Raw genomic sequence first — 94,943 nt, 5'->3', positions numbered from 1 at the left:
GTGCCTCAACGAGCACTGGTTCGAGACGCTGGCGCAGGCCCGGGTCGTGATCCAGGCCTGGGTACAGGACTACAACGAGGTGCGGCCGCATTCGAGCATCGGCCGCATGCCACCCAGGTGCTTCGCACGCCTTCAACGGCAGCAGGCTGTCGAGGAAGGTTCAGCTTCAACCGCCGCACTGGCGATACCCTTGACCCCCAGGGCTCCCTCGCAATGACTGGTACGGCGATTGGGGGCAGGTCAGGCTTGGCGCACCTCAACGTTGCGTTTCAGTGCAAGCGCTGGACGAAGACAACGATTCAGCGGCCTGAGATTGACCGGTTTAGAGGTGCTGCGCAGGGAGAGTACGAGCAGGGCATCTTCTTCACTACGAGTCAGTTCTCGGAAGGGGCCATCGGCGCGTCAATCAGAGCTGGTGCAATACCGATCGTGCTGATTGATGGCCCTGCCATCGTCGACATGATGATCGACAAGAAGGTTCGGGTGGAAACCTCGCATGTGGAGATTCCCACCTTCGCGCTCTAGCAATAGTCGCCCTAGAAGGAGAACACCTTCAGTGCCATCTTGGTGAGCTCGCCGGCTCGGTGTTCAATAGCAGCCTTGTCCCAAACCTGGTGCTGAGCAAGCTCAGCTGTCAGCTTGTAGTCCGAGCTCTTGTAGAGAGTCTTCTTTTCTGCGAATTGCTTGTTGCCGGCATCATCGTTCTCAGTGGGACCCAGCATCGCTAGATTGCCAATGTTGTTGGCTACTAAGTCCATCGCTTGAACTGGTTTTAAGCCCTTAAGCGGATAGATGTGCTCTAAGGTCGAGTTGATGAAGTCGTAAACAAGGTTCTTTGATGGCGTCGGTGTTCCGTGCGCGCCGTTGTCGTACCAAGCCCGGTAGTGTTCGAGCGTGAGTAGGGCGTACTTGATCTTGCGGTTGTTTGCGCTGCTTGCGTACTCAGTACTCTCGAACTGGCTGATGAACTTTCCGTCCCCTGCATGCTTGTTCACGAGGTCTTTCAGGGCCGCCGCCAGCGACGACACCTTGTAGCCCTTTGAATCGGCCCGAATAGCCAGCGCCTGCTTGTGATAGAGGTTGGTGGCAGGGCTGATGTGCGCCTGAACGATAAGCTTGTAGCGGAATACAAACCTTTCAAGCAGCTGCACCACTTGGGAAAACTGCTTCTGATCTAGCTTAGTTGCCGCAATCAGTAGGGGGATGCAGTTCGTGTGCTCCAGCGCTCCCGTGAGCAGCCGGAGCCGGTCCTTCTCCCAGGCGTTGACCGAAGGGTCCAGCGCGTCGTACGGCCAGTCACCGGCTAGCAGTCGATTGGATAGAGCGATCTCCTTTTCCAATGTTTTGACGCTGAGCACGACTTCCTTTGCATGCGCCGGTGCCTGGACTGCCTTTTCCGCGCTCGGGAAGAACTCCCTCATTAGGTCATCGAAGAGCTGAGCTTTGCCGGGGCGCTTCCCGGAATGCGATGCATAAATCCACCGCAAGTTGTCTTCGATACGGTCCGCTTTGTCGGAAAGCATTTCATCCCAAGCACCCTCGACTTGGCTCTTCTGAGCAGTAGAGCCATGGGCGTCGAGCAGTTCGAGAGTTTTTGCGCGCATGAGTTCGCCCTCGGTCAGGCTCCTGCCGCGGTCGTTGAGCACCTGGAAGAGGGTATATGCCTCACTCTGAGTGCTGGTCTCCATGTGCAACACCGTCCAGTCATCCTCAAGCACACTTGCTACCGCGGTGAGACGAGTGGCGGCATCAATCGGCACTTGATCCTTGACCAAGTCGTTCAAGAACTTGCCGAGATCATCGTATGCCTGCTTCAGGAATTTGTGCGACTCGCGTGGTGACTCGGGATTCGAGCCGGCAAGCAACTGGATAAAAAATTCATTGTCTGGACCGGACAAGGTGAGACGCGGTACATCGACGACGTCCAAGCCAACAGAATCCTCTAGGTTCTGGAACCTTGCCTCCAGCATCTTCACCCGTGTATGCAGGAAGCTCTCCTTCGACGATGGGTCATCTTTTTCAAATGTCGCAGCAACAGTGAGCATCGCGCGTCGCAGCTGTGAGACCAGAAGGGCAAAGGTAGCGAGGCGCTGTTGGCCGTCTACGACCTCGAACTCCTGTCTGCTGGAGCCAGGCACCTCCCTGCGGATCGAGACCAAGCCGCCGAAGAAGTGGGTGCGGGGCTTACCGGGGTCGGCCTCGCGGACGTCCAAGCATCGCTTCAGGTCGTTCTTGAAATCCGAGATTTCGTCAGTCTGCCAGGCGTAGTGGCGTTGGTACTTGGGGACTCGGAAAACTCGGTCGTTGCCGAAGAGTTTTCCGACCTTTGTGTGGTTTGCGTTGATTTGCATAGCAGTGTTTTGGTCAGATGACCGCCACTTCCATCATCTTCTTGTAGAGGGTCACTTTTTCCGAGATGTCTTCGAGGATCGGGAGCAGATGGTCCCGCTGGGCCAGGAAGGTCTCGACCTTCAAATCGAGCAGCGCCTTGCGCAGCGACTCAAGCGTGTCGATTGGCGAGCGGCGGGCCTTGTGGGCAAGGTACTGAGCCTCAACTGCGCGAATGGGCGTCGCCTTGCCGGGATCGCCAGAGTCGAGCTGGCCTGCGAAGGAAGTCCCGTGCTTCGCGTCGTACGAGTGCATCTTGCTCCAGAGGCCTACGCTTTCAGCCTTGTAAAGCACATTCGGGTTGTCCGTCTCGTCTTCGTCGTCTTCGGACTTGCCTCGTGGCTTTGAGAACGCCCATTCAAACAGCGCTTCCGCACCTTCTTCACTCAGCTCGAGCGAGTCTTTATTGAACTCGAACTGGTCCTGCGTGAAGCGCGACTGGATGATCTGTTCGAAGAAATAGTGGTCGCGATCCCGGAAGCTCTCATTGTCGGGAAGCCTATGAGCGAAGCGGCGCTTGAAGTCGCTGAAAGCTGCAGCCGACTGAATGTTTCTTCGGGTGACGGTGTCCTTCCGCGACACCATGTTGGCGACTTCCTTGACCAAGGGAGTCTCTAGGACAAGTTCCTTGTCTTTGCCGTACCTCTCGCGGAAAAGCTTCTCGTACAGGCTCAGGATGTAGAGGTTCGTCGCATACGGTTGCCACTGCTGTACGTGGGCGATGTGCCGGACACCCAACAGACGGGGAAGCCTGCGTTCCAACTCTTCGGCCGTGTCTGCCGCAAACGGAAAAACCTGAAGCTCGTTGGTGTTGGCAACGATGATTTCCAGCGAGGCAACCAGCTTTTCCTGAGCCTCCTTGACGTGCTTCGCAGCGTTCCCTGATGCCTGCAGCTTCGCAAGAGTCTTGCGCTCTTGTTCGAGTCTTTCACCGCGCAGCCGCCTCAGGGTGACGGTGCGAGTGTTGCCCTCGACGACGATGTAGTAACCCTTCTTCTTCGGGTGCTCCCACACGATGATGGGGTCGATGGGAATCCAGCCCTGCTTGACGATGGAGTCTTCAAGCGCTTCCACGCTCGTGTAGACCTTGCGCACCCGCGCCTCGAGTGCGGCCTGCTGCCCGGGATCGAATAGCTTGCTTGCATCCTCATAACCGGGAGGGTCTTCTTCCGCGATGCGCGGGTTGTTCGGGTCCAGGAAGATCCGGTCGAACGGTACGCTTTTTGGATCGCGGATGTCCGTGAAGGGTGAGACGATGCTGGCCATGGTGTTACGTGGGTTGATTGAGAAGCAAGACGTGATGCGCGTACGCGGCATCGGCCACGAGGAACTCGATTCGGTGAAGTAGACGTGCTCCAACCCTGCACCGCGTTGATGCTAGGAACATAGCTAGTTGACCGACCTGGTCGGCGGGTGCCGACTTGAAGAGCTGTGCCCGCAGCTCTACAACAGCCTCTTGCAGCGCTGTCCAAGCGGCACCCTCGAGAAGGTGTCCTTCGAACTTCCCCAGAGGCAGTGGCAACTTCACAGCGACTGCGCAGGCGGCTGGGGCTTCCAAGAACAACGACTCAAGGTCTGCCGCGTTATGGCAATCAGCGAAAAACGCCGAAAGTTCTGCAGGAATCGCTGGGCGATAGGTGAACGTGACATACCGAAGCCATGTGGATGATCCGGAGCGCACATACGGCCGATGCTCTTGGGTCGGGTCCAGCGTTGGCTCAGACATCTCCTTCTTGGCCAGGTACGACGACAGCAGCAGTCCGGTCATCTCGCGCCAGAGCCCATCTCTAGCAGTGGACGGCGTCAGGTCGAACTTCCGACCTTCTTTTGTGAGGAAGTCGGTAGGGTCCGGAATGTCCGCGCCCAACAGGCAAAACTCGTTGAAGATGCTTCGCACGCCGAGCGAGTTCTCAGGCGTTTCCAACAAGGCACCCCACTTGGCTTTAGCGTCGAAATCCGCTCGGCTGGCGTAGTACGGAAGGCCGTACAAGAAGAGCCTGCACCGGTCCCCGGGGGCGATGGTCTTCAGTTGCTCGAGAGCGCGCTCAGTCGCCTCTGCATCGACGTTATGAGATCGGAGCTCCTGTTCCACCAGTGACCGCAAGTTGGCAAGATTGGAGTATTCATGGTCGATCAGCCGCGGCCGCAAGTAGTCGTCGATGTCTTGGTACAGCCAGCGCTCATCGAAGTGATAGGCGATGTCGCTGTTCTTTGCCTGGACGACGTACGCCTTGAGCTTGCCAGGTGAATAGCGAACAGCACGGCCGGCTGCCTGCATCAGGCGGATGACGCTGCTCGAGGCATAGGTGATGACGACCGTGTCGATGCTTGGGTCGTCAAAACCCTCCAGAAGAAGCTGAGCGGAGATGATGACGCCGCGCCCTTTTGCACCGAATCGCGAGAGGAAGTCTTCGTTGTCGATGCCGAGGGAGTTCCCTGCACCAACGATGTACCCCAGGTCGGTTGCGAGGAGGGGATGGTCGGCTTCCTCAGCCAGTCGACGCACTAAGGCCTCATAGAACTCTTTCACCTTGTCGACGCGAGGCGCTAGCACCAAGACCTTGCCAAACTGGTGCCGCGTGTGGCCCACGATGTAGTCGGCCAGTTCTTCCACTGCTTCCGCGGACCAGTCAAAGTCGCTTACCGGAAACTCGAGGAACTCGGGGCGCAAGACCGCCCCGCGGTCAGCCAGCTCCTTATGCGTGATCGTGTATGCGATCTCGTCCATCCCGATAGGGAGGCTGTCAGGGCGGTTGGGGGTGGCGGTCAGAAAAAGCGTTGGCGCGTTGAACGCGTCTTCTAGCGCTTCTTGATAGGTTGGCGCGGCGGCGTGGTGCGCTTCGTCGACGACCACGAGAGCCACCGGCGGTGCGTCTGGTGCGGGCTCTGCCTGGCGGAAGTCTCCGATCATCTGGAACTTGACCCGCTCGGCAAGCGCGCCTGCGTCAAATGTCAGGGTCTCGGGTTGCCGAGCGGCAATCATTTTGCGAAGTTCGCGGAATGCCTGTTCTCGGAGGTTGAGCCGGTGCGTGACCCAGATCGCGACCGCCGTGGGATCTGGGTGCTTTGACAGAATGGTCAACACGGTCCGCAGGGCGGTGCGAGTCTTGCCGGCGCCTGTTGGCAAGACCAAACCCACCCGCGCATCCTTCTTGCGCCCCAGCGCGATCACACAGCGGGCAACCGCGACATCTTGGTACGACCAGTCGGGCTCGCTCTGCACGCGTGACACCGCTGCTGGGGCAGAAGACAAAGGCGGGGGGGCGATGTCGCCGTCGGACGCCACAAGCCGTGCGACGCCTGGGGGTAGCCCGAGAGCCTGGCCAATTGCGGCTGTCCCGCGCAGGCCCCGTGTTGCGACGTCTGCCCGGATGCCCTCCAACCGCTCATGTGCCGTGAGCAGCAGGGACCTGTCGGCCGTCAGCGCAAGGTGGCATGCGCGACTGATCATCTCTAGCGTGGATTTGTTTAGGCCTCGAGAGATGTCGTCGGAGAGCAGGGTGTGCAGCCTGTTGGCATGCAATGCGGGCTCGTCACCAGCGGCCGCAAGTGCATCGTTCAGCGACTTCGTAACGGCAGCTACGTTCCCGAGCGCTAAGAAGAGCGGCCCGATGCCCTCGCGCACCAGGGTCGTGACGGGTTCGCTTCGAACGTTCAGTCTCACGGCCTGTTCCTTTGCATGAACGGATGCTATTCTAAAAAAACGGAATTTCAAAATGGATTCCACAAAAACGGAATCGACCAGCGTTGCCCTTGGTGGGACCAGAGGTGAGGTGCCTATGACAGATGCGGTTGTTCTGCTGGCAAACAGCAGGGTCGGAACTCGGTGTGCGAGCTGTGAGGGGCTGAGGCCACTGCGGCTGCATTTGCACGAGCTGTCGCTCTACTGCGACCTACTGGCAAACGCCAGAGGATCCGGTGGCAAAGGCTCGTCCGCTCCTGCGACCACTGGCGGGATCGGCAAATGGTTGCGCTTTGCCAGCCAGGTGGAGGAGGTCACCATCAACACTTGGCAGTTCGAGGAGGCCAGCCTGTACTGTGAGCCGGTGGCCGAGGAGCAAGACTCGGACGCTGAACATCTGGGCTCGCTGGCCACGCGGCTGACGCGCTTCGTCTTCTTTTGCAATGCGTTGGAAGAGGCCTACCGATTCAGCGAATCGACCTACGACAAGATCTACGCGGACAAGCAATCGCTGGCCAGCGGAGATAAACGTCTCAACTCAGCGTCCATGAAGGCGGGCGCTGTTCTGCGCGAGTACGCCGACCGAATCAGGCTGCCTGCAGACTTCACCCATCTCGTAGGGAACCTCGACAAGGTAGCGCAGGCCTACGAGACCAAGCTGTCGGTGCGGCTAGAGCGGTTTGGATACGACCCGACGGATGTGCGTTATGGACTCGACCTCGTCCGCTGCCTGCGAAACCATGTGGCCCACGGTACGTTCCCGATCTTGGATAACCCTGAATACGCATGGGGTGTAGCACCGGACCTCCGCAACACGGCGTTCAACCTCCTCGGCCAAGCTATCCGCGTTGGGGCCGTGAGCCTCCAGGCACTGCTGGCGGTCGACAACGATGGGATGCGCTCGGCATATCACTTGAGCGAGTGTGAGGGTGACTACGGCGATGCGTACACCGCGGCATGTACAACGAACTATCTGTTGAGCCTGCACCGAGAGCAGCTCTTTGGACTCAATGAGCTGGACCAGCGCAGATGGTGGGACTCCCTGGAGGCGTCCGAAGCCTAGCGCATCTGGCTAAACGGTTTCGCACCAGACGATCAGCGTGGCACTAACCGCACCCAGGGCGCACAGGATTGCATTGGCCAACACCGCCCATCGGCCGCCTGCTGATGAAGGCTTCGTTGATTGCCTGCTTGGCACCGTCGCAGTTTTCGAGGGGCAATGCTGGACGGTGCTTCGATGGCTGCCAGGCGGTTTGCTGTTGCAACCCGTGCGACGAACCGGCAGCCGGCACTTGGTGCACGCTCAGTTGGCTGCAGAGAGACGCCGAAAGCCTACGCCACCGGCGCGCCCAGCTCCGCGACGGCGGGAACGCCTGCCGCGCGGGAAACGGCCTTGTTGATGCCTGAAGCGAGGCCTGCCGAGTCCGGACCGGCCGCGTTGATCGCGGCAGTGGTCAGGGGAGAGGATTGCAGTCGGCCTGGTCTACAAGCCGTTGTGCCATCGTGTTGGGTGCCATGTGGCGCCGCGGCTGGGCAAGAAAAATGGCGCGCTGGGCGGCGCGCCATTAGAAGAGAAGAATCAATCGGATGACGGGGACTCTTTGCGTGCAGCGATGTCCTGGAAAGCTGCCTTGACCAGGTCGGCCTTGACCAGGTCGGCCTTGAGCAGGAGCTCAAGCAGTGCGGCTTGCCACTTCTTTGGCCCGGTGGTCGGCAAGTCGTCGTTGAAGTCTCGCAGCTCGTTTCTTGCCTGCGATACGGTCATCTTCGGCCTGACCGCCTTCAGCTGGCGTACGACCCGACGCTGATGCCAATAAAAAGCTTCAACCTGCCCCTTGTAGTGGCCGCTCAGGTCGAGTGCTTCAAGAAGGTCTTGAAAATACCCTCTGCTAGGGCGGAAGGGGTCGGCGCCTGCCTGTTGTGCGCCGGAAGGCTTCTTTACGATGACCTTAGATGGTGACCTGTCCATGATGGGAACCGGTAGTTGGTGCATCACGGTGTAGTCATCAAGGTCAAAAATTGAGGGTCGCTGCTCAAAGCAATTGCTAGGGCGGCTCTCCATGAGCCGAATCCTTCTTCGTCGAACGTCTCGTCTGCCCATGCGAGAAGAGCGTCGGTGATGGCCGGCTTCGACTTCTTCGGCCTGGCGATCTTCGCTACCTTGCGGATGTCAGTGTAGGCGCGCGGGGTGTTCCGCCGGTAGTGAAGGAGCAACTCCATGTTCGTGAAGTGGCGCTCGATCAGGGCGAACGCTTGTGCGTCAAACCTATGGGGGCAGACAAGTGAATATGTTGCCGTCGGCAAGAGGCCCGCAGTCGTGTTTTTCCACGCAACTGATGCGAAAACAAACTGCTCGCCAGGCAGTCCGTCCAGATAGTAGTGGACTATCTGCCGCTTATTACCTTTAAGCCATAGCTTGGACTTCTTCCGGTTGCAGCGCCCGCAGCACGGGACCAGGTTCAACGCATGTATCGCGACATGAGGAAATTCTTCCTTTGGCGCGTAGTGATCAAACTCTTCCGTAGTTCCAACGCCGCAATATGGGCAGAGTCCTTGAACATCCGAATGCTGTGCCTCAAGGATTTTTTCCTTTAGTTCACTTAGCGCCCCAGTGCTGCTGTTGTAGCAGTGGAGCAACGCCTTCTTCTCATCGGTTTGCCAGTTCGGCTGGGGAAGCGCACCGAGGTTCGCCACATTGAAATGCGCTTCGTATTCATCAAAATGAGTAACCCACGCCTGCTGAATCGAGTCAAGCTGCAACCTGACGGGGTCCCGCTTGGCGTCGTGAATGAGAAGGAGAAAAGGAACATGTTCATCAACGAGTGGGGTGCGGCCCTTCATCGTTGCACCTTAGCCGGTTCGTCGTAAAGAGACGCGAGGTACGCTAACGCGTTTTCGCTTAACTTGTTGCCAAAAAGCTTTGAAACTTGCTCAAAGGTTTTGGTTTCCGACCAGCGCTCGAATTCTTCCTTATAGAAGTTTTCAACATTGACCGTCTCGAAGACCATTTCTGTTAAAGGCGCGATGTCATCGCCAAACGTTTCCCTGCCTAGCGGGTAGCTAGATGTCAGGTTGCCGTCACGTTTTAAGAGTGTCACGCGCTTACGAGGAATCTCCTGAAGAACCAATGCCGAATGCGTCGCCAAAATGGCGTAGCAATCATACTTCGCCATAATTTTATGAAGTATTCGAATCAGCTGCGACAGGGCATTGGGATGCAAGTGCAATTCTGGCTCGTCGAAAAGGACGAGTGTCCCTGGCTTTGCGTAGGCGACGATGGCTGAAACGCAATACACCAACGTGCTCTGTCCAGAGCTCATGCCGATGGAATCTAGGAACGCGTCATCCGTACTGGTAGTCCTCAGGCCATTGAGGGACGCGCTTGAGTCGTTACCCAGTATTTGGCGGAGATAGTCCATCCAGTCGTCCACGCGGTTGCTTTTTCGGATGCGCTCGATGTAGGCCGCTAATCTCGTCTTCAACCGACTCTTGGTCACTCGATTTTCTTCGTCTTTGACGCCGCAATACACGTAACTCATGTATTCGCTTGCTTGAGGACGCCGAAATTCGTCGAAGGCGCTCAAGGATACGGCAATGACTCGGCTAAACAAAGGTCTGTCGCCAGGAAACGCCTCATCTCTCTCATGTCGTTGCTCCAGTGACTCTTTCTTCGGAGTCGCTAGATCTTCAGCGAGTTTGGCTAGAAGCGCTGTTTTGCCGACGCCGTTCCGTCCAATAATGGCGTGTATGCGATACGGAAGCGTCTCTTTTTCGAAATCGAAGGCTAGCGCTAGAGGGCCGTCGGCGCCTGGGATGCTGCAAGCGTAATTAAAAGATGAATTCTCGGGTGTCGGTTTACCTTCGAATGCTTTGCGCCCGTAGGTTAGCGCGCGCTGAGCATCGTTTGACCGCAGCAGCGAATTCGAATACCAGGTCAAATGCTCGAAGTCGTCGACCTTTGCATTTTGGAGCGCAACGTCGTTTAGCTTTGCTAGAATCGCTTCGGCATCCTGGCCGATTAAGGTCTTGGCATTCTTGTAGAAATCAAGATCTTGTCCGAGTGAGATGAATTCATCGCTCAGGAAGTCAAACGAGGGCTCGAGTTTGGCGGTTTCCTTATGCTTGGAGATGATTTTGATATCGCCAATCTTGTAAACTGACCCCGCGTTTCTATACTCCAATGCGTACAGCGATTTTGACCCGAAGTCATCCCAAGTATTTGGGCGCAATACGAACGCTCGCTGGCTTCCAAGGCTCGCGGCACTACCTTTAAGAACGTGGAAAAGCTTTTGCACTCGATCCTCCCTGTTGGTTGTTGCTCTTGATGTATCCCCGTCAACAGGGGCGGCTTAGACCCTAAGCCCCAGGCTGGGTCCAGATGACTCCGCAGAAGGGACCAATGGAAGAGGGCGCAAAAGACCAGCGCGTCCTCGTCTCAACGGTTCTCCCCCTGCATCATCACCGCAGCGCTGGCAGCGCCGAGTGCACACAGGGCTGCGCTGACCAACATGACCCATCGGTAGCCGCTAAGGAATGCCTCGTGAATAGCGCTCCTGGCTGCCGCTAGGGTGCTCAAGTCCACGCTGGTGGGCAGTTCGATGGCGGCAAGACGGTTTTGCTGTTCCAGCACCTGGGTCGCCACGACGGAGGGCACGTGGTGAAGGTCTAGCTGGTTTGGCAGTGCAGCGCTAAACGCCCAGGCCATCACTGCTCCCATCGCCGCAACGGCCAAAACACCTGCCGCACGGGACACCGCGTTGTTTATGCCCGAGGCAACACCAGCTGAGTCTGCGCCGACGGAGTTCATCACGGCGGTAGTTAGTGGCGCGACTGTCACGTTCATGCCGACGCCAAGCACCACGATGCCTGGTAGGAAGCCGGTCCAGTAACTGGCGGCGGCTGAAGGGAGTGCCAGCAATGCAAAGCCGGCCGCCGCGAAGATGGGGCCAATGGTCAGCGGCTTACGTGGACCCATGCGGTCGGCCAAGCCACCAGCCCAGCGTGACAACACGAACATGACCATCACAAATGGCAACAGAGCAGCACCTGCCGCGGCGGCTGGCAGTCCATGCACCTGAATTAGCGCCAGGGGCACGAAGAACAGGCCACCACCTAGAGCCGCATACACCAGGAGCGTCAAAGCATTGGCGCCGGCGAACACGCGATTGCGGAAGAATCGCAGCGGCAGCATGGGCCGCGCAGCACGCAACTCCACCCAGATGAAGCCCGCCATCGCGAGGATGCCGACGGCAAGCGCACTCGCGACCACCGGTGAGTCCCAGCGCCTGTTTGGCCCTTCGATGAAGGCGAACACTATCCCGCCCAGGCCCAGGGTGACTAGCGCCGCTCCTGGCCAGTCAAGGCTGCCCGCAGCACGGGGATCGCGAGACTCGGGCACTTTCAGCGTTGCCATGACCGCCGTCAGAAGTGCCAACGGCGCGTTGACGAGGAAAGCCCATGACCATGAGTAGTTGTCGATCAACCAGCCACCAATGACTGGGCCGACAGCTGCGGTGATGCCGCTAAATCCGGCCCAGGTCCCGATGGCCTTGCCACGCTCGTTCTCGGGGAATGCGGCGCTGATGAGCGCCAAGCTGCCAGGCACCAGCAACGCCGCGCCAACACCCTGGAGCACCCGAGCAGCGATGAGGGCGTTTGCCTCGTGCGCGAACCCGCAGAGGACAGAAGAGATCCCGAATATGACGACGCCGATAGCGAAGACCTTGCGGCGACCGTAGTGGTCTCCTAGCGCCCCACCGAGAAGCAGCAATGCTGCCAGCATCAGCGCATACGACTCGACGACCCACTGAACCTGGTGCAGGTTGGTGTTCAGGTCTCTCTGGATTGCCGGCAACGCCACGTTGACGATCGTGCCGTCAATGAAAGCCATGCCGGAGCCGACGATTGCGGTCGCAAGAACCCAACGACGTTGGTCGGGCGGGCAGGGGGATGCTGCCGGTCCGTGGCGGATGGCAACCTTGTCGCAAGGCGGCAGCAGTGGAGCAGTCACGCACTTTTTTCAGCATTCAGGCCGCAGGGGCCTGGTGCACTAAACCTTGCCAACGGAGCAGCGAGAGTTCCGTTGTGCCGTCAACCCCGACCATCTGTCAACTGGATGGTTCTATGGCGTCCCACAAGGATCGAAGCATCCCATCTTCGAACCTGTGAAGTGTTTCTTCCATCGACTTTCGCAAATTGTTTCTCGCATCATCGCGAATAACTCCACGCTCAACTGAGCCTTTGGTATCGACGGCCTCCATATAGTCTACGAGGCTGTATATTAAACGAGGAAACCGCGGTAAGTTATCTTGGCTGAAGCGAGGAAGTTTGCGAATCTTGGCTAATACTTCATAGAGCTTATCCGCCGGAACGGCGGGAGCTATTTTCAGTATTAGCCGCTGAATGCAGGTTGCTTCGCCGATATTGGTGAACAGCTGCTGTGCCAATGGCAGGCGTATGCTGTCGGTTTGTTCATCCCACACGGCAGGCCACAGTCCCCACATGCGCCCAATTATCCCTTCTAGCTCGCCAATCTCTTTAGGAACGAAGGAGGTGCCGCCAGCCAGAATATTTTCGTTGCGAAATTCCCACCGCACGAACTTTTGAACACTCCGCTCGACCAAGAAGCGTGGGTCACGATCGGCTTCTCCTTCGTGTGCTGAGGCCCAACTTTTCTCCGCATCATCAAGCTCTGCTTCTGCCTCAATCATGTCATCCGGAGATTTTGCAATGTGCCGCAGACAAACCGCTCTGAAATACGCGGCATCGAATGTATGCATTTGCGCAATCGAATCGTTGGCAATTTTCTTCGCTCTGAGGCAATGATTTTGAGCGGCTTCCCAATGGCCGCCTAGGGATAGAACGTAGGCATAAACGAGTCGAAATTCGTACTGCTTTTGTGAGTCTGAACCTGGCCAGTCAAATACCGTCGCAACGTCTTTAATGTTTGTGGATTTTGGCGAATTTAATGCGTCATAAAGCCGTCGAGTCCAATCGGTGATGTGCTCGAACCTAAACCATGCCGGCGCCCTGGCAACGTTGCCGTGGCGTATGTCTACTAGTTCTTTCAGTTTTGCGGTAAATTGTGTATCGCCATCGGCGATTAGATAGAATCCCGCCATCACGGCGAGCCGATCTATCTCTTTTGCTGTTTCATCTATGCGGCGCTTGAGAATATCCTCGAGCTCACTCTGATTGGACTTCAAATAGTTAAGAAAGTCTTGTTCGGTCTTAGAAGGCGTTACCCATTCAGGTGCGCTGCTTGTCCTAAGTCCGTAGCTTAGGCTGATCTGTTCTACAAAAGATTTGAGCCGTTCACGAAGATTCTTTAAAGACGTTAATGTGGCTGATTCGTCGAGCTGAGGCAACATTGCAGGATTGTTTGCAACGTCAAGAAGCCAGGTTCCATAATCTGTATTTTTGGGGCACATGGCGAGCAGGACTTCATCAATCCATCCAACAATATCCCCAGAGGCGGCGGTTTGCCCCTTGCCAGCGACGATAAGAAAATATCGCAGATCTCTTACAAAATGTCCACGTGCAGTCTTTTGCTCTCGTTCCACTACCGACATCAACGCCTCGTCGGACGCGATGAGATGAACGACGTTATCTGGGCCGATTCTTGAATTAAGCCATTCGAGATACGCAAGCACTCGCGCATCATGCATTATTTGTATTCGTCCTGCGGACTCCTTTACCTTCTTGAGTTCGATAAAAAGGTCGTCCGCACGATTTGCAATATTTGCCAGATCTCCCCTTTCCGGCACGGGAAATTCAGGTAGGCGAATAACATTCCGTATGCGTTTTTGCTTCAATAGCGACCGGTAGCGCTCAACTTCATGAATCGGTCCAGTTTCTCCGATGCCGAACAAGAGCCCTAGAATCGTCGGTGCTTTTGTGAGCAAAAGCTTAATCGCGGCTTCGGGGGAATGATGTTCCCTCGACATAAGCTCTAACACTGAAGTCAGTTCGACTTCCGTTCGATGTTCTGCAAATTTAATCTTTGCATTCACGACGTCAAGAATTTCCACGTCATGGGGCGGGATGACAAACAGCGGTTCATCCTGCATCCCAAAGAACACAAAATGAGTCAGTGCGCCGACCAAGGCCGAAAAGTCAGAATCAGACTTCATGAAAAACAGGCCGGGCTTTTTGTTCTCACGGGCCATGAACATATGTAATATGCTCGTGTCTACTGCGTAGATTATTTTGCCTCTGGCCTTGAATTCTTCATCGGCTTTTTGATGGCGAACGATCGTTGCCAAGCGGGCGGCGCCCGCAACCATCTTGTTTGCATCAGAAATGCGAGGCGTATTGGTGGTCATGCCGGCAGCAACTCCATCAATTCTGGGGTGGCGTTCTCCAACAATTGCTTGTCCATAATTGTCGATATCGCTTGAACCAGTCGTGCTTCAGTTTTGGGATCCTCTAAATCGAGAGGAAGGTTGATGGCTCTGCCATCCCCTTTTTCAAGTCTAAAGCCATCGGCATTTTCAGAGATTGTCATGCTCATCAATACTAAGCCTTCGAAGAGCCATTTTTCTGAATGAAGCAGCAGGTCACGCCACTGTCGATCAAATTCAGCAAATGGCAAAATCGCCGTCAGCTCATGGAGCATTTCCTGAATTCGCGTTGATTCAATATCAACCGTGCCAAATTTTCCCTTTAGTATGTCGAGGTGTTTGGGTATATGACGGTTGTGTCGAGCAAGTGCAACCAGTACAGTGGGTGCATATTGAGGCAAGAACCAATCAGAGCTCGCTAGGTTTTCCAGTGCGACTTGGGAGTGAATTGTAGGGACCAAGCCGGCGATTGTGGCAAGTGCCAATGCATAGGCATCGCTTGCTCTTTGAAATGTTGGTGCTCCGAAGGCCTGATTGCCTACCTTGCGGACAATAGCGTCGCATGCTTGCACGCAATTTGTACCGCCTACAATCTGAAGAAGGACTTCGAACGTGTCATAACCTTCCGAAGTAGGCACAAGAAGATCGATCGCTCTAGATATGCCCTCGAAAAACTCAGCCCTGCAACGTGAATCCATCGCAACGCTGATGTGCCACATTACTTCCCAGGTTGGCAGCGATGGGACAAAAAGGTAATGCAATGGCCTGAAAGGGTAGCGCGCGTTGGCGCCTGGAAGTGACTGAGGTATCTCAGTCGTCAGCCACTGTGCAAACTGATCGGCGGTCCAAGTTGAGACTTTTTGGACATCGCTATTATTTAGATTCTGCTGGCTCACTCTTTGACGCTCCCTGGCTGACTGTGCAAAGGTTGTGCAGATCCTGCTCGACATTGTGAAGAGTCTTGTCGCCAAGCAGGCGTTGGACAAAGATTTCGTCGTAGTTTGGTTTTGCGCGCGGCGACATTCCGATCAATTTCTCGACTCGTTGATCTTCGCCATGCGCCTTCGTGCACCCTAAGCAAATCCACGCTATTTCTAGCGAGTGGAGCCCTTGAGGCTCAGTGACCACTTCCATGGCCCCGTCGACAGTCTCACCAACTGGTAGCGTGCGATGCCTTTGCAAATCCACTGCGCGTCCAAACCCTGTTGGGGTATAGCTGTCAGGGCGCTGTCTAAACCGCCGATGCGTGCCGGCTGCAGCAAATGTGGGGCGGCGGGCTCGAAGGCCTCGAATAATTGTTGAAGCAACAGAGACCCTCATCAGGGCGATGCCCGCACCATGGTGTATCAGCCCTAGTAAGTCTCTAGCACGATCAGCAGTCAACGGTCGAAGATCGTCTGGTGTCAACCAAAGCGTTGTGTGGCCTAATTTCTTGCCGGAGGAGAACATGCCTGCCGGCTGACCGCTGAGGCGATTGAGTGTCACCGCCTGCTGCTTAGCGCCCACCTCAGTAAATGGGTTCCGGGCGACGATCCCGGTGGCGCTCCGCACTTTTGGGTCCAGCGCGTCGAAAAAATGCTCGTAGCGCAGAATGTGGTGAAAGCCGGTTCGACAAAGCTCGTCTGACACCTCTGCCTCAGGCCCATGGAACCGATGGGCGTGCCACTCAATCTCTAGTAGGCCGAGTAGCTCGGTGCACGAAGCTGGAGGGTCAGCGTCAAATTGATGCAGCGAGGTCTTGACGATTGACTCCACCTCCGATGGCTCAACCACCTTGGCATCGTGACAGTAGAGAAGGTTGCAGGCGACGATCTGACCTTTCGGCTCAGACAGCAACAACGACGCAAACCGCTCGATGAGCTCGCTCATGCATCCTCCCGCCTTGTTGGTTTTGATCCGGCGTCTAAGCACTGGTGCGACGCTGGCTCAGCTGAGCTCAGAGTGTCTATCCACGCCTCGCCCTCCGCTCGTGGTCAAACCCTAGGATGGAGCGGCATTGACTCGATGAGAAGGAAGGCATTCATCAATGTTGATGAGTTCGGACGGCAGGCCCCGAGTCCTCCGTCCTTTCAAAAGGAACACCATCCGAGTCTCACTGGACGCAGGCCCACGGCCCAGGAGAAAAGGTCCCCGTCTCAGGCATCTACGTCTGCACTGGTTGCAAGAAGGAGATAGCCGCCAAAATAGGCGACCCCTTGCCACCCCAGAACAAGCATCAGCATGGGGGACGAGGATGGCGACATCGTCACCGTGAAACTGCCGGTGGCGCCAGGTGCCAGGCAGCACGGTTGGTGTAGCCAACGCCGTCGATGTCGGCAATCCGGTTGCCCTTGGTGTCGCCCGCGACTTCGCCCATGCCCCACAGCCCACCGACGATGAAGCCGCCGTAGTTGTTCGACTCCAGCTTCACTGAGTTTTTGACGTGAGCGGGGCCACCGTTTCCGGTGCCCGAGGCCATGCTTCCGCGCACAGGTTCATAGCCGCCGAAGCCGCCGATGACCGCAGTGCTCGCGCCAGTGCCGACACGCGAAAACTGGCTGAAGTCCAAGCTGAGCTCGTAAATGCTGCTCTGCTGACGACCCAGCGAAATCATGCCGTATGGGGTGCTCAAGCCGACGAAGGCTTGGCGCCCCCAGAAGATGTTTTCACCGTAGGTCCCGTTGTCCAGGTTGATATCTGATTACAGTGTGAAGAACGCCTTCAGTCCACCGCCGAGGTCTTCGCCACCGCGTAGGCCAGCCGAGATTCCGACAGGCCGCCCGACTGCACGCGCGTCAGCTTGGACGCACCGTCCAGCACCTGCACGTTGGCGTCAACGATGCCGTAGAGCGTCAGATTCGGTCCCGACGTTTGAGCGACGGCGACGGTGCTGGCGGCAAGGGCCAGGGCGGTGACAGCAAAGGTGGTGTACTTCATGACTAGTCTTTCTTTGGCTACCGGGCTACCGGGCTACCGGGCTACCGGGCTACCGGGCTACCGGGCTACCGGGCTACCGGGCTACCGACGGGCTGCCCACGGCGGCAAGGCGTCGTTGACGTCCTTACACAGGGATGAAATTTGATGTATTGCCGCCTGCCAAAAAAGCCGAGCTTCTGCAACCGACTATTGCGTGTTCGCTTCCAATCCCTGCGCAGCCGCATCGCGTGCGTCAAGTGACAAGCGATGCCTTTGAATGGGGGAGCAGAGGAGGGCGGCGTCGCTCCTATCCACGGCTGAATTCCCTTGGCGCTGAGCAACGACAATCAAATCCCGACACTCGTGGTAGTGAATGCCATGCTCTGGAGAAGCTTCTCATCGGCACAGTGCTGCCTGTGTGGCCAATCAACAGAGAAGCTGACCGGTGAACACAAGGTCAAAGCGTCTGCGCTCAGAGCACTGTTTGGATCCGATCAGCTCATGGTCGGCACCACCGGGACGCCGGGAAGGATGAGGGCAGCGCAGAGCGCCAACTCCAAGCACCTCAAGTTTGATGCGAGCCTGTGCGATGGCTGCAACTCTTCAAGAACGCAAGAGCCGGACAGGGAGTTCGGTCGGCTCAGTGACCTAGCGTCTGCTGCGATTGGCCGCGGCGAAGATCCTGGCGCAGTCTTTGGGTTGCCACAGTACACAGAGGGAACCGTGGCGTTCCTCAATGTGTTTCGCTACTTCGCGAAGCTGCTGTGCTGCCAGGTCGCGGCTGTCAAGGGCCCTGCGCCCGTGGAGCTAGCAAGGTTCGCCATCGGAGAGAGCCCAAGAAACAGGATTTGGCTTGAGCTTAAGCGCGACCCTGTCTACAGTGAATTCGCACCGCAGCTTGGGGAGCATGGGTACGCAGCGCACGGCGGCCTTGTGATCTATGCCGACAAAAGCTCTCATACGCCCAACGCCTTCCATTCAACGCTGACCATCGGAGCGCTGCAGTACGTATTCCACATGCGGCTCACCGGCGCGGAGCGGACGGAATTGCTGGCAACTCAGGCCAGCTTCTGTGACTGGTGTCGCGGGAAGGTTGGAGAAGGCTTGGCCAACCCTGTGCCGGAGCAGACGTGGGAGAGGCTCGGTCTTGCGGTCAGCGGCGCCGTGGACGAAGGTGAATCGAAGGACTGACTTCTCATCATCGTTGAGGTGCCCAGCCTCCGTCGGCAGGTAGCCTGCCTCACTGATGAGGCGGCCGATAGGCATCGTCTCGAGTCACAAGAATTTCACGTCGACGCGGCCTCACGAAAGATTTGTATGGGCTTCTCCCCCCATACGCCCCGCACCGCAGTGGCTAGGTTAGTCATCGCCACGACCAACGCAGCTTCAGTTGGCACGTCCGTCCTTCGCGGAGCCTTGGTGCTCTCCGGCGTGACCGTGAAGGGGCGGCTGCGCCGCCGGTTGGTCCTTCCCATCGTCAATGGGCGTTCGTGACGGAGAGGTCCAAAGACCCGCTCAAGCGTCTTTCGATTCCTACCTGCGCAAGTTGGACGAGGTTTGGTCTCCACACGGAATGCCAGGCCGCTGAGGTGGGTGCCCCGCGGCGGTGCTTCCATGTGATTTTTGACGTCTGTGTCGTGTTCCTACGGCATCTCCCGTTCTTAGAAAGGCATGGAGGGGATGGCTGTGCACGCAGCGATGCGCGCGCGTCCTCAAAACAGGCTTTGAGCCCAATACAAGACTCCATCGTTAGCAGTGGGCCGTCATCGCGACCAACGCATGGGTCGCATACGACGACGTCGTCGCGGTGGGCCGCTTATACGACGTTCGCGCGCGGCTCGGCGAGCAAGCGTTCGCCGAGTTCTGGCTAAAGCTCAAGGGTCAAGCCAACATGCTCTGGTCCGAGCTCGGTCATATCAGCTTCAGCATTGGCGCCAAGACGTAGGGCGACGCCCGCCGCCGATGTACGAGGCGCTATCTTCAAACAAGCCCGCGCGCTTTCTTGAAATCTGCTGTAAAAGTCGTTTTCCGACAACAGGTTACGTGATTCTGCCGTTCCGAACAAGTTGAATGGGCGGCCGGCGTGATGTGAGAAGCAGCTCAGGCTATTGTTCCCACGGCTGCAGCCCAAGGCCGCAGTCCTCGCTCGCATGTCCGATGCCAACGGCCTTGGTCCAGCGAGCCTCGACGTGATATTGCCAGCTCAGCTAGCGGGGTGTCCGAGAGCTGATTGGCTGCGGACATTCATCGAATGGCGCGCTGCCTAGTTTGGACCGTCAGAAAAAACGGCCCTCGATAGGCTACAAGCCTCGAGGGCCGAATCCACCCTTGGGGCGGTGGAGGAGACAAGCGATCGATGCTGCGGTGCACCAATTTTCCTAGAGTGCTGGCGTCTGCTTATTCGGATATGACAGTTCCACCAGGACCGCTGCTCTGATCGCCTGCGGGCTATTCCTTTCGCGTATCTGCGAACGGATTGACGGTTCGCCGCTACAGCGTTTAGTCTGAACTCAGAGCAGGGAGGGCTCGCTGAAGACTCAGCGACTGCTGCGCTTCTGTTGCTCTTTCGGGAGGGAAGATGAACAACAGAAACGCACGCTGGCAGATGGTCAGCGCTCTTGTGGCCCTTGTGGCTTCGATGTGGTGTCCTGCCGCATCCGCGCAGCCCGCTGACTGCATTGGCGTCAGCGCTTCAGATCGCTCAGGGCTACAAAGCCGGCTATCGGAACTCGATGCGGCCGTCACAGCAGGCTTGGAAGCAGGGCGGTCCGAAAAACAGCTTCGTGACCAGATCAACGAGCAACTGGCCATCGCCTTCAAGCTTGACTGCCTGCGCGACGACGTGCAGCAAGACCCATTCAGCCTCCGTGCTCCCAGCGACCCGACGGTTCGGCACCTGACAGTGCCTGTGGTCTACGCAACCAATCGGAAGAGTACTGCGAGCGACGGTTCAGGCCTGGTCTACAGCGACTCCGATGCGGGACGGTTAATCTTGGGTCAGGTGCAGGTTTCCATACCCACCCTACGAGAGCCTGGCGATCTCAGCCTCCCGTCAAATTCAGTCTTCGCAAGCTCGCCGGATCCCGACAAGCATTTTGTCTTCGGGCGTCCGGTGCCCTACGCCGACCGCGCGGCATTCCAGGCCGATCAGGGCGGAAAGGGTGCTGCCCAACAAAGCGTTTTGCTTTTCGTGCATGGCTTCCGAGTGACCTTTGAGGAAGGCGCTCTTCGGGCGGCGCAGCTCGCTCACGACCTGCGGTTCAAAGGGACGGTTCTGCTGTACAGCTGGCCCTCGACCGGGACGGCCGATGCATATCCGCGGGACGAGGAGGCGGTCGAACTCGCGGAAACACATTTCGGTGAACTGCTTGGAACCGTCCAGGCGATGGGCTTCAAGTCGGTCTATGTGGTCGCACACAGCATGGGAAACCGCTTGGTGACTCGGGTGCTGCGACAGCGCATCGCGGAGAACAAGGCGCTGCCGAACATCAAGGAGCTGATGATGGCAGCCGCTGACGTCAACGCTGATGTCTTCCGAACCAACCTGGCGCCTGTGCTGGCCAGCCAAAATCCGCCCCGAGTCACTATCTACGCGTCGTCTACAGACGTCGCTTTGATTGCTTCAAGGATCGTTCATCGGTTCGGGCGGGTGGGCGACGCGAAGCCGCCTGTGTTTACGTTCCCGCCGTTTGAGACCATTGACGCGAGTGCGTGCGCCCCGATCTCGAGAGCCTACGGACACTCGTATGTCTTCGACAGCAATCCTGTTCTTGCCGATATGGCGCTGCTAATCCACCAGGGGCTTAGCGCCTCCAAACGCCCCCGCCTCCAGCCCCAAGGAACTGCTGGCACTGGCTACTGGAAGCTCCAGTGAGAAGGCTTGCAGCGCGGGTCGTCCGGCGCTGCAGTAAGCAGTTCGGTCCGGCGGCGCGTTGGACCGCACTGACCGTCCTGTTTGCGGCTGCGCTCGTCAGGCCGGCTTTTGGGCAGGTCACGCTGGCCTGGAAAGTGCCAGGGGCGACGCCTGGCGCTACTGCGTTCGAGCAGGGAAGATATGAGGTCGCAACGCGGGAACTGCAGTCGGCATTAGCGGGAACAGGGGTGTCCGCCACAGAGCGGCTTTCCTGGAGGCTTGAGCTGTCGCGAGCAATCTTCGGCTCTGGCGACCAGAAGTCCGCAACGCAGTTGGCAATGGAGGTGGTCGATGAAGCTGCCGACGCAAAGCTCCCCGCGGTCGCCTTAAAGGCGCTCTTGGTCGCAGCCGATGCTGGCTACGGATATTCTTTCGACCAGCGACTGAGATTGGTCGATGCTGCGGCTTCAATCGTGAAGCAGCCCTTGCCGTCGAACGCTGACCTCCGCTTGCAGGTCGAGCTGGTTCGTGCGCTGATACAGACAAGAGTCGCTCCCCCTCAAGCCATTGAAACCATGGCGCGAGCTCGGGACATCGCAACCTCTGGTGCCCCTGTATCTGCGGGGCAAACGGCGTGGATTGAGTTGGTCGAGTCCCGTGCGCTCAGCCTTAACGGGAGCTCGCGCGAAGCGCTTCCTTTGGCAATCGCGGCGAACCAGCACATGGACGGCGCGTTTGGTCACGATCATCCAGCCAGGATCTACTCAACCTTGCAGCTGGCGCTTGTGCACCGCCGAGTTGGGAACTACTCGAACACGCGCGGTCTCGCTGCGGCCGGTCTTGAGGCAGCGGCAATGCAGTTACCTGAGGCTCACCCTTGGACCCTTGAGCTGCTAAGCGTGCAGTACCAAGAAGAGCTCCGAGCCGATGATCTCCGTGCAGCGCGGGCCACCTTCTCGGATTTGCTGTCGGGGACAGAACGCCGCCATGGCAAAGGCACTCTGTTCTACCTGGATGCCGAGGCGCAGTACGCGGAACTGCTCATGCAGGAGGGCGCATATCCCGACGCGCTACGGCACATCCAAAGAGTCGCGAACGACATAGGAAAACTTGCCGCCGGCGGTCCCGCGCATCTCAATGCGCTCCATCAGCTTGCAATCGCTCTCGTCCGCAACGACCGCGCGGGTGACGCGCAAGTCATATGGCAGGAGCTGCTAGCCCTTGAGATCAAGACCAAGGGGCCGGGAAGCGAGGACGTGTGGGCTTCCATCAACAACCTTGCAAGCGTCTACCGCACTCAAGGCGACCTGGACAGAGCTCTCGCGCAGTACGTTTTCCTGGAGTCGCTGATACGCCCTCGTGTTCAACGGACGCAGTCGGCGTTGGTGAGTGTTGTGAACAACGCTTCGGAAGTGCTGATTGCGACGAACCGACCGACAGATGCACATAAACGTCTCAAGCCTTTGATTGCGGACCTCACGGCCGATCGCAAGCCAAGTGACGCTCAGCTGCTCAGGGCGCGTTCCAACAATGCGTCGGCTCTTGCAGCTATGGGCAACAAAGATGCCGCTTTGGCCGAGCACTTGGAGGTGTTGAAGATTCGACGGGATGCGCTGGGAGCAGACCATCCTGACACCCTCAGAAGTTTTGCCCAAACGGCATATGCGCTGGAGAGTGTGGGCCGCTATGAAGAAGCAGCCAAAGCCTACATTGACGTTTACCGCCTTCGGCAGGCGCGGCTCGGGCCTCTTAGCAGCGAGACCATCTTCAGTGCGAGAGCCGCGGCGGGGTTTCTTGCGAACTTAATGAATCGCCCGGGTGAAGCGTCAGACTTGTATGGCCAAGCCATCAATGGAGTGGAAAACCTGCGCCGAGGGATCGGCCAACCGCTCACCGTGCGTCAGCGGTACTTCAGCGACTTCGCGCAGATGTACAAAGACCAGGCCCGAACGCTTGCAAAGCTTGGGCGTTGGCATGACGTCTTCAACGTCGTTGAGCTTTCCAAGGCTCGCACCCTGATTGAGCAGACACGCGCAACGTCGTTGACCGCAGCCACGCAATTGACGACCGACGAGCGCGTGCAGTTGGCAGAAGCAGAACGGCTCGTCTCGGCGCATACGTCGAAGCTTGTTCTTTCGACGGAGAGCACGTCCCCGGGCCAGATCAAACTTGTCGAGCAGGAACGGGACCGAGCGTTGGTTCGCTTAGCCACGCTTCGCGGCGGGCTGGCAAAGAAGTACGGATGGGCAGGGCGGCAGGAAGATGCAAGCCCTGCACCGATCACTCGGGCGGTCACCGACCTTGAAGCGGACGACACGTTCGTTTCCTTCAGCCTGCTCGGTGACGCACTGTTGGTCGTGCGGCTCAAGCCCGATGGGACAGTACGCGGTAACGCCCTGAGTCCCGTTCAAGGCCTCGCTTCCTCGATTGCAGCAGTCGGTCAGATCGCATCCGTACGCGGCGGACTGGACCAAGTTCAGTTGGGAAATGCACGGCAGCCGCCGCGCTACCTGTGGCGCTTGAGCGCGGGCGGCTTCAGCTTGCTGCCAGTGGACCAACCCGCGCCGGAAGGAGCAGAGCTGGCTTCATCGCTCGACGAGCTCGTGGATTTCGTCTCCGGAGCACTGCTGCGCGCGATTCCTGAGGACGTCTGGAAGAGCCGTCGGCTTCTTCTCAGCCTCGATGAGCAGCTATCAACTCTGCCTCTCGACCTCTTGGTGCGACAGGGCAAGAGATGGGGGCAGACCCATGAGCTGACGATCGCGCAGTCCTGGACGATGCACGTGCTGCTCAAGGAGCGCGAGCGCAACTATGCTGGCCTGCGTCGCGAGCCGATTCTTGTGTTCGGCAATCCAGCGTATGCGGGTGGCCGAGCTTCCGACTCCTCCTCGCGCGCCTTTGAGCGTAGAGAGAATGAAGGGCCAGTCTTACCTTTCGGGAAGCTCACGTGGTTTGAGTTGGCGGGCGCAGGTCGTGAAGTGGCGTCGCTGTCGGCCATCTATCCGTTGTCCGCACGAGCTACGTTGTTCGAGCGCGAGTCCGCTTCGGAGGCCAATCTGGCCGCCTTGTCAGCCAAGGGCACGCTCGCAGAATTCAAGGTCATCCACTTTGCGACGCATGGGTACCTTCACCCACGCAACCCATTGCTCAGCAGCGTGGTCCTGGCTGAAGCTGGGGTTGGCGAGGGAAAGTCTGCCGGTGTTGATGGCTACGTGACTGCGGCGGATTGGCTCGGCCTTCACATGAAAAGTGACCTGACTGTTGTGGCCGCTTGCGATACCGGAGCCGGGCAACCGGTATCAGGCGAGGGGATGGTAGGGCTTCCTTTCGGCCTGTTCGCGGCTGGCAATAGAAGCACGCTGCTCACGCTATGGTCGGTGTACGACGAAGCGACGGCTGAGTTCACCCGCCGCTTTCATGCGCACGTGCGAAATGGCAAGCGATACAGCACGGCGTTGGCGCTGACCAAGCGGGAATTTATGGACGGTGAAGCAGGCGACAACTGGCGCGCACCGGCTTTCTGGGCACCGTTCGTCTTGTACGGCACCTAAGGCCGCCATCGTCTGCCCTACGAATTTTCCTGCGCCGACTTGCCGCGCTTAGCCAAGTTCTTGCTCGACGAAGCGATTCAGTCATCCCACAAACTGCGGATGCCGGAACACGACAGCTGCGGTCTAGTGGATCCTTCGCCGCCTCGCGGGGAGGTGGTGCTAGCAAGCCCTATCAGGCCGAGGATATCTATGAGCCAGCTTCGCGGAAAAATCACCTGCGTCACTTTCCATGTGGTGTACCCGGACGGATCCACCAAGGATTCGACGTTTGAGCCCAAGGAAGAGTTGAAGGCCATCATGTTCTCCGAGGACTACATGAACGACGAGATGAAGGCACTCTTCACGCGCTCTCGAACCGATTGGAAGCAGAACCCGGCAATGGTCATCGTTGACGGGCACATCATGAAGCCGAACTGCGATTGGCCGGATTGCCAAATCGCGTGAGCGGGTACGTCTTCATCGGCAACACGCAGGCGCTGTTGAGTCTGCTTGGGAACACCCGGCGAACGCGGTGAGACCAAGAGTCTTCCAAGGGATCGAGGTCCGGCGTGTCGGGGCACCGTGATCGCGCCACTGCAAAAATGGGCCGACTTCAAAGCGAGCCTGCGATGAGTTGCCTGGCCCTCTCCACCCAGGCATCAGGGACCGCGGCGGCCAGACTCAGCAGCGCCACGACCAACGCTAGTACGGTAAGCACCTCCATCCTGCGCTGAACCCGGATGCTCTCTCTTGTGGCAAGAATGGTGGACAGTTGGCCAAAGTGCTCTCTGGCCGCAGCCTCGTCCTCGAGAAGCGTCGAAGCCCGTTGCTGTACGCCTCGGCGGATCTCCGACATGAAATCCCGGACGGGGTCCTTCTCGGTCCAGCCTGGTGCCGTGAACGTCGAACTGTGATGCTCCAGCATTCCAGGCTTGGAGAGTTCCTCTCGAAGTTCACGGACTACGGCGGGCATGCCAGCGCTTCGATCGAAGAATCTCCTGATCAGCTCGACGGTGCGCAGAGCCCCTTGCTTCCCCTTGGAAAGGTCAAGCTCTTCACGAGTGCTCTTCAGGTCGCGCGAAACCTCAGACAGGAATGACAACAGTCCAAAGTAGACGACCGCACCGTCAAGCGCGTTATGGCAGATGAACGCCGTGGATCTGGGGTTGTGGTTGTACAAACGGACCTGACCCTCGGGGAGCAATCGTGGCACGACAGAAGCTATGAGAACGTTGTCTGACGCCTTAGGCCACTCTTGCGATCTCAAGGAGAAGCGAATACCGCTTGGCTTCGTGTTCGACCAGACTTCGAAGGAGCGTGCACGGGCAACGCGACGTCGCCAATCGAGCTGCCGTCCTGACACTCGCTCGCCAGGGAACAAGCTGTCGATCTCTGTGCTTAGCAGTTCTGCGACTGGGAATCTGGAAAGGTCCCGCATGCCCGAGAAGTACCCGGGGAGGTGTTCTCGAAACCAGGTGGTGACCATGCCGCGAAGCCGCGCTCGCGCTGCCTTCAGTTCGCGCTCTTTCACGGCCGCCGGGTCCCAGCGCGAGACCATCCGGCCTCTTCGCTCGAACCATGCGGAGCGGTCCTTTCCCAGTTCTCTGGCGTAGACGGTGGCCGCATCGTCATCAAAGACAAAGCACACGAGGGCGCAGGTCACCGCCGGCGTGATCTGGTGAAGGCGGACTAGCAGGCAGTCCACGCCCTCGGGGAGAGGGGAGTGATTGCCCAAGTGGCTAAGAGCACTTGCCTTGGCTCTCCCTACGACACCGACGTTGTACACACCACCCCAGCCGTACGTGCGTTGCTGCTCGGCCCACGTCAACGCCCCCTCTCTCTCTGACGATAGGCCGGCGCTCCAGCCAAGCGTTCTTAGCGCGCTGTAGAGGCTCTCGGCTTCGCTCGGCCCGAAAACCTCGATACCCCACAACGCAGCGACCTTCAGCGTCTCCCCCTCAGGTACACGGCTGGAGACGTTGGATTCCAGGTCGTAAGCCGAGTCGAATTCCAGATCCGTATAAGGGGATGGAAAAAAGTTCGGGCCAAGGAGATGAGCCCGCCAGCGGAGGGCATGCACCATCTCTCGATAGCGGCTTCGCGCTAGTGAGGGTTTGCTGTTTTCTGGAGGCTCCAGAGCTGGTGCAGGGGAGGGGTGCTGATTGGATGCTCCGCTACTGGTGGCAGCCTTTCTGCGCCGGCGGCTCGTCTTCCGATTTGGCATGATCGACATTCTGGCGCCGATGAGTTTGAGGCTGGCCGCAAGCGCGTTCTAGGCCCTAACAAGCCGCATCACGTTCGAGTACGACGGGCCGAGGAGGGCGTTTTGCCAGCCTTGGGGGTGTGCTTGCGAACTACCTTCTTCGCGGTTGGCCACTCACCTGCAGCGCGAAGGAGGCGTGCGGTGTCGTAGCCGTCCAGAATCAAGTAGCGGCATGGTGCCGTAAGTGAACGCTGAAGTGCGAAAGCCTCAATCGTTTTGCGGACCGCCGGGCCAATGGTGTGACAGTGCTGGATGACGTACACGTCCGCGGAGGTGTTGAAAAGGCGGTAGATCTGGTCGCCGTTCTTCCCGAGGTCCTTCGGCGTCATCGGATGGAACTTTGCAGGACCTTTAAGCAGAAAGGCACCGGTATGACGCTGACCGGCGATAAGAAGCTCTCCGGAGTAGAGGTCGCTTTCCTCACCGCCCCAATCTGATGGCACGTGACGTTCGCCAAGCAGCCCGGCGATGACCTCCTTCACCTTTCGTTCTGGAACTTCAGCAAGCTGAGCGAACTCCGCCGCCGAAGGGCCCCACCTTTGGTCGACGCCAGAAAACTGTTCAACCGCGCCGGGCCAAAGCCTCAGCGACTGATCAAACGGCAGGGACATCGCGGAATGGTTCTCAACGAGGTCGCCAATCACGTAAGGAACGGCGCGCACCGTGTCTTTGGTGATCTCTGTGACGTAGGCGTACGCAAAAAGGCGGGTGGAGCCGGACATTCGTGAGTACGCCGTATCGTTGAGCAAACCACTCTTGGAGAACTCCAAGACCAGCCGTTTACCGTCTAGCGGTGCATCCAGCTTTTCGGTCAGTGTCAGAGCAGGGCTCTTGTTGCGAAAAGCGAACCCCTTGCCGAAGAAATGCCCGTTGTAGATGAAAGGCATTCCCTCGGCCAGCGACCCATCGACTGCCATCTGCTGCAGTGTTCGGATGCCACCGTTCGCAATGGACTGGAGAACATGTGTGCCGACGTCACTGCTCAACAGGGCCGAAGCCATCGGGACGTTTAGACCCAGGAGAGCCTGTCGATAGAGTGATGGCAGCGTGGAGCGGTCAAGCAGCGACAGCACGCGGTCGCGGCTCATGTAGAACGCCACCAGACTTGCGATCATCGGTCGTGCCTGCCATTCGCGTGCGCCGCTTGGATCACGCCGCACCTACCTCAGCAACGGCTATTCGATTGCGACCAGCCTTCTTGGCTGAGGTCATCGCGCCGTAGCTCGCTCGAAGCAACTCGTCGAATGGCATGCCAGGTTTGGCGTGAGCAACGCCAACCGTCAGTGTGAGTAGCGGGCCGTAACAACCATGTTCGGAAGCGGCTGCGGAAAGGCGTCGAGGAACCCTGGCTCGCATTTCCTCAAACCGCGGGTCTTGCTCGACGCGCATGCGAATACGCTGTGCCAACTCTTCAACTTCCGGTCCTTGCTCCAGGTAGATGACGAACTCTTCACCGCTGAACCGGGCAATATGTCCATTTCGCTGGGCGTCGACCAAGAGGCCAGCAAGGTGCTGAAGGCACTCGTCGCCTTTGGCGTGCCCCCACGTGTAGTTGATCCAAGATAGCTGGTCGACGTCTACTACGAGCAGGGCACCAGCATTGCCGCCCGCTAAGGAAACGTTGACACGATCGGAGAACTTGACACGGTTAAGCAGTCCAGTGAGAGAGTCGCGCGGAAATAGGCGCATTCGGGCCTCATACAGCCAACGCCCAAGCGACGGCCATCGTGAGTAAGGAGGCCGGCGCTCGATGCTTCGCTGGAGGTTCTGCAGGAGCAAATGCAGCGGCGGAATGCGGCGAGCCATGGTGAAGTCTATGTCGACCTCAATGGGAAGCGTGGGACTAAAAAGAAACCCCGGCACATGGCCGGGGTGACAAAGCCTCTTTGCTGTCATGCGCTGAAGCTCCTGCTCAGGGAGGAAAAGCAGGGAGGCTGGCCGAAGCCAAGCCTCTCCTTCAATGTAGCGGTGCATGCTCGACTCGAATTTGAGGGACTTCCCTCGCGACGAGGGCTGAAGAGGTACCAGCTGATCCATATGGCGTCGTCACGTGCTACGGCTACTGGCGTCCTTTGAACAAAGCTCTCATGGGGCTTTTTTTCCACTAGGCAACGAGCGCGCGGCTTACGGGCATGATGTCGCCTCAACTTCTAGGGGCGCGCCTCATGAGCGACACGATCAGCAGCCGGCGGCACGCCGAGTGGTTCGACTTCAGCTTGCCGCTAGGAGAAGCGACGGTTCCTGTGCGCATCAGCCGAGAAGCGCTGGAGGACCACTTCGGCGCTGAAGCGTTCGAGACGCTTGGTCACGCGTACCGTCACCATGCCGAGCAGATCCATCTTCGGGTCGCACCGCTCGCAGGTCAGACGCTGACCTATACCGCAGAGAACCCCTTGCTGGTCCACAGTAAGGATCTTTAGGCCTCGGTTCCGACGTGCTGGCAGAAGGCGCCTGGTGGTTTTTGCCTGCGGCTCAGCGCCCTTTTGGGCGGGTAGTGGTCGCTGTCAGCGAGGAGCTGGAAAGTTTTTTTCGAGGTGTACGTTCAATGCACGTTGTGCATCGCTCGCGGTCATGCAAGGATCGTTGACGAAGAGGTTCGCGTGCGAAAAGCACTCGTATTTGGTGCCATCAATCTGTGAGGAGAAGGTGCCAGGATGGCTGGCTTGCAGACCTCGATTACGGTAATTACGGTAGTCACGAAGGGTCTGTGAATGGCGAAGCAAGTAGCTACCAAAGAGGTCGTTTTTGCGGCAGCCGATGCGCTTGCTGGTGAGGGCGCGCAGCCGAGCACCGTGCTCGTTCAAGCGAGAACCGGTGGGTCGTACACGACAGTGAAGCGGCTGCTGGAGGAGTGGCGGGACGTTCGCTCCGCCTCCATTGAAGCAGTCGAACTTCCGCCAGACATCGAGGCCCGTGGCAGGTTGATCGTCCGTGAGCTCTACTCACACGCCTTTCGGGCCGCCCAGGCGGCTGTGGCCGAGCCTGTTGAACGCGCCCTGCAAGCCCGCGCGATGGCTGAACAACAATTGGTTGGCGCCGAAACGGAAGTTGCGCGCCTTGAAGCTGTTGAACAAGGCCTGACGCAGCGTGTCGACGTGCTCAACGCCCAAATTCGTGAACTTGAGTTGAACGCAGCAACTCTGCAAGCAACGATGGCTGAGAAGTCTGCCTCTGCCGCCAAGCTCGAGTCGTTGCTCGCTCAGTCCAGTAGAACCCTTGCAGAGCGCGACAGTGAGGTTGCGGAGCTTCGGGCCTCAGCGAAGGCCGTGGAACATCTACAGGCGCTGCTTGAGGACGTGAAGCGCGGCGGCCGGCGCCCGTCCGTACGCAAAAGCGCCTGATCAGCTGCTGCTGCTTGCTGCTCTGCGTGCCCGGTTTCAGCGGCCACCCACCTTGCATTTTGTACGTTCGTTCTGGCTTTGGCTGCTGATAGGTCTGACCTCGCCTGGACCGTGCCGACGTGCGTCCTGGTCACATTCTTGACTTTCAATGACTTGGGCTCTGCTGAGGCTCCGCTCGTGGACAACGACGGTCGGCAGAAAGAGCATCACCACTAGCGCGTTGCCGAGGAGGTGGCTCGCTGGAGGTGGGCGAACTGCTTGTATGTCAGTGGGATGGTTCCAAGCGGCTGCCGCGAGAAGCTACGGCGCGTCCTTGTAGGGAAGACAAATCCGCCAATACATAGCTTCGGGCGAGGACTTGCGCTGCCGACGGTGACCGTCGGAAGGGGCGCGACCCGGTGGTCCAGCAAATCCAGTGTGCTGAAAATACTTCCGACGCATGTCGAGGCTGAGGGCTGGGCGAACAAAAAAGCTCGCATTTGGGCTGCTAGCGATGAACCTTGAGCATCGACAGGAGGTTCGTACGAGGCAGGCCTCCGCGCTCCGAACGGCCCCCTCCATGCTGCACGAGGTACGACGCGGCGTGCCCTTCGCTGTGCCCAGGCCCCTGAACCTCTACCTCACCCCGCCGGCAGTCGTTTATTCACTCTTGATAACGTTATTCGCCCTTTGACCCCCGGCCGCTCGGCCATTTTCATAGGAGGGGCCGGCGCGCCAGCTCAATGCAGGGTGGGTGTTATTCGAGAAAGACCCTGCACGCCCAGGAAGATGTCGGCGCTGCGCTGGTAGAGCTGGCAGCTCAGTTTCCCGTCCGCCACGTAGAACTGGAAGAAGGCGTGGCAGGGCATCAGTGCCATCTGGGGCAGGTCGGCCACATTCCAGGCGCTGACGATGATGCGGCGCGAGTCGGGGTTGGACTTCAGCGTCTTGACGACGTCGGCAATCTGGTCGATGTGACCACCGTCTGGCGTCGGCCACGAGCGCCACTGCACGCCGTAGACGGGCCCCAGGTCGCCGTCTTCACGCGCCCACTCGTTCCAGATCGTCACGCCGCGTTCCTGCAGCCAGCGGGCGTTGCTGTCGCCACGCAGGAACCACAGCAGCTCCAGCACGATGGACTTCAGGTGCACTTTTTTCGTCGTGACCAGCGGGAAGCCCTGGGCGAGGTCGAAGCGCATCTGGTGGCCGAACACGCTGCGCGTGCCGGTGCCGGTGCGATCGCTTTTCTGCACGCCATGCTCGAACACATGGCGCATGAAATCTTCGTATTGCTGCGGAGGACGGGGCGGGGTGCTCATGCCCCTATTGTCTCCGCAGGCGCCTGGTCTAGCAGGGCCCCAGGTTGTCAGCCAGCACCTGCTCCAGCGGCGTGGCTGACACGCCCAGCAGGCGTTGCGTCTCGCTGGCATCCAGCAGGAACGGGCGCTCGAACAGGTAGACCATCTCGGCCACCTCCGCCATCATGGTGTCAGCCTCGGCCGCCTGCCGCAGCTCCTCGGCCGTCATGCGCCGCAGCCTGGGTGCGCCCAGCTTCGCCAGGCGGGCGGTGGCGTTGGCCAACTCGCGCACCGAGGCCGTGCAGGACGGTACATGCCAGGCCCGGCCCCAGGACTGCTGCGATGTCGCCGCCGCGGCCAGCGTGGCCGCGACGTCCAGCGTGAAGCTCCAGCTGTGCGCGGCGTCGAGGTCGCCGGGAAAGACACTCTCCTCACCCTTCAGCAGCGCCGGCAGCACGAAGAGATTGAAGTAGCCCACCGACGCGTGGCCCAGGAAGTCGCTCGCGCGGACCTCGGCCACCGGGACGCCGCTGCGCCGGGCCAGGTCCCACATGCCGGCGCGCACCCGCCCCTTGACGGTATGGGGCGCCAGCGCATGGTTCTCGCGCAGCGGTCCTTCGACAGGGCCGTAGCCGTAGACGTTGCTCAGGGTCACGAGCCGGGCGCCCACGGCCGCGGCCACCGACAGCGCGGCGCTCCCGATCGGCGGGAATTCCTCGGGCCAGCGGTCGTAGGCCGGCATCGCGCAGTTGATGAGGGTGTCGACGCCCGTGGCGAGTTCGCGCATGGTTTGCGGGTCGTTGACGTCCGCCGCCACGTGCCTCACACCCGGGTGGGATGCAGGCGTTCCGCGCCGGCTGACCAGCGTGACGTGATGGCCCTTCGACGCAAGGAGGGCCGCAGTGTTCGAGCCCGTGGGGCCCGCGCCGATGACAAGGATGTTGTTCATGCCGAGTTTGTAGGGGCTGTGGGCATGCCCTGTCGCGCACGAAAAGAGCAGCGAACGGCACATTCGGGCACGGCCCCTCGGCGGCTGGGGATTTGGCCGGCCCGCTAGATTGCCGCCATGCATTCAGAGTTGATCAGCCGGAGCGGGATGGCGTTGCGGTCGCGGCACGAACGTGCGGGTCGGGCGCTCGCCACGCCGCTGGACCACCACCGCGTCGTCCTCCATCTCAGTGCCAGCACCAAGACGGCCTGTCTGCGCACGGGGCTGCCCTTCCTGCGCACGCGCGGCGACGTGGACATCGTGCCGGCTGGGGCCGCCGACGGGTTTGAGGCCCAGTCCGACTTCAACAGCCTGGAGGTGTTGATCGCCCCGTCCCGGCTGGAGCGGATGGCGGACGAGCTGGGCCTGGGCAGCCGGCATGTCCAAGTCGGCATGGTCCACATGGCGCGCGAGCCGCGCCTGCAGGGGCTGCTCTATGCGCTGGCCCAGGACCTGCAATCCGACGCTCCCTTCGGTGAGCACTTCCGCAACGGCCTTGTGCAGTCGGTTGCCACGGCGGTGCTGCTGCGCGCGCCGTCATCGCCGGAGGCGCCCGCAGCCCCGGCCCTACAGCGCGTGCAGGACTACATCGAGGCGAATCTCGAACGACCGCTGTCGCTGCCCAGCCTGGCGCGGGTGGCGGGCGTCAGTCCGTGGAGCCTGCAGCGGCTGTTTCGCAGCGGCGTCGGCATGCCGGTGCATCGCTACGTGGTGTCGCGGCGTGTCGAGCGTGCCCGGCAACTGGTGCAGCAGCGGGCGGGGGCGCTCAGCGAGATCGCGTTGATGGCCGGCTTCGCCCACCAGAGCCACATGTCGCGCTGGATGCGGCGGCTGCCGGAGTAGCTCAGGCCGCTCCTGCGTTCGTGACCAACCCAAACTGCATCGCCGCCAACTTCGCATACAGCCCGCCGCGAGCCACCAGCTCTTCGTGGCGCCCAGTGCGGCGGGTTCTTCAGCATGGCACGAGCGATGCTGATGCGCCGGCGTTGGCCGCCAGACAGGCGCACGCTGCGCTCGCCAAGGAGGTTGGCATAGCCCTGGCGGGCCTTGGCCGCCGCGACGACTATCGTCTAGCGCCGCAAGAAGCGAACGTACGCAGGCTGGTCAACCGTTACCTCGCCGCCAACGCGTGACAGCGTGCCGCGCTCGGGATTCATGCGAAAAACGGTGACGTTGCCGCTGTCATGATTGGCCGCCACCAGAAAGCGCCCGCCCGGGACGATGCCAAAACTGCGCGGCGTGTGCCCGCCGGTGCTCGTCGCCTCGATGAAGCGCAGCGACCCGTCCTGCGCGTCGATGGCGAACACCGCGATGCTGTCGTGCCCGCGGTTGGAGACGTAGAGGAACCGGCCGCCTGGGTGGACCATGATCTCGGCGGTGCTGTTGCCTTCGGCCTTGGTGCCGGGCGGCAGGCTGGACAGCACTTGAAAGCCCTCCATCGCGCCGGTCACCGCATCCACGCGGTAGGCAGCCACGCGGGAGGTCAGCTCCAGGTTCACGTAGGCGTAGCGGCCATTCGGATGGAAGGCGAGGTGGCGCGGGCCGCCGCCGGCCTCGGTGGCGGCATGGGCAGGGGCGTTGGGCGAGATCCGGCCGCTGGCCGTGTCCAGCCGGTAGATCATGACCTTGTCCAGCCCCAGGTCGGGCACGTAGGCGCGGGTCTGGGTCGGGCCGGGGTAGATACCGTGCGGGTGGGGTTGCTGCTGGCGCTGTGGGTTGACGCTGGCGCCCTCATGCTGGACCGTGGAGGCCGCCGGCCCCAGGCTGCCGTCGCCCTGGATGGGGTAGGACACGACGTTGCCCCCGTTGTAGTTGGCCAGCAGCAGCACGCGCCCACCGGCATCGACGGAGATGTGGCAAGGGCCGTTGCCGCCCGAGGGCCGGGTGTTGAGCAGCACCAGGCGGCCGTCGTCCTGCACGGTGAACGCGGCAACTTCCTCTTTCCAGGACCCATCAGCGGCGCGGCCGGCGGCGACCGAGTAGACAAAGGGCTTGCTCGGGTGCGTGGCGAGGAAGCCCGGGTTGCCGATGGCGGCGGCCAGCAGCGGCGGGGACAGCGCGCCGGTGATCTCGTCAAGGGTGGAGACGTAGATGCCTTTGCTCTCGCCGCCGGTGTCGGTGCCGACATAGACCAGCGTCTGGGCCGCGATGGCCATGGGCAGCAGTGAGGGGATCAATGCAAGGGCGAGTTTTTTCATGCGGGAAGGTTCGTTCTAAGGCCCGGCCATGCGCATGGCGCAGGACGGGGGGGCGTCCCGCTCCCAGGACCTGCCGCTCAAGCAGCGGCTTGCGCGTCGGCCTTCAGCCCAAACTGCATCGACGCCAACTTCGCATACAGCCCGCCGCGAGCCACCAGCTCATCATGCCGGCCGATGTCGACGATGCGCCCGGCGTCCAGCACGACGATGCGATCAGCCTTCTGGATGGTGGCCAGGCGGTGAGCGATGACCAGCGTCGTGCGGTGCTGCATGGCCGCTTCCAGTGCGGCCTGCACGACGCGTTCGCTTTCGGCGTCGAGCGCGCTGGTGGCTTCGTCGAGCAGCAGCAGCGGCGGGTTCTTCAGCATGGCGCGGGCGATGCTGATGCGCTGGCGCTGGCCGCCGGACAGGCGCACGCCGCGCTCGCCCAGGAAGCTTTGATAGCCCTCGGGCAGGGCGCGGATGAAGTCGTCGGCAAAGGCGGCCTTGGCGGCGGCAATGACCTCCTCGTCCGTTGCCGCGGGGCGGCCGTAGCGGATGTTCTCCATTGCCGAGGTCGAGAAGATGACGCTGTCCTGCGGCACCAGGCCGATGTTGGCGCGCAGGTCCTTGAGGCTCAGTTCGCGGGTCTCGACGCCGTTGAGCCGGATCGAGCCGGACTGCGGGTCGTAAAAGCGCAGCAGCAGTTGCAGCACCGTGCTCTTGCCGGCGCCGCTGGGGCCGACCAGGGCGACGGTCTCGCCGGGCGCGATGTTCAGGCTGAGCCGGTCCAGCGCCGCCGTGGCGGGCCGTGAGGGGTAGTTGAAGGTGATGGCGTCGAACTCGACACGGCTGCCGCCCTGCGCGGCCGTCAAGGCCTTCGGCGCTGCGGGTTCGGCCACTGGTGACCGCGCTTCCATCAGCTCGATGAGGCGCTCGGTCGCACCCGCCGCGCGCAGCACGTCGCCCCAGACTTCGGCCAGCACGGCCACGCTGCTGACCAGCAGGGTCACGTAGACGACGGTCTGGCCCAGGTGGCCGGCCGAGATCTTGCCGGCGATGACGGCCTGCGTGCCCTGGTAGAGGCCCCACAGCATGGCGCCGAAGACGGCCGTGATGATGAAGGCGACCATGAAGCTGCGGATGCGCGTGCGCTTGCGTGCGGTATCGAAGGCGGCCTCGCTGGCGGCGGAGAAGCGTTTGGCCTCGGCGGCCTCCTGGGTGTAGCTCTGCACGACGGTGACGGCGTTCAGCACCTCGGCGGCGATGGCCGAGGTGTCAGCCACACGGTCCTGGCTGGCGCGCGAGAGCTTGCGCACGCGGCGGCCGAAGTAAAGCGCCGGCGCCACGACCAGCACCAGGATGCCCAGCACCTGGCCCATCACATAGGGATTGGTGACGATGAGCATGACCAGCGCGCCGATGCCCATGACCATGTTGCGCAGGCCCATGGACAGGCTGGAGCCGACGACGGTCTGCACGACGGTGGTGTCCGTCGTGATGCGGGAGAGCACCTCGCCGGTCTGCGTCGTCTCGAAGAACTCAGGGCTCTGGCGCAGCACATGGGTGTAGACGGCGTTGCGCATGTCGGCCGTCACGCGCTCGCCCAGCCAGGTGACCATGTAGAAGCGCGACGCCGAGAACAGCCCCAGTGCGGCGCCGACGGCGAACATCGCGAGGAAATGCTCGCGCAACGCCATCAGCTTCTCGCCGGGGTTGGCGGCCTCGAATCCGGCGTCGATGAGGCCGCGCAACGCCAGCGGGAAGGCCAGCGTGGCCATGGCAGACAGCAACAGGGCTGCAAAGGCCAGCGCGATGCGGCCGCGGTAGGGGCGCAGGAAGGGCAGCAGGCCGCTCAAGGAGCGGGCCTGCTTGGACGCGGGGCGTTCGGTCGTGGAACTCATGGGGTTACAGCTTTTCAGTCAACACGGCGCAGGTGCGGGCCAGCATCGCGTCGTCAAGGTCCTGGTGGCAGAGCAGTTGCAGCGCATGGCTGCGCCGGGTTGTCCCAGCCAAAGGTCGGGCGGGTGGGTTGCCGTGGCTGCATTCGGCGCGCATTGTGGGTCACGGTAGTGGCAGGCGCCCTGCGTAGCCGGTCAACTCCAGGTAGCCGGCGCCGAGTGGCCGTTTTTCGCGGTCGAACAACTGGGCGGCGCCCTCCCAATAGACGAGGCCACTGCTGTTTCGCGCGTCGATCTCCTGGGCGTCGAAATACGTGCTCAGCAGCATGTCGCCAGCGGGGCTCTTCAGCCGCCATTCGACCGGGTAGCGCGCGCCCGTGGCGGGGCTGGTCCAGTGCCGCAGCGGCGTCATCTCGACCTCCTGGGGCGTGAAGCTGCGGTCGGGCTGCCCGGGGCTGCGCAGGCTGCCGCCGGCCCAGTCCCGGCTGCCGTCCTTGCGGCGCAGCTGGAAGAGCGTCAGCGCGCGTCCATCATCGAGGTTGATGCCCAGCCAGTCCCAACCCTGCGCCTGGCCCAGCAGGCTGTCGCTCCATTCATGGTCCAGCCAGGCGCGGCCGGTGAGGCGCTGGCGTTGGCCGTCCAGGGTCAGCATGGCCTCGGTGGCGAGTTGGGGGCGCGAGTAGTAGCGGCTGAACTGCGCGGGATCAGGCCCCTTGCGGGACAGGCCGGCCTCGCCCTGCAGCAGTGGCGCGTCGGGCGTGGACAGGTTCAGCGCCAGCGCGAAGCCCGGGCCGTTGAAGGCGGCGCGATAGCCGTCGCCGCTGCGCTTGAGCGTCCAGTCGCGCAGCTTGACGTCGCTGTCACCCTCCATGGCCTGCACCGCGCCGGGCAGGCCGCGCAGCAACCGTTGGCTGTGGCGTTGCTTCTTCGCACCCAGGTCGGACAAGGCGACATGGCCGAGCAGCAACTGCCTGGCCGCGAGTCCGCTGGGATGGTCGGCCGCTGCCGGGCCGGGCAGGCGGAAGAAGGTCAGCTGGTAGCCGAAGCGCGGCGGTGCGCTCTTGCTGTCGCCGAGCAGGCCCGTCAAATACCACCACTCGATGCCCTGGGCCGGGTGGGCGCCGAAGTCGTGCGGGAAGTTGAGGGCGGCGCGCGCGGGCAGTGGCAGGGCGGCGAGCAACAGGGCGCGGCGCTTCATGCGTCCTCCCTCACGGCGCGCACGGCGTCAGCGCCGAGGGCGCGCCGGCCGGCCAGCAGCGAAGCGCCGACCGCCGCCGCGAAGGCCAGGCCGACCAGGGCTGCTAGGCGCGCAACCGGCAAATGCATCTCCATGCTCCAGTGAAAGCTTTGCGGGTTGACGACGTAGACGAGCACCACGCTCAGGCCCAGGCCCAGCGCCAGCCCGGCCAGCGCGCCCGCGCCGCCCGACAGGCTTGCCTCGATGAGCAGCAGCCGCTGCAACTGGCGCCTGGACAGGCCGAGATGGCGCAGCAGGCCGAACTCGCGTTTGCGCGCCAGGGCCTGAGCCGATTGGCTGGCGATGACGCCGAACAGACCCACGGCCAGGGCCACGGCCTGCAGCCACACGGTGATGGCAAAGCTGCGGTCGAAGATCTTCAGCGACAGCGCGCGCAGCTCGCCCGCCGCGGCCATTTCGACGTTGTCGCCGCCGAGCTGGCGAACCGCGGTGCGCGCCGATTCCAGCGACCGGCCCGGTGCCAGCCAGAGTGCCAGCTCGGCCGTGCTGGTGTCGCCACTGGCGCGGCGGTAGTCGTCCAGCGCCATCCACAGCGCGGTGTTCTGGCGTGAATAGTCACGCCAGACGCCGCGCACCTGCAGCTTCAGCGCGCGGCCGCCGTCGACCAGCTCGCCCTGGAAGACATGGCCCGGCTTCAGCCCGTCGCGGTCCCGCGCGGCCTCGTTGACCCAGACCGCCAGGGTGCCCGCCGCGGCAGGGCCCGCCCAGTGTTCGACGAGGGGCAGGCCGCCGGCCTGGACGTCGCGCGCAGTCAGGGCCACGGTTTCGCCGCTGGACGCCAGCCGCAGCCGGGCCGTGAGCTGCGGTGAGGTGCGGGCGACTTCGGGCAGGCGCGACAACGCCGTCAACAGGGGTGGCGGCAGCGGTGCGGGAATGCCGTTGGCGCCCCGCAGCGCACTGCGCACATAGAGGTCGGCCGGCAGGGCCTGGTCCAGCCAGCGCATCAGGGATTCACGGAAGCTGCCGATCATGACAGTCATGGCCACGGCCAGGGCCAGGGCAACCAGGACGCCGGCCAGCGACCGGCGCGCTTCGGTCGCCTGGTCGCGGCTGCGTTCGCGGGCCAGCAGCAGCAGGGCGCCTGCCGGCAGGCGCGAGAGCAGCGCCGTCATCAGCTGCACCAGGGCGGGCACCAGGGCCAGGCCGCCCATCAGCAGAAAGAACATGGCCGCATAAGCAGCGACCGGTGTGTCACCCCAGACGGGCGGCAGCCAGGCCAGCGACGCCCCCACAGCCAGCAGCGCCAGGCCGGCCCAGGCGGGCAAGGTGCGCGCCGCCGGCAGGCCCAGGCCCTTGAGCACGAGCGCGGGCGCGATGCGGCGCACCGTCAGTGCGGGTGCCAGCGCCGCGACCAGGGTGGCCGCCAGCCCCAGTGCCGCGTAGACCAGGGCCGGCAGCAGCAGTGGCTGGTTGAACAGCAGTTCGGCCGATGAATCGGTGGCGCCGTGCAAGCCCAGGTCGCTGCCCATCAGCTTCAGCGCCCCCGCGGCCAGGCCGACGCCCAGGGCCAGCCCCAGCGCCGTGCCCGCGAGGCCGATGACCAGGCCTTCGGCCAGGATCAACCGCCAGCGCATGCGCGCCGATACGCCGAGCACGCCCACCAGCGCCCATTGCGCCAGGCGCTGGGCCGTGGCCAGGGACAGCACGGCATAGACGAGGAAGCTGCCGGTGAACAGGGCCATCAGGGCCAGCAGGCCGAGGTTGACGCGGTAGGAGCGCGTCATGTCGGACAGCCGGGCGCCGGTATCGGCCGGCGGCGTGGCCAGCCAGCGCGCGGGCAGGCGGGCGGTCCAGGCCGTGGCGTCCACGCCGGGCGCGAGTTGCACGTCGATGCGGTCCAGGCTGCCCACGCGGCCGAACAGGGCTTGCGCATCGGCGATGTCCAGCACGCCCAGCGGCGTGTTGTCGGCGGCGACGCGGCCACCGATGGCCAGCTCGATGTCGCGCGGCGTGCCTTCGCCTGGCAGGCGCAGCGCCAGCTGGGTGGCGCCGCCAGGTAGCAGCTTGCGGGCAGCAGCGTTCAGGTGGACGACATGCGGGCTCAGCAGCGCCGCCGGCCCACCTTCGACCTGGGGCGTCAGTTCAGCCGCCAGCGGACGGCCGGCAGCGGCCGAGGCCAGCAGCGCCAGTGGGTCCAGGCCGATGAGGCGGATGGACAGGCCCCGCCCGCCTGGGCCGACCTGGCCCGGCCACAGCGCCATGGCCTCGACGACGGGGTTGGCGGCGGCGACTTCGGGGCGGTTCAGCAGATCGACGAGGTCGGCATCGGTCAGCGGGCCGGAGCGGGCCGTCAGCACCAGATCGGGCTGGCCGTTGACGCCGCGCGCCGCACGCGCGAATTCGGTCAGGGCGGCGCCATTGAGCAGATGTACGCCGAAGGCCAGGGCCACGCCCAGCATGACGGCGATGACGGCCAAAAGGACGCGGCCGGGCTGGTCCCGCCAGGCGGGCCAGGTGAAATGGCGCCAAAGGGTCATGCGCTATGCAGCCCGCTGGCATCCAGCCGAAGCCTGCGGTGTGCCGCCTCGGCCGCACGCTCGGAATGCGTCACCAGCAGGCAGGCCGCACCGGCTTCCTGCGTGCAGCGGCGCAGCAGGGCCAGCACTTCGCCGGCATGGCGCGGGTCGAGGTTGCCAGTGGGTTCATCGGCCAGCACGAGGCGAGGGCGGTGCACCAGGGCCCGCGCGATCGCCACGCGCTGCAACTGCCCGCCCGACAACTGCCTGGGCATGCGCGCGGCCAGAGGCGCCAGTTCCACCGCCGTCAGCATCTGCCGCACCCGTTCGTCATCGCGCTGGCCCAGCAGGCGCAGCGGCAGGGCCACGTTGTCGGCCACGTTCAGATGCGGCAGCAGATGGAAGGCCTGGAAGATGAATCCCAGCTCGCGGCGCCGCAGCGCCGAGCGGGCCTCATCGTCCAGCGCCCGCAGGTCCTGGCCCACCAGCGTGATGGTGCCGGCGTCGGCCTCGTCCAGCCCGGCCAGGCAGTTCAGCAACGTGGACTTGCCGCTGCCGGACTCGCCGAGCAGGGCGACGATCTCGCCGGCGTCCAGGTCCAGATCCACATCGGAAAACACGGCCACCTCGCCGTAGGACTTCGCCAGGCGGCGCGCACTCAGAAGACTCATGGACCGGATTCTGGGTCCTTGCGCGCGGCGCCGGCCCGCGGGGGAATCAAGCGAGCAACCTCTGCAAGCCGACCAGCAGCTCGGGGATGGGTTGGGGGCCGTCGCAAGCGATGACGCGGCGCTGCGGCATGCTGCGCAGCCAGGTGATCTGGCGCTTGGCCAACTGGCGCGTGGCGGCAATGCCGCGCTCGCGCAGGTCGGAGAAGTTGTTGGCGTCCAGCGCTTCCCAGGCCTGGCGGTAGCCGACGCAACGCATCGATGGCAAGGCCAGGCTCAGGTCGCCACGGGCCCGCAAGCTCTTGACCTCGTCGACCAGCCCTTGGGCCAACATGACGTCGAAACGCTGCGCCAGGCGCTCGTGCAGCCAAGCGCGGTCGCTGGGCTCCAGCGAGAACAGCGGCCAGTCCACGCCTTCGTCGCGCGAGGCGGCATGCAGCGCGCTCAGCGGCTGGCCGGTCAGGCGGATGACTTCCAGCGCGCGCTGGATTCGCTGGCTGTCGTTGGGTGCCAAGCGGGCGCCCGTTTCAGGGTCGAGCTTGGCCAGCTCCGCATGCATCGCTGGCCAGCCGCGCTCGGCCGCCTCGGCGTCGATGGCGGCACGCAGGTCGGCGTCGGCCTGGGGCAGCGTCGACAGGCCATCGAACAGCGCCTTGAAGTACAGCATCGTGCCGCCCACCAGCAGCGGCAGCTTGCCACGCGCGCTGATCTCCGCAGCAAGCCGTTTGGCATCGCGCACGAACTCGGCGGCCGAATAGCTCTCGGTCGGGTCAAGGATGTCGATGAGATGGTGCGGCACCGCGGCCTGCTCAGCGGCCGTGGGCTTGGCCGTGCCGATGTCCATGCCGCGGTAGACCAGGGCCGAGTCGACACTGATGATCTCAACGGGCAGCACCTCGGCAATCGCCAGGGCCGCCGCCGTCTTGCCGCAGCCGGTCGGGCCGGCCAGGCAGATCGGTGTATTCAGAACTTCTCCCATGGCGCGAGATAGCGCCACTGCCCAACCGGCAGGTGCCCGAGCGGAATGCGGCCGATGCGCACGCGCTTCAGGCCGACGACCTTGAGGCCGACCAGTTCGCACATGCGGCGGATCTGGCGCTTCTTGCCCTCGCGCAGCACAAAGCGCAGCTGGTGCTCGTTCTGCCAGCTGACCTTGGCGGGCTTGAGTTCTTCGCCGTCCAGCTCCAGGCCATGGTTGAGCAGGGCGAGTTTGTTGTTCGACAGCGCCGCGTTGGGCAGCGTGCCCTCTGGCACGGCTTCAGCACCGGGCAGGCCGACGAACTCGACACGCACGAGGTACTCCTTCTCGACGTCGGAGTCGTCGCCGATCAGCACCCGGGCGATGCGGCCGTCCTGCGTCAGCACGAGCAGGCCGGTGGAGTCGATGTCCAGCCGCCCGGCGGGAGCCAGGTTGCGGTGGTGGCCGGCGTTGGGCTTGATGCCGGAGGCGTCTTCCGCCCAGCGGTTCTCGGGCTGGAACAGCACGACGGCCGGCTCGTAGCCGTCTTCGGCCTGGCCCGAGACGTAACCGATGGGCTTGTGCAGCAGCACGGTGACAAGCTGGGCCTGTTGGTTGCGGGCGGCGGGGTCGATGTCGATCTGCACGTCGAGGCCGACTCGCTGGCCCAGCACGGCGACCTTGCCATTGACGCGCACCCAGCCGGCGGCAATCCAGTCGTCGGCCTCGCGGCGCGAGGCGAGCTTGAGCTCACCCATGCGCTTGGACAGGCGCTCGCCGTCCTCAGGGGCGACCTCGCGGGCCGGGTTGCGGCGTTGCTGCGGGCGCTGCGGCGGCTCGAAGTTGGGGCCGCGGTTGGCCACACGGCGTTGGTCGACGCGCGGTGGGCGGTCAGCAGGAGGGCGTTCGTCCGGGCGGGCGCGAGGGGCGCGTTCTGGGCGCTGTGGCGCGTCGCCGCGGTATTGCGGCGGGCGCTCGTCGGGTCGTGCACGCGGGCCACGCTCGGGGCGCGGCGGCGCATCGCCACGCGGCTGCTGCTGCCAGTCAGACTTGAAGCCCGTCGGCTTCGGGCGAGCCGGCCGCTCGTCGCGAGACGGTGCCGGCCGTTCGGCGCGCTGCGCTTGCGACTTCTGGAACTGCTCCTCGCGCTCGGCCCGGTCGGCTTGCGCCTTGGCAAGCGTCGTGCGGGGCTTGGAGACGCCCTTGCCGCGCACCGGCGCGCGCTTCTCGCCCTCGGCGTTGCGAGTCTTGGCAGCAGGCTTGGGCTTGCCCTTGAGGGTGATGGTGGCCATCGTTTTCTTTCAGCGTCCGCGCAGGAAAAGGGCGTCCAGCTCGCGCATGTCGAGCTGGCGCCAGGTGGGGCGGCCGTGGTTGCATTGGTCGGCTCGTTCGGTGGCTTCCATGTCGCGCAGCAGCGCGTTCATTTCGTCCAGAGTCAATTGCCGGTTGGCGCGCACGGCGCCGTGGCAGGCCATGGTGGCGAGGATTTCATGCTGGGCGCGTTCGAGCACCGAGCTGGCGTCGAACTGGGCCATCTCGGCGAGCAGCTCGCGGGTCAGCGCGACGAGGTCGGAGGCCGCAAGCAGGGCGGGGCGGGAGCGCACGGCCAAGGTGCGGACCGACAGCGGGGCGACATCCAGGCCGAGCTTTGACAGCGTGTCGGCATGCTGCTCGGCGGCGGCGACCTCCTCGGCCGTAGCGGCGAAGCTGACCGGGATCAGCAGCGGCTGGCTTTCGATCTGGGTCGCGCCGAGCCTGGCCTTGAGCCGCTCATAGACGACGCGCTCATGGGCCGCGTGCATGTCGACGATGACCAGGCCTTGCTTGTTCTCGGCCAGGATGTAGACGCCCTGGATCTGCGCGATGGCGCGGCCCAGCGGCCAGTCCTCGTCCGGCAACTTCATCTTCAAGCTGATCGTCGGCGCGGCTGTCGCAGGTGCGGGCTCAGGAGCTTCACCGGGGGCCCACAGGGCCTCGTGCTGAACCAGGGACAGCCTGACCTGCTCGGCCGTCGCCGGCACGGGCGGCACATAAGACTGGTAGGCCGGGCGCGGCTCCGAGACGAAGAGCGTGGCCGGCATCGTCGGCTCGAAGCCAAGCGGCGCCATGGCCGATTCGACGCCGGCGGCGTCCGCACGCGACTGGGCCAGCGCGTCGATGAAGGCGCGGCGCACGGATTGGTGGATGGCGCGGCCGTCGCGAAAGCGCACCTCGATCTTGGTCGGGTGCACGTTCACGTCCACCAGCTCGGGCGCGATCTCGATGAAGAGCACATAGCTGGGCTGGCGCTGGCCGTGCAGCACGTCCTCGTAGGCGGAGCGGATGGCATGGCTGATGAGCTTGTCGCGCACATGGCGACCATTGACCCAGACGTATTGCTGGTCGGCCCGCGAGCGCGCCGCCTCGGGCAGGCCGGCGCGTCCGGTCAGGGCCAAGGGGCCGAAGCTGTGCTCGAAGGGGCGGCTCTCGGTGACAAAGTCTGCGCCCAGCGCATCGGCAATGCGCTGCTCGCTGGACGCGGCGCGCCATTGGTCGACGAGCTTGCCTTCGTGCCAGATCGCAAAGCCGACGTCGGGACGCGCCAGTGCATGGCGGCGCACGGCTTCGACGCAATGGGCCAGCTCGGTGGCGTCGGTCTTGAGGAACTTGCGGCGGGCGGGGGTGGCAAAAAACAGCTCGCGCACCTCGACGCTGGTGCCGCGCGCACGGGCGGCCGGCTGCAGCTCGCCGCTGCGGGCGTCCAGCCGGTGGGCGTGAGCGTCGGCGGCCGTGCGGCTGGCAATGACCATGTCGGAGACCGACGAGATGGCGGCCAATGCCTCGCCGCGGAATCCCATCGTCGCGACGGATTCCAGGTCACTCAGGCTGGCGATCTTGCTCGTGGCATGGCGCTTGAGTGCCAGGGGCAACTGGTTGACAGGGATGCCGCAGCCGTCGTCCTCGACGACGATGGCACGCACGCCACCGGCCATCAGCTTGACCTGGATGTTCTTCGCGCCGGCGTCCAGTGCGTTGTCCACCAGCTCGCGCACCACCGAGGCCGGGCGCTCGACGACCTCGCCGGCGGCGATCTGGCTGATCAGCTCATCGGGCAGTTCGCGGATGGCGCGCGGGGCAGGGAGGTCGGGCAGGGGCAAATCCATCGGCGGGATTATCGGCGCCGTCCGGCTGTCACGTCCGGGCCGGGATAATCGCTGCCCATGGATTTCCTTCCCTTCCTCATCGACTTCGTCCTGCACGTCGACCAGCACCTGGCCAACTTCGTCGCGAGTTACGGCGCCTGGGTGTATGCGCTGCTCTTCCTGATCATCTTTGTCGAGACCGGCGTGGTCGTCATGCCCTTCCTGCCGGGGGATTCCCTGCTCTTTGTCGTCGGCGCCATGTGTGGCGTCGGGCTGATGGACCTGGGCCTGTCCATGGCGCTGCTGACGGCGGCGGCCATCCTCGGCAACCAGAGCAACTACAGCATCGGCCGGCATTTCGGCCCGCGCGTCTTCCAGTGGGAGGACTCGCGCTTCTTCAACAAGGCCGCCTTCGAGAAGGCCCATGCCTTCTACGAGAAGTACGGCGGCATCACCCTCGTTGCGGCCCGCTTCATGCCCTTTTTGCGCACTTTCGCGCCCTTCGTGGCCGGCGTGGCGCAGATGACGCGGCGCAAGTTCACGCTGTATGACGTGGGCGGCGGCGTGCTGTGGGTCTGCGGTGTCACGCTGATCGGCTATGTCTTCGGCAACGTGCCCTGGGTCAAAACCAACCTGGACAAGATCATCTGGGCCATGATTCTCATACCCGGCCTGGTCATCATCGCCGGCGGCCTGAAGGCCAGGTTCAAGCGCCAGCCGGGCTGACTCGGCACGGCCAACTCAGCCCGGCGCTGACTTTCGGAGCCGCGCCCAAGGCGCACTAGAGTCGCGGGTTTTCGTCTGATCGGAGATCCCGATGACCCTGACCCGTATCGCCATGGCTTTGGCCTGTGCCTGGATGACCTCCGGCGCGGCCTTGGCGGCCGAACCGACGCTCATGCTGCGCCAGCCCGCCGTCTCCAAGGACCACCTGGCCTTCGTCTATGCCGGCGATCTCTGGCTGGCTGACCGCAGTGGCGGCAATGCCCGGCGCCTGACCAGCCATGCGGCTGCCGAGTTCGCGCCGCGCTTCTCGCCGGACGGCAGGAGCATCGCCTTCTCGGCCAGCTATGACGGCAATACCGACGTCTACGTCATCGGCCTGGACGGCAGCGCGCCCAAACGCCTGACCTGGCACCCGACGGCTGACGTCGTCAGCGGCTGGAGCCCTGATGGCAAGCGCGTGCTGTTCGCCTCGCCGCGCGAGGTGCTGAACAACCGCAGCAACCAGCTCTACGAGGTCAGCGTGGAAGGCGGCTACGAGAAGCAGGTCATGATGGCCGTGGCCTTCGAGGGCGCCTGGTCGGCCGACGGCAAGCAGCTGGCCTACCGCCCCTACAACGCCGCCTATGCCGGCATGAGCGGCTGGCGCCAGAGCCGCGGTGGCTCGACGCCACCGGTGTGGGTCATGGATGTCGCCAGCCAGAAGTGGCAGCAGATTCCCCACGTCAATGCGACCGACTCCGCACCGGTCTGGGCCGGCAGCGAGGTCGTTTTCATCTCCGACCGTGCCGACGGCGCGGCTAATCTCTTCGCTTTCAACCCGGCGACCCAATCGCTGCGCCAACTGACCCGCGAGACGCAATGGGACGTGCGCAGCGTCGACGCCGTCGGCACGACCCTGGTCTACGAGTCCGGTGGCCGCATCCAGCAGATTGAACTGGCAGGCGGCACGCCGCGTGTGCTCGACATCCAGCTCACCAGCATCGCGCCCCAGGCGCGGCCGCAGTGGAAGGATGCTGGCAAGACGCTGACCCATGCTCAGCTGTCCAGCACCGGCAAGCGCGTTGTCGTCAGCGCGCGTGGCGAGGTGTTCACCGTGCCGGTCAAGGATGGCAGCGTGCGCAACCTGACCGAGAGCCCCGGCGTGCGTGAGAAGGACGCGCTGTGGAGCGCCGACGGCCAGCGCGTGGCCTACCTGTCCGACGCCCCGGGCATGCGCCATGAGCTGGTGCTGCAGAACCAGACCGGCCTGGGGGCGAAGGAGCGCTTCCTGCTGCCCAAGGAGGGTTATTTCGCGCTGATGGACTGGTCCCCTGACGGCAATCAGTTCGTGCTGCAGGACAACCACCTCAACCTCTATCGGCTGAGCCTGGTGCCCGGCCCGCAGCGCGGCCAGCTCGTCAGGGTCGCCACCGACGTGCGCCGCTTCGGCGCCGACGGCTATGCCGTGTCCTTCTCGCCGGACAGCCGCTGGCTGGCCTACACGACCTCGGGCGAGAACTATTTCAGCCGCATCGTGCTGCACGACCTGGCGACCGGCCGCAACCATGCCGTCACCGACGGCCTGGCCCACGCCGGCAACCCGGCCTTCTCGGCCAAGGGCGACTACCTGTATTTCACGGCGTCCATCAACTCCGGCCCCAGCCAGGTTGGGCTGGATCTGTCCACACAGGAGCGCCCGCGCCGTGCCGGCCTCTACGCCGTGGTGCTCGCGGCCGACGGCAAGTCGCCGCTGGCGCCCAAGGCGGGTGACGAGGATGGCAAGAAGGACGACAAGAAGGACGAGAACAAGGACGACAAAAAGGAAGAAAAGAAGGACGACAAAAAGGACGACAAGAAGGCTGACGCCAAGAAGGACGAAAAGCCCAAGCCCGAACCGGTCAAGCCGATCAAGGTCGACCTTGACGGCCTGGCCGACCGCGTCGTGGCCCTGCCGGTGGCCGAGCGCAACTACGACAACCTGGTGGTCGCCTCGGACGGCGCGCTCTTCTATCTGCAGCGCCCGCAGCCCGGCGCCAGCAACGAGCCGCCGCAGGCCGAGCGTCGCGCGACGGCCGAGCTGTGGCGCTTCGACTTCGAGGAGCGCAAGCCCAAACTGCTGCGCACCGGCATTGCCGAGTTCTCGCTGAGCGAAGACCACAAGAAGCTGCTGCTGACCGTGGCCGGCGGCAAGCTGGAGGTGGGCGATGCCAATGACAAGGGCGACAGCAAGCCGCTGGACCTGTCGGGCCTGCGAGCCCGTGTCGACCCCAAGGCCGAGTGGAAGCAGATCTTCGACGAGGCCTGGTGGATGGAGAAGGAATTCTTCTACGACCCGGCCATGCATGGCTTGAACTGGCAGGCCGTCTATGACCGCTATCTGCCGCAACTGGCCCATGTGCAGCGCCGCGAGGATCTGAACGACCTGCTCGTGCAGATGATTGGCGAACTGCAGGTCGGCCACAACCGTGCCGGCGGTGGTGACGTGCATCAGGAGGCGCCCGTCGCCGTCGGCCTGCTGGGCGCGGACTTCGTCGTCGAGCAGGGTCGCTACAAGGTCGCCAGGCTCTACGCCGGCGACCGCCTCAGCCCCAATCTGCGCTCGCCGCTGACGGTGGCCGGCCTGGGTGTGAAGGAAGGGGACTTCATCCTCGCCATCAACGGCCATGAGCTGATGGAGCCGACCAACATCTATTCGCTGCTGGAAAATACCGTCGGCAAGCAGGTCGTCATTGCCATCGCTCGGGACGCCGCCGGCAAGGGTCGCCGCGAGATCACCGTCGAGCCCATTGCCAACGAGAGCCTGCTGCGCCGCTGGGCCTGGATCGACGGCAACCGCAGGAAGGTGGAGCAAAAGAGCGGCGGCAAGATTGCCTATGTCTACATGCCCGACACCGCGGGCCAGGGCTTCGAGCACTTCAACCGCATGTTCTTCGCGCAGATCGACAAGCAGGCGCTGATCGTCGACGACCGCCGCAATGGCGGTGGGCAAGCGGCGAACTACGTGACGGAGCTGCTGTCGCGGCCGTATCTGGGCAGCTGGAAGGACCGTGACGGCCTGGTCTTCGACACGCCGGGCGGTGCCATCTACGGCCCCAAGGCCATGCTGATCGACCAGGACGCCGGTTCGGGTGGCGACTTCATGCCCTATGCCTTCAAGCGCGTGGGCCTGGGGCCGCTGATCGGCAAGCGCACCTGGGGCGGCCTGATTGGCATCTCGGCCAACCCGCCGCTGACCGATGGCGGCTTCCTGACCGTGCCCTTCTTTCGTTTCTACACACCGGATGGCGAATGGCGCATCGAGAACGAGGGCGTGTCGCCGGACATCGACGTCGAACTCGACCCGGCGGCCGTCAACCGTGGCGATGACACGCAGCTGGATGCGGCGATTGCCGATGTGCTGAAGCGCCTGGAGGGGTGGAAGCCGATCCAGCGCAAGGCAGCGCCGAGCGCCGCAACCTTGGGCCGCTGATGAAAGCCTGGGCGGCCCTGTCCCTGCGGGGCCGCCTGTTCCTGCTGGCGCTGCTGCCGCTGCTGGCCTCCCTCGCGCTGATCGCGCTGGCCGTGCGCCAGCAGGAAAGCGAGCTGGCGGCGCGCGAGCATGCGCTGGTGCGCGCCAGCTATATGGACGCGCGGCGCACCGAGCTCAAGCATTACGTCGACCTGGCGGTCAGCACCATCCAGCCCTTGCTCGGCCAGCCGGGCGGGCCCGAGAGGGCGCTGGCCATCCTGTCCTCGCTGGACTACGGCCGCGACGGCTATTTCTTCGTCTATTCGCTGGACGGCCACGTGCTGATGCATTCGCGCCAGCCCGAGCTGATCGGGCAAAACCTCTGGGAGATGCGCGACCCGAAGGGCCGGCCCACTATCCAGCAGCTCATCAATCAGGCCAAGGCCGGCGGCGGCTATGTCGAATACCTGTGGCGCAAGCCGTCCAGCAGCCTGCTGGCGCCCAAGCTGGGCTATGTCGTCACCGTGCCGCAGTGGGACTGGATGCTGGGCACGGGCCTGTACCTGGACGGCATCGAGGCCACGATGGCCGAACTGGAGCGCGGCGCGCGCCAGAACATCACGGCCACCATGCTGTGGGTGGGCGCTGTCGCCGTCTTCGGCGTCGCGCTGATCAGCGCCGGTGCGCTGGCCCTGAACCTGAGCGAGCACCGCAGCGCCGAGGCCAAGCTGCGTGCCCTGGCCCGCCAGGTCGTGCAGAGCCAGGAGGACGAGCGCGCACGGCTGGCGCGCGAGCTGCATGACGGCGTCAGCCAGGCGCTGGTGGCCACCAAGCTGCTGATCGAGTCCGCCCAGCACGAACCCGAGGGCGCTGCGCGGCTGCAGGAGCTGGCCTTGAAGCGCCTGAACAGCACGCTGGCCGAGGTGCGCCACCTGTCCCACGCGCTGCGGCCGGCGCTGCTGGACACCCTCGGCCTGCCTGCGGCACTGCAGCATCTGGCGGGCGAGTTCGACGCTGCCGGTGGCACGCATTTCTCGGCGGCGGTTGAGGGTGAGGAGGTGGGCTTGCCCGAGGCCGTGAACACGGCCCTGTTCCGCATTGCCCAGGAAGCGCTGAACAACGCGGCCCGGCATGCCCACGCGACGACGGTGAGCGTGCTGCTGCGTTTCGAGCGCGACGGTGGCCTGGCGCTGGAAATCAACGATGACGGCCAGGGCTTCGACGCCGACGCCGCCCAGGCCGCAGCCGACCGGGGACTGGGCCTGCGCAGCATGCGCGAACGGGCGGCCGCCCTCGGTGCCCGCCTGAGTCTCTTCGCTTCGCCCGGCATGGGCAGTCGCCTCACGGTCAAACTAGCGGCTTCCGACCTGGCTCGCGCTGCTGCATGACCCTGACACCCATCCGCATCCTGCTCGTCGATGACCACCCGATGGTGCGGGAGGGCCTGGTTGCGCGCCTGGCGGCCGTGCCGCGCTTCGAGATCGTTGGTGAGGCCGGCGGGCGGGCCGAGGCCCTGGAGCAATTGGCGCGCACGGCGCCCGACGTCGTGCTGATGGATGTGGGCTTGAAGGACGGCAACGGCATCACGCTGGGCGCCGAGATGCTGGCCGCCCAGCCGTCCATCAGGCTGCTGATGTTCAGCATGTATGACAACCCCGAATACGTGCAACGTGCGCTGACCGCCGGTGCCCGCGGCTACGTGCTCAAGGATGCGCCGGCGACCGAGATCGTGTCGGCGATCGATGCGGTGGCCGCGGGCGGCACCTTCCTGAGCGCTGCAGTCTCAGGCCGGCTATTCCGCGGCCAGGCCCCCAAGCCGGTGCTGACGCCGCGCGAAAGCGAGATCCTCAGCCTGCTGGGGCAGGGCGCGTCGAGCAAGCAGATCGCCCGCGACCTGGATCTGTCGGTGCGCACCGTCGAAGCCCACCGCCAGAGCATCAAGCGCAAGCTGGAGCTGGACGGGCAGGCGGAGCTGATCCGGTATGCGGTCGAACATGCGAGAGAAGCTGGATTGAAATGACTCGCGTGTTCGCGCAAGAGCGGCCCGGAAAAGGGACTTGATCCCCCTAGATTGCCATGCTAGAAGCGGGCACTTTTCGTACCTGGCACAGCGGTTTGAAATGACCCGGCGCCGGGCGAAACTCACTCCTAATTTCTGAATCGGGCGGGACCATGAGTGTCGACATCGCGCAGCAACCTCGCAGAAAGCGCGCCAACCCCAAGGCGGCCACTCCGGCCGCGACGGCCGATGTGTTGAATGGCGGCGTTGAGCTGAGCGCCCCACGCTCGCGCCAGATCCTGGCGGCGTTGTCCGCACTGCGCGACGGCGACTTCACGATCCGCCTGCCCAACAGCTGGGACGGCATCGACGGCCAGATCGCCGCCGCCTTCAACCAGATCACCGCCCAGGAGGCGCGCATCGCCTCCGAGGTGTCGCGGCTCTCCGCCACGGTCGGCAAGGAAGGCCGGCTCAAGCACCGCATGTCGATGCCGGGCTCGCTGGGCGGCTGGGCCACCAAGGTGGACTCGATCAACACGCTGATGGACGACCTGGTGCGGCCCACCGCAGAGATCGCGCGCACCATCGGCGCGGTGGCCAAGGGCGACCTGAGCCAGTCCATGGAGCTGGAGGTGGACGGCCGCGAGCTCAAGGGCGAGTTCCTGCGCTCCGCGCGCCTGGTCAACACCATGATCGACCAGCTGTCGGTGTTCACGAGTGAAGTGACTCGCGTAGCGCGCGAGGTGGGCACCGAGGGCAAGCTCGGCGGCCAGGCCCAGGTGAAGGGCGTGTCGGGCGTCTGGAAGGACCTGACCGATTCCGTCAACCAGATGGCCGGCAACCTGACCGCCCAGGTACGCAACATCGCCGAGGTGACCATCGGCGTGGCCAACGGCGACCTGTCCAAGAAGATCACCGTGGACGTGCGCGGCGAGATCTTGCAGCTCAAGGAAGCCACCAACACCATGGTGGACCAGCTACGCTCGTTCGCGTCCGAAGTGACCCGGGTGGCCCGCGAGGTGGGCACCGACGGGCGCCTGGGCGGCCAGGCGGTGGTGCCCGGCGTGGCGGGCACCTGGAAGGACCTGACCGACTCGGTCAACGCGATGGCGACCAACCTGACGGCCCAGGTGCGCAACATCGCCAACGTGACGACGGCCGTGGCGCGCGGCGACCTGAGCCGCAAGATCACGGTGGACGTGAAGGGCGAGATCCTGGAGCTGAAGGAAACCATCAACACGATGGTCGACCAGCTCAACGGCTTCTCCTCCGAAGTGACCCGCGTGGCCCGCGAGGTGGGCACCGAGGGCAAGCTCGGCGGCCAGGCCGCGGTGCCCGGCGTGGCCGGGACCTGGAAGGACCTGACCGACAACGTCAACTCGATGGCGTCCAACCTGACCAACCAGGTGCGCAACATCGCGGACGTGGCCACCGCCGTGGCCAGCGGCGACTTGTCGAAAAAGATCACCGTGGAGGTCAAGGGAGAGATTCTTGCCCTGAAGAACACCATGAACACGATGGTCGATCAGCTCAACGGTTTTGCCGGCGAAGTCAGCCGCGTGGCGCGCGAGGTGGGTACGGATGGCAAGCTCGGCGGCCAGGCCCAGGTGCCCGGCGTGGCCGGCACCTGGAAGGACCTGACCGACAACGTCAACTTCATGGCTTCCAACCTGACCGGCCAGGTGCGCAACATTGCCGAGGTGACGACGGCCGTGGCCAATGGCGACCTGTCCAAGAAGATCACCGTGGACGTGCGCGGCGAGATCCTGGAGCTGAAGAACACCATCAACACCATGGTCGACCAGCTCGGCGGCTTTGCCTCCGAAGTGACTCGCGTGGCGCGTGAGGTGGGTACCGACGGCAAGCTCGGCGGCCAGGCGCAAGGCCGCGGCGTGGCCGGTATCTGGAAGGACCTGACCGACTCCGTCAACGCGATGGCGACCAACCTGACAGCCCAGGTGCGTAACATCGCCGACGTGACGACGGCCGTGGCCAACGGCGACCTGTCCAAGAAGATCACCGTGGACGTGCGCGGCGAAATCCTGGAGCTGAAGAACACCATCAACACCATGGTCGATCAGCTCAACGGCTTTGCTGGCGAGGTCAGCCGTGTGGCGCGCGAGGTGGGCACGGACGGCAAGCTCGGTGGCCAGGCCCAGGTGCCCGGCGTGGCGGGTACGTGGAAGGACTTGACCGACAACGTCAACTCGATGGCGTCCAACCTGACGGGCCAGGTGCGCAACATCGCCGACGTGGCGACGGCTGTGGCCGGCGGCGACCTGTCCAAGAAGATCACGGTCGACGTGAAGGGCGAGATCCTGGAGCTGAAGAACACGCTCAACACGATGGTGGACCAGCTCAACGGTTTCGCCTCGGAAGTGAGCCGTGTGGCGCGCGAGGTGGGCACGGACGGCAAGCTCGGCGGCCAGGCCCAGGTGCCCGGCGTGGCAGGTACCTGGAAGGACCTGACCGACAACGTCAACTTCATGGCTTCCAACCTGACGGGCCAGGTGCGCAACATCGCCGACGTGGCGACGGCCGTGGCCAGCGGTGACCTCTCCAAGAAGATCACTGTGGAGGTCAAGGGCGAGATCCTGGCGCTGAAGAACACACTGAACACCATGGTGGACCAGCTCAACGGCTTCGCGTCCGAAGTGAGCCGCGTGGCGCGCGAGGTGGGCACGGACGGCAAGCTCGGCGGCCAGGCGCAGGTGCCGGGTGTTGCCGGCACGTGGAAGGACCTGACCGACAACGTCAACTTCATGGCTTCCAACCTGACGGGCCAGGTGCGCAACATCGCCGAGGTGACCACCGCCGTGGCCAACGGCGACCTGTCCAAGAAGATCACGGTGGACGTGCGCGGCGAAATTCTTGAGCTCAAGGACACCATCAACACCATGGTCGACCAGCTCAACGCCTTCGCCGGTGAAGTGACCCGCGTGGCGCGCGAGGTGGGTACCGAGGGCAAGCTTGGTGGCCAGGCCCAGGTGCCCGGCGTGGCCGGCACCTGGAAGGACCTGACCGACAACGTCAACTCGATGGCCTCCAACCTGACGGGCCAGGTGCGCAACATCGCCGACGTGACCATCGCGGTGGCCAATGGTGACCTGTCCAAGAAGATCACCGTCGACGTGCGCGGCGAGATCCTGCAGCTGAAGGAAACCATCAACACCATGGTGGACCAGCTGCGCGCCTTCGCGTCCGAAGTGACGCGGGTGGCGCGCGAAGTGGGTACCGAGGGCAAGCTCGGTGGCCAGGCTGCGGTGCCTGGCGTGGCGGGGGTCTGGAAGGACCTGACCGACAACGTCAACTCGATGGCGTCCAACCTGACGGGCCAGGTGCGCAACATCGCCGACGTGGCCACCGCCATCGCCCGCGGCGACCTGAACCGCAAGATCACCGTGGACGTGAAGGGCGAGATCCTGCAGCTCAAGGAGACCATGAACACCATGGTCGAGCAGCTCGGCGCCTTCGCCTCCGAAGTGAGCCGCGTGGCGCGCGAGGTCGGTACCGAAGGCAAGCTCGGCGGCCAGGCACAGGTGCCCGGCGTGGCCGGCACCTGGAAGGACCTGACCGACAACGTCAACTCCATGGCGTCCAACCTGACGGGCCAGGTGCGCAACATCGCCGACGTGACCATTGCGGTGGCCAACGGCGACCTGTCCAAGAAGATCACCGTGGACGTGCGCGGCGAGATCCTGCAGCTCAAGGAAACCATCAACACGATGGTGGAACAGCTGCGCTCCTTCGCGTCGGAAGTGACTCGAGTGGCCCGCGAAGTGGGCACCGAAGGGCGGCTGGGCGTGCAGGCCGTCGTGCCCGGCGTGGCCGGCACCTGGAAGGACCTGACCGACTCGGTCAACACCATGGGCGCCAACCTGACGGCTCAGGTGCGCAACATCGCCGAGGTGACGACGGCCGTGGCGCGCGGCGACCTGAACCGCAAGATCACGGTGGACGTCAGCGGCGAAATCCTGGAGTTGAAGAACACCATCAACACCATGGTCGACCAGCTCAACGCCTTCGCCGGTGAAGTGACCCGGGTGGCGCGCGAGGTGGGCACCGAAGGCAAGCTCGGCGGCCAGGCCAAGGTGGCCGGCGTGGGCGGCACCTGGAAGGACCTGACCGACAACGTCAACTTCATGGCCTCCAACCTGACCGAGCAGGTGCGCGGCATCGTCAAGGTCGTGACGGCCGTGGCCAACGGCAACCTGACCCAGCGCCTGACCGTGCAGGCCAAGGGCGAGGTGGCGGCGCTGGCCGACACCATCAACAACATGACCGACACGCTGGCCACTTTTGCCGAGCAGGTGACCAACGTCGCCCGCGAGGTGGGCGTGGACGGGCGGCTGGGCGGCCAGGCCCATGTGCCGGGCGCCTCGGGCACCTGGAAGGACCTGACCGGCAACGTCAACCTGCTGGCCGCCAACCTGACGACGCAGGTGCGCGCGATTGCCGAGGTGGCGACGGCCGTCACCAAGGGCGACTTGACGCGCGCCATCCAGGTCGAGGCCAAGGGCGAGGTGTCCGAGCTCAAGGACAACATCAACACGATGATTTCCAACCTGCGCGAGACCACCGAGCGCAACCGCGAGCAGGACTGGCTGAAGACCAACCTGGCCAAGTTCACCGGCATGCTGCAGGGCCAGCGCGAGCTGCAGACCGTCAGCCAGATGCTGCTGACCGAGCTGGCGCCGCTGGTGCAGGCACACCAGGGCACCATCTATCACGTGGCCGGCGCCGAGGCCGACAACCGCCAGCAGCTGCGCCTGCTGGCCAGCTACGCCCAATCCGGCACCGTGCGGCTGGCGCCCACCATCGAGATGGGCGAAGGCCTGGTCGGCCAGTGCGCGCTGGAAAAGCGCAGCACTCTGCTGGCCGACATCGCGTCGGACTTCGTTGCCATCTCGTCCAGCCTCGGCTACGCGCCGCGCGTCAGCGTCATCGTGCTGCCGGTGCTGTTCGAGGGCCAGACCAAGGCCGTCATCGAGCTGGCCACGCTGCAGCCCTTCAGCAGCGCTTCGCTGGCCTTCCTGGAGCTGCTGACGCAGAGCATCGGCGCGGTGTTCAACACCATCGAGGCGACGATGCGCACCGAGTCCCTGCTGTCGCAGTCGCAGCAGCTGACGGTGGAGCTGCAGTCGCGCCAGAGCGAGCTGCAGGAGACCAATGAGCAGCTCGGCACCAAGGCCCGCCTGCTGGCCGAGCAGAACGAGGAAGTGGAGCGCAAGAACGCCGAGGTCGAGCAGGCCCGCCACGCGCTGGAGGACAAGGCTGCCGAGCTGGCGCTGACGTCCAAGTACAAGTCCGAGTTCCTGGCCAACATGTCGCACGAGCTGCGCACGCCGCTGAACTCCATCCTGATCCTGAGCCAGCAGCTGGCCAGCAACAACGACGGCAACCTTTCAGGCAAGCAGGTCGAGTTTTCGCGCAACATCAACTCGTCCGGCTCTGACCTGCTGCACCTCATCAACGACATCCTGGACCTGTCCAAGATCGAGTCGGGCACCGTCACGGTGGAGATCGAGGACATCTCGTTCGTGTCACTGCGCGACAGCATCGACCGCAACTTCCGCCATGTGGCCGAGGCCAAGAGCCTGCCGCTGCGCCTGACGTTCGCCGACGACCTGCCGCGCAGCATGGAAAGCGATGCCAAGCGGCTGCAGCAGATCCTGAAGAACCTGCTGTCCAACGCGGTGAAGTTCACGGCGCACGGCCATGTGGAGCTGCGCGTCAGCCTGGCCAACGAGGGCTGGAGCACGGAGCATCCCGTGCTGAGCAAGGCCCAGCATGTGCTGGCCTTTGCCGTCGAGGACACCGGCATTGGCGTGGCGCCCGAGAAGCAGCGCCTGATCTTCGAGGCCTTCCAGCAGGCCGACGCCGGCACGTCGCGCAAATACGGCGGCACCGGCCTGGGCCTGGCCATCAGCCGCGAGCTGGCGGCCCTGCTCGGCGGCGAAATTCGCCTGACCAGCGTGCATGGCCATGGCAGCACCTTCACGCTGTTCCTGCCCTTGCATTTCGCTGGCGCGGACAGCGCCAGCATGGCGCCCCTGCCCGCGCACAGCCGCCCGATGGCCCCGGCGCGCAACAACCTGCCGCTGGTGCGAGAAACCCAGGTACCTGATGACCGCGAGAACATCGAGGAGGGCGACTCGGTCCTGCTCATCATCGAGGACGACCCTCACTTCGCCCGCATCGTGCTGGGCCTGGCGCGGGACCGCGGCTTCAAGGGCCTGGTGGCGCTCAAGGGCAGCCTGGGCCTGGAGCTGGCGCGGCGCTTCAAGCCAACTGCCGTGTCGCTGGACATCTTCCTGCCCGACATGCTGGGCTGGACGGTGCTCAACCAGCTCAAGCTCGACCCGCTGACCCGCCACATCCCGGTGCAGATCTTCAGCGTCGCCGAGGAGGACCGCAACCACGGCCTGGCGCACGGCGCCTTCTCCTATGTGGTGAAGTCATCCACCAGCGAGGAGATGGAGGCGGCGCTGGACCGCATCCGCGACTTCACGGTGCCGCGCACCAAGCGGCTGCTCGTCATCGAGGACAACGACATCGAGCGCCAGGCCATCATCGAGCTGCTCGGCCATGACGACATCGAGCTGCAGGCCGTCGGTACCGGCGCGGCGGCGTTGCAGATGCTGCGTGAGCAGACCTTCGACTGCATCGTGCTGGATCTGCGCTTGCCCGACGTCAGCGGTTTCGGCCTGCTGGAGCAACTGCATGCCGACCCTTCCCTGGCGGCCGTGCCGGTCGTCGTCTTCACCGGCAAGGACCTGACGAGCGCCGAGCAAAAGCAGCTGCGTGCGCTGGCCAAGAGCGTGGTGCTCAAGGATGTGCAGAGCCCCGAACGCCTGCTCGACGAGACGGCCCTCTTCCTGCACCGCGTCGTCACCGAGCTGCCGCAGGGCAAGCAGGAGATCCTGCACAAGCTGCACGGCGCCGCCGAGATGCTGCATGGCCGACGCGTGCTGGTGGTGGACGACGACGCCCGCAACATCTTTGCGCTGACGACGTTGCTGGAGAATCAGGAGATGCAGGTACTGACCGCCACCAGCGGCCGGGCCGCCGTCGAGATCATCCAGCACACGCCCGATCTCGACCTGGTGCTGATGGACATCATGATGCCGGACATGGATGGCTACGAGACCATGCGCGAGATCCGCTCCCACGCCGAGTTCCGCAACCTGCCCATCCTGGCCCTGACCGCCAAGGCCATGAAGGGTGACCGCGAGAAATGCCTGGAGGCGGGCGCCAGCGACTACATCTCCAAACCCGTCAACACGGCCCAGCTGCTGTCGCTGATGCGCGTGTGGCTGTACCGGTGATGACGATGCCGACAACGATCGACGTCGTGGAGCAGGTGGCGGGCGCTGAAGAGCTGACCAACATCCTGATCGTCGACGACGAACCGGCCAACCTGCTGGTGCTGGAGAGCGTGCTGGCGGACCCGGGCTACCGCATCGTGCGGGCGCTGTCGGCCGACCAGGCCCTGCTCGCGCTGATGGGCCAGGAGTTCGCCGTCATGGTGCTGGACATCCAGCTGCCGGACATGAACGGCATCGAGCTGGCGCAGATGATCAAGGAGCGCAAGCGCAATGCCCACCTGCCCATCATCTTCCTGACCGCCTATTTCGATCAGGACCAGTACCGCCTGCAGGGCTATGGCTCAGGCGCCGTTGACTATCTGCACAAGCCCGTGAACCCGGCGGTGCTGCGTTCCAAGGTGGCCGTCTTTGCCGAACTGGACCGCAAGACCCGCCAGCTGCAGCGCGCCAACCTGGCCCTGCAGGCCGAGGTGGAGGAGAGGCGCCGCGCCGAGGAGCGCTTGCGCGATCTCAACGAGACGCTGGAGCGGCGCGTCACCGAGCGGACCGAGGCCTTCCATGTGGCCGACCGCCGCTTGCGGGCCATGATGAGCAGCATCACTGATGGCCTGCTGCTCATCGAGCATGACGGGCGCATCGGCTACGTCAACGAGCAGGGCGCCCGGCTGCTCGGCCGTGGGGCCGACGAGCTGACCGGGCGGCGCAGTGGCGAGGTCTTTGGCGCCGGCGAGTTCGAGGCCGGCTTCGACAAGGCCCGGTCCAAGGGCGGTCAGGCCGTGTCTTTCGAGGCCATGGCGCCAGGTGCCCCGGAGCGCTGGCTGGAATGCCATTGCTATCCCTCGCACGACGGTCTGTCCGTCTACTTCCACGACATCACCGACCGCCGCGAGCTGCAGCTGCGCCGCGATCAGTTGCTGTCCGCCGAGCAGGCCGCGCGCGGTGCCGCTGATCAGGCCGCGCGCGCCAAGGAGGAGTTCGTCGCCGCGATCAGCCACGAGCTGCGCACGCCGCTGGCGGCCATCCTCGGCTGGGTCAACGTGCTCACCCACCCCGGCGTGCAGCCCGGCATGCTGCAACGGGGCATCCAGGCCATCGCGCGCAATGCCCAGGCCCAGGCCGTCCTGGTCGACGACCTGCTGGAGATGAGCCGCATCGTCGCCGGCAAGCAGCTGATGAATGTCGAGCGGGTGGACCTGAACGGCATCGTTGCGGGCGCGGCCGACACGGCCCGCCCGACAGCCCAGTCCCGCCAGCTCGAGATCGTGCTGCAGCTGGCGCCCGAGGCCGCCGAGGTCTTTGGCGACGCGCGCCGGCTCACGCAGATCGTCATGAACCTGATCACCAACGCGATGAAGTTCACCCCCACGGGCGGCAGCATCACGCTGTCGACGAAGCTGAACGGCCCCATCGTCGAGGTCGCGGTCAGCGACACCGGCCAGGGCATCGACCCTGAATTCCTGCCGCAGCTCTTCGACCGCTTCACCCAGGCCGACGGCACCGCCTCCAGCGTGCATGGCGGCCTGGGGCTGGGCTTGTCCATCGTCAAGAACCTCGTCGAGCTGCACGGCGGCGAGGTGGCAGCCCACAGTGCGGGCCGCGGCCAGGGCTCGGTGTTCAGCCTGCGCCTGCCGCGCGCCGGCCAGTCGAACGTGGCGGGTGTTGAAACCGAGGCGGGCGGTGTCGAGCCCTTGATCTCTGGCGTGCGGGTGCTGCTCGTCGATGACCACCCCGACGTGCTCGAGGCCCATGCCCGCCTGCTGTCCGAGCGCGGCGCTGATGTTGTCACGGCCGAGTCGGCCGAGGCCGCAATAGCCTTGCTGCAGCAGCAGCGCTTCGATGTGCTGCTGAGCGATCTCGGCATGCCCGGCATGGGGGGCTATGACCTGATCCGACATGTGCGCCAGGCCATGGAACTGGGCCCGGACGTGCTGCCCGCAGCGGCCGTCACGGCCTATGTGCGCGCGACCGACCGCGAGGCCGCGCTCGAGGCAGGCTTCCAGCGCTGCGTGCCCAAGGCAGTGTCCCCGCATCTGCTGGCCCGCGCCGTGGCCGAGCTCAGTGCTGCCCGGCCCACGCAGGCGCCGGCCTTACGGGTGCTGTTCGTGGAGGACAACGCCGATCTGCGTGAACAGATCGCCTATTTGCTGGAGGAGGTGGGGATGCAGCCCGAAAGCTGCGCGACAGCAGAGGAAGCGCTGGCGGCCTATGCGCCCGACAAGTTCGACCTCGTCATGACCGACGTCAGCCTGCCGGGGATGTCAGGCATCGACCTCGCCCGGGCCATCCTGCGCCACGCGCCGGACACGTGGGTGGTGTTCTCGTCGGGCTATGAGATGGGCTCGGACCTGTCGGACTTCGGCCCCCATGTGCGGGCGCTGCTCAAGCCCTTCGACCTGCCCGACCTGCAACTGCTGCAGACCGAGATCCGCGGCGAGATGGCGCGGCGCTGACGGGCGCGGGCTCAGTGCCCGCGGCGCGGGCCGGAGTCGTCCCGGTCGTGGCTCCAGCGGTCGTTGCGCTCGTGGCGACCATGGTCCCAACGGTCGTCGCGACCTTCCCAGCGACGCTCGCGGTAGGACGGGGCATAAACCACCCGCGGGGCCGGCGCGTAGTAGACGTCGCGCTCGACATAGCGGCGCGCCGGCGCATAGCGCACGACGGGTGCCGGCTCGTAGTAGACCGGTGCCGGCTCGTAATAAACCGGAGCGGGTGCCGGTGCGTAGTAACCGCCGTTCGACACGACGACACCCGCGGCCGGCAGGCTGACGCCGATGGACCAGTGTGTGCCCGCCTGGGCAGAAGCGGCGCCCAGCAGGGCGGCGCTGGCGGCAAAAACGGCGATGAGGGGACGAAGCATGGCGGAACTCCTACAGGGCCGAACAAGATGCTGGCCGTGCTCGAACAACGCCAGGCCCCGCCCGACGTTGACGCCGTCCTGCGCCGTTGCGTAAGAGGGTGTTTCGGGGTTGACCCTTAGGTATTGCCGCGCGCCAGGCCTGCGTGGCTTGACCGATGCCGCGGAGCGCCCGTTTGCCGAGACTTGCATCACGGTCGCGCCCCGTGTCGAGGAGTGCACCGCAACGGAGACAAACCTCATGAATCTGCGCCGCCACCTTGCGTGGGCGGGCGTTGCGATCCTGGGTGCCGCATCCCTCGCCACCGTGGCCCTGAGCCGCGGCGAGACGATCAGCGCACTGTGGGTCGTGGCTGCCGCCCTGTGCACCTACCTCATCGCCTACCGCTACTACAGCCTGTTCATCGCGAACAAGGTGCTGGAACTGGACTCCAAGCGCCAGACGCCGGCCTGGAAGTACAACGACGGGCTGGACTACGTGCCCACCAACAAGCACGTGCTCTACGGCCACCACTTCGCGGCGATTGCCGGTGCAGGCCCGCTGGTCGGCCCCGTGCTGGCGGCGCAGATGGGCTATCTGCCCGGCCTGCTGTGGATCCTGGCGGGCGTCGTCTTCGCCGGCGCGGTGCAGGACTTCATCGTTCTTTTCATCTCCACGCGCCGTGACGGCCGGTCCCTCGGCGACCTCGTCAAGCAGGAGATGGGCACGGTACCGGGCCTGATCGCGTTGTTCGGCGCCTTCATGATCATGATCATCATCCTGGCGGTGCTGGCGCTGATCGTCGTCAAGGCCCTGGCGGATTCGCCCTGGGGCCTGTTCACGGTGGCGGCGACGATTCCGGTGGCGCTGTTCATGGGCGTCTACCTGCGCTTCATCCGCCCGGGCCGCATCGGCGAGGTGTCGGTCATCGGCTTCGTGCTGCTGATGGGCGCCATCTTCGGCGGCCAGGCGGTCAGCGAGAGCGCCACGCTGGCGCCCATCTTCACGCTGGCCCCGACCACACTCGTCGGCCTGCTGATCGGCTATGGCTTTGTCGCCGCCTGCATCCCGGTGTGGCTGCTGCTCGCGCCGCGCGACTACCTCAGCACCTTCCTGAAGATCGGCACCATCATCGCGCTGGCCATCGGCATCGTCATCGTCGCGCCGCCGCTGAAGATGCCGGCGCTGACGCAGTTCGCGTCGGGTGGCGGGCCGGTCTGGGCTGGCAGCCTGTTCCCCTTCCTGTTCATCACCATCGCCTGCGGCGCCGTGTCGGGCTTCCATGCGCTGATCTCGTCGGGCACCAGCCCAAAGCTGCTGGAGAACGAGACCCACGCCCGCTACATCGGCTACGGCGGCATGCTGGCCGAGAGCTTCGTCGCCGTGATGGCGCTGGTCGCGGCCTCCTGCATCGAGCCGGGCGTCTACTTTGCGATGAACAGCCCGGCCGCGGTCGTCGGCAAGGACGCCGCCACGGTCGCGCAGACGTTGTCGACCTGGGGCTTTGTTGTGACGCCAGAGATGCTGACGCAGGCCGCGGCCGATGTCGGGGAGAAGACCATCCTGGCCCGGGCAGGCGGTGCGCCGACGCTGGCCGTGGGCATGGCCGAGATCCTGCACCAGGTGGTGGGCGGCAAGGCGCTGATGGCCTTCTGGTACCACTTCGCCATCCTGTTCGAGGCGCTGTTCATCCTGACCGCCGTGGACGCCGGCACCCGCGCCGGGCGTTTCATGCTGCAGGATCTGCTGGGCAGCTTTGTGCCGTCGCTCAAGCGCACCGAGAGCTGGGTGGCCAATTTCGTCGCCACCGGCCTGTGCGTGGCGGCCTGGGGCTACTTCCTCTACCAGGGTGTCGTCGATCCGCTGGGCGGCATCAACACGCTGTGGCCGCTGTTCGGCATCGCCAACCAGATGCTGGCCGCCGTCGCGCTGCTGCTGGGCACGGTCGTCATCTTCAAGATGAAGAAGGACCGCTACGCCTGGGTCACGGCGGTCCCGGCCGCCTGGCTGCTGGTGTGCACGATGACGGCCGGCTGGCTGAAGATCTTCGCGGCCGACCCCAAGCTCGGCTTCCTGGCTCACGCCGACAAATACGCTGCGGCGATCGCCGAAGGCAAGGTGCTGGCGCCGGCCAAGACGCTGGACGCGATGTCGCGTGTGGTGTTCAACGATCGGCTGGACGCGGCGCTTTGCATGCTCTTCATGGGCGTGGTCATCAGCGTGCTGATCTACAGCGTCAAGGCCATCCTGGCTGCACGCCGCAGCGGCAGGGCGACCACCCAGGAAACGGCCTTCGTGCTGCTGCCGGCGGGTCAACGTGCTTGAGCGTGGCGACCTCGCTCGCGCGGGTCGCTACCTGACGCAAGGCCTGAGCCTGATGGTGGGCGTGCCGGACTACGGCACCTACCTGGCCCACCACCAAGCCACGCATCCGGAGCGGGCGGCGATGAGCTATGAGGAGTTCTTCAGGGAGAGGCAGGCGGCGAGGTATTCGGCACGGGTTGGTAAATGCTGCTGATTGGTTGGGTTGCTTTTGCCGTTGTCCTTATGACTCGCGTGCAGTGCCGCGGGAATCCGCCCCGCGAGGGCGGGTAACTTTTCTCTGACGCGCCAGAGAAAAGTCACCAAAAGAGGAGCGCTCAATGCAATCCGCACTCGAGTGGGATGAGGCGCTCGCAAGCTCGAAGCAGCGCCGGGCCTACAAGCGAACCGCTGCGCTCTCGCACACGACTTGTGAAGAGCGCCAGCGATCGGACCATCATGCCAGTTGACGCCGGCTGCACGCCGGGCTCATCAGGAAATACCGAACAGCCGCGTCGCCCGAGCGACGCTGCATTGGGCTGTTTTGATGAGCCCGGCGTGCAGCCGCGCGTCGAACGGGGTGCTCGTGCGATGCGTCGGGCTCGTCACAAGTCGTGTGCGAGAGCGCAGCGGCTCGCTTTTTGTCGCAATGCCGGTGGCTGTTTTCGCGCGCCGCTGATGGCGGCGTCGCGCTCGTGTGCGGTTCAGGGCCTCTTCTTTGGTGACTTTCTTCTGGCCCCGCAGAAGAAAGTTACCCGGCCGCCGGGACGGACTCCCGGCAATGCAACGAGCAGACGCGATCTTCGCAAAAGCAAGCACGACTACAACGTCGTGCTCCGCTTCCTTGCCATCGGCGGGTTCTTCGCAAAATACCTGGCGATGCCTGAGGCCAGCGCGTCCACCAGCTCGTCCTGATAGTCCGGATCGCGCAGCTTCTTCTCTTCCTCAGGGTTGGAGATGAAGGCCGTCTCCACCAGGATGCTGGGGATGTCTGGCGCCTTCAGCACCGCAAAACCCGCCTGCTCGACCTTGGCCTTGTGCAGCTTGCCGATCTTGCCGATCTGGCCCAGCACCTCGCCGCCGAGCTTGAGGCTGTCCTTGATCTGCGCCGTGGTGCTCATGTCGAGCAGGGCGCGAAGCACGTTGGCGTCCTTAGTGGCGGCGCCGACGTTGACGCCGCCGACCATGTCGGCCGCGTTCTCGCGGTTGGCCATCCAGCGTGCGGCGGCGCTCGTCGCGGCGCCGTCGCTGAGCACGAACACCGAGGCGCCGCGCGCCTGCGGCGTCAAGAAGGCGTCGGCATGGATGGAGACGAACAGGTCGGCCTGCACGCGGCGCGCCTTGTGCACGCGGTCCTGCAGCGGCACAAAGAAGTCGGCGTCGCGTGTCATCAGCACGCGGATGTTCGGATTGGTCTGGAGCCGCTTACGCAGCTTGAGGCCGACCGCCAGGACGACATCCTTCTCACGCAGGCCTGAGGGGCCGACGGCGCCGGGGTCTTCGCCGCCGTGGCCGGGGTCCAGCGCAATGATGATGAGGCGGTCGATCTTGGGCTCGACGGCAGGGGCGGTGGCAAGGGCAGGCGCGGGTTTGGAAGCGGCCGGCGCGGGCGGCGCCAAGGGTGCCGAGGCTGCCGGCGCTGGCGGACGCTCGATCTTCTGGATGAGGTCACCGAGGGCATCGTTGACGGCGCTGGCCGCAGCCTCGGCGCGCTGGGTCGGGGAAGGCGTCGCAGCGGCAGACGGCTTCTTGTCGCGCTCCTGCGCCAAAGCCAGCAGCGGGTCGGCCTCGAACTTGGGGTGAAGGTCGAAGACGAGGCGGTTCTTGTAGGCGGCCACCGGCGCCAGCGTGAAGATCTGTGGTGCCGCGGGCTGGCGCAGGTCCAGCACGATGCGCACGACGGTGGGCGTGTTCTGGCCGACGCGCACGCCGGTGATGTAGGGGTCGTCGGCCTTGACCTTGCCGATCAGCTCGCGCAGCCCCGGGCTCAGCTCCAGGCCGTCGATGTCGATGACGAGACGGTGGGGCGAGTCGACGAGGAAATGCTTGACCGCCAGCGGCTGGTCGGACTCGATGGTGACGCGGGTGTATTCCTGTGCCGGCCAGACGCGCACGGCGACGATGCTGGCCTGGCTGCCCGCCGCCAGCGTGTCGGGCGCCTTCAGCAGCAAAGCGAGCAGCCCCAAGGTTTCGCGGCGCTTCATGCCAGGGCTCCCACGAGGCGCGCGTCGCCAACCGCGCGCACGCTCCGGCTGTCGTCGGGCATCAGCTCGATGAAGAGCTGCAGATCAGCCGCGGGCAGCTGGCCGGCCGCCTTCTCGGGCCATTCACAGAGCTTGAGGCCGGGTGCAGCGAAGACGTCGCGAAAGCCAGCGTCTTCCCACTCGCGCGGGTCGCCGAAGCGGTAGAAGTCGAAGTGGCTGGCAGTGTTGCCTCCCGCGGATTCAGGCAGCTCATAGCTCTCCATGACGGCATAGCTGGGGCTCTTGATGCGGCCTTGCACGCCCAGCGCGCGCAGCAGCAGGCGCACGAAGGTCGTCTTGCCGGCGCCGAGCGAGCCGTGCAGCTCGATCAGCGCGTTGGGGGAGGGCAGCAGTACCGCCGCGAGGCGTCCGGCGGTGGCCTGGGCCGCGGCCTCGTCGGGCCACAGCAGATCGGTTTCTAAAATCGGTGCCAAATGCAAGAAGTCCCGTCCACTGTCGATGCCGCCGCGCTGTTGATCCGTTTGCGCGGCTGGGCGCATGAGCTGGGATTCTCACAGATCGCCGTGGCCGACGTGGACCTCAGCAGCGCCGAGCCGGGCCTGCAGGCCTGGCTGGACGCCGGCCACCATGGCCGCATGCACTACATGGCCAGCCACGGCATGAAGCGTGCGCGCCCGGCCGAGCTGGTGCCGGGCACGCTGCGCGTCATCACGGCGCGCATGGACTATCTGCCCCAGGCCACCGAGCCGGGCTGGCAGGCCGTCGAATGGGCTGGCTTGGCCCAGCCGGAGCAAGCGCAGATCTCGATCTATGCCCGCGGCCGGGACTATCACAAGGTGCTGCGCCAGCGGCTGCAGAAGCTCGCCGAGAAGCTGGAGGCCGAAGTCGGCCCGCTGGGCTATCGCGTCTTCACCGACTCGGCGCCGGTGCTGGAGGTCGAACTGGCCGCGCGCTCGGGCCTGGGCTGGCGTGGCAAGCACACCTTGACGCTGCACCGCGAGGCCGGCTCGATGTTCTTCCTGGGTGAGCTTTTCATCGATCTGGCCCTGCCGTTGACCGAAGCCGTCAGCGCGCATTGCGGCGAATGCCGCGCCTGCATCGATGTCTGCCCGACCGCCGCGATCACCGCGCCCTACCGCATCGACGCCCGGCGTTGCATCTCTTACCTGACCATCGAACACGATGGGCCGATACCCGTCGAGCTGCGACCTTTGCTGGGCAATCGCGTCTATGGCTGTGATGACTGCCAACTGGCCTGCCCATGGAACAAGTTCGCGCAGCCCGCCGTGCTGGCCGACTTTGACGTGCGCCCAGGCATGGCGGGCGAGCCGATTGCCACGCTGCTTGGATGGGGCGAAAGCGAATTCCTGCGCCGCACGGAAGGCTCGGCCATCCGCCGCATCGGTTTCGCCCGCTGGCGGCGCAATCTGGCGGTGGCGGCGGGCAACGCCTTGCGGGTCCGCGACGACTCGACTCTGCGCGCCGCGTTGCAGCAAGCAGGGCACGGCGCCGACGAAGTGGTGACCGAGCACATCGCCTGGGCCTTGTCCGCGCCGGAGTCGCCTGCCGCGTTATCGTCCGGCCCGCTGACCGTTGGAGCCCGTGAATGACTTTGTCCATCCGCCGCCGTGCGGCCGTTCTCGCCCTGGCCGCAGCCGCATCCATGCCCGCCCGCGCTGTCCGCTATGAAAACCAGGACTTTCCCGACACGCTGCAGCTCGGCGGCAGCACCCTGGTGTTGAACGGTACCGGCAAGCGCCAGGTGGCCATCTACCCGCTCTATCTCGCGGCCCTTTACCTGCCACAAAAGGCGGCGGCGCCCGACGCCATCTACGCCGAGGCCGGCCCCAAGCGGCTGGAGATGCGCATCGTCATTCCGCTCGTGAAGGACGTGTCGACGCAGGAATTCGTCAAGGCCATCGGCAAGGGGGTGAATCGCAACTCCACCGAGGCCGAGAAGGCGGCGGTTGCCGAGCGTCTGAAGCAGTTCAACACGGCCATCGCCGACGTGGGCCGCGTGAAGAAGGGCGACCTGTTGCACATCGACTATCTGCCCACCCAGGGTGGCACCGTCCTGTCGGTCAATGGCAAGGTCTGGGGCAAGCCCATCGAGGGCCAGGACTTCTACACGGCCTTCCTGAAGGTCTTCCTTGGCGACAGCAACAGCGATGCCCGGTTGCGTGCCGGCCTGCTGGGTCAGCCGTCCTGAACTAGCATCGCCCCATCAAACCAAGGAGACCGACTTCATGCAACGCCGTTCCGTCCTCCAAGCTGCCGCGTTCGCCAGCCTCAGCCCCTTCGGGCATCTGGCCTGGGCCCAGGGCTACCCAGCCAAGCCCATCCGCCTGATCGTGCCGTTCGCACCGGGCGGCACGACGGACATCATTGCCCGCATCGTCTCCGAGCGCATGTCCAGCATCCTGGGCCAGACCATGGTGGTCGACAACAAGGCCGGCGGCGGCGGCACGGTCGGAGCGATGGAGATCGTGCGCTCCGCGCCCGACGGCTACACACTGGGCATGGCCACGGTGTCGACGACGGCGGCCAACCCGGCGATCAATCCCAAGATCGCCTACAACCCGCTGACCGACTTCACGCCCATCATCAACGTCGCGGCGACGCCCAACGTCATTGCCGTGCACCCCAGCTTCCCGGCGCGCGACTACAAGAGCTTCGTTGCCGAACTCAAGAAGAACCCGGCCAAGCACAGCTACGCGACCTCCGGCACCGGCGGCATCGGCCACCTGCAGATGGAGCTCTACAAGACGCTGGCCGGCGTCTTCGTGCTGCACATCCCCTACCGCGGTGCCGGCCCGGCGTTGAACGACACGGTGGCCGGCCAGGTGCCGATGATCTTCGACAACCTGCCCTCGGCCTTACCCTTCATCAAGGACGGCCGCCTCATTCCCATCGTCGTCGCCGCACCGCAGCGCCTGGCGGCGCTGCCGAATGTGCCGACCTTCAAGGAAGTCGGCCTGGAGGCCGTCAACCGCCTGGCCTATTACGGCATCCACGGCCCCAAGGGCCTGCCGCGCGACATCGTCGACAAGGTGCACGACGGGGTCAAGAAGGCGCTCGAGATCCCCGACGTCAAGAAGCGCATCGAGGACACCGGCTCGCTGATCGTGGCCAACACGCCCGAGCAGTTCGCGGCGCAGATTGCGGCGGAGTTCGAGGTCTACAAGAAGGTCGTGGCGGCACAGAAGCTCAAGCTTGATTGACTTGAAACCCCTCGCCCAACCTCGCATCGCTGCACGCGAGCGAGTCTGGTCGGCCCCCCGAGGGGACGGCGATGCTTGCCGGATTGACCGGCAAGCACATCGCCAAAGCGGGCCGGCTAGGGAGCGGCCCGGCGCTCGGCCCGAATGCGGGATGCGCCATGGCCATTGATGCGGGCATCGAGAGTTTCATCGAGGCGCTCTGGCTGGAAGACGGCCTGAGCGCCAACACGCAGGCGGCCTACCGGCGCGACCTGTCCGCGCTGGCGGCCTGGCTGGCGCCCGCCTCGCTGGATGCCTGCACCGAGCTGAAGCTGTTCGAGTACGCGGCCGCCAAGCCGGCCGGCAAAGCCACCAGCGCGAACCGGCGGCTGTCGGTCTTCAAGCGCTATTTCCGCTGGGCGCTGCGCGAGGGTCGCGTCCAGGCCGACCCAACGCTCAAGCTGACGACGGCCAAGCAGCCGCTGCGCGTACCCAAGCTGCTCAGCGAGGCCCAGGTCAGCGCGCTGCTGGATGCGCCGGACGTCGACACGCCGCTGGGCCTGCGTGACCGCGCGATGCTGGAGCTGATGTATGCCAGCGGCCTGCGCGTGTCCGAACTCGTCACGCTCAAGAGCGCCCATGTCGCCTTCAAGGACGCGGTGCTGCACGTCACCGGCAAGGGTTCCAAGGCCCGCCTTGTGCCCTTTGGCGAGCACGCAAGGGACTGGATGACGCGCTATCTGCGCGAGGCCCGCGCCGAGATCCTGGCCGGCCAGAGCAGCGACGACCTCTTCGTGACCGCCCGCGGCGCCGGCATGACGCGGCAGATGTTCTGGACCCTGATCAAGCGACACGCGCTGGCGGCTGGCATCACCGTGCCGCTGTCGCCGCACACGCTGCGCCACGCCTTTGCCACGCATCTGCTCAATCATGGTGCGGATCTGCGTGCCGTGCAGCTGCTTCTGGGGCATGCCGACCTGTCGACGACGCAGATCTACACCCATGTGGCGCGGGAGCGCCTCAAAGCCTTGCACGCCGAGCACCATCCGCGGGGCTGAGCGCGGCGGCCTCTCGTTTTCCCGCCCTCGGGTTGCACCGAAGCTTCGTTCGTTTCGTTGGTTTCAAACCTGTCGGCGGGCCACAACACCCACCTTCACGGGCCTGTTACGAGGGGCAAACTCCGCCGCCATCACAAATCGATCACGGAGTCCTTCCATGCACGCCACCCGCCTGCTGCCAACCGCGCTTGCCGCCATCACCCTCTTTGCCACCGCCTCAGCCCTGGCCCAGGAAGCCAGCAACCTCGAGCGCGTGACAGTCATCGGCTCCCGCAAGAGCCTGCCCGCCGCGTCCAGCACCGACACGCTGGTGCCTGTCGACATCTATTCGATGAGCAAGATCACCGAGGGCGGGGGTCAATTCGACCTGGCGCAGACGCTGCAATACCTGTCGCCGTCCTTCAACTCGACGCGCCAGACCGGCGCTGACGGTGCCGACCTGATCGACTCGGCGGCCCTGCGTGGCCTGGGCTCGGACCAGACCCTGGTGCTCGTCAACGGCAAGCGTCGCCACACCGTGGCGCTGGTCAACTTGTTCGGCGCGCGCAACCGTGGCGCGACGGGCACGGACATGAATGCCTTGCCGCTGCTGGCCATCGACAACGTGCAGGTGCTGCGTGACGGCGCGGCGGCCCAGTACGGCTCAGACGCCATTGCCGGCGTCGTCAACATCCAGCTGAAGAAGAAGGCCGGCTGCGAGGCCGTGGCGGGCTATGGCCAGTACTCGGCGGGCGACGGCAAGAACTACCTCGCCTCTGCCTATTGCGGCATCAAGCTCGGCGACGGCTCGCTGGGCATCACCGGCGAATGGCAGGACCGTGGCCGTTCCAACCGCAACGACCCCAACGACGAGAAGGTCGGCCCCCGCACCATTGGCGACACCGCGGTCACGAACAAGACGGTCTATCTGAACGGCGAGTTCCCGCTGGCGGCCGAGAACAAGCTCTACGTCACCGCCGGTGCGCAGAACCGCGATGCGTCGTCCGGCGCCTGGGCGCGCGGCGGCGTCGGCTCCAGCGACGTGCCGTCGCGCAACTCCGCCGCGATGTACCCTGACGGCTTCGTGCCCTTCATCAACGGCAAGATCGAGGACCGCTATGTCAGCGTCGGCTGGAAGTCGGCCTTTGTCGGCTGGGACACCGATCTGTCGCAGACCTATGGCTCCAACAAGATGCGCTACAACATCAGCAACACGCTGAACGCGTCCATCGCCAACAAGGATCTGCTGGATGGCGGCAAGGGCATCAGCCCGTCCAGCTTTGACGCCGGCGGCTTCGGCTTCAGCCAGGCGACGACCAACTTCGATGTCAGCCGCTTCTTCCCAGACCTGCTCGGGGGCAGCAACATCGCCTTCGGCGCCGAGTACCGCAAAGAGAAATACGACATCGTCGCTGGCGAACTGGGCTCGTACCAGGACGCCGACGGCCTGAACTTCGGCGGCATCGCCGGCAGCCAGGGCTTCCCGGGCTTTCAGCCGGTCGACATGACCAACCGCAGCCGCAACAGCCAGGCGCTGTATGCCGATTGGGAAGCCAGCTTCACGCCCAGCCTGACAGTCGACGCAGCCATCCGTGCTGAGCACTACAGCGACTTCGGCTCCGAGACCACCGCCAAGCTGGCGGCCAGCTACAAGCTCAGCAAGGAAGTGCTGCTGCGGAGCGCGGCCAGCACGGGTTTCCGCGCCCCCAGTCTGCAGCAGCTCTACTTCTCGTCCACCTTCACCGACTTCATCAGCGGCAAGCCCGTGCAGGTGAAGCTGGCCCCGAACGGCAGCGCCATCCCGCTGGCCGCGGGTGTGCCGCCGCTGAAGCAGGAGAAGTCCAAGAACTTCACGCTCGGCCTCACCGTCAAGCCGAGCGCCGACACCTCGCTCACTGTCGACCTCTACCAGATCAACATCCGAGACCGCATCGTGCTGTCCGGCCGCTTCACGGCCAGCAACTACCCGCCGCTGGCACCGCTGTTGACCAGCCAGGGTGTCGAGCAGACCGCCTTCTTCGTCAACTCCATCAACACGCGCACCCGCGGCTTGGACCTGACCGCGTCCAACCGCATGAAGCTGGGCGCGGGTCAACTCAGCACTTTCCTGGCGCTGAACATCAGCCGCACGACGGTGACGGCCATCCACGCGCCGGCAGCGCTGAAGGGGTACGAGGATGTGCTGCTGTCGACGCGCGAGCGCCTCTTCATCGAGGAGGCCGGCCCGCGGGCCAAGGGCACGCTGGGCTTCGAGTACGCCCAGGGCGCCTGGACGGGTGAGGCCAAGATCATCCACTTCGGCAAGCAGACGCAGGGCGCTTTCACCGAAGGCATGACGCTGAACTACAAGCCCAAGACCTCGATGGACCTGGGCGCCACCTGGCAGGCCACGCCGGCGCTGAAGCTCAGCATCGGTGGCAACAACGTCTTCAACGTGAAGCCGTCGCGCCAGGACCCGTTCGAGACCGACAACGGCTTCTACTACGACAGCGTGCAGTTCGGCCTGAATGGCGCGTCCTACTACGCGCGGGCTTACTACAAGTTCTGAGCCCGGACAAAAGCACGGTAGCTGCGGACTGTGCAACGCCTGCGACGGCCCGCCGACATGCAAGTCGGCGGGCATGATCGTGCAACCCTTGCTTGGTGATCCGCGTCGAGGCGCAGCTGCCGTTCAGGCCCGTTGTGGACTGAGCGCTGCCCGCCTCATGCGCCCCATTTGGCGAGGTATTTGTCGTAGTTTTCTCGCCAGTCGGGCGAGCCGGCGCGTCCGCTGCTCTGGTGAGTGATGGCGATCGGCCAGGTGGCCAGCCACAGCCCGGCCTGACGGGCGCTGCGGCAAAAGTCCATGTCGTAGAAGTGGAAGTCGAAGCGCTCGTCAAAACGAACTTGTCGTTCCCTGAGCAGGTCACGCCGGGTGGCGAGCAGCACGCCATCCAACAGCTCGCAGCTGGCCGGCACCGGGCCGAAGTGGGCGACCTTGCCAAAAGCCTGCTGCCCATGGCAGACCGTGCCGCTGAGGTGCTCGGCGGCATCCCATTCGAAGCGCGGGGTCGGAAAAGCCCATGAGGGCTGCCCCGGCACGCGGCGGCGGTTGCCTGCCACGCCGATGATGTCGACCGCGTTCACGGCAGCCGACACGTGTTCGAAAAAGAAGTGATCGTCCAGCCAGACGTCGTCGTGGATGAATACTAGGATCGGCTCGGCGTCGGCGGCGTCGATGCGCTCGTTGTAGACCGACGGCAAACCCCTACGGTTCTCGAAGGCAATGCGTGGTTTCAGTCGGTGGTCATGCGATATGCGCTGCAACGACAGACCCAGTGCCGAGCGGGTCCAGAAGTCGTGAGAGGTCAGGCGCGTTGCGCAAATCAGATCCATCATGCGTTGTGAATCCAGGTGAACCTGTTGTCGTTGGCGAGGCGGCGTAGTCTAGCGATGGCCTTCGGGCTCCTGAGGCGCGAGGCTCGCCGCTGACGTAGTGCTGCGCGGGAAGCGCCTGGCGTGCTTTGTGCCCGCGCTGTAGCGCCGCGTGCCAGCCTTTTCGACAGGGCGGCGGGGACAATGAATCGATGGACCACAGCTTCCTCTCCGCCCTGATCCTGCTGCTGCTGGTGCTCGACCCGCTCGGCAGCCTGCCCGTGTTCATTCCCATCATGCGTGCGGTGCCCAAGGAGCGCCGCACGCGGGTGGCGTTGCGCGAGGTGGGCATCGCCTTCTGCGTGCTGTTTGCCTTCATGTTCCTGGGCGAGGGCTTCCTGCGCGTGATGCACCTGTCGGAGCGCTCGCTCGAGGTGGCTGGCGGCGTGATTCTGGTGATCATCGCCATCCGCATGATCTTCGGCAGCTCGGGCGAATCGGCCTATGGCCTGGAGCCCGGCAAGGAGCCGCTGATCTTTCCGCTGGCCGTGCCGCTGCTGGCTGGGCCATCGGCCATGGCCACGGTGTTGCTGCTGGCGTCCCGCCAGCCTGACCGCATTTACGAGTGGATTGGTGCGCTCAGCGCGGCCCTGCTGGTCTCGGGCCTGGTGCTCGTGCTGGCGGACCGCATCCGCAAGCTGCTGGGCGACTCGGTGGTCTCGGCCATCGAGAAGCTGATGGGCCTGGTGTTGACGGCCATCGCCGTCGAGATGGTGCTGGCCGGCCTGAAGCGCTACTTCGTCGGCGGTTTGTAGTCCTTGGTCGGCCAGCGGCCGGCCTTACTTGTTCTTGAGCTTGGCTTCCTTGCCCTTGGGCAGCACGGCCGTCATCGGTGGCACCGGGCGATCCGAGCCCGCCGCCTTGCCGGGGCCCGTGTCCTTCTTGGGTTTCTTCGTCATCTTGTTGCCGCGTTGTTCGGTGTTGGCCATAGGTCCTCCGTGCAGAGTGATTGCGAGAAACCGAACTATGCCTCAGCGTCGTAGCGTGTTTTAGCTGGGCTTACCGCCCATTGCGCTGAAGTGATGTCGTAGCGCTTGCAGTCCATGTCATACCAGCGGCCGTTGCCGGTGAAGGTCATGCCCAGGCGCTCCATGACGGTGGAGGAGGGCGTGTTCTCGGGCTGGCAGACGGCGCAGATCAACTCCGGCTTGAGCGTCTTGAACGCCCAGCCGACCATGTGGCGGGCTGCTTCGCTGGCATAGCCCACGCCCCAGGCATCCTGGCGCAGCCGCCAGCCGGTCTCCAGCGGCCCCGCCGGGTCGCGGTTCAGGTGCTGGATGCAGCCGGTGCCGATCAGGTCGCCGTTGTCCTGGCGGATGAAACCCCACCAGGAATAGCCGAACTCGGCCCAGCGGGCCTTCACGCGGTCGATCATGGACTGCGTGTCTTCCGGCGTGTCAGGCCGGCCGGTGATGTAGCGCATGACGACGGGGTCGCTGTTCAGGCGGTACAGGGCCTCGAAATGGCTGTCGTTCAGCGGCTCAAGGCGCAGCCGAGGGGTCACGAGAAGGGTCATGGCATCCAGCCTGAGTGGGTCACGGTTGGATGCATTCTGAAGTGGCGCGTTCTCACGATTCGAAAGTCACTTTTCAAATCATGAAAAGCAACCATGGTGCGCTGCCGCAATATTTCTCATTATGGTGAATGGCATTTCTTGATTTGAAAAATAAAACATAAGCCATTGTTTTTAAATGAAAAAGTTTTTCGTCTTATATAAGACTGGCGGCTTCACAAGGCCAGGTCCAAGGCCTAGTCTTGCACCATCGGTTTTCGATGTTCAGCAAGGAGCTTTTCATGACCCGCCTCACCCGTGACCAACAGATCGCCGCCCTGGAAAAAGACTGGGCCGAGAACCCCCGTTGGAAGGGCATCACCCGCGGCTACAGCGCCGCCGACGTCGTGCGCCTGCGCGGCTCCATCGAGATCGAACACACGCTGGCCAAGCGCGGTGCCGAGAAGCTCTGGGGCCTGGTGAACACCGAGCCTTTCGTCAATGCCCTGGGCGCCCTGACCGGCAACCAGGCCATGCAGCAGGTCAAGGCCGGCCTGAAGGCCATCTACCTGTCCGGCTGGCAAGTCGCCGGTGACGCCAACAGCAATGGCGAGATGTACCCCGACCAGTCGCTGTACTCGGTGGACTCGGTGCCCAAGGTCGTCAAGAAGATCAACGCCACCTTCCAGCGCGCCGACCAGATCCAGTGGAGCGAAGGCAAGGACGACATCGACTTCTTCGCCCCCATCGTGGCCGACGCCGAAGCGGGCTTTGGCGGCGTGCTGAACGCCTTCGAGCTGATGAAGGCCATGATCGAGGCCGGTGCCGCGGGCGTGCACTTCGAAGACCAGCTGGCCAGCGCCAAGAAGTGCGGCCACATGGGCGGCAAGGTGCTCGTGCCCACCCGTGAAGCCGTTGCCAAGCTCGTCGCCGCCCGCCTGGCCGCCGACGTCATGGGCACGCCCACGCTGCTGGTCGCCCGCACCGACGCCGAAGCCGGTGATCTCGTCACTGCCGACATCGACGACAACGACAAGCCGTTCTGCACCGGCGAGCGCACCGTCGAAGGCTTCTACCGTACCCGCAACGGCCTGGACCAGGCCATCAGCCGCGGCCTGGCGTACGCGCCCTACGCCGACCTGATCTGGTGCGAGACCGGCAAGCCCGACCTGGCCTTCGCCAAGGCCTTCGCCGACGCCATCCATGCCAAGTTCCCCGGCAAGCTGCTGGCCTACAACTGCTCGCCGAGCTTCAACTGGAAGAAGAACCTGGACGACGCGACCATCGCCAAGTTCCAGCGCGAACTGGGTGCCCTGGGCTACAAGTTCCAGTTCATCACGCTGGCCGGCTTCCACAGCCTGAACTACTCGATGTTCGAGCTGGCCCATGGCTACGCCCGCCACCAGATGAGCGCCTTCGTCGAACTGCAGGAGAAGGAATTCGCCGCCGCCGAGAAGGGCTTCACCGCTGTCAAGCACCAGCGCGAAGTCGGCACCGGCTACTTCGACGCCATCACGACGACCATCGAAGCCAACGCTTCCACGGCCGCGCTGAAGGGCTCGACGGAAGACGAGCAGTTCTTCGACGCCAAGCACGGTTAAATCAGTCGGCTTCAACTCCTGACTTTTGTGGCCCGCTTCGGCGGGCCTTTTTTATGGCGTTGTGAGTGTTTGCCCGGTCGTCACGGTCGTGTCATATTCATGTCAAACACTCGTGGCCATGAACAACACAACGACAACAAAGTTCAGCCTCGCAAATCGCCTGAGCGCCTGGGTCGGCCAGCGACGCGAGACCCGTTTCCAGCAGGCGCTGCGCCGCCAGTGCCCGCCGGCCACGCTGGCCGCCGAGCAGATCCCGCCCGCGGTTCGCGCGGCCTGGATGCGGCAAGCCCCCGATGACTTTCCCGGCCTTGCCGTCGATGACGCGGCCTGGTTGCGTTGCTCCGCAGGCCTGGCCCAGTTCTTCGAAGCCTGCCGGCTGCAGCAGGCTCAGGGCCCGTGTGCCTTGCCCAGCAAGGCGGCGGATTCGGTGTGGCATGTCTGGCTGCAAACGGATGCTGGCGGGCTGGCTGCCTGGCAGCAACGCTACTTCGGCCAGTTCGTCGAACACCGCGAAGCCGAGGCGCTGGGCGCGCCCCTGGATGAATGCCTGGCCCGCACCTGGGCCGGCGCCTGTCGCAGCGAAGGGCGCAGCCTGATCGCCCAGCGGCTGCCCTTCCTGTTCGCGCTCGACGGCCTGATGCGCCTGCCCACCGGCTGGGCCTATGGGCATGAGCGCGGTGTGCTGGTGCATCGCCAGATCGATGGCTTTGGTCAGCTCAGCGGCAGCTCGACGACCCATGCCGCTCTCGGTGCTGCCGGGTTGGCGGGCCTGGGGCTGCTCAGTGCCGCAGAGGCCCAGGCGATGCAGCGCCGCCGTGATGACAGCGGTAGCGGCGATGGCGGCTTCAACTGGGGCTACAGCTTCAGCGATGGCGGCAGCAGCGACTGTGGCAGCAGCGATGGCGGTGGAGCCAGCTGTGACGGCGGTGGCGGCAGCAGCTGCGGCGGCTCGGGCTGTGGGGGCGGCGGGGGCAGTTAGGGAAGCGCTGAACAAGTCCCTCGCGCGCAGCGCATCCCTGCTTTGGGCGGTCTGCGGCGTTGCAAATGCTCGCCATAGCAAGGGCTATGGCTGCGCGTTGCGCCTGGCAGCCCATCCCAAACCAGGGCGCGCTGCATCGCGGGGACTTATTCAGCGCTTCCTTAGCGCCGCGCCACCTGGAAGGTGCCGACCGCGCCGTTCAGCGTCGTTGCCTGCTCGCGCAGGCTCTCGGCCGCGGCGGTCGACTCCTCCACCAGCGCGGCGTTCTGCTGCGTGACCTGGTCGAGCTGGGCAATCGCGATATTGACCTGGGCGATGCCGTCAGACTGCTCGGCCGTGGCGGTCGTGATCTCGCCCATGATGTCCTTGACGCGTTGCACGGCGCCAACGAGTTCGCCCATCGTCTTGCCCGCCTCGGCCACCAGCCGCGAGCCCGCTTCCACGCGCTCGACACTGCTGCCGATCAGGCTCTTGATCTCCTTGGCCGCATCCGCCGAGCGGCCGGCCAGCGAGCGCACTTCGCTGGCGACAACCGCAAAGCCGCGCCCCTGTTCACCGGCTCGCGCCGCCTCGACGGCGGCGTTCAGCGCCAGGATGTTGGTCTGGAAGGCGATGCCATCAATGACGCTGATGATGTCGGCGATCTTGCGCGAGCTGGCATTGATCTCGTCCATGGTGTGCACGACCTGGCCGACCACCTCGCCGCCCCGCTGAGCCACGTTGGCGGCCGAGACCGCCAGCGTGTTCGCCTGGCCGGCTGACGCCGCCGACTGCTGCACCGTGCCGGTCAGCTCCTCCATCGCACTGGCCGTCTGTTCCAGGCTGGAGGCCGCCTTTTCGGTGCGGGCGCTCAGGTCCTGGTTGCCACTGGCGATCTCGGCCGACGCGGTGCCGATGGATTCGGCCGAATCGCGGATGCTGCCAATCGTCTGCGCCAGCGTTTCGCGCATGCGGCGCAGCGTCGTCTGCAGCTTGCCGATTTCGTCGGAGCGCGCAATCTGCCCCGCGCCCGAGCGCATCAGATTGCCGTCCGCCACGCGCTCGGCCAATTCGTTGGCTGCCGCCAGCGGCAGCGTGATGCTGCGCGTGATGGTCCAGGCCGCGGCCACGCCCAGGCCCAGCATGGCGAGGCCGAAACCCAGCAGCAGCAGGCGGCCGTTGCTGTTGGCGGCGTCGATGCCGGCCGCGGTCTGGTCGATGGCCTTGCGCTGGTAGTCCAGGAAGTCCTGCATCTTGGCCAGATAGACCTTGGAGCCGGGCACGAAGACATCGGTCAGCAGCTTGTCGGCCGCCTCGGCCTGGCCGTCCTTCTTGAGCTTGACGATCGTGTCGCGCGAGTCGATGTAGATCTTGCGTGCCTTGCCGACTTCATCGAACAGCGTCTGCTCCTCGGGCGAGCGGATCAGCGCTTTCAGCTTGTCCTGCATCTCGCTGGACGACTTGGTGGACTGCGCCTGATCCTCCTTGAACAGCTCGACCAGCGAAGCGTCGGAGCTCTTGGCGATGGCCATGGTGCGGCGCACGCCCGAGTTGATGTTGCGGTTCCAGTCCGCAATCAGCCTCTCCTTGGTCAGCGGCTCGTCCATCATCTGACGCGTCGCCGCGGCCGTCGAGGCCAGCCGCCAGGACGCCAGCGCAATCACGCAGGCGGCCAATGCCAGCACCAGGGCGAAGCCGGCGGCCAGGCGCTTGCCGATGGATAGCTTGTTCATGATGTCTCCTGTCTTTTCGTCTCGACGCCGCGCCTGCGCGCGGGCAACGAAGCATGCTAGTGCGGCGTTACAAGCCGTGTCGACCGCAAACTGGGACTTCGGTCACGCTGTCGCGATGAAAACGATGATCAACGCGATGCTGCCAGCAGCGCCCGGTATTCCTCGGCGCTCGCAATGCGCGGGTTGGTCTTGTGGCAGTGATCGACCAGGGCGCGTTCGATGATGCGGTCGTCCAGCTCGGGGCCGACCTCCATGGCCGCGAGCCCGCTGGGCAAGCCCAGGCGGGCATTCAATGCGCTGATCGCGCCGGCCACCGCATCGGCGTCGCTGCCGGCCAGCCCCATGGCCTGCGCCAGCCGTTCGATGCGCCGCTCGCGCCGCACGCTGTCGGCCTCGGCATTGAAGCGGATCATGGCCGGCAGGAAGACCGCGTTCAGCGTGCCGTGGTGCAGGCGCGGGTTCAGGCCGCCCAGTGCATGGCTCAGCGAGTGCACCGCGCCCAGGCCCTTCTGGAAAGCCATCGCGCCATGCACGCTGGCGCACATCATGTCCATGCGCGCATCCCGGTCCTGGCCGTCGCGCGTGGCCTGTTCAATGGATTGCCAGCCCCGGCGCAGGCCTTCCAGCGCGATGCCATCGGCCGGCGGGTTGAAGGCCGGCGCGAGGAAGGTCTCGATGCAGTGGGCGATGGCGTCCATGCCGGTGGCGGCCGTCAGGCCCGGCGGCAGTTTCAGAGTCAGCGCCGGGTCGCAGATGGCCGCCTTGGGCAGCAGCTCCCAGTTGTGGAAGCCCAGCTTGCGGCCGTCGTCGACGATGATGATGGCGCCGCGGGCCACCTCGCTGCCAGTGCCCGCCGTCGTCGGCACGGCGATCAGCGGCAGCACCTTGGGGCTGATGCGCCCGGCGCCGCCTTCGATGGTCGCGTAGTGCGTCAGCGGGCCCTCGTGCGTGGCGGCGATGGCCACGCCCTTGGCCAGGTCCATGCTGGAGCCGCCGCCGATGGCGATCAGGCCGTCGCAGTCGAACTCCCGGGCCATCTGCACCGCCAGCCGAACGGCGGCCTCGGTCGGGTTGGCGGGGGTGCGGTCGAACACGGGGGGCTTGACGTCGAAGGCTGCCAGCGCTTCGTCCAGCACGCCGGCTGCGCGCACGCCGGCGTCGGTGACGACGAGCGGGCGGCGGATGCCGATGCGCTCGCACTCGGCCGGCAGCAGGCGGCTGGCGCCGAACTCGAGCTCGATGCGGGTCAGGTAGAGGATCTGGGCCACGGCGCACTCCCTGCAATGTCTTTGCGCATCCTAGTCCGGCGTGTCTAGACTCGCCGTCATGCGCGCGACTTCACTGCCCCTGCTGCTCCTGGTCCTGCTCGCGGCCTGCGGGGGCGGAGGAGGGGGCTCGACCCCAACGCCGACGCCGCCTGTCGACAACCAGCCGGGGCTGACCGACACGACGGTCTATTCCTCGGCGGCCGATGCTTCGCTGTCGGGCGCCGTCGAGGCCGCCGCCGTCAGCACCCAGACGCTCACGGCCAACGGCCAGACGCTGAGCTACACCGCCACCGCCGGCCACCTGATCGCGCGCGACGCCACTGGCGCTGCCGAGGCCTCGGTGTTCTACGTCGCCTACACCCTGCCCGGTGCCGATGTGGCGACCCGCCCCGTCACCTTCTTTTACAACGGCGGCCCGGGCTCGGCCTCGGTCTGGCTGCAGCTGGGCAGCTTCGGTCCCAAGCGCCTCGTGGCCAACGCACCCGACACGACGGCGGCGCGGCCTTTCCCGATGATCGACAACGCCGAGCACCTGCTGGGCCAGACCGATCTCGTCTTCATCAACGCAGTGGGCAGCGGCTACTCCCAGGCCATCGCGCCCTTCACCAACCGCAACTTCTGGGGCGTGGACGCCGACGCCGCGCTGTTCCGCGACGCCATCCAGCGCTACCTGGCTGCCAACAACCGCGCCGCCTCGCCCAAATACCTCTACGGCGAAAGCTACGGCGGCCCGCGTACGGCCGTGCTTGCGCGCCAGTTGCAGGAGGCCGGCGTCATGCTTGACGGGCTTGTGCTGCAGTCCCCGGCGATGGACTACAACAGCAATTGCGGCATCACGAACGGGCAGGGCTGCGGCGGCTATCTGCCGAGCTTCGCCGCCGTTGGCGCCTTCCACCAGCTGACGCAGCCCGTGCCGACCGATCTCAATGCCTGGGCGGCGCAGGCGCGTACCTATGCCGACCAGGTTTACGCGCCGGCGCTGCAAGCCTGGCTGGCCAATGTACCGACACCGACGATCTGGCAGCCTCTGGCCAACCTGACCGGTTTACCCGCGGCGCAATGGCAGACGAGCCTGAACGTGTCGGCCGACAACTTCCGCATCTGGCTGATCTCCGGCCAGCAGCTCGGCCGCTACGACGGCCGCATGAAGGCGGCCATCGGCAGCCAGCTCGCCTCGGAGGGCGATGTGTCCAGCACCTGGATCGGCAGCAGCTTCGCCACCGGCATCGCCACCCATCTGCGCGACCAGCTCGGCTACCGCAACAGCTCCACCTATGTCGTGCTGAGCAATGCCATCAACTTCTGGAACTTCAGCCACGCCGGCCGGCCCTTGCCGGACACCTTGCCCGACCTCTCGGTGGCCCTGGCCCAGAACGCCCGCCTGCGCGTGCTCGCCGTCAGCGGCTATCACGACCTGGCCACGCCCTTTCACCTGACCGAGACCGACCTGGCGCGCGTCGATGCCAGCCGCGTGAAAGTCCGCAACTATGCCGGCGGCCACATGAGCTATCTCGACGACGCGACCCGGGTCGCTCAGCTCGCCGACCTCAAGGCCTTCTACGCGAACACGCTGGCCCTGCGTGCCGCTGCCGACCTCGGACCCGAACGGCGAGCGTTGCAGGCTCGACCCTTCGTGATGGTGGATCGCGCCGGTACGCCGCAGCAGCCGGGCAGCGTGGCGCCAACGAGCGAGAACGCCTTCCAAGCCCCGCTGCGCGACCCCTGGGTGCCGCCGACAATGCGGGCCCGATGACGACGCCACTGACCCCACGCATGGCCGAACTGCTGACGCGCATCCAGCGCGCTAAGCGGCCGCCGTTTCACGCGCTGACGCCGCGTGAGGCCCGCTTGGCCTACCGCATGGGCGCAGAGATCCTGGACCTGCCGCGTGCGGCCCTGGCCCGCGTCGAAGATCTGGAGGTGGCTGGCCGGCCGGCACGTCTGTACGCGCCCAGCGCCGACAAGCTGCCCGTGCTGCTGTATCTGCACGGCGGCGGCTTCACGATTGGCGACCTGGAGACGCATGACAGCCTGTGCCGTCAGCTCAGCAACCGCAGTGGCGCAGCCGTGCTGGCGCTGGACTACCGCCTCGCACCCGAGCACCGTTTCCCGGCCGCTGTCGACGATGCCTGGGCTGGCCTGGCCTGGCTGCATGAGCAGGCGTCGGCGCTGGGCCTGGACGGCAGCCGCCTGGGCGTCGGCGGCGACAGCGCCGGCGGCACGCTGGCGGCCAGCACGGCCTTCTTCGCCCGTGAGCAGGGCCTGCCGCTGGCGCTTCAGCTTCTGATCACGCCCGGTACCGCGGCCCGGCTGAGCCATGACTCGCACCGCCGTTTTGCCGAGGGTTATCTGCTCGATGCGACGACCATCGAATGGTTCTTCAGCCACTACATCGACGCCGACCAGCGCAGCGACTGGCGCTTCGCACCGCTGGAGGCCGAGGACCATGCCGACCTCGCGCCGGCCGCCGTGCTGCTGGCCGAGGCCGACCCTCTGGTGGACGAAGGCCTGGCCTATGCCGACGTGCTGCGCGCGGCCGGCGTGCCGGTGCAGCTGGAACTCGCACGCGGCGTGACCCACGACTTCATCAAGATGGGCCGCAGCCTGCCCGAGGCCGTCGCGGCGCTGGACTTCTGCGCCGCGGCCATCAAGGAACATCTCAAGCCATGAAACGCCAGGACTTTCGCTTCTTCGAACCGCTGCGCGTGCGCTGGGCCGAGATCGACGCCCAGGGCATCGTCTTCAACGGCCACTACCTGACCTATATGGACACGGCCATCAGCGGCTATTGGCGAGCCCTGGCGCTGCCCTATGCCGACACGATGAAGATGCTGGGCGGCGACCTCTTCGTGCGCCGCGCGGCGCTGGACTACCTCGCCTCGGCCCGCTATGACGACCGCCTGGACATCGGCGTGCGCTGCCGCGAGTTCGGCAACAGTTCGATGAAGGTCGACGGCGCCTTCTTCCGTGGCGACCAGTTGCTGGTGCAGGCCGACATGATCTACGTCTTCGCCGACCCGGTCGCGCAGACGCCGCAGCGCCTGCCCGATGCGCTGCGCGACGTCATCCATGGCTTCGAGGCCGGCCAGAGCGTCGTCGACGTCAGCGTCGGCGCATGGAGCGAGCATGGCGAAGCCGCCGGCGCCATCCGTCGCGAGGTCTTCATCGAGGAGCAGGGCATCCCGGCCGACATGGAATGGGACGCCGCCGACGCCAGCTGCCTGCATGCGCTGGCGCGCAACCGCTTCGGCATTCCGCTGGCCACCGGCCGGATGCTGGAGCACGTGCCCGGCGTGGCCAAGATCGGCCGCATGGCCGTGCTGCGCGCCATGCGCGGCACCCAGATCGGCCGCCAGGTGCTCGACGCGTTGATGGCCGAGGCCAGAAAACAGGGCTACCGCGAGGTGCTGCTGCATGCGCAGCTGTCTGCGGAGAATTTCTATTTGCGCGCTGGCTTCCAGCGGCGGGGCCAGCCTTTCGAAGAGGCCGGGATCGGACATGTGGAGATGGTGCGCGGCCTCTAACCGAGCATCTCGAAGCGCTCAACCTTGCGTTCGCTGGCCAGCCACTCGGCCATCGCCGCTGCCACCTGCGGCTCGCGGTGGGTCCAGCCTTCCGGGTAGATCTCCATCCACGTCCACCGCCCATCGGCGTCCGGCTCGGGGCGTTGCAGCAGCTCGATGGGCGCTTCGACACGAGCCTTGCGAAAGGCGATGAGTGCCGCCTCGACGTTGTCGGCGGCGACGCGGTAGTAGACGTAGAGCTGCACGGTCAGTCTTGGGGCGGGATCTCGTAGGGCAGGGCACGCGGCTGCAGCGTGGCGCCGGTAGCGCTGCCCAGGTGCAGGCTGCCGCCTTCCAATGCCGCGAGCTTGATCTCGGCGGCAATGGCTGTCCGGCCGCCCTTGGACCCACTGCCCGCAACGACGCCAGCGGGCTGCTCCGGGTCTGCGCTGTTAAAGATCTCCTGGCCGATGGTCGCGGGCGCATCCGCCTCGAAAACCTGCAGCCGGCGCTTCAGCGTGCCGCGGTACTGGCTGCGCGCGACGATCTCCTGGCCGGGGTAGCAGCCCTTCTTGAAGTTCACGCCGCCCAGCACTTCGAAATTGATCATCTGCGGCACAAAGGCCTCGACGGTGGCGCCGCGCACCCAGGCCACGCCGGCTTCGGCTTCGGCCCAGGCCCAGTCGTCGGCCGTCATCGCTGCGCCGGTCGGTGCGGGTGCGTTGGCGGGCTGCACGCGCAGCGCGCGACCCGTGCCGGGCAGGGCGATCTGTACGGCTTCGTCATCGCTCGCCAGCGTCCAGGCCTCGGCGGTCGGCTCGCCCAGCAATCCGTAGACCGCGAACTCGGCGCTCGCGTCGCTGAGCTTGCATTTGGCGCGCATGACGAACATGGACAGCCGCTTCAGCGTCGCCGCCAGCGTCTCGGCCGGCAGGGCCAGCAGAATCTCTTCATCACCGCCGCGCCAGCCCACCATCGTCGCCAGCAGCCGGCCCTTGGCCGTGCAGAAGCCGGCCAGGCGTGCGTGCTCGCGGTCGAGCAGGGCGAAGTCCTGGGTCAGCTGGCTGTGCAGGAAGCTGGCGGCGTCAGCGCCCTGGGCGCGGATCACGCCCCAGTCAGAGAGACGGAGTTGGGAGGCTTGGGACATGACGGGAATTATCATCGGCCCCCTTTTGACCGGGCTTTTCACAGGGCATGAAGTGGTTGTTGCGAGCGCTGCTCGTCTTGTTGTTGATCGCAGTGCTGGCTGCAGGCGCCGTCTGGCAGTGGCTGCGCAGCCCGCTGGCGCTGTCGGCGCCTTCGGTGGAGCTGTCCATCGAGCCCGGCACCAACCCGGTGGAGGTTGCCCGCGCCTGGGTCGCTGCCGGCGTGCAGACCGATACCCGCTTCCTCTACCAATGGTTCAAGTGGTCCGGCCAGGCCAAGCAGATCCGCGCCGGCAGCTATGAGGTGCATGCCGGCATCACGCCGCGCGAGTTGCTCGACAAGATGGTGCGCGGCGACCAGGTCATGGAGCAACTGCGCCTCATCGAAGGCTGGAACTGGCGCCAGGTGAGGGCAGCACTCGCCGCCGCACCTTCACTCAAGCCCAAGACGGCGCAGATGAGCGATGCCGAGATCATGACGGCGCTGGGTGAGCCCGGCGTGGCGCCCGAGGGCCGCTTCTTCCCCGACACCTATGCGTACAGCCGCGGTGTCAGCGACCTGACGGTGCTCAAGCGCGCCCACGCGGCGATGCGGGGCCGGCTGGCGGCAGCCTGGAGCAAGCGGGCGCGCGACCTGCCGCTGAAATCGGCCGACGAGGCGCTGATCCTGGCCTCCGTCGTCGAAAAGGAAACCGGCGTGTCTTCAGACCGCTCCAAGGTCGCCGCCGTCTTCATGAACCGGCTGCGCGTGGGCATGCCCCTGCAGACCGACCCCACCGTCATCTACGGCCTGGGCGAAAGCTTCGACGGCAACTTGCGCAAGCGTGACCTGCTGGCTGACACGCCCTACAACAGCTACACCCGTGGTGGCCTGCCGCCGACGCCGATCGCCATGCCCGGCGCGGCCTCGCTGCAGGCGGCGCTGAACCCGGCGGCCATCAAGGCGGTCTACTTCGTTGCCCGGGGGGATGGCAGCAGCGAATTCAGCGATGACCTCGCCGCGCACAATCGCGCGGTCAACAAATACCAACGCGGCGGCAAGTGACCGGTCGATTCATTTCTTTCGAAGGCATCGACGGTGCCGGCAAGTCCACCCACATCCAGGCGGTGGCCGACTGGTTCCGCGCGCGCGGCGCCGATGTGCAGCTAAGCCGTGAGCCTGGCGGCACGCCACTGGCCGAGACGCTGCGTGACATCGTGCTCAAGGAATCCATGGGCTCGCTGACCGAGCTGCTGCTGATGTTTGCCGGCCGGCGCGACCATGTCGAGGCCGTCATCAAGCCGGCACTGGCCGCCGGCAAGACGCTGCTCTGCGACCGCTTCACCGACGCCAGCTTTGCCTATCAGGGCGGCGGCCGCGGCCTGCCGCTGTCGGTGCTGGAGCCGCTGGCCGATTGGGTGCAGGAAGGCACCGAGCCCGAATTGACGCTGTGGTTCGACCTGCCCGCCGAACAGGCCGCCGCCCGTCGTGCCAGCGCCCGTGAGGCGGATCGCATCGAGCAGCAGGACCTGGAGTTCTTCGAGCGCGTGAGGGCCGGCTATGCGGCGCGTGCGGCCAAGGCGCCGGGGCGCATCGTGCGTGTCGACGCCAGTGGCACGGTCGAGCAGGTAGGTGCCCACGTGCTGGCCGTCCTTGCAGAACGCTACCCATGCTGAACGCCGATCTCCCCTGGCTGCAGGCGCCGCTGGCCGATGCGCTGGCACGGGCGCGTTCGCATGCGCTGCTGGTGCAAGGGCCGGCCGGCGTCGGCCAGCTCGAACTGGCCGTCAAGCTGGCCCAGAGCTGGCTGTGCGAAGACCGTGGCCAAGCCCAACCCGCCTGCGGCCACTGCTCAAGCTGCAAGCTGTTCACCAGCGGCACCCACCCGGATTTCCAGCTGTTGATGCCGGAAGCCCTGGACGCATCAGCCCGTGAGTCTCTCGGCCTGCCTTTCGAGGAACCCGACGCGCCCAAGGCCGGCAAGGCCAAACCCAGCAAGGAAATCAAGGTCGAAGCGGTGCGCAACCTGCTCGCCTTTGCCCAGGCGACATCGGCGCGCGGCAAGGCCAAGGTGGTCGTCATCTTCCCGGCCGAGGCGCTGAACGGCATTGCGGCCAATGCGTTGTTGAAGACGCTGGAGGAGCCCTCCGGCCTGTTGCGCTTTGCGCTGGCCAGCCATGACAGCGCCGCGCTGCTGCCCACCATCCGCAGCCGCTGCCAGCCGGTACCCTTGCCGCTGCCCGAACGCGCGGCTGCGCTGGCCTGGCTGGTGTCCAAGGGTGTCGACGGTGCCGAAGGGCTGCTGGATGCCACAGGCGGCCGGCCGCAGCAGGCGCTGGCCTGGTCCGAAGGCGGCTTGACCGATGCGGCGTGGCAGGCCCTGCCCAAGCGGGTGGCCCGCGGCGAGGTGGCGGCCTTGTCGGACTGGGCGCCACCTCGCGTCATCGATGCGCTGCAGCGCCTGTGCCACGACCTGGTGCGCCGCAGCCACGGGCAGCGCGGCCAGTTTTTTGCAGCTGCGGCCCTGCCTTCGCCCAAGCGTCCGGCACCGCTGCTGGCCTGGGACGCCGAGCTGCGCCGCGCCGCCCGCCACGCTGACCACCCGCTGAATGCAGGGCTGTGGATCGAGGCTTTGGTCGCTCAAGCCCACACTGCCATTTCGGCCGCCGCACGCTGACTACACTCGCCCTTCATGAGCGACGCCCCCTCCTCCAAGTCTCCGCAATTCCAGCCCAGCAAGGTGAGCGGTAGCCTGCCCTTGCCCACGGTGAGCGGTCAGGGCGCATCGTCCGGTGCACGGCCCAGCGTCATCCAATTGGTTTTCCGCGAGAAGTCGGCGCTCTACGCCGCCTACATCCCGGCCTTCACGGAAGGCGGCCTGTTCGTGCCGACGACGCGCGACTACAAGCTCGGCGAGGATGTCTATCTGCTGTTGGCTCTGCCCGAAGACAACCAGCGCTATCCGGTGGCTGGCAAGGTGGCCTGGCTGACGCCGGCCAACGCGTCGGGCGGCCGCACCCAGGGCGTGGGCGTGCGCTTCCCCGGAGACGAGAAGACCCGGTTGATCCGCGTCAGGATCGAGGAAATCCTGGGCACTGCGATCTCGTCGAGCAAGCCGACTCAGACTCTTTGACCGATCGATGTTCGTTGATTCCCACTGCCATCTCAGCTTCCCGGAGCTGAAGCAGAACCTTCCCGCCATCCTGGCCAATATGCAGGCCGCGCAGGTCGAGCAGGCCATCTGCATCTGCACGCAGATGGAGGAGTTCGAGGCCGTGCATGCGCTGGCGCTTGAGCATCCCCAGCTGTGGGCCACCGTGGGCGTGCACCCCGACACCGAGGACATGCGCGAACCCGACGTGGCGGAACTGGTGCGCCTGGCCGCGCTGCCGCGTGTCGTCGCCATCGGCGAGACCGGGCTGGACTACTACCGCCTCAACGGCCGCAGCATCGACGACATGGAGTGGCAGCGCGAGCGCTTCCGCACCCACATCCGGGCGGCGAAGGTGGCGGCGAAGCCACTGGTCATCCACACCCGTTCCAGCGCGGCCGACACGCTGCGCGTGCTGGACGAAGAGGGCGGTGAGCAGGCCGGCGGCGTCTTCCACTGCTTCACCGAGACGGCGGAAGTTGCCCTGGCCGCCGTCGAACGCGGCTACTACATCTCCTTCTCGGGCATCGTCAGCTTCAAGAACGCCCAGGACCTGCGTGACCTGCTGAGGCTGCTGCCGCTGGACCGCGTGCTGATCGAAACCGACAGCCCCTATCTCGCGCCGGTGCCCTTCCGCGGCAAGACCAATTCGCCGGCCTATGTGCCCCATGTGGCCAAGGCGGTGGCCGATGCGGTGGGCCTGCCGGTGGAGGAGCTGGCCGCCCGCACGACGGCAAATACGCGGCGGCTGTTCGGCCTGCCCGAAGCGGCATGAAGAAGGCATGGATCGCCGCGCTGGCGCTGCTGGCCACGACGGCCCTGCGTGCCGCGCCCGCTGACGAACTCGCCATTGCCGCCGAAATGAACGACGGCCGCGCCGTGCTGGCCCTGCTGCTCAAGGGCGTGGACGCCAACCAGGCTGACTCGCGCGGCCGCAAGGCCATCTTCATCGCCGTGCGTGAAGAGTCGCTGCGCGCGCTGGACAGTCTGCTGGCTTCGCCGCAGACGCAGGTGGACGAAGCCAATGCCCAGGGCGAGACGCCGTTGATGGTGGCTGCCATCCGCGGCTCGCTGCCGGCCGTGCAGGCCCTGGTCAAGCGTGGCGCCGCCGTCAACCGCGCGGGCTGGACGCCGCTGCACTACGCCTGCAGCGGGCCGGACAACGGCGTGGCGGCCTTCCTCATCGCTCACGGCGCCGAGCTCAATGCGCGCTCCGAGAACGGTACGACGCCGCTGATGATGGCGGCGCGCTACGGCAACAGCGATCTGGTGCCTCTGCTCATCAAGGCGGGCGCCGAGCCGCGCGCGGCCAATGAGCAGGAACTGACGGCGGCCGATTTCGCCCAGCGCGGCGGCCGCGATGTGATGGCCAAGGAGCTGCGCCTGATCATTCAGGAACGCCAGCGCGCGGCCAAAGCTGCAGAACCTGCCAAGAGCGCCAATTAGTTCTCGCCCCGGGGGCCGTGTAGGGAAAAGTCTTACAGCGGCTAGCGCGCTGGGCCGACTGTTGCGCCAAGGCGCGGCTGCCTAAAGTGGAGTCATCGTCAAACACGAGGCCCACCATGCTGTCCAACACCCCGAATCTGGCTGACCCCTTCGCGATGCTGATCTCCCCCGCCGAGGTGATGAACGCCATCGAGCGTTCCGACCGCCTGGCGCGCCTGCAGAGCCGCATCTACCGCCCGCTGGACCGCCCATGGATCCCGGTCAAGGCTTCGGCCGATTTCGACAGCGAGATCGACGCCGAGCTGGAAGTCCCCGATCTGTCTGACGACGCCGAATAAAGAAAAACGCCCGCTGATGCGGGCGTTTTGCTGGAGGCCGGAGGCGTCTGCTTAGACGCGCTTGCGGTACTCGTGGGTGCGGGTGTCGATTTCGATCTTGTCGCCGTTCTCGACGAACGCCGGCACGGAGATCTCGAAGCCGGTGCCCTTCAGGCGGGCGGGCTTCATGACCTTGCCCGAGGTGTCGCCCTTGGCGGCCGGCTCGGTCTCGATCTCGCGCACGACGCTGGTGGGCAGTTCGATGGAGATGGCTTTGCCGTCGTAGAAGGTCACTTCCGCGGCCATGCTGTCTTCGAGGTAGGACAGAGCGTCACCCATGTTCTCGGACTCGACTTCGTACTGGTTGTACTCGGTGTCCATGAAGACATACATCGGGTCGGCGAAGTAGGTGTAGGTGCACTCCTTCTTGTCGAGGATGATCTGCTCCATCTTGTCGTCGGCCTTGAAGACCAGCTCGGCACCCGCGCCGTTCAGCAGGTTCTTCATCTTGATGCGCACGGTGGCAGCACCACGGCCACCACGGCTGTATTCGGTCTTCAGGACGACCATCGGGTCCTTGCCCTGCATGATCACGTTGCCGGCGCGGATTTCTTGAGCGAGTTTCATGGTGAATTGCGGTGTGAGGCGCCGGAGATTCCGGCTGGACGGCGCACCAGACTCCAGGAGAACCCGTCTCGGGTTGGCGCGGCAAAGCCCGTCATTCTAGCTGGAAACCCCTAAGAAGCCCTGCAGCTGCGTCAGCAAGTCGGGCTGCGCCGCCAATTGCGCACGCCACCTCGGCGCTTGCTCGGCGGCCTCGTCCAGGCCGGTGAGCGAGGCGGGCAAGGGGGTCAGGCCGTTCCAGCCACGCCAGACCGCGCGCCAGGATGCAGGCAGTTCGGCACGCGCCATGAAGGCTTCGAGCTTGGCGTGGTGGGCGTCGTCGTGCTGGGGATAGATATGCCAGACGAAAGGCTTGCCGGCCCATTGCGCGCGCACGAACGAGTCCTCGCCGCGCACGAAGTTCAGGTCGCAGGCCCAGAGCAGCCGGTCGTAGTCGTCCTGGGCCAGATAGGGCAGGGCGATGGTGCGCAAGCCTGGGCGTTCCTGAACCTGTGCCTGCAGCGGGCCGGGGCAGGCGAGCAGCAGCGTGGGCTCGCTGCCCAGCGCGTCGAGCAGAGCCGGCAGGGCCGCATTGGCATAGGCGAACAGGCTGACGACGCGCTCGCCAGGCAGCGGCGGCCAGCCCCGCTCAGCCAGCCAGGCCGCGCCATCGAAGCCGGCGATCCGCTTCAGCAAACCCGGTTCGCGAAGCAGGCCGCCGGTGCGTGGCGTGAAACCGGGGTAGAAGAAATGCTTGGTCAACCCCGCGCCAGGGCCGCTGAACTGCGGTGAGGCCAGGCCATGGCTGCGCTCGACATAGTCCTCGGCGCTGAGGTATTCGAGGTTGATCCACCGCGCTGGCCGCTGGCCCGTGGCCATGCGGGCCACGAAGGCCGGCGGCAGTTCGCAGCCAAAGGCCTCGATGACGATGTCGCCGGGCTGCGCGAGCACGTCGCCCTCGGGCCAGGCGCGCACGTCGATGGCGGCGGGACGGTCCGGGGCCATCCAGGCCAGGGCCGACGGCTCGTCGATCCACAGCCTGGCCTCATCGCCGCGCGCCGCGAGGTCGCGTGCCAGCCGCCAGCAGACGCCCAGATCGCCATGGTTGTCGATGACGCGGCAGAAGATGTCCCAAAGCATCGGCGCTCTCATGGCCCGATTCTCCCAGGCCACAATTCCAGCCATGTCGAGTACGACCCCTTCCAACACCGATGCCGGTGATCCGCAGCAGTCTGAGCAGGTGGCCGAGCGGGCCGCCATCGCAACCGCCGAAAAGCAGCGCACCGCCGAGGTGGAGGCCGCCGCGCGCGAGGGCCGCGAAAGGCTGCTGACCGAAGTCAATGCGCTGCCGGCCCTGCCGGGCGTCTACCGCTATTTCGATGCCAAGGGCGAGGTGCTCTACGTCGGCAAGGCGAAAGACCTGAAGCGCCGCGTCAGCAGCTATTTCCAGAAGAACCATGGCGGCACCCGCATCGGCCTGATGGTGGCCCGCGTTGCGCGCCTGGAAACCACGGTGGTGCGCACCGAGGCCGAGGCGCTGCTGCTCGAGAACAACCTGATCAAGACGTTGAACCCGCGCTTCAACATCGTGTTCCGGGATGACAAGAGCTACCCCTATCTGAAGATCACCTCGCACGCCTGGCCGCGCATGGCCTACTACCGCGGTGCGGTGGACAAGCGGCACAAATACTTTGGCCCCTTCCCGAGCGCCTGGGCGGTGAAGGAGTCCATCCAGCTGATGCAGAAGGTCTTCCGCTTACGCACCTGCGAGGACAGCGTCTTCAACAACCGCAGCCGGCCCTGCCTGCTGCACCAGATCAAGCGCTGCTCGGGCCCCTGCGTGCCGGCCGGGCAGACGCCCGAGTACGCGCGTGATGTGGACAGCGCCGAGCGCTTCCTGCGCGGCGAGACCAACGAGGTGATGGCAGCGCTGCAGGAGCAGATGGGCGCCTATGCCGAGCGCTTCGAGTACGAACTGGCGGCCGAGGTGCGCAACCAGATCCAGGCGCTGTCCAAGGTGCTGCAGCAGCAGGTCATCGAGGAAAGCAGCGCCACGGGCCGCGACCGTGATGTCGACGTGCTGGCCGTCAAGGTGCAGGGCGGCAAGGCTTGCGTGAATCTCGCCATGGTGCGCGGTGGACGGCATCTGGGTGACCGCGCCTTCTTCCCCAAGCATGTCGATGACGCGACTGCCGTTCAGCTCAACGATGAAGAAATGCTGTCGCCTGAGCGGCAAGTGCTCGAGGCCTTCATGGCCCAGCACTACCTGGCCTCGCCGGCTCCCGGGTTGATCGTCGTCAGCGAGATGGTGGATGCGGGGCTGGCCGAAGCCCTCGGCATCCAGACTGGCAGCCGCGTGACTGTGCAGGCCCAGCCGCGCGGGCAGCGGCGCATCTGGCTGGAGATGTGCGTCAAGGGCGCGGAGCTGGYACTGGCACGGCTGCTGGCGGAGGAAGGCTCCCAGCATGCGCGCACGCGGGCCCTGGTCGACGCGCTGGATCTGTCGGTTGCCGAGATTGACAAGTTCCGTGTCGAATGCTTCGACATCAGCCACACGGCAGGCGAGGCGACGATGGCGAGCTGCGTCGTGTTCGAGAACCACCAGATGCAGAGCAGCCAGTACCGGCGCTACAACATCGAGGGCATCACGGGCGGCGATGACTACGCGGCCATGCGCCAGGTGCTGACGCGCCGCTACAGCAAGATGGCCGAAGCCGCCCAGCTGGGCACCGGCCGCCTGCCCGATCTCGTGCTCGTCGACGGTGGCCGCGGCCAGGTGTCGATGGCGCGCGAGGTTTTCGAGGAGCTGGGGCTGGACCTCGGTCTCATTGCCGGCGTCGAAAAAGGCGAGGGCCGCAAGGTCGGGCTGGAGGAACTTGTTTTTGCCGACGGGCGCGCGAAGATCTACCTCGGCCGCGACTCGGCGGCGCTGATGCTGATCGCGCAGATCCGCGATGAGGCGCACCGCTTTGCCATCACGGGCATGCGCGCCAAGCGCGCCGCGACCCGCACCGGCGGCTCACGGCTGGAGGACGTGCCGGGGGTCGGCCCGAAGAAGCGTGCTCAGTTGCTGCAGCGCTTTGGCGGCGTGCGCGGCGTGGCGGGCGCGAGCGTGGACGAGCTGTGCAGCGTGAAGGGCGTGTCGCGCGAACTTGCCGAGGAGATCTACCGCGCGCTGCACTGAGGTGTAGAACGCTTACGCTGCGTTGCATTGCGCTACCAGCGCCGCAGTCGCGGTGAGAAATTCGTCGCACCTCGAGCAGGGGACGAAGCAGAACAATGCGAGCCATGAGGAGAACGCCGTGCCCACCATCGCCCCATTGAAACGAGCCGCACGCTGGCTGATCGGTCCGCTGCTGGCCGGCTGCGCGGCAACGCCACGTGCACCGGCGCCTGTGGTGCCCACTGACGGCGTGCCACGCGCCGTGGTTCTAGAGCCCGCGCCGCAGCCGTCGCCAACCGTTGTGGCGGCCCCCAAGCCCGCCGGCTTGCCGCCGCCCAAGCCGGTGCGCACCCACGACGAGTTGCGTCGCCAGGCCGCGGAGCGCCTCGTCATGGCCAACCCGGAAGGCAGCTTCATGACCAAGGCGCCCTCGCATGTACTGAGCGTCGTGGTGCTGGAGATCGAGGTCAAGGCCGACGGCAGCGTGCGTCGCGTCAACGTCGTCCGCAAGCCCAGGTTTGCACCGGAAACCCTGCAGCTGGCCATCGACGCCATCCATCGCGCTGCGCCCTTTGGCGACGTGCGCCGCATGCCTGAGCCCTGGAAGTTCACCGAGACCTTCCTTTTCGAAGAGGACCGGCGCTTCAAGCCGCTCAGCCTGAACTGAGGGCTGGCCGCCACAGTTGCGCCGGCGGTGCCCCGGGGGCGGGCGTCGACATGGGCACAATGCTGGCATGTTCCTGACGCTGCCGACTCTGTTGACCTGGGCCCGCATCGTGGCGATCCCGCTGATCGTCGGCGTGTTCTATCTGGAAATGCAGCCGGCGCACAAGAATCTGTTCGCGACGGTCCTGTTCGTCGTGGTCGCGTTGACCGACTGGCTGGACGGCTATCTGGCACGCAAGCTCAACCAGACATCCTCCTTCGGCGCTTTCCTCGATCCGGTGGCCGACAAATTCCTGGTCTGCTCGGCGCTGCTGATCCTGCTGGAGCTCGGCCGGGTCAACGCCTTCG

General features: G+C 64.8%; 76 protein-coding genes and 1 pseudogene (1 of these 77 cut by a window edge). 39 read left to right on the top strand and 38 right to left on the bottom strand.

Going from position 1 to position 94,943, the window contains the following annotated elements:
* Together AC1DW0_RS11950 and AC1DW0_RS11945 are read left to right on the top strand one after the other, a co-directional pair.
* Positions 1–217, top strand: a 217-nt coding sequence (locus AC1DW0_RS11950) for an integrase core domain-containing protein (protein ID WP_477946033.1), incomplete at its 5' end; no start/stop codon positions are given.
* A 29-nt stretch (positions 218–246) separates the two neighbouring features.
* Complete coding sequence (locus AC1DW0_RS11945; protein ID WP_477946031.1) at positions 247–525, top strand: restriction endonuclease; 279 nt, start codon at positions 247–249, stop codon at positions 523–525.
* Between the two features lie 11 nt (positions 526–536).
* On the opposite strand, the gene AC1DW0_RS11940 is transcribed toward AC1DW0_RS11945, so the two are convergent.
* The 3 genes from AC1DW0_RS11940 to AC1DW0_RS11930 are packed head-to-tail and all read right to left on the bottom strand — an operon-like array spanning position 537 to position 6,052.
* Complete coding sequence (locus AC1DW0_RS11940; protein WP_477946030.1) at positions 537–2,351, bottom strand: DUF262 domain-containing protein; 1,815 nt, start codon at positions 2,349–2,351, stop codon at positions 537–539.
* A 13-nt stretch (positions 2,352–2,364) separates the two neighbouring features.
* Entirely contained in the window at positions 2,365–3,654 is a 1,290-nt protein-coding gene (locus tag AC1DW0_RS11935) for a hypothetical protein (RefSeq protein WP_477946028.1), read from the bottom strand.
* A gap of 4 nt (positions 3,655–3,658) precedes the next feature.
* Positions 3,659–6,052 (bottom strand): DEAD/DEAH box helicase, encoded by a 2,394-nt coding sequence (locus tag AC1DW0_RS11930; RefSeq protein ID WP_477946026.1) that lies wholly within the window; start codon positions 6,050–6,052, stop codon positions 3,659–3,661.
* 52 nt (positions 6,053–6,104) lie between these two features.
* Between AC1DW0_RS11930 and AC1DW0_RS11925 the strand changes: the two genes are divergently transcribed.
* Positions 6,105–7,133, top strand: coding sequence for a hypothetical protein (locus AC1DW0_RS11925; protein WP_477946025.1), 1,029 nt, complete (start codon positions 6,105–6,107; stop codon positions 7,131–7,133).
* A gap of 516 nt (positions 7,134–7,649) precedes the next feature.
* On the opposite strand, the gene AC1DW0_RS11920 is transcribed toward AC1DW0_RS11925, so the two are convergent.
* The 9 genes from AC1DW0_RS11920 to AC1DW0_RS11880 all read right to left on the bottom strand — a co-directional run bounded on the left by AC1DW0_RS11920 (position 7,650) and on the right by AC1DW0_RS11880 (position 17,328).
* Positions 7,650–8,063: a hypothetical protein gene (locus AC1DW0_RS11920; protein WP_477946023.1), complete on the bottom strand. Its 414-nt coding sequence runs from the start codon at positions 8,061–8,063 to the stop codon at positions 7,650–7,652.
* On the bottom strand, positions 8,063–8,911 hold the full coding sequence (locus AC1DW0_RS11915) for an HNH endonuclease (RefSeq protein WP_477946021.1): 849 nt from the start codon (positions 8,909–8,911) through the stop codon (positions 8,063–8,065). Before AC1DW0_RS11915 ends, AC1DW0_RS11920 begins: the two co-directional genes overlap by 1 nt.
* Positions 8,908–10,365: an ATP-dependent nuclease gene (locus AC1DW0_RS11910; protein WP_477946017.1), complete on the bottom strand. Its 1,458-nt coding sequence runs from the start codon at positions 10,363–10,365 to the stop codon at positions 8,908–8,910. The genes AC1DW0_RS11915 and AC1DW0_RS11910 overlap by 4 nt, the downstream gene beginning before the upstream one ends.
* 140 nt (positions 10,366–10,505) lie before the next feature.
* Positions 10,506–12,080, bottom strand: a complete 1,575-nt coding sequence (locus tag AC1DW0_RS11905; protein ID WP_477946015.1) for an MFS transporter — start codon at positions 12,078–12,080, stop codon at positions 10,506–10,508.
* A gap of 97 nt (positions 12,081–12,177) precedes the next feature.
* Positions 12,178–14,394 (bottom strand): hypothetical protein, encoded by a 2,217-nt coding sequence (locus tag AC1DW0_RS11900; protein ID WP_477946013.1) that lies wholly within the window; start codon positions 14,392–14,394, stop codon positions 12,178–12,180.
* Positions 14,391–15,308, bottom strand: coding sequence for a hypothetical protein (locus AC1DW0_RS11895; protein WP_477946011.1), 918 nt, complete (start codon positions 15,306–15,308; stop codon positions 14,391–14,393). Before AC1DW0_RS11895 ends, AC1DW0_RS11900 begins: the two co-directional genes overlap by 4 nt.
* Complete coding sequence (locus AC1DW0_RS11890) at positions 15,286–16,281, bottom strand: hypothetical protein (protein ID WP_477946010.1); 996 nt, start codon at positions 16,279–16,281, stop codon at positions 15,286–15,288. Before AC1DW0_RS11890 ends, AC1DW0_RS11895 begins: the two co-directional genes overlap by 23 nt.
* A gap of 376 nt (positions 16,282–16,657) precedes the next feature.
* Positions 16,658–17,080 (bottom strand): porin, encoded by a 423-nt coding sequence (locus AC1DW0_RS11885; protein ID WP_477946042.1) that lies wholly within the window; start codon positions 17,078–17,080, stop codon positions 16,658–16,660.
* 32 nt (positions 17,081–17,112) lie between these two features.
* A complete protein-coding gene (locus tag AC1DW0_RS11880) occupies positions 17,113–17,328 on the bottom strand; it encodes a hypothetical protein (protein WP_477946008.1) in 216 nt (71 codons plus the stop codon).
* A gap of 306 nt (positions 17,329–17,634) precedes the next feature.
* Here AC1DW0_RS11880 and AC1DW0_RS11875 point away from each other — a divergent pair, with 306 nt between their 5' ends.
* The 4 genes from AC1DW0_RS11875 to AC1DW0_RS11860 all read left to right on the top strand — a co-directional run bounded on the left by AC1DW0_RS11875 (position 17,635) and on the right by AC1DW0_RS11860 (position 25,155).
* Positions 17,635–18,498: a hypothetical protein gene (locus tag AC1DW0_RS11875; RefSeq protein WP_477946006.1), complete on the top strand. Its 864-nt coding sequence runs from the start codon at positions 17,635–17,637 to the stop codon at positions 18,496–18,498.
* Between the two features lie 1,387 nt (positions 18,499–19,885).
* On the top strand, positions 19,886–21,181 hold the full coding sequence (locus tag AC1DW0_RS11870) for an alpha/beta hydrolase (protein ID WP_477946004.1): 1,296 nt from the start codon (positions 19,886–19,888) through the stop codon (positions 21,179–21,181).
* On the top strand, positions 21,178–24,711 hold the full coding sequence (locus AC1DW0_RS11865; RefSeq protein WP_477946002.1) for a CHAT domain-containing tetratricopeptide repeat protein: 3,534 nt from the start codon (positions 21,178–21,180) through the stop codon (positions 24,709–24,711). The genes AC1DW0_RS11870 and AC1DW0_RS11865 overlap by 4 nt, the downstream gene beginning before the upstream one ends.
* Positions 24,712–24,900: 189 nt before the next feature.
* Positions 24,901–25,155 (top strand): hypothetical protein, encoded by a 255-nt coding sequence (locus AC1DW0_RS11860; protein ID WP_477946000.1) that lies wholly within the window; start codon positions 24,901–24,903, stop codon positions 25,153–25,155.
* A 148-nt stretch (positions 25,156–25,303) separates the two neighbouring features.
* Here the strand turns inward: AC1DW0_RS11860 and AC1DW0_RS11855 are convergent, their stop codons facing one another.
* From AC1DW0_RS11855 to AC1DW0_RS11845, 3 genes are all read right to left on the bottom strand, one after another.
* Entirely contained in the window at positions 25,304–26,773 is a 1,470-nt protein-coding gene (locus AC1DW0_RS11855) for a hypothetical protein (protein ID WP_477945998.1), read from the bottom strand.
* A 209-nt stretch (positions 26,774–26,982) separates the two neighbouring features.
* Positions 26,983–28,068, bottom strand: a complete 1,086-nt coding sequence (locus AC1DW0_RS11850; protein ID WP_477945997.1) for a methyltransferase — start codon at positions 28,066–28,068, stop codon at positions 26,983–26,985.
* Positions 28,069–28,102: 34 nt separating this feature from the next.
* Positions 28,103–28,927, bottom strand: coding sequence for a GGDEF domain-containing protein (locus AC1DW0_RS11845; protein WP_477945995.1), 825 nt, complete (start codon positions 28,925–28,927; stop codon positions 28,103–28,105).
* A 191-nt stretch (positions 28,928–29,118) separates the two neighbouring features.
* On the opposite strand from AC1DW0_RS11845, the gene AC1DW0_RS11840 reads away from it, so the two are divergent.
* A complete protein-coding gene (locus tag AC1DW0_RS11840) occupies positions 29,119–29,373 on the top strand; it encodes a hypothetical protein (protein ID WP_477945994.1) in 255 nt (84 codons plus the stop codon).
* A gap of 291 nt (positions 29,374–29,664) precedes the next feature.
* Complete coding sequence (locus AC1DW0_RS11835; protein WP_477945993.1) at positions 29,665–30,294, top strand: DNA-binding protein; 630 nt, start codon at positions 29,665–29,667, stop codon at positions 30,292–30,294.
* Between the two features lie 755 nt (positions 30,295–31,049).
* On the opposite strand, the pseudogene AC1DW0_RS11830 reads toward AC1DW0_RS11835, so the two are convergent.
* Positions 31,050–31,592 (bottom strand): annotated as a pseudogene (locus AC1DW0_RS11830) (thymidylate synthase); the annotation flags it as partial.
* Positions 31,593–31,620: 28 nt separating this feature from the next.
* Complete coding sequence (locus tag AC1DW0_RS11825) at positions 31,621–32,520, bottom strand: NAD-dependent epimerase/dehydratase family protein (RefSeq protein ID WP_477945991.1); 900 nt, start codon at positions 32,518–32,520, stop codon at positions 31,621–31,623.
* Positions 32,521–32,637: 117 nt separating this feature from the next.
* On the opposite strand from AC1DW0_RS11825, the gene AC1DW0_RS11820 reads away from it, so the two are divergent.
* Positions 32,638–33,402 carry a helix-turn-helix domain-containing protein gene (locus AC1DW0_RS11820; RefSeq protein WP_477945989.1) on the top strand — a complete coding sequence of 255 codons (765 nt, stop codon included), beginning with the start codon at positions 32,638–32,640 and terminating at the stop codon, positions 33,400–33,402.
* Positions 33,403–33,629: 227 nt separating this feature from the next.
* On the opposite strand, the gene AC1DW0_RS11815 is transcribed toward AC1DW0_RS11820, so the two are convergent.
* From AC1DW0_RS11815 to mutL, 9 genes are all read right to left on the bottom strand, one after another.
* The gene (locus AC1DW0_RS11815; RefSeq protein WP_477945987.1) at positions 33,630–34,757 is read right to left on the bottom strand and encodes a lactonase family protein; all 1,128 of its coding nucleotides are present in this window, start codon (positions 34,755–34,757) and stop codon (positions 33,630–33,632) included.
* A gap of 77 nt (positions 34,758–34,834) precedes the next feature.
* A complete protein-coding gene (locus tag AC1DW0_RS11810) occupies positions 34,835–36,640 on the bottom strand; it encodes an ABC transporter transmembrane domain-containing protein (RefSeq protein ID WP_056201566.1) in 1,806 nt (601 codons plus the stop codon).
* A 4-nt stretch (positions 36,641–36,644) separates the two neighbouring features.
* Positions 36,645–36,794 (bottom strand): hypothetical protein, encoded by a 150-nt coding sequence (locus AC1DW0_RS11805; RefSeq protein ID WP_477945985.1) that lies wholly within the window; start codon positions 36,792–36,794, stop codon positions 36,645–36,647.
* 6 nt (positions 36,795–36,800) lie between these two features.
* On the bottom strand, positions 36,801–37,835 hold the full coding sequence (locus AC1DW0_RS11800; protein ID WP_477945983.1) for a lipocalin-like domain-containing protein: 1,035 nt from the start codon (positions 37,833–37,835) through the stop codon (positions 36,801–36,803).
* The gene (locus AC1DW0_RS11795; RefSeq protein ID WP_477945982.1) at positions 37,832–40,372 is read right to left on the bottom strand and encodes an ABC transporter permease; all 2,541 of its coding nucleotides are present in this window, start codon (positions 40,370–40,372) and stop codon (positions 37,832–37,834) included. The genes AC1DW0_RS11800 and AC1DW0_RS11795 overlap by 4 nt, the downstream gene beginning before the upstream one ends.
* Positions 40,369–41,022, bottom strand: a complete 654-nt coding sequence (locus tag AC1DW0_RS11790) for an ABC transporter ATP-binding protein (RefSeq protein ID WP_056201577.1) — start codon at positions 41,020–41,022, stop codon at positions 40,369–40,371. The genes AC1DW0_RS11795 and AC1DW0_RS11790 overlap by 4 nt, the downstream gene beginning before the upstream one ends.
* A 46-nt stretch (positions 41,023–41,068) precedes the next feature.
* Entirely contained in the window at positions 41,069–41,998 is a 930-nt protein-coding gene (miaA, locus tag AC1DW0_RS11785; protein WP_457390481.1) for a tRNA (adenosine(37)-N6)-dimethylallyltransferase MiaA, read from the bottom strand.
* Positions 41,983–43,269, bottom strand: coding sequence for a pseudouridine synthase (locus AC1DW0_RS11780; RefSeq protein WP_477945979.1), 1,287 nt, complete (start codon positions 43,267–43,269; stop codon positions 41,983–41,985). The genes miaA and AC1DW0_RS11780 overlap by 16 nt, the downstream gene beginning before the upstream one ends.
* 9 nt (positions 43,270–43,278) lie before the next feature.
* On the bottom strand, positions 43,279–45,120 hold the full coding sequence (gene mutL / locus AC1DW0_RS11775) for a DNA mismatch repair endonuclease MutL (protein ID WP_477945978.1): 1,842 nt from the start codon (positions 45,118–45,120) through the stop codon (positions 43,279–43,281).
* Between the two features lie 57 nt (positions 45,121–45,177).
* On the opposite strand from mutL, the gene AC1DW0_RS11770 reads away from it, so the two are divergent.
* From AC1DW0_RS11770 to AC1DW0_RS11745, 6 genes are all read left to right on the top strand, one after another.
* Positions 45,178–45,825, top strand: coding sequence for a DedA family protein (locus AC1DW0_RS11770; RefSeq protein ID WP_056201588.1), 648 nt, complete (start codon positions 45,178–45,180; stop codon positions 45,823–45,825).
* A 91-nt stretch (positions 45,826–45,916) separates the two neighbouring features.
* On the top strand, positions 45,917–49,273 hold the full coding sequence (locus AC1DW0_RS11765) for a S41 family peptidase (protein ID WP_477945976.1): 3,357 nt from the start codon (positions 45,917–45,919) through the stop codon (positions 49,271–49,273).
* Entirely contained in the window at positions 49,273–50,640 is a 1,368-nt protein-coding gene (locus AC1DW0_RS11760) for a cache domain-containing protein (RefSeq protein ID WP_477945974.1), read from the top strand. The genes AC1DW0_RS11765 and AC1DW0_RS11760 overlap by 1 nt, the downstream gene beginning before the upstream one ends.
* Positions 50,637–51,272 (top strand): response regulator transcription factor, encoded by a 636-nt coding sequence (locus AC1DW0_RS11755; protein WP_477945972.1) that lies wholly within the window; start codon positions 50,637–50,639, stop codon positions 51,270–51,272. The genes AC1DW0_RS11760 and AC1DW0_RS11755 overlap by 4 nt, the downstream gene beginning before the upstream one ends.
* 152 nt (positions 51,273–51,424) lie before the next feature.
* Entirely contained in the window at positions 51,425–58,579 is a 7,155-nt protein-coding gene (locus AC1DW0_RS11750) for a HAMP domain-containing protein (protein ID WP_477945971.1), read from the top strand.
* A 5-nt stretch (positions 58,580–58,584) separates the two neighbouring features.
* Positions 58,585–61,029 carry a response regulator gene (locus AC1DW0_RS11745; RefSeq protein ID WP_457445951.1) on the top strand — a complete coding sequence of 815 codons (2,445 nt, stop codon included), beginning with the start codon at positions 58,585–58,587 and terminating at the stop codon, positions 61,027–61,029.
* Positions 61,030–61,040: 11 nt separating this feature from the next.
* Here AC1DW0_RS11745 and AC1DW0_RS11740 read toward each other — a convergent pair whose 3' ends face one another.
* Positions 61,041–61,436 (bottom strand): hypothetical protein, encoded by a 396-nt coding sequence (locus AC1DW0_RS11740; RefSeq protein ID WP_477945969.1) that lies wholly within the window; start codon positions 61,434–61,436, stop codon positions 61,041–61,043.
* Between the two features lie 238 nt (positions 61,437–61,674).
* Between AC1DW0_RS11740 and AC1DW0_RS11735 the strand changes: the two genes are divergently transcribed.
* The gene (locus AC1DW0_RS11735; RefSeq protein ID WP_477945967.1) at positions 61,675–63,738 is read left to right on the top strand and encodes a carbon starvation CstA family protein; all 2,064 of its coding nucleotides are present in this window, start codon (positions 61,675–61,677) and stop codon (positions 63,736–63,738) included.
* Positions 63,731–63,931, top strand: a complete 201-nt coding sequence (locus tag AC1DW0_RS11730; protein ID WP_477945965.1) for a YbdD/YjiX family protein — start codon at positions 63,731–63,733, stop codon at positions 63,929–63,931. Before AC1DW0_RS11735 ends, AC1DW0_RS11730 begins: the two co-directional genes overlap by 8 nt.
* Positions 63,932–64,535: 604 nt before the next feature.
* On the opposite strand, the gene AC1DW0_RS11725 is transcribed toward AC1DW0_RS11730, so the two are convergent.
* Together AC1DW0_RS11725 and tsaE are read right to left on the bottom strand one after the other, a co-directional pair.
* Entirely contained in the window at positions 64,536–65,918 is a 1,383-nt protein-coding gene (locus AC1DW0_RS11725; protein WP_477945963.1) for an N-acetylmuramoyl-L-alanine amidase, read from the bottom strand.
* Complete coding sequence (gene tsaE, locus AC1DW0_RS11720; protein ID WP_457390491.1) at positions 65,915–66,391, bottom strand: tRNA (adenosine(37)-N6)-threonylcarbamoyltransferase complex ATPase subunit type 1 TsaE; 477 nt, start codon at positions 66,389–66,391, stop codon at positions 65,915–65,917. Before tsaE ends, AC1DW0_RS11725 begins: the two co-directional genes overlap by 4 nt.
* Between tsaE and queG the strand changes: the two genes are divergently transcribed.
* The 5 genes from queG (at position 66,392) to AC1DW0_RS11695 (ending at position 72,703) form a co-directional block, all read left to right on the top strand.
* On the top strand, positions 66,392–67,528 hold the full coding sequence (gene queG, locus AC1DW0_RS11715; protein ID WP_457446424.1) for a tRNA epoxyqueuosine(34) reductase QueG: 1,137 nt from the start codon (positions 66,392–66,394) through the stop codon (positions 67,526–67,528).
* Entirely contained in the window at positions 67,525–68,127 is a 603-nt protein-coding gene (locus AC1DW0_RS11710; protein WP_082532890.1) for a chalcone isomerase family protein, read from the top strand. The genes queG and AC1DW0_RS11710 overlap by 4 nt, the downstream gene beginning before the upstream one ends.
* A 37-nt stretch (positions 68,128–68,164) precedes the next feature.
* Positions 68,165–69,139 (top strand): tripartite tricarboxylate transporter substrate binding protein BugE, encoded by a 975-nt coding sequence (locus AC1DW0_RS11705; RefSeq protein WP_477945961.1) that lies wholly within the window; start codon positions 68,165–68,167, stop codon positions 69,137–69,139.
* A 158-nt stretch (positions 69,140–69,297) separates the two neighbouring features.
* Positions 69,298–70,176 carry a site-specific tyrosine recombinase XerD gene (gene xerD, locus AC1DW0_RS11700; RefSeq protein ID WP_477945959.1) on the top strand — a complete coding sequence of 293 codons (879 nt, stop codon included), beginning with the start codon at positions 69,298–69,300 and terminating at the stop codon, positions 70,174–70,176.
* 157 nt (positions 70,177–70,333) lie between these two features.
* Positions 70,334–72,703 (top strand): TonB-dependent receptor plug domain-containing protein, encoded by a 2,370-nt coding sequence (locus AC1DW0_RS11695; RefSeq protein WP_457353053.1) that lies wholly within the window; start codon positions 70,334–70,336, stop codon positions 72,701–72,703.
* 155 nt (positions 72,704–72,858) lie between these two features.
* Here the strand turns inward: AC1DW0_RS11695 and AC1DW0_RS11690 are convergent, their stop codons facing one another.
* Positions 72,859–73,533, bottom strand: a complete 675-nt coding sequence (locus tag AC1DW0_RS11690) for a glycosyltransferase (RefSeq protein ID WP_457353051.1) — start codon at positions 73,531–73,533, stop codon at positions 72,859–72,861.
* A gap of 188 nt (positions 73,534–73,721) precedes the next feature.
* On the opposite strand from AC1DW0_RS11690, the gene AC1DW0_RS11685 reads away from it, so the two are divergent.
* A complete protein-coding gene (locus AC1DW0_RS11685; protein ID WP_056201623.1) occupies positions 73,722–74,324 on the top strand; it encodes a MarC family protein in 603 nt (200 codons plus the stop codon).
* Between the two features lie 24 nt (positions 74,325–74,348).
* Here the strand turns inward: AC1DW0_RS11685 and AC1DW0_RS11680 are convergent, their stop codons facing one another.
* Both AC1DW0_RS11680 and AC1DW0_RS11675 read right to left on the bottom strand, forming a co-directional pair.
* Positions 74,349–74,498 carry a hypothetical protein gene (locus AC1DW0_RS11680; RefSeq protein WP_200946909.1) on the bottom strand — a complete coding sequence of 50 codons (150 nt, stop codon included), beginning with the start codon at positions 74,496–74,498 and terminating at the stop codon, positions 74,349–74,351.
* A 35-nt stretch (positions 74,499–74,533) separates the two neighbouring features.
* On the bottom strand, positions 74,534–75,085 hold the full coding sequence (locus AC1DW0_RS11675; RefSeq protein WP_457390501.1) for a GNAT family N-acetyltransferase: 552 nt from the start codon (positions 75,083–75,085) through the stop codon (positions 74,534–74,536).
* Between the two features lie 278 nt (positions 75,086–75,363).
* Here AC1DW0_RS11675 and aceA point away from each other — a divergent pair, with 278 nt between their 5' ends.
* Together aceA and AC1DW0_RS11665 are read left to right on the top strand one after the other, a co-directional pair.
* Complete coding sequence (aceA, locus tag AC1DW0_RS11670; protein ID WP_477945956.1) at positions 75,364–76,662, top strand: isocitrate lyase; 1,299 nt, start codon at positions 75,364–75,366, stop codon at positions 76,660–76,662.
* Between the two features lie 118 nt (positions 76,663–76,780).
* On the top strand, positions 76,781–77,641 hold the full coding sequence (locus AC1DW0_RS11665) for a hypothetical protein (protein WP_477945954.1): 861 nt from the start codon (positions 76,781–76,783) through the stop codon (positions 77,639–77,641).
* Positions 77,642–77,802: 161 nt separating this feature from the next.
* Here AC1DW0_RS11665 and AC1DW0_RS11660 read toward each other — a convergent pair whose 3' ends face one another.
* Both AC1DW0_RS11660 and AC1DW0_RS11655 read right to left on the bottom strand, forming a co-directional pair.
* Entirely contained in the window at positions 77,803–79,353 is a 1,551-nt protein-coding gene (locus AC1DW0_RS11660; protein WP_056201632.1) for a methyl-accepting chemotaxis protein, read from the bottom strand.
* Positions 79,354–79,481: 128 nt separating this feature from the next.
* Positions 79,482–80,621, bottom strand: a complete 1,140-nt coding sequence (locus tag AC1DW0_RS11655) for an iron-containing alcohol dehydrogenase (protein WP_477945952.1) — start codon at positions 80,619–80,621, stop codon at positions 79,482–79,484.
* Between the two features lie 58 nt (positions 80,622–80,679).
* On the opposite strand from AC1DW0_RS11655, the gene AC1DW0_RS11650 reads away from it, so the two are divergent.
* Genes AC1DW0_RS11650 through AC1DW0_RS11640 form a run of 3 tightly spaced genes read left to right on the top strand, consistent with a single transcriptional unit; the run spans position 80,680 to position 84,145 of the window.
* Positions 80,680–82,374 (top strand): S10 family peptidase, encoded by a 1,695-nt coding sequence (locus tag AC1DW0_RS11650; RefSeq protein ID WP_477945950.1) that lies wholly within the window; start codon positions 80,680–80,682, stop codon positions 82,372–82,374.
* Positions 82,371–83,291 (top strand): alpha/beta hydrolase, encoded by a 921-nt coding sequence (locus AC1DW0_RS11645; RefSeq protein ID WP_457324681.1) that lies wholly within the window; start codon positions 82,371–82,373, stop codon positions 83,289–83,291. The genes AC1DW0_RS11650 and AC1DW0_RS11645 overlap by 4 nt, the downstream gene beginning before the upstream one ends.
* The gene (locus AC1DW0_RS11640) at positions 83,288–84,145 is read left to right on the top strand and encodes a YbgC/FadM family acyl-CoA thioesterase (protein WP_477859049.1); all 858 of its coding nucleotides are present in this window, start codon (positions 83,288–83,290) and stop codon (positions 84,143–84,145) included. The genes AC1DW0_RS11645 and AC1DW0_RS11640 overlap by 4 nt, the downstream gene beginning before the upstream one ends.
* Here the strand turns inward: AC1DW0_RS11640 and AC1DW0_RS11635 are convergent.
* A complete protein-coding gene (locus AC1DW0_RS11635) occupies positions 84,142–84,390 on the bottom strand; it encodes a DUF4936 family protein (RefSeq protein WP_056201645.1) in 249 nt (82 codons plus the stop codon). The genes AC1DW0_RS11640 and AC1DW0_RS11635 overlap by 4 nt on opposite strands.
* A gap of 2 nt (positions 84,391–84,392) precedes the next feature.
* Positions 84,393–85,271 carry a CAF17-like 4Fe-4S cluster assembly/insertion protein YgfZ gene (gene ygfZ, locus AC1DW0_RS11630; protein WP_477859051.1) on the bottom strand — a complete coding sequence of 293 codons (879 nt, stop codon included), beginning with the start codon at positions 85,269–85,271 and terminating at the stop codon, positions 84,393–84,395.
* A 47-nt stretch (positions 85,272–85,318) separates the two neighbouring features.
* On the opposite strand from ygfZ, the gene mltG reads away from it, so the two are divergent.
* The 7 genes from mltG (at position 85,319) to AC1DW0_RS11595 (ending at position 90,184) form a co-directional block, all read left to right on the top strand.
* A complete protein-coding gene (gene mltG, locus AC1DW0_RS11625; protein ID WP_056201650.1) occupies positions 85,319–86,314 on the top strand; it encodes an endolytic transglycosylase MltG in 996 nt (331 codons plus the stop codon).
* Positions 86,311–86,925: a dTMP kinase gene (tmk, locus tag AC1DW0_RS11620; RefSeq protein WP_056201653.1), complete on the top strand. Its 615-nt coding sequence runs from the start codon at positions 86,311–86,313 to the stop codon at positions 86,923–86,925. The genes mltG and tmk overlap by 4 nt, the downstream gene beginning before the upstream one ends.
* Positions 86,919–87,926, top strand: a complete 1,008-nt coding sequence (locus tag AC1DW0_RS11615) for a DNA polymerase III subunit delta' (protein ID WP_477945947.1) — start codon at positions 86,919–86,921, stop codon at positions 87,924–87,926. Before tmk ends, AC1DW0_RS11615 begins: the two co-directional genes overlap by 7 nt.
* A gap of 15 nt (positions 87,927–87,941) precedes the next feature.
* Positions 87,942–88,382 (top strand): PilZ domain-containing protein, encoded by a 441-nt coding sequence (locus AC1DW0_RS11610; RefSeq protein WP_082532892.1) that lies wholly within the window; start codon positions 87,942–87,944, stop codon positions 88,380–88,382.
* A 7-nt stretch (positions 88,383–88,389) separates the two neighbouring features.
* Positions 88,390–89,175 carry a TatD family hydrolase gene (locus AC1DW0_RS11605; RefSeq protein WP_477945945.1) on the top strand — a complete coding sequence of 262 codons (786 nt, stop codon included), beginning with the start codon at positions 88,390–88,392 and terminating at the stop codon, positions 89,173–89,175.
* Complete coding sequence (locus tag AC1DW0_RS11600; protein WP_457324684.1) at positions 89,172–89,846, top strand: ankyrin repeat domain-containing protein; 675 nt, start codon at positions 89,172–89,174, stop codon at positions 89,844–89,846. The genes AC1DW0_RS11605 and AC1DW0_RS11600 overlap by 4 nt, the downstream gene beginning before the upstream one ends.
* A 116-nt stretch (positions 89,847–89,962) precedes the next feature.
* On the top strand, positions 89,963–90,184 hold the full coding sequence (locus tag AC1DW0_RS11595; protein WP_056201663.1) for a hypothetical protein: 222 nt from the start codon (positions 89,963–89,965) through the stop codon (positions 90,182–90,184).
* A 51-nt stretch (positions 90,185–90,235) separates the two neighbouring features.
* Here AC1DW0_RS11595 and efp read toward each other — a convergent pair whose 3' ends face one another.
* The gene (gene efp / locus AC1DW0_RS11590; RefSeq protein ID WP_056201666.1) at positions 90,236–90,790 is read right to left on the bottom strand and encodes an elongation factor P; all 555 of its coding nucleotides are present in this window, start codon (positions 90,788–90,790) and stop codon (positions 90,236–90,238) included.
* 96 nt (positions 90,791–90,886) lie between these two features.
* Positions 90,887–91,918, bottom strand: a complete 1,032-nt coding sequence (gene earP, locus AC1DW0_RS11585) for an elongation factor P maturation arginine rhamnosyltransferase EarP (RefSeq protein WP_477945943.1) — start codon at positions 91,916–91,918, stop codon at positions 90,887–90,889.
* A gap of 31 nt (positions 91,919–91,949) precedes the next feature.
* Here earP and uvrC point away from each other — a divergent pair, with 31 nt between their 5' ends.
* The 3 genes from uvrC to pgsA all read left to right on the top strand — a co-directional run.
* The gene (uvrC, locus tag AC1DW0_RS11580) at positions 91,950–93,950 is read left to right on the top strand and encodes an excinuclease ABC subunit UvrC (RefSeq protein ID WP_477945941.1); all 2,001 of its coding nucleotides are present in this window, start codon (positions 91,950–91,952) and stop codon (positions 93,948–93,950) included.
* Between the two features lie 118 nt (positions 93,951–94,068).
* Positions 94,069–94,596, top strand: a complete 528-nt coding sequence (locus AC1DW0_RS11575) for a hypothetical protein (protein WP_157281927.1) — start codon at positions 94,069–94,071, stop codon at positions 94,594–94,596.
* A 67-nt stretch (positions 94,597–94,663) separates the two neighbouring features.
* On the top strand, positions 94,664–94,943 hold the 5' end (the start) of the coding sequence (gene pgsA / locus AC1DW0_RS11570; RefSeq protein WP_056201673.1) for a CDP-diacylglycerol--glycerol-3-phosphate 3-phosphatidyltransferase. 287 nt of this gene lie beyond the right edge of the window; 280 of the gene's 567 nt are visible here — the first part of the coding sequence; it begins with the start codon at positions 94,664–94,666; its stop codon lies beyond the right edge, outside the window.

Source organism: Roseateles sp. P4_D2 (assembly GCF_056401875.1).
Note: the sequence above shows the minus strand (reverse complement) of the source record. Positions and strands in the feature narration are given on the sequence as shown.

Bases quoted from the DNA above. Each gene is read 5' to 3' on its own strand.
- AC1DW0_RS11840 (WP_477945994.1), top strand. From the start codon at position 29,119: ATGAGCGACACGATCAGCAGCCGGCGGCACGCCGAGTGGTTCGACTTC.
- AC1DW0_RS11820 (WP_477945989.1), top strand. From the start codon at position 32,638: ATGCATTCAGAGTTGATCAGCCGGAGCGGGATGGCGTTGCGGTCGCGG.
- AC1DW0_RS11740 (WP_477945969.1), bottom strand. From the start codon at position 61,436: ATGCTTCGTCCCCTCATCGCCGTTTTTGCCGCCAGCGCCGCCCTGCTG.
- AC1DW0_RS11760 (WP_477945974.1), top strand. From the start codon at position 49,273: ATGAAAGCCTGGGCGGCCCTGTCCCTGCGGGGCCGCCTGTTCCTGCTG.
- AC1DW0_RS11595 (WP_056201663.1), top strand. From the start codon at position 89,963: ATGCTGTCCAACACCCCGAATCTGGCTGACCCCTTCGCGATGCTGATC.
- AC1DW0_RS11870 (WP_477946004.1), top strand. From the start codon at position 19,886: ATGAACAACAGAAACGCACGCTGGCAGATGGTCAGCGCTCTTGTGGCC.
- AC1DW0_RS11665 (WP_477945954.1), top strand. From the start codon at position 76,781: ATGAACAACACAACGACAACAAAGTTCAGCCTCGCAAATCGCCTGAGC.
- AC1DW0_RS11705 (WP_477945961.1), top strand. From the start codon at position 68,165: ATGCAACGCCGTTCCGTCCTCCAAGCTGCCGCGTTCGCCAGCCTCAGC.
- AC1DW0_RS11855 (WP_477945998.1), bottom strand. From the start codon at position 26,773: ATGGTGCATGCCCTCCGCTGGCGGGCTCATCTCCTTGGCCCGAACTTT.
- AC1DW0_RS11725 (WP_477945963.1), bottom strand. From the start codon at position 65,918: ATGAAGCGCCGCGAAACCTTGGGGCTGCTCGCTTTGCTGCTGAAGGCG.
- AC1DW0_RS11860 (WP_477946000.1), top strand. From the start codon at position 24,901: ATGAGCCAGCTTCGCGGAAAAATCACCTGCGTCACTTTCCATGTGGTG.
- miaA (WP_457390481.1), bottom strand. From the start codon at position 41,998: ATGGGAGAAGTTCTGAATACACCGATCTGCCTGGCCGGCCCGACCGGC.
- AC1DW0_RS11605 (WP_477945945.1), top strand. From the start codon at position 88,390: ATGTTCGTTGATTCCCACTGCCATCTCAGCTTCCCGGAGCTGAAGCAG.
- AC1DW0_RS11850 (WP_477945997.1), bottom strand. From the start codon at position 28,068: ATGATCGCAAGTCTGGTGGCGTTCTACATGAGCCGCGACCGCGTGCTG.
- AC1DW0_RS11755 (WP_477945972.1), top strand. From the start codon at position 50,637: ATGACCCTGACACCCATCCGCATCCTGCTCGTCGATGACCACCCGATG.
- AC1DW0_RS11615 (WP_477945947.1), top strand. From the start codon at position 86,919: ATGCTGAACGCCGATCTCCCCTGGCTGCAGGCGCCGCTGGCCGATGCG.
- AC1DW0_RS11900 (WP_477946013.1), bottom strand. From the start codon at position 14,394: ATGACCACCAATACGCCTCGCATTTCTGATGCAAACAAGATGGTTGCG.
- AC1DW0_RS11815 (WP_477945987.1), bottom strand. From the start codon at position 34,757: ATGAAAAAACTCGCCCTTGCATTGATCCCCTCACTGCTGCCCATGGCC.
- AC1DW0_RS11915 (WP_477946021.1), bottom strand. From the start codon at position 8,911: ATGAAGGGCCGCACCCCACTCGTTGATGAACATGTTCCTTTTCTCCTT.
- aceA (WP_477945956.1), top strand. From the start codon at position 75,364: ATGACCCGCCTCACCCGTGACCAACAGATCGCCGCCCTGGAAAAAGAC.
- AC1DW0_RS11600 (WP_457324684.1), top strand. From the start codon at position 89,172: ATGAAGAAGGCATGGATCGCCGCGCTGGCGCTGCTGGCCACGACGGCC.
- AC1DW0_RS11845 (WP_477945995.1), bottom strand. From the start codon at position 28,927: ATGCACCGCTACATTGAAGGAGAGGCTTGGCTTCGGCCAGCCTCCCTG.
- AC1DW0_RS11735 (WP_477945967.1), top strand. From the start codon at position 61,675: ATGAATCTGCGCCGCCACCTTGCGTGGGCGGGCGTTGCGATCCTGGGT.
- AC1DW0_RS11805 (WP_477945985.1), bottom strand. From the start codon at position 36,794: ATGCGCGCCGAATGCAGCCACGGCAACCCACCCGCCCGACCTTTGGCT.
- AC1DW0_RS11880 (WP_477946008.1), bottom strand. From the start codon at position 17,328: ATGAAGTACACCACCTTTGCTGTCACCGCCCTGGCCCTTGCCGCCAGC.
- AC1DW0_RS11745 (WP_457445951.1), top strand. From the start codon at position 58,585: ATGCCGACAACGATCGACGTCGTGGAGCAGGTGGCGGGCGCTGAAGAG.
- AC1DW0_RS11790 (WP_056201577.1), bottom strand. From the start codon at position 41,022: ATGAGTCTTCTGAGTGCGCGCCGCCTGGCGAAGTCCTACGGCGAGGTG.
- AC1DW0_RS11690 (WP_457353051.1), bottom strand. From the start codon at position 73,533: ATGATGGATCTGATTTGCGCAACGCGCCTGACCTCTCACGACTTCTGG.
- AC1DW0_RS11825 (WP_477945991.1), bottom strand. From the start codon at position 32,520: ATGAACAACATCCTTGTCATCGGCGCGGGCCCCACGGGCTCGAACACT.
- AC1DW0_RS11680 (WP_200946909.1), bottom strand. From the start codon at position 74,498: ATGGCCAACACCGAACAACGCGGCAACAAGATGACGAAGAAACCCAAG.
- AC1DW0_RS11810 (WP_056201566.1), bottom strand. From the start codon at position 36,640: ATGAGTTCCACGACCGAACGCCCCGCGTCCAAGCAGGCCCGCTCCTTG.
- AC1DW0_RS11750 (WP_477945971.1), top strand. From the start codon at position 51,425: ATGAGTGTCGACATCGCGCAGCAACCTCGCAGAAAGCGCGCCAACCCC.
- ygfZ (WP_477859051.1), bottom strand. From the start codon at position 85,271: ATGTCCCAAGCCTCCCAACTCCGTCTCTCTGACTGGGGCGTGATCCGC.
- AC1DW0_RS11650 (WP_477945950.1), top strand. From the start codon at position 80,680: ATGCGCGCGACTTCACTGCCCCTGCTGCTCCTGGTCCTGCTCGCGGCC.
- queG (WP_457446424.1), top strand. From the start codon at position 66,392: ATGCAAGAAGTCCCGTCCACTGTCGATGCCGCCGCGCTGTTGATCCGT.
- AC1DW0_RS11800 (WP_477945983.1), bottom strand. From the start codon at position 37,835: ATGAAGCGCCGCGCCCTGTTGCTCGCCGCCCTGCCACTGCCCGCGCGC.
- AC1DW0_RS11795 (WP_477945982.1), bottom strand. From the start codon at position 40,372: ATGACCCTTTGGCGCCATTTCACCTGGCCCGCCTGGCGGGACCAGCCC.
- AC1DW0_RS11935 (WP_477946028.1), bottom strand. From the start codon at position 3,654: ATGGCCAGCATCGTCTCACCCTTCACGGACATCCGCGATCCAAAAAGC.
- AC1DW0_RS11710 (WP_082532890.1), top strand. From the start codon at position 67,525: ATGACTTTGTCCATCCGCCGCCGTGCGGCCGTTCTCGCCCTGGCCGCA.
- mltG (WP_056201650.1), top strand. From the start codon at position 85,319: ATGAAGTGGTTGTTGCGAGCGCTGCTCGTCTTGTTGTTGATCGCAGTG.
- xerD (WP_477945959.1), top strand. From the start codon at position 69,298: ATGGCCATTGATGCGGGCATCGAGAGTTTCATCGAGGCGCTCTGGCTG.
- AC1DW0_RS11940 (WP_477946030.1), bottom strand. From the start codon at position 2,351: ATGCAAATCAACGCAAACCACACAAAGGTCGGAAAACTCTTCGGCAAC.
- AC1DW0_RS11765 (WP_477945976.1), top strand. From the start codon at position 45,917: ATGACCCTGACCCGTATCGCCATGGCTTTGGCCTGTGCCTGGATGACC.
- AC1DW0_RS11645 (WP_457324681.1), top strand. From the start codon at position 82,371: ATGACGACGCCACTGACCCCACGCATGGCCGAACTGCTGACGCGCATC.
- AC1DW0_RS11610 (WP_082532892.1), top strand. From the start codon at position 87,942: ATGAGCGACGCCCCCTCCTCCAAGTCTCCGCAATTCCAGCCCAGCAAG.
- AC1DW0_RS11695 (WP_457353053.1), top strand. From the start codon at position 70,334: ATGCACGCCACCCGCCTGCTGCCAACCGCGCTTGCCGCCATCACCCTC.
- mutL (WP_477945978.1), bottom strand. From the start codon at position 45,120: ATGGATTTGCCCCTGCCCGACCTCCCTGCCCCGCGCGCCATCCGCGAA.
- AC1DW0_RS11890 (WP_477946010.1), bottom strand. From the start codon at position 16,281: ATGAGCGAGCTCATCGAGCGGTTTGCGTCGTTGTTGCTGTCTGAGCCG.
- AC1DW0_RS11660 (WP_056201632.1), bottom strand. From the start codon at position 79,353: ATGAACAAGCTATCCATCGGCAAGCGCCTGGCCGCCGGCTTCGCCCTG.
- AC1DW0_RS11780 (WP_477945979.1), bottom strand. From the start codon at position 43,269: ATGGCCACCATCACCCTCAAGGGCAAGCCCAAGCCTGCTGCCAAGACT.
- AC1DW0_RS11925 (WP_477946025.1), top strand. From the start codon at position 6,105: ATGGATTCCACAAAAACGGAATCGACCAGCGTTGCCCTTGGTGGGACC.
- AC1DW0_RS11920 (WP_477946023.1), bottom strand. From the start codon at position 8,063: ATGCACCAACTACCGGTTCCCATCATGGACAGGTCACCATCTAAGGTC.
- AC1DW0_RS11835 (WP_477945993.1), top strand. From the start codon at position 29,665: ATGGCGAAGCAAGTAGCTACCAAAGAGGTCGTTTTTGCGGCAGCCGAT.
- earP (WP_477945943.1), bottom strand. From the start codon at position 91,918: ATGAGAGCGCCGATGCTTTGGGACATCTTCTGCCGCGTCATCGACAAC.
- AC1DW0_RS11675 (WP_457390501.1), bottom strand. From the start codon at position 75,085: ATGACCCTTCTCGTGACCCCTCGGCTGCGCCTTGAGCCGCTGAACGAC.
- efp (WP_056201666.1), bottom strand. From the start codon at position 90,790: ATGAAACTCGCTCAAGAAATCCGCGCCGGCAACGTGATCATGCAGGGC.
- AC1DW0_RS11770 (WP_056201588.1), top strand. From the start codon at position 45,178: ATGGATTTCCTTCCCTTCCTCATCGACTTCGTCCTGCACGTCGACCAG.
- AC1DW0_RS11685 (WP_056201623.1), top strand. From the start codon at position 73,722: ATGGACCACAGCTTCCTCTCCGCCCTGATCCTGCTGCTGCTGGTGCTC.
- AC1DW0_RS11640 (WP_477859049.1), top strand. From the start codon at position 83,288: ATGAAACGCCAGGACTTTCGCTTCTTCGAACCGCTGCGCGTGCGCTGG.